Annotated in this window: 105 protein-coding genes and 1 pseudogene; 56 read left to right on the top strand and 50 right to left on the bottom strand. The window is 68.2% G+C overall.

Going from position 1 to position 108309, the window contains the following annotated elements; genetic code table 11:
* A pseudogene (locus tag Q8S38_RS18690) lies at positions 1-337 on the top strand (hypothetical protein); the annotation flags it as partial.
* 26 nt (positions 338-363) lie between these two features.
* On the opposite strand, the gene Q8S38_RS18685 reads toward Q8S38_RS18690, so the two are convergent.
* Positions 364-702 (bottom strand): globin domain-containing protein, encoded by a 339-nt coding sequence (locus Q8S38_RS18685; protein ID WP_371125918.1) that lies wholly within the window; start codon positions 700-702, stop codon positions 364-366.
* 311 nt (positions 703-1013) lie between these two features.
* Between Q8S38_RS18685 and Q8S38_RS18680 the strand changes: the two genes are divergently transcribed.
* The 10 genes from Q8S38_RS18680 (at position 1014) to Q8S38_RS18635 (ending at position 12078) form a co-directional block, all read left to right on the top strand.
* Positions 1014-2243, top strand: coding sequence for a Zn-dependent hydrolase (locus Q8S38_RS18680; protein ID WP_305681851.1), 1230 nt, complete (start codon positions 1014-1016; stop codon positions 2241-2243).
* Positions 2244-2288: 45 nt separating this feature from the next.
* On the top strand, positions 2289-3701 hold the full coding sequence (locus tag Q8S38_RS18675) for an amidase (protein WP_305681850.1): 1413 nt from the start codon (positions 2289-2291) through the stop codon (positions 3699-3701).
* 279 nt (positions 3702-3980) lie between these two features.
* Positions 3981-5582, top strand: a complete 1602-nt coding sequence (locus Q8S38_RS18670) for an ABC transporter substrate-binding protein (protein ID WP_305681849.1) — start codon at positions 3981-3983, stop codon at positions 5580-5582.
* Positions 5583-5736: 154 nt separating this feature from the next.
* Positions 5737-6678, top strand: coding sequence for an ABC transporter permease (locus Q8S38_RS18665; RefSeq protein ID WP_305681848.1), 942 nt, complete (start codon positions 5737-5739; stop codon positions 6676-6678).
* Between the two features lie 2 nt (positions 6679-6680).
* Complete coding sequence (locus tag Q8S38_RS18660) at positions 6681-7589, top strand: ABC transporter permease (protein WP_371125917.1); 909 nt, start codon at positions 6681-6683, stop codon at positions 7587-7589.
* Between the two features lie 16 nt (positions 7590-7605).
* Positions 7606-8547, top strand: coding sequence for an N-carbamoyl-D-amino-acid hydrolase (locus Q8S38_RS18655; RefSeq protein ID WP_371125916.1), 942 nt, complete (start codon positions 7606-7608; stop codon positions 8545-8547).
* Positions 8548-8713: 166 nt separating this feature from the next.
* Positions 8714-9877 (top strand): amidohydrolase/deacetylase family metallohydrolase, encoded by a 1164-nt coding sequence (locus Q8S38_RS18650; protein WP_305681846.1) that lies wholly within the window; start codon positions 8714-8716, stop codon positions 9875-9877.
* 142 nt (positions 9878-10019) lie between these two features.
* Complete coding sequence (locus tag Q8S38_RS18645) at positions 10020-10535, top strand: GNAT family N-acetyltransferase (protein WP_305681845.1); 516 nt, start codon at positions 10020-10022, stop codon at positions 10533-10535.
* Positions 10532-10990, top strand: a complete 459-nt coding sequence (locus Q8S38_RS18640; protein ID WP_267519543.1) for a RidA family protein — start codon at positions 10532-10534, stop codon at positions 10988-10990. Before Q8S38_RS18645 ends, Q8S38_RS18640 begins: the two co-directional genes overlap by 4 nt.
* Positions 10990-12078, top strand: coding sequence for a D-TA family PLP-dependent enzyme (locus Q8S38_RS18635; RefSeq protein WP_305681844.1), 1089 nt, complete (start codon positions 10990-10992; stop codon positions 12076-12078). Before Q8S38_RS18640 ends, Q8S38_RS18635 begins: the two co-directional genes overlap by 1 nt.
* Before the next feature lie 11 nt (positions 12079-12089).
* Here the strand turns inward: Q8S38_RS18635 and Q8S38_RS18630 are convergent, their stop codons facing one another.
* The 6 genes from Q8S38_RS18630 to Q8S38_RS18605 all read right to left on the bottom strand — a co-directional run bounded on the left by Q8S38_RS18630 (position 12090) and on the right by Q8S38_RS18605 (position 19025).
* A complete protein-coding gene (locus tag Q8S38_RS18630) occupies positions 12090-12704 on the bottom strand; it encodes a hypothetical protein (protein ID WP_305681843.1) in 615 nt (204 codons plus the stop codon).
* 83 nt (positions 12705-12787) lie between these two features.
* Positions 12788-13516 (bottom strand): DUF1028 domain-containing protein, encoded by a 729-nt coding sequence (locus Q8S38_RS18625; RefSeq protein WP_305681842.1) that lies wholly within the window; start codon positions 13514-13516, stop codon positions 12788-12790.
* 166 nt (positions 13517-13682) lie between these two features.
* The gene (locus Q8S38_RS18620) at positions 13683-15482 is read right to left on the bottom strand and encodes a gamma-glutamyltransferase family protein (RefSeq protein WP_305681841.1); all 1800 of its coding nucleotides are present in this window, start codon (positions 15480-15482) and stop codon (positions 13683-13685) included.
* Between the two features lie 15 nt (positions 15483-15497).
* The gene (locus Q8S38_RS18615) at positions 15498-16382 is read right to left on the bottom strand and encodes an ABC transporter permease (RefSeq protein ID WP_305681840.1); all 885 of its coding nucleotides are present in this window, start codon (positions 16380-16382) and stop codon (positions 15498-15500) included.
* Positions 16382-17326 (bottom strand): ABC transporter permease, encoded by a 945-nt coding sequence (locus Q8S38_RS18610; RefSeq protein ID WP_305681839.1) that lies wholly within the window; start codon positions 17324-17326, stop codon positions 16382-16384. The genes Q8S38_RS18615 and Q8S38_RS18610 overlap by 1 nt, the downstream gene beginning before the upstream one ends.
* A 193-nt stretch (positions 17327-17519) precedes the next feature.
* Positions 17520-19025 carry an ABC transporter substrate-binding protein gene (locus Q8S38_RS18605; protein WP_305681838.1) on the bottom strand — a complete coding sequence of 502 codons (1506 nt, stop codon included), beginning with the start codon at positions 19023-19025 and terminating at the stop codon, positions 17520-17522.
* 275 nt (positions 19026-19300) lie between these two features.
* Here Q8S38_RS18605 and otnK point away from each other — a divergent pair, with 275 nt between their 5' ends.
* The 3 genes from otnK (at position 19301) to Q8S38_RS18590 (ending at position 23556) form a co-directional block, all read left to right on the top strand.
* Entirely contained in the window at positions 19301-20566 is a 1266-nt protein-coding gene (gene otnK / locus Q8S38_RS18600) for a 3-oxo-tetronate kinase (protein ID WP_305681837.1), read from the top strand.
* 74 nt (positions 20567-20640) lie between these two features.
* Entirely contained in the window at positions 20641-21969 is a 1329-nt protein-coding gene (locus Q8S38_RS18595; protein WP_305681836.1) for a malonyl-CoA decarboxylase, read from the top strand.
* Between the two features lie 75 nt (positions 21970-22044).
* Positions 22045-23556: a malonate--CoA ligase gene (locus Q8S38_RS18590; RefSeq protein WP_371125920.1), complete on the top strand. Its 1512-nt coding sequence runs from the start codon at positions 22045-22047 to the stop codon at positions 23554-23556.
* A 7-nt stretch (positions 23557-23563) separates the two neighbouring features.
* Here the strand turns inward: Q8S38_RS18590 and Q8S38_RS18585 are convergent, their stop codons facing one another.
* From Q8S38_RS18585 to Q8S38_RS18575, 3 genes are read right to left on the bottom strand one after another with little or no spacing between them, the layout of a single operon-like run.
* Positions 23564-23839, bottom strand: a complete 276-nt coding sequence (locus Q8S38_RS18585; protein ID WP_305681834.1) for a BrnA antitoxin family protein — start codon at positions 23837-23839, stop codon at positions 23564-23566.
* The gene (locus tag Q8S38_RS18580) at positions 23805-24077 is read right to left on the bottom strand and encodes a BrnT family toxin (protein ID WP_305681833.1); all 273 of its coding nucleotides are present in this window, start codon (positions 24075-24077) and stop codon (positions 23805-23807) included. The genes Q8S38_RS18585 and Q8S38_RS18580 overlap by 35 nt, the downstream gene beginning before the upstream one ends.
* 18 nt (positions 24078-24095) lie before the next feature.
* Positions 24096-24911, bottom strand: coding sequence for a creatininase family protein (locus Q8S38_RS18575; RefSeq protein ID WP_305681832.1), 816 nt, complete (start codon positions 24909-24911; stop codon positions 24096-24098).
* A gap of 201 nt (positions 24912-25112) precedes the next feature.
* Here Q8S38_RS18575 and Q8S38_RS18570 point away from each other — a divergent pair, with 201 nt between their 5' ends.
* The 4 genes from Q8S38_RS18570 (at position 25113) to Q8S38_RS18555 (ending at position 29336) form a co-directional block, all read left to right on the top strand.
* Positions 25113-26135, top strand: coding sequence for an ABC transporter substrate-binding protein (locus tag Q8S38_RS18570; RefSeq protein WP_305681831.1), 1023 nt, complete (start codon positions 25113-25115; stop codon positions 26133-26135).
* 111 nt (positions 26136-26246) lie between these two features.
* Positions 26247-27062, top strand: coding sequence for an ABC transporter ATP-binding protein (locus Q8S38_RS18565; protein ID WP_305681830.1), 816 nt, complete (start codon positions 26247-26249; stop codon positions 27060-27062).
* Positions 27059-27943, top strand: a complete 885-nt coding sequence (locus Q8S38_RS18560; RefSeq protein WP_305681829.1) for an ABC transporter permease — start codon at positions 27059-27061, stop codon at positions 27941-27943. The genes Q8S38_RS18565 and Q8S38_RS18560 overlap by 4 nt, the downstream gene beginning before the upstream one ends.
* Before the next feature lies 1 nt (position 27944).
* On the top strand, positions 27945-29336 hold the full coding sequence (locus Q8S38_RS18555; RefSeq protein WP_305681828.1) for an FAD-binding oxidoreductase: 1392 nt from the start codon (positions 27945-27947) through the stop codon (positions 29334-29336).
* Here Q8S38_RS18555 and Q8S38_RS18550 read toward each other — a convergent pair.
* Positions 29324-30238: a hypothetical protein gene (locus tag Q8S38_RS18550; RefSeq protein WP_305681827.1), complete on the bottom strand. Its 915-nt coding sequence runs from the start codon at positions 30236-30238 to the stop codon at positions 29324-29326. The genes Q8S38_RS18555 and Q8S38_RS18550 overlap by 13 nt on opposite strands.
* Positions 30239-30641: 403 nt before the next feature.
* Here Q8S38_RS18550 and Q8S38_RS18545 point away from each other — a divergent pair, with 403 nt between their 5' ends.
* From Q8S38_RS18545 to Q8S38_RS18530, 4 genes are read left to right on the top strand one after another with little or no spacing between them, the layout of a single operon-like run.
* Complete coding sequence (locus Q8S38_RS18545) at positions 30642-31787, top strand: MlaE family ABC transporter permease (protein WP_305681826.1); 1146 nt, start codon at positions 30642-30644, stop codon at positions 31785-31787.
* Positions 31788-31803: 16 nt separating this feature from the next.
* Positions 31804-32664: an ABC transporter ATP-binding protein gene (locus Q8S38_RS18540; RefSeq protein ID WP_305681825.1), complete on the top strand. Its 861-nt coding sequence runs from the start codon at positions 31804-31806 to the stop codon at positions 32662-32664.
* A gap of 3 nt (positions 32665-32667) precedes the next feature.
* Positions 32668-33810, top strand: a complete 1143-nt coding sequence (locus Q8S38_RS18535) for an MlaD family protein (protein ID WP_305681824.1) — start codon at positions 32668-32670, stop codon at positions 33808-33810.
* 3 nt (positions 33811-33813) lie between these two features.
* The gene (locus Q8S38_RS18530; RefSeq protein WP_305681823.1) at positions 33814-34413 is read left to right on the top strand and encodes an ABC-type transport auxiliary lipoprotein family protein; all 600 of its coding nucleotides are present in this window, start codon (positions 33814-33816) and stop codon (positions 34411-34413) included.
* Positions 34414-34536: 123 nt separating this feature from the next.
* Here the strand turns inward: Q8S38_RS18530 and Q8S38_RS18525 are convergent, their stop codons facing one another.
* Complete coding sequence (locus Q8S38_RS18525; RefSeq protein WP_305681822.1) at positions 34537-40263, bottom strand: apolipoprotein A-IV repeat region-like domain-containing protein; 5727 nt, start codon at positions 40261-40263, stop codon at positions 34537-34539.
* 266 nt (positions 40264-40529) lie between these two features.
* Between Q8S38_RS18525 and Q8S38_RS18520 the strand changes: the two genes are divergently transcribed.
* Both Q8S38_RS18520 and Q8S38_RS18515 read left to right on the top strand, forming a co-directional pair.
* Positions 40530-40868 (top strand): Hpt domain-containing protein, encoded by a 339-nt coding sequence (locus Q8S38_RS18520; RefSeq protein ID WP_305681821.1) that lies wholly within the window; start codon positions 40530-40532, stop codon positions 40866-40868.
* A gap of 115 nt (positions 40869-40983) precedes the next feature.
* The gene (locus Q8S38_RS18515) at positions 40984-41304 is read left to right on the top strand and encodes a 2Fe-2S iron-sulfur cluster-binding protein (RefSeq protein WP_305681820.1); all 321 of its coding nucleotides are present in this window, start codon (positions 40984-40986) and stop codon (positions 41302-41304) included.
* A 21-nt stretch (positions 41305-41325) separates the two neighbouring features.
* Here the strand turns inward: Q8S38_RS18515 and Q8S38_RS18510 are convergent, their stop codons facing one another.
* Positions 41326-42564 carry an MFS transporter gene (locus Q8S38_RS18510; RefSeq protein WP_305681819.1) on the bottom strand — a complete coding sequence of 413 codons (1239 nt, stop codon included), beginning with the start codon at positions 42562-42564 and terminating at the stop codon, positions 41326-41328.
* Positions 42565-42783: 219 nt separating this feature from the next.
* Here Q8S38_RS18510 and Q8S38_RS18505 point away from each other — a divergent pair, with 219 nt between their 5' ends.
* A complete protein-coding gene (locus tag Q8S38_RS18505) occupies positions 42784-43206 on the top strand; it encodes a universal stress protein (RefSeq protein ID WP_305681818.1) in 423 nt (140 codons plus the stop codon).
* Between the two features lie 6 nt (positions 43207-43212).
* Here the strand turns inward: Q8S38_RS18505 and Q8S38_RS18500 are convergent, their stop codons facing one another.
* The 3 genes from Q8S38_RS18500 to Q8S38_RS18490 all read right to left on the bottom strand — a co-directional run bounded on the left by Q8S38_RS18500 (position 43213) and on the right by Q8S38_RS18490 (position 45397).
* Positions 43213-43818 carry a hypothetical protein gene (locus Q8S38_RS18500; protein ID WP_305681817.1) on the bottom strand — a complete coding sequence of 202 codons (606 nt, stop codon included), beginning with the start codon at positions 43816-43818 and terminating at the stop codon, positions 43213-43215.
* 32 nt (positions 43819-43850) lie between these two features.
* Complete coding sequence (locus Q8S38_RS18495) at positions 43851-45026, bottom strand: vWA domain-containing protein (RefSeq protein WP_305681816.1); 1176 nt, start codon at positions 45024-45026, stop codon at positions 43851-43853.
* Positions 45027-45124: 98 nt separating this feature from the next.
* On the bottom strand, positions 45125-45397 hold the full coding sequence (locus Q8S38_RS18490) for an HU family DNA-binding protein (RefSeq protein ID WP_305681815.1): 273 nt from the start codon (positions 45395-45397) through the stop codon (positions 45125-45127).
* Positions 45398-45687: 290 nt separating this feature from the next.
* Here Q8S38_RS18490 and Q8S38_RS18485 point away from each other — a divergent pair, with 290 nt between their 5' ends.
* Entirely contained in the window at positions 45688-46932 is a 1245-nt protein-coding gene (locus Q8S38_RS18485; protein WP_305681814.1) for a flavin-dependent oxidoreductase, read from the top strand.
* Between the two features lie 5 nt (positions 46933-46937).
* Here Q8S38_RS18485 and Q8S38_RS18480 read toward each other — a convergent pair whose 3' ends face one another.
* From Q8S38_RS18480 to xdhA, 16 genes are all read right to left on the bottom strand, one after another.
* Positions 46938-47297 (bottom strand): PilZ domain-containing protein, encoded by a 360-nt coding sequence (locus tag Q8S38_RS18480; RefSeq protein WP_305681813.1) that lies wholly within the window; start codon positions 47295-47297, stop codon positions 46938-46940.
* Positions 47298-47443: 146 nt separating this feature from the next.
* A complete protein-coding gene (locus tag Q8S38_RS18475) occupies positions 47444-47812 on the bottom strand; it encodes a PilZ domain-containing protein (protein WP_305681812.1) in 369 nt (122 codons plus the stop codon).
* Between the two features lie 138 nt (positions 47813-47950).
* A complete protein-coding gene (locus tag Q8S38_RS18470; protein ID WP_305681811.1) occupies positions 47951-48277 on the bottom strand; it encodes a PilZ domain-containing protein in 327 nt (108 codons plus the stop codon).
* Between the two features lie 113 nt (positions 48278-48390).
* Positions 48391-48849, bottom strand: coding sequence for a cupin domain-containing protein (locus Q8S38_RS18465; RefSeq protein ID WP_305681852.1), 459 nt, complete (start codon positions 48847-48849; stop codon positions 48391-48393).
* A 185-nt stretch (positions 48850-49034) separates the two neighbouring features.
* On the bottom strand, positions 49035-49733 hold the full coding sequence (locus tag Q8S38_RS18460; RefSeq protein WP_305681810.1) for an ABC transporter ATP-binding protein: 699 nt from the start codon (positions 49731-49733) through the stop codon (positions 49035-49037).
* 157 nt (positions 49734-49890) lie between these two features.
* Positions 49891-50640, bottom strand: a complete 750-nt coding sequence (locus Q8S38_RS18455; protein ID WP_305681809.1) for an ABC transporter ATP-binding protein — start codon at positions 50638-50640, stop codon at positions 49891-49893.
* The gene (locus Q8S38_RS18450) at positions 50633-51622 is read right to left on the bottom strand and encodes a branched-chain amino acid ABC transporter permease (protein ID WP_305681808.1); all 990 of its coding nucleotides are present in this window, start codon (positions 51620-51622) and stop codon (positions 50633-50635) included. The genes Q8S38_RS18455 and Q8S38_RS18450 overlap by 8 nt, the downstream gene beginning before the upstream one ends.
* Positions 51619-52545, bottom strand: coding sequence for a branched-chain amino acid ABC transporter permease (locus Q8S38_RS18445; RefSeq protein ID WP_305681807.1), 927 nt, complete (start codon positions 52543-52545; stop codon positions 51619-51621). The genes Q8S38_RS18450 and Q8S38_RS18445 overlap by 4 nt, the downstream gene beginning before the upstream one ends.
* Positions 52546-52640: 95 nt before the next feature.
* Positions 52641-53810 (bottom strand): ABC transporter substrate-binding protein, encoded by a 1170-nt coding sequence (locus tag Q8S38_RS18440; RefSeq protein WP_305681806.1) that lies wholly within the window; start codon positions 53808-53810, stop codon positions 52641-52643.
* Positions 53811-54093: 283 nt separating this feature from the next.
* The gene (locus Q8S38_RS18435) at positions 54094-55176 is read right to left on the bottom strand and encodes a BMP family ABC transporter substrate-binding protein (protein WP_305681805.1); all 1083 of its coding nucleotides are present in this window, start codon (positions 55174-55176) and stop codon (positions 54094-54096) included.
* 30 nt (positions 55177-55206) lie between these two features.
* Positions 55207-56130 (bottom strand): ABC transporter permease, encoded by a 924-nt coding sequence (locus Q8S38_RS18430; RefSeq protein WP_305681804.1) that lies wholly within the window; start codon positions 56128-56130, stop codon positions 55207-55209.
* 244 nt (positions 56131-56374) lie between these two features.
* A complete protein-coding gene (locus tag Q8S38_RS18425) occupies positions 56375-57439 on the bottom strand; it encodes an ABC transporter permease (RefSeq protein WP_305681803.1) in 1065 nt (354 codons plus the stop codon).
* Positions 57432-58991, bottom strand: coding sequence for an ABC transporter ATP-binding protein (locus tag Q8S38_RS18420; protein WP_305681802.1), 1560 nt, complete (start codon positions 58989-58991; stop codon positions 57432-57434). Before Q8S38_RS18420 ends, Q8S38_RS18425 begins: the two co-directional genes overlap by 8 nt.
* A complete protein-coding gene (gene xdhC, locus Q8S38_RS18415) occupies positions 58975-59829 on the bottom strand; it encodes a xanthine dehydrogenase accessory protein XdhC (RefSeq protein ID WP_305681801.1) in 855 nt (284 codons plus the stop codon). Before xdhC ends, Q8S38_RS18420 begins: the two co-directional genes overlap by 17 nt.
* Entirely contained in the window at positions 59826-62138 is a 2313-nt protein-coding gene (gene xdhB, locus Q8S38_RS18410; RefSeq protein ID WP_371125919.1) for a xanthine dehydrogenase molybdopterin binding subunit, read from the bottom strand. The genes xdhC and xdhB overlap by 4 nt, the downstream gene beginning before the upstream one ends.
* A gap of 34 nt (positions 62139-62172) precedes the next feature.
* Positions 62173-63636 carry a xanthine dehydrogenase small subunit gene (xdhA, locus tag Q8S38_RS18405; protein WP_305681799.1) on the bottom strand — a complete coding sequence of 488 codons (1464 nt, stop codon included), beginning with the start codon at positions 63634-63636 and terminating at the stop codon, positions 62173-62175.
* Positions 63637-63945: 309 nt separating this feature from the next.
* Here xdhA and guaD point away from each other — a divergent pair, with 309 nt between their 5' ends.
* Entirely contained in the window at positions 63946-65265 is a 1320-nt protein-coding gene (guaD, locus tag Q8S38_RS18400) for a guanine deaminase (RefSeq protein ID WP_305681798.1), read from the top strand.
* Positions 65266-65413: 148 nt separating this feature from the next.
* Here guaD and Q8S38_RS18395 read toward each other — a convergent pair whose 3' ends face one another.
* From Q8S38_RS18395 to Q8S38_RS18375, 5 genes are all read right to left on the bottom strand, one after another.
* Positions 65414-66271, bottom strand: coding sequence for a D-amino-acid transaminase (locus Q8S38_RS18395; RefSeq protein WP_305681797.1), 858 nt, complete (start codon positions 66269-66271; stop codon positions 65414-65416).
* A gap of 126 nt (positions 66272-66397) precedes the next feature.
* A complete protein-coding gene (locus Q8S38_RS18390) occupies positions 66398-67999 on the bottom strand; it encodes a peptide ABC transporter substrate-binding protein (protein ID WP_305681796.1) in 1602 nt (533 codons plus the stop codon).
* 129 nt (positions 68000-68128) lie between these two features.
* Entirely contained in the window at positions 68129-70429 is a 2301-nt protein-coding gene (locus tag Q8S38_RS18385; protein ID WP_305681795.1) for an NADP-dependent malic enzyme, read from the bottom strand.
* Positions 70430-70584: 155 nt separating this feature from the next.
* Positions 70585-70821, bottom strand: coding sequence for an Lrp/AsnC ligand binding domain-containing protein (locus tag Q8S38_RS18380; RefSeq protein WP_038361355.1), 237 nt, complete (start codon positions 70819-70821; stop codon positions 70585-70587).
* Between the two features lie 104 nt (positions 70822-70925).
* On the bottom strand, positions 70926-71750 hold the full coding sequence (locus Q8S38_RS18375) for an alpha/beta hydrolase (RefSeq protein WP_305681794.1): 825 nt from the start codon (positions 71748-71750) through the stop codon (positions 70926-70928).
* Positions 71751-71919: 169 nt separating this feature from the next.
* On the opposite strand from Q8S38_RS18375, the gene Q8S38_RS18370 reads away from it, so the two are divergent.
* Positions 71920-72921 (top strand): asparaginase, encoded by a 1002-nt coding sequence (locus Q8S38_RS18370; protein ID WP_305681793.1) that lies wholly within the window; start codon positions 71920-71922, stop codon positions 72919-72921.
* 15 nt (positions 72922-72936) lie between these two features.
* Here the strand turns inward: Q8S38_RS18370 and Q8S38_RS18365 are convergent, their stop codons facing one another.
* The 3 genes from Q8S38_RS18365 to meaB are packed head-to-tail and all read right to left on the bottom strand — an operon-like array spanning position 72937 to position 76017.
* Positions 72937-74328, bottom strand: coding sequence for a TIGR03808 family TAT-translocated repetitive protein (locus Q8S38_RS18365; RefSeq protein WP_305681792.1), 1392 nt, complete (start codon positions 74326-74328; stop codon positions 72937-72939).
* Positions 74329-74384: 56 nt separating this feature from the next.
* Complete coding sequence (locus Q8S38_RS18360; protein ID WP_305681791.1) at positions 74385-75026, bottom strand: pyroglutamyl-peptidase I; 642 nt, start codon at positions 75024-75026, stop codon at positions 74385-74387.
* Positions 75027-75030: 4 nt separating this feature from the next.
* Complete coding sequence (meaB, locus tag Q8S38_RS18355; protein ID WP_305681790.1) at positions 75031-76017, bottom strand: methylmalonyl Co-A mutase-associated GTPase MeaB; 987 nt, start codon at positions 76015-76017, stop codon at positions 75031-75033.
* Positions 76018-76135: 118 nt separating this feature from the next.
* On the opposite strand from meaB, the gene Q8S38_RS18350 reads away from it, so the two are divergent.
* The 3 genes from Q8S38_RS18350 to Q8S38_RS18340 all read left to right on the top strand — a co-directional run bounded on the left by Q8S38_RS18350 (position 76136) and on the right by Q8S38_RS18340 (position 79397).
* Complete coding sequence (locus tag Q8S38_RS18350; protein ID WP_305681789.1) at positions 76136-77311, top strand: alpha/beta hydrolase; 1176 nt, start codon at positions 76136-76138, stop codon at positions 77309-77311.
* Positions 77312-77420: 109 nt separating this feature from the next.
* Positions 77421-78443, top strand: coding sequence for an alpha/beta hydrolase (locus Q8S38_RS18345; protein ID WP_305681788.1), 1023 nt, complete (start codon positions 77421-77423; stop codon positions 78441-78443).
* A gap of 57 nt (positions 78444-78500) precedes the next feature.
* Complete coding sequence (locus Q8S38_RS18340; RefSeq protein WP_305681787.1) at positions 78501-79397, top strand: alpha/beta hydrolase family protein; 897 nt, start codon at positions 78501-78503, stop codon at positions 79395-79397.
* A 4-nt stretch (positions 79398-79401) separates the two neighbouring features.
* Here Q8S38_RS18340 and Q8S38_RS18335 read toward each other — a convergent pair whose 3' ends face one another.
* Positions 79402-79860: an Lrp/AsnC family transcriptional regulator gene (locus Q8S38_RS18335; RefSeq protein ID WP_305681786.1), complete on the bottom strand. Its 459-nt coding sequence runs from the start codon at positions 79858-79860 to the stop codon at positions 79402-79404.
* Between the two features lie 150 nt (positions 79861-80010).
* Here Q8S38_RS18335 and Q8S38_RS18330 point away from each other — a divergent pair, with 150 nt between their 5' ends.
* Positions 80011-81294 (top strand): cystathionine gamma-synthase family protein, encoded by a 1284-nt coding sequence (locus Q8S38_RS18330; RefSeq protein WP_305681785.1) that lies wholly within the window; start codon positions 80011-80013, stop codon positions 81292-81294.
* A 116-nt stretch (positions 81295-81410) separates the two neighbouring features.
* On the opposite strand, the gene Q8S38_RS18325 is transcribed toward Q8S38_RS18330, so the two are convergent.
* Positions 81411-82148, bottom strand: a complete 738-nt coding sequence (locus Q8S38_RS18325) for a DUF3750 domain-containing protein (protein ID WP_305681784.1) — start codon at positions 82146-82148, stop codon at positions 81411-81413.
* Between the two features lie 127 nt (positions 82149-82275).
* On the opposite strand from Q8S38_RS18325, the gene Q8S38_RS18320 reads away from it, so the two are divergent.
* The 5 genes from Q8S38_RS18320 (at position 82276) to Q8S38_RS18300 (ending at position 86702) form a co-directional block, all read left to right on the top strand.
* Positions 82276-83391, top strand: a complete 1116-nt coding sequence (locus Q8S38_RS18320) for a polyamine ABC transporter substrate-binding protein (protein ID WP_305681783.1) — start codon at positions 82276-82278, stop codon at positions 83389-83391.
* Between the two features lie 60 nt (positions 83392-83451).
* Complete coding sequence (locus tag Q8S38_RS18315) at positions 83452-84606, top strand: ABC transporter ATP-binding protein (protein ID WP_305681782.1); 1155 nt, start codon at positions 83452-83454, stop codon at positions 84604-84606.
* Entirely contained in the window at positions 84603-85520 is a 918-nt protein-coding gene (locus tag Q8S38_RS18310; protein ID WP_305681781.1) for an ABC transporter permease, read from the top strand. Before Q8S38_RS18315 ends, Q8S38_RS18310 begins: the two co-directional genes overlap by 4 nt.
* A complete protein-coding gene (locus tag Q8S38_RS18305; protein WP_305681780.1) occupies positions 85517-86305 on the top strand; it encodes an ABC transporter permease in 789 nt (262 codons plus the stop codon). Before Q8S38_RS18310 ends, Q8S38_RS18305 begins: the two co-directional genes overlap by 4 nt.
* A 118-nt stretch (positions 86306-86423) precedes the next feature.
* Positions 86424-86702 carry a hypothetical protein gene (locus Q8S38_RS18300; protein ID WP_305681779.1) on the top strand — a complete coding sequence of 93 codons (279 nt, stop codon included), beginning with the start codon at positions 86424-86426 and terminating at the stop codon, positions 86700-86702.
* A 61-nt stretch (positions 86703-86763) separates the two neighbouring features.
* Here the strand turns inward: Q8S38_RS18300 and scpA are convergent, their stop codons facing one another.
* The 4 genes from scpA to Q8S38_RS18280 form a co-directional block, all read right to left on the bottom strand.
* Positions 86764-88929: a methylmalonyl-CoA mutase gene (gene scpA / locus Q8S38_RS18295; protein ID WP_305681778.1), complete on the bottom strand. Its 2166-nt coding sequence runs from the start codon at positions 88927-88929 to the stop codon at positions 86764-86766.
* Complete coding sequence (gene thiD, locus Q8S38_RS18290; protein WP_305681777.1) at positions 88926-89750, bottom strand: bifunctional hydroxymethylpyrimidine kinase/phosphomethylpyrimidine kinase; 825 nt, start codon at positions 89748-89750, stop codon at positions 88926-88928. The genes scpA and thiD overlap by 4 nt, the downstream gene beginning before the upstream one ends.
* A gap of 12 nt (positions 89751-89762) precedes the next feature.
* Complete coding sequence (locus tag Q8S38_RS18285) at positions 89763-91730, bottom strand: methylmalonyl-CoA mutase subunit beta (RefSeq protein WP_305681776.1); 1968 nt, start codon at positions 91728-91730, stop codon at positions 89763-89765.
* A gap of 180 nt (positions 91731-91910) precedes the next feature.
* The gene (locus Q8S38_RS18280; protein ID WP_305681775.1) at positions 91911-92297 is read right to left on the bottom strand and encodes a DUF2267 domain-containing protein; all 387 of its coding nucleotides are present in this window, start codon (positions 92295-92297) and stop codon (positions 91911-91913) included.
* 152 nt (positions 92298-92449) lie between these two features.
* Here Q8S38_RS18280 and Q8S38_RS18275 point away from each other — a divergent pair, with 152 nt between their 5' ends.
* The 10 genes from Q8S38_RS18275 to Q8S38_RS18230 all read left to right on the top strand — a co-directional run bounded on the left by Q8S38_RS18275 (position 92450) and on the right by Q8S38_RS18230 (position 101493).
* Entirely contained in the window at positions 92450-93991 is a 1542-nt protein-coding gene (locus tag Q8S38_RS18275; protein ID WP_305681774.1) for a helicase HerA-like domain-containing protein, read from the top strand.
* Positions 93992-94242: 251 nt separating this feature from the next.
* Positions 94243-95634 (top strand): dipeptidase, encoded by a 1392-nt coding sequence (locus Q8S38_RS18270; RefSeq protein ID WP_305681773.1) that lies wholly within the window; start codon positions 94243-94245, stop codon positions 95632-95634.
* Between the two features lie 4 nt (positions 95635-95638).
* The gene (locus Q8S38_RS18265) at positions 95639-96220 is read left to right on the top strand and encodes an LOG family protein (RefSeq protein WP_305681772.1); all 582 of its coding nucleotides are present in this window, start codon (positions 95639-95641) and stop codon (positions 96218-96220) included.
* A 161-nt stretch (positions 96221-96381) separates the two neighbouring features.
* Positions 96382-96765, top strand: a complete 384-nt coding sequence (locus tag Q8S38_RS18260; protein WP_305681771.1) for a hypothetical protein — start codon at positions 96382-96384, stop codon at positions 96763-96765.
* Positions 96713-98023 carry a DNA-packaging protein gene (locus tag Q8S38_RS18255; protein WP_305681770.1) on the top strand — a complete coding sequence of 437 codons (1311 nt, stop codon included), beginning with the start codon at positions 96713-96715 and terminating at the stop codon, positions 98021-98023. Before Q8S38_RS18260 ends, Q8S38_RS18255 begins: the two co-directional genes overlap by 53 nt.
* Positions 98024-98144: 121 nt before the next feature.
* Positions 98145-99329, top strand: a complete 1185-nt coding sequence (locus tag Q8S38_RS18250; protein ID WP_305681769.1) for a phage portal protein — start codon at positions 98145-98147, stop codon at positions 99327-99329.
* Positions 99326-99526: a hypothetical protein gene (locus tag Q8S38_RS18245; RefSeq protein WP_069054486.1), complete on the top strand. Its 201-nt coding sequence runs from the start codon at positions 99326-99328 to the stop codon at positions 99524-99526. Before Q8S38_RS18250 ends, Q8S38_RS18245 begins: the two co-directional genes overlap by 4 nt.
* Complete coding sequence (locus tag Q8S38_RS18240) at positions 99523-99705, top strand: hypothetical protein (protein ID WP_305681768.1); 183 nt, start codon at positions 99523-99525, stop codon at positions 99703-99705. The genes Q8S38_RS18245 and Q8S38_RS18240 overlap by 4 nt, the downstream gene beginning before the upstream one ends.
* Positions 99702-100223, top strand: a complete 522-nt coding sequence (locus tag Q8S38_RS18235) for an HK97 family phage prohead protease (protein ID WP_305681767.1) — start codon at positions 99702-99704, stop codon at positions 100221-100223. The genes Q8S38_RS18240 and Q8S38_RS18235 overlap by 4 nt, the downstream gene beginning before the upstream one ends.
* 25 nt (positions 100224-100248) lie before the next feature.
* Positions 100249-101493 carry a phage major capsid protein gene (locus Q8S38_RS18230; RefSeq protein WP_305681766.1) on the top strand — a complete coding sequence of 415 codons (1245 nt, stop codon included), beginning with the start codon at positions 100249-100251 and terminating at the stop codon, positions 101491-101493.
* 24 nt (positions 101494-101517) lie between these two features.
* Here Q8S38_RS18230 and Q8S38_RS18225 read toward each other — a convergent pair whose 3' ends face one another.
* A complete protein-coding gene (locus Q8S38_RS18225; protein WP_305681765.1) occupies positions 101518-102360 on the bottom strand; it encodes a S1 family peptidase in 843 nt (280 codons plus the stop codon).
* A 65-nt stretch (positions 102361-102425) separates the two neighbouring features.
* Positions 102426-103208, bottom strand: coding sequence for a S1 family peptidase (locus Q8S38_RS18220; protein ID WP_305681764.1), 783 nt, complete (start codon positions 103206-103208; stop codon positions 102426-102428).
* Positions 103209-103279: 71 nt separating this feature from the next.
* On the opposite strand from Q8S38_RS18220, the gene Q8S38_RS18215 reads away from it, so the two are divergent.
* Genes Q8S38_RS18215 through Q8S38_RS18175 form a run of 9 tightly spaced genes read left to right on the top strand, consistent with a single transcriptional unit; the run spans position 103280 to position 107748 of the window.
* On the top strand, positions 103280-103849 hold the full coding sequence (locus tag Q8S38_RS18215) for a head-tail connector protein (RefSeq protein WP_305681763.1): 570 nt from the start codon (positions 103280-103282) through the stop codon (positions 103847-103849).
* A 3-nt stretch (positions 103850-103852) separates the two neighbouring features.
* Positions 103853-104197, top strand: coding sequence for a phage head closure protein (locus tag Q8S38_RS18210; protein WP_305681762.1), 345 nt, complete (start codon positions 103853-103855; stop codon positions 104195-104197).
* Positions 104194-104604: a DUF3168 domain-containing protein gene (locus tag Q8S38_RS18205; protein WP_305681761.1), complete on the top strand. Its 411-nt coding sequence runs from the start codon at positions 104194-104196 to the stop codon at positions 104602-104604. Before Q8S38_RS18210 ends, Q8S38_RS18205 begins: the two co-directional genes overlap by 4 nt.
* Positions 104605-104635: 31 nt before the next feature.
* Positions 104636-105046, top strand: coding sequence for a phage major tail protein, TP901-1 family (locus tag Q8S38_RS18200; RefSeq protein ID WP_054144127.1), 411 nt, complete (start codon positions 104636-104638; stop codon positions 105044-105046).
* Between the two features lie 11 nt (positions 105047-105057).
* Positions 105058-105426, top strand: a complete 369-nt coding sequence (locus Q8S38_RS18195) for a gene transfer agent family protein (RefSeq protein WP_305681760.1) — start codon at positions 105058-105060, stop codon at positions 105424-105426.
* A complete protein-coding gene (locus Q8S38_RS18190; protein WP_305681759.1) occupies positions 105423-105629 on the top strand; it encodes a phage tail assembly chaperone in 207 nt (68 codons plus the stop codon). Before Q8S38_RS18195 ends, Q8S38_RS18190 begins: the two co-directional genes overlap by 4 nt.
* A 37-nt stretch (positions 105630-105666) precedes the next feature.
* Entirely contained in the window at positions 105667-106272 is a 606-nt protein-coding gene (locus tag Q8S38_RS18185; protein ID WP_305681758.1) for a phage tail tape measure protein, read from the top strand.
* A 12-nt stretch (positions 106273-106284) separates the two neighbouring features.
* Positions 106285-106923 carry a DUF2460 domain-containing protein gene (locus Q8S38_RS18180; protein ID WP_305681757.1) on the top strand — a complete coding sequence of 213 codons (639 nt, stop codon included), beginning with the start codon at positions 106285-106287 and terminating at the stop codon, positions 106921-106923.
* A 21-nt stretch (positions 106924-106944) separates the two neighbouring features.
* Positions 106945-107748, top strand: a complete 804-nt coding sequence (locus Q8S38_RS18175; RefSeq protein WP_305681756.1) for a DUF2163 domain-containing protein — start codon at positions 106945-106947, stop codon at positions 107746-107748.
* Between the two features lie 68 nt (positions 107749-107816).
* On the opposite strand, the gene Q8S38_RS18170 is transcribed toward Q8S38_RS18175, so the two are convergent.
* A complete protein-coding gene (locus Q8S38_RS18170; protein WP_305681755.1) occupies positions 107817-108008 on the bottom strand; it encodes a hypothetical protein in 192 nt (63 codons plus the stop codon).
* A 39-nt stretch (positions 108009-108047) separates the two neighbouring features.
* Positions 108048-108309: hypothetical protein (locus Q8S38_RS18165; protein WP_305681754.1), on the bottom strand; the 262-nt coding region annotated here is incomplete at its 5' end.

Below are 108309 nucleotides of genomic sequence, written 5' to 3'. Positions count from 1 at the left end.
CGAGATGAGCCAGGCGGTCGCGCATCTCGACGAGATGACGCAGCAGAACGCGGCGCTCTCCGAGCAGAGCGCGGCCTCGGCCGGCTCGCTGTCGGGCCGCATCGCCCAGCTCAACGACCTCGTCGCCGCCTTCAAGACGGGCCCTGATGGCGCCCGCAGCGCCGGTTCCACCCCGGCGACCGAGCCCGCGCGGCTGCGCCAGCTCGCCGAGGCCGCCTTCGTCCAGAAGGCCGCCCCCGCACCCCGCATGGCGGCGCCCGCCCCGCGCCCGGCGCCCGCTCCCGCCAGGAAGGTCGCCAACAGCCGCGCCGGCGATACGGGCTGGGAAGAGTTCTAGGCCGCACCCTCGAGGCGGGCCGCAGCTCAGGCGTTGCGGCCCGCCTCCATCATGATCCCAGCCATGTCGTTATAGAGCGTCGTCCAGGCGTCCTCATGCTGCGGGGTGAAGGCTGGCCCGAGCGAGAAGCGCAAGGTCCAGATCAGGGCCAGGCCGATCTGATCATAATGCCGCTCCTCGACACCGTAGCCCCGATGGGCGCGCCCGAGCTTTCGCAGCAGCAGCGTCAGTCCTTGCGGGTCGTGCAGCATGGCCATGGCCACGGCGAGGAACTCCATCAGCGCAGTGCGCTGGACCGCAAGATCATCCTTGAACAGCGGCCGCACCTCGGGTGCGATCTCGAACAGTCGTTCGTAGAACAGCACCGCCGTTTCGGTCTTCCGACGGTGAAGATGGGCGAAACTGTCTCTGATGAGGGCGATTTCGGCCTTGGTTATGGCGTCGCCCTCCTTGGTTCAAGCGCCCGGTCGGACCGCGAGAGAGGATCGCCTCCATCTCGTCCGCCAGCACACAAAATCGATGCCGATGCGCCGCCTCCGGTGACATAGACAACACGCAGGCATCGTAGGAATCGACAGGCTTATCGTTGCCCGACTATGCAGGACGAACCTTGTCCGAAGGTGGCCTGCCATCGCGCCGCCTCGCAAGGTCTGGAATGGCTGGGGAGGAGACGCCGATGAGCAGCAATCTGAGGATCGACGGCGTCAGGCTGGCGTCGCGGCTCACGGCGCTGTCGCGCATCGGCGCAACCCCGGAGGGCGGTTGCCGTCGCCTCGCGCTCAGCGACGAGGATCGGCAGGGGCGCGACTGGCTCGTCGCGGAACTGACGGCGCTCGGCCTGACGGTGAAGATCGACGCGATCGGCAACATCGTCGGCATCCTGAAGGGCCGGGAGGACGGGCCTGCCGTCATCATGGGCTCGCATATCGACACGGTCGGCACCGGCGGTCGCTTCGACGGGGCGCTCGGCGTCGTCGCCGGCGTCGAGGTGCTGGCGACCTTGCGCGATGCCGGCCTGACGCCCAAACGCGACATGGCGGTGATCGCCTTCACCAACGAGGAGGGCGCCCGCTTTCACCCCGACATGCTTGGCTCCTATGTCTGGGCCGGCGGCATGAGCGTGGCGGCGGCCCATGCCGAGCTGGACGCAGAGGGCGCGGTGCTCGGCGCGGAGCTGAAGAGGATCGGCTATGAGGGCCCCGAGCAGCCGGGCTTCCTGCCCGCCCATGCCTATCTCGAACTGCACATCGAGCAGGGGCCGGTGCTGGAGAGCGAAGGTGGCGGGCTGGGCGCGGTCACCGGCATCCAGGCGATCTGTTGGCTCGAACTGACCCTGACGGGCCGCCCCAGCCATGCCGGCACCACGCCCATGGTCTATCGCAAGGACCCGGGGCTGGCCGGGGCGCGCCTCAACATCTTCGCCCATGAACTGACCAAGACCATCCCCGGCCAGCTCGCCAATTGCGGCGTCATCCGCGTCCAGCCGGCCAATGTGAATGTCGTGCCCGAAACGGTCGTGATGACGCTCGACCTGCGCAACCCCAGCGATGAAGCGCTGGCGCAGGCGGAAGCCGCGGTCCGGGCCTACTGCGCCGAGCTGTCCGCCCGCGATGGAATCGAGATCGCGATCCGGGATCTCGCCCGCTTTCCGGCGACGCCCTTCACCGAAGCCTTGATCTCGGCCGTCGAGGGCAGTGCGGCGGAACTGGGATTGCCGATCCGCCGCATGATCTCGGGCGCGGGCCACGATGCGCAGATGATGTCGCGCCTCTGCCCCACCGCCATGGTCTTCATCCCCTCGATCGGGGGGCTCTCGCACAACCCGGCCGAATTCAGCACGGATGAGGACATCGCCTCCGGCGCCAATGTCCTGTTGAATGCGGCCTGGCGCGTGGCGAACGCGTGAGCCCGATGGCGGGACGTTCTCGAACGACGCAGACAGGATAAGCCCATGACGACGATCTCCTCGCTTTCCGCCGCCGAGCTGGGCCCGCTTTACGCCAGCCGCGAACTCTCCCCGGTCGAGGTCGCCAAGGACGCGCTCGAGCGGATCGAGCGCTTCGAGCCGCAGATCAACGCCTTCGTCGTGCGCGACGCCGAGGTCACGCTCGCCATGGCGCAGTCGTCCCAAGCCCGCTGGCTCAAGGGCGAGCCGCTGGGCCCGCTGGACGGCGTGCCGGTCACCATCAAGGACAATATCGGCGTCGCCGGCTGGCCGATGCGGCGCGGCTCGGCCATGGCGTCTGATGCGGCCTTTGCAGAGGATGCCCCGGCCGCGGCGCGGCTGCGCGAGGCCGGCACGGTCTTCCTCGGCAAGACGACGATGCCGGAATATGGCTGGAAGGGCGTAGGCGATTCGCCGCTGTCGGGCATCACCCGCAACCCCTGGGACCTCGCGACGGGCCCCGGCGGCTCCTCGGCCGGCGCGGCCTCCTGCGCGGCGCTCAACCTGGGCTGCATCCATATCGGCACCGACGGCGCCGGATCGGTGCGCATCCCCGCGGCCTTCACCGGCGTGGTCGGCTTGAAGCCCACCTATGGCCGAATCCCGGCCTGGCCGGTCTCGACCATGGGCTTCCTCGCCCATCTCGGCCCGCTGACCCGCACCGTCGCCGATTGTGCGCTCGCGATGAACGCCATCGGCCAGCCCGACATCCGCGACATGACCGCGATGATCGACCGCGCCCCCGATTATGTCGACGGGCTGAAGGGCGGCGTGAAGGGCTTGCGCCTGGCCTGGTCGCCGACGCTCGGCGGCTCGGTGCCGGTCGATTCCGAGATCGCCGCCCTGACCCGCGCCGCGGCGATGGCGTTCGAGGATCTGGGCGCCACCGTCGAGGAGGTCGATCCGGGCTTCGAGGATCCCATCGAGACGCTGATGACGATCTGGTCGGCAGGCGCAGCCCTCGCCTTGCGCAGCGCCGGTCCAGCCGAGCGGGCGCGGATGGACCCGGGCCTCGTCGCTGTCGCCGAGCAGGGCGAGCGCGTCACCGGCGCGGCCTATGTCGATGCGCTGCTGAACCAGCGCAATGCGCTTGCGCACAAGATGGCGCAATTTCATGCACGCTTCGACCTGCTGCTGACGCCGACCCTGCCGCTGCCCGCCTTCGCGGTCGGGATGAACACACCCGGTCATGGCGCCTATGGCGCGGACTGGACGCGCTGGACGCCCTTCACCTACCCGTTCAACATCACGCAGGCTCCGGCCATATCGCTGCCCTGCGGGCTGACCGGCGCGGGTCTGCCGGCCGGCCTCCAGCTGGTCGGCGCCTTCGGGCGCGACGCGCTGGTGTTGCGGGCGGCGGCCGCCTTCGAGGCCGCGCGGCCCTTCGCCCGGATCGACGCGCCGGTCGGCTCGGCCTGAGGCGCTCTCGCCGATTGGGAACGCCTGCCGATGAGGCAGGCGTCTGAGGGCCCTGTTCCCGAGTGTCCTCGCGAATCGACGAAAAAAAAATCTGCGGGCCGAAACGGCCTTTCGCGCCCCAATCCTGCCGAAACGACAACCAGTTCCGTTTGGCACGAAGCGTGCAAGCGGTCCGCCGCCTGCGGATGGCCGGTCAGACGAGTTGTCACGGCAGATTTTTCTGCCCAAACTCGCGCCAAGGTCGCCCGTCTAGAGGTTGCCGTTTCAGGGGAGAGATCGATGGACCGCAGAACATTTCTGAAGACCGCCGCCGGGACGGGCGCGCTCGCCGCCGCCGGTGGCCTGGCCATGCCCGCCCTCGCGCAGGGGGCCGCCGGGGCGAAGACGCTGCGCTTCGTGCCTCAGGCCAACCTCGCCAATTTCGACCCGATCTGGGGCACGCAATATGTCGTGCGCAATGCCGCGCTCCTGGTCTGGGATACGCTGTACGGCATCGACTCGAAGTTCCAGCCACAGCGCCAGATGGTCGAAACCGAGACGGTGTCCGCCGACGGCCTGACCTGGACCTTCAAGCTGCGCGACGGCCTCAAGTTCCATGACGGCGCGCCGGTGACGGCCAAGGACGTCGTCCAGAGCCTCAAGCGCTGGCAGGCCCGCGACCCGATGGGTCTGATGATCAAGGCGATCGAGGTCGAGCTCGCGCCGGTCGACGACATGAGCTGGAAATGGGTCCTCAACAAGCCCTATCCGAAGATGCTGCTGGCGCTAGGCAAGAACAACGCGCCCTGCACCTTCATCATGCCCGAGCGCATCGCCAAGACCGATCCGTTCACGCAGATCACCGAATACATCGGCTCCGGGCCGATGAAGTTCGTCCGCAACGAATGGGTCCCGGGCGCCAAGGCGGTGTTCGAGAAATTTGCCGACTACAAGCCCCGCTCCGAGAAGCCCGACTGGCTCTCCGGCGGCAAGGTCATGAATTTCGACCGCATCGAATGGGTGATCATGCCCGACCCGGCGACGGCCGCGGCTGCGCTGCAGAACGGCGAGGTCGATTGGTGGGAGACCCCGCTGTCGGATCTCGTTCCCGTTCTCAGGAAGAACGCCAACGTCAATGTCGATATCGGCGATCCGCTGGGCAACATCGGCGCCTTCCGCATGAACCACCTCCACCCGCCCTTCAACAATGTGAAGGTGCGCCAGGCGGTCATGACGGCGCTGAACCAGGAAGACTACATGCGCTCGATCATCGGCGACGATGACAAGCTCTGGAAGGAGATGGGCGGGTTCTTCACGCCGGGCACGCCGCTCTACACGGAGGAGGGCGGCGCTGCGATGAAGGCCAAGAACGTGGCGGCCGCCAAGAAGCTGCTCGCGGAATCCGGCTACAAGGACGAGCCGGTGATCTGCGTCGTCGCGCAGGACATGGCCGCCACCAAGTCGATGGGCGATGTCACGGCCGAACTGCTCAAGAGCATCGGCATGAAGGTCGATTTCGTCGCCACCGACTGGGGCACCGTCGGCGCCCGCCGCGCCCAGAAGACGCCGCCCGGCCAGGGCGGCTGGAGCATGTTCCACACCTGGCATGCCGGCGCCGACTGCGTGAACCCGTCTTCCTACACGGCCGTGCGCGCCAATGGCGACAAGGCCTGGTTCGGCTGGCCCGACGTTCCCGCCGTCGAGACGGAGGTCGTCAACTGGTTCGCCGCCAAGGACATGGCGGAGGAGAAGGTCGCGATGGGCCGCCTCAACAAGGCCGCCGTCGAGAACGTCGTCTTCTGCCCGACGGGCTTCTACCTCGGCTACCAGGCCTGGCGGAAGAACGTCTCGGGCGTGACCAGCGGGCCCTTCCCTGTGCTCTGGGGCGTGTCGAAGGCCTGATCGGTACGACCCAGGGGGGGCAGTCGCCCCCCGCAATCGTCGGGGACCGCGCGCATCGGGCGCGCGGCCTTCCCGGTCTTCGCCTCGCCGCCGGCCCTCTTGGGCCGGCGCCATCGGATTTCCGACGTCGATCGACAAAGGGCGCCCAGCTGTAATGTTAGCCTTCATCGTCAGACGGATCATCACGACCATCCCTGTGATGGCCTTCGTGGCCCTGTTCGTCTTCTCCCTGCTCTACATCGCGCCGGGCGATCCGGCCGCCGTCATCGCCGGCGACCAGGCCTCGCCGGCCGATGTCGAGAAGATTCGCGCCAGCCTCGGGCTGGACCGGCCCTATCTCGTGCGCTTTGCCGAATGGTCGTTCCGCGTCCTGCAGGGCGACCTCGGTACCTCAATCTTCACCTCGCTGCCGGTGACGCAGCTGATCGCGCAGCGCATCGAGCCGACCCTGTCGCTGATGGTGCTGACGCTGATCTTCGCCGTGACCATCGCCGTGCCAATGGGGGTCATCGCCGCCTGGAAGGCCGGAACCTGGATCGACCGCTGCGCCATGGCGTTTGCGGTCTTCGGCTTCTCGGTGCCGGTCTTCGTCGTCGGCTATCTGCTCGCCTATGTCTTCGCGCTCCAGCTCGATTGGGTGCCCGTGCAAGGCTACACGCCGCTGTCGCAGGGTTTCTGGCCCTGGTTCAGGAACCTGATCCTGCCCTCGATGACGCTCGGCCTGGTCTATATCGCGCTGATAGCGCGCATCACCCGGGCCACCATGCTCGAGGTGCTGCAGCAGGACTATGTCCGGACCGCGCAGGCCAAGGGCGTCGGCCAGCGCGAGGTGCTGTTTCTTCACGCGCTGAAGAATGCGGCCGTGCCGATCGTCACGATCATCGGCATCGGCATCGCGCTGCTCATCGGCGGCGCGGTCGTGACCGAGAGCGTCTTCGCCATTCCCGGTCTCGGGCGGCTGACGGTGGATGCCATCCTGAGGCGCGACTATCCGGTCATCCAGGGCGTCGTCTTGATGTTCAGCCTGGTCTACGTGCTGGTGAACCTGATCATCGACCTGACCTACACGATCGTCGATCCGAGGATACGCTATTGACGTTGCAGAGCTCCCTCCCGGCGCCCGCAGAGCTGGCGGCGTCGCCCGAGCCCGGCATCGCGCCGCTGCCCGGTCGTTTCACCCGGTTTCGGCGCTATCTGCGCCGTCACCCCGCCGTCGCGATCGGCGGCTTCCTGCTCGTCCTGATGGCGCTGATCGGCATCTTCGCGCCGCTGCTCTGGACGGTGGACCCCACGACGATCGCGACGTCGCGGCGCACCCGCGTGCCCTCCGAACTCTACTGGTTCGGCACCGACATGCTCGGCCGCGACATCTATTCGCGCGTCGTCTACGGCGCGCGGGTCTCGCTGGTCGTCGGCTTCAGCGTGGCCATCCTGTCCTCGGTGATCGGGCTCGCGATCGGCCTCTTCGCCGGTTTCGTGCGCTGGGCGGACGGCATCGTCATGCGGATCATCGACGGCATGATGTCGATTCCGCCGATCCTGCTCGCCATCGCCCTGATGGCACTGACCCGCGGCTCGATCCAGAACGTCATCATCGCGATCACGATCGCCGAGATCCCGCGCGTCGCGCGTCTGGTGCGCGGCGTCGTTTTGTCCCTGCGCGAGCAGCCCTATGTCGAGGCGGCGATCTCCAACGGTGCCCGCACGCCGCGCATCATCTTCCGTCACATCCTGCCCAACACCTTCGCCCCGATGAGCGTCCAGGCGACCTATATCTGCGCCAGCGCCATGATCATCGAGGCGATCCTGTCCTTCATCGGCGCGGGCATCCCGCCGGCCACGCCCTCCTGGGGCAACATCATGGCCGAAGGGCGGGCGCTCTGGCAGGTCAGGCCGCACATCATCCTGTTCCCGGCGATCTTCCTGTCGATCACCGTGCTCGCGGTGAATCTCCTGGGTGACGGCCTGCGTGACTCGCTCGACCCGAGGCTTGCCAAGGCGCTGTGATGCCTGTTGCGGAGAGATGCCTGTGAGCCGAATCCTGACCATCGCCGCAGCCCAGCTCGGCCCGATCCAGCGCGACGAGAGCCGGGCGTCGGCCGTCGCCCGGATGATCGACCTGATGCGCCAGGCGAAGGCCCATGGCGCCGACCTCGTCGTCTATCCGGAAGCGGCGCTGACCGCTTTCTTCCCGCATTGGTGGATCGAGGACGAGGACGAGATCGACAGCCATTTCGAGAGCGCGATGCCCTCCAACGAGACCGCACCGCTCTTCGAGGAGGCCAAGCGCCTCGGGATCGGCTTCCATCTCGGCTATTGCGAACTCGCCCAGGAGGGCGGCCGCAAGCGGCGCTTCAACACGGCGATCCTCGTCGACAAATCAGGCGCGATCGTCGGCAAGTACCGCAAGATCCATCTGCCGGGCCATCCCGAGCATCGCCCAGAAGCCCCCTTCCAGAATCTCGAAAAACGCTATTTCGAGACGGGCGATCTCGGCTGGCCGGTCTGGCGAACGATGGACGCCCATATCGGCATGATGATCTGCAACGACCGCCGCTGGCCCGAGAGCTATCGCACGATGGGTCTGCAGGATGTCGAGCTGATCGTGCTCGGCTACAACACTCCCAAGCACAATCCGCCGGCGCCCGACCATGACCGGCTCGGCAATTTCCACAACCAGCTCGTGATGCAGGCGGGCGCCTACCAGAACGCCACCTGGGTCGTCGGCGTCGCCAAGGCGGGGCTGGAGGCCGGCGTCGACCAGATCGGCGGCACCTGCATTATCGCCCCGACCGGCGAGGTTGTGGCGCAAGCGGTGACGGAGGGCGACGAACTCGTGGTTGCCCGCTGCGATATGGATCTCGGCAAGAGCTACAAGGCCTCGACCTTCAACTTCGCCCGGCATCGCGAGCCGCAGGCCTATGGCCTCATCGTCGAGCGCAAGGGTGCGGTCGAGCCGGCGTGAACGTTCGACCTCCGGCTCCGTCATTCCGGACAAGCGGCGAAGCCGCGCTGATCCGGAAGCCATCGAAGGGCGCTGGCGCTCTAGGATGGATGCCGGGCCTCTGCTTCGCTGCGCCCGGAATGACGGCGTCTGATTCTGAATTCAATATTGAAGGCGAGGAAGCTCCATGACCCACGATCTCATCCTCAAGGGCGGTCGCGTCATCGACCCCTCGCAGAAGCATGACGGCATCCTCGACGTCGCCTTTACCGGCGGCAAGGTCTCCGGCTTCGGCAAGGACCTGAAGGGCGCCAAGGAGATCCGCGACGTCTCCGGCTACATCGTCACGCCCGGCCTGATCGACCTGCACACCCATGTCTACTGGGGCGGCACCTCGCTGGGCATCGACGCCGACGAGTTCTGCCGGGCCTCGGGCGTCACCACCTCGGTCGACACCGGCTCGGCCGGGCCGGGCAACTGGCCGGGCTTTCGCAAGCACGTCATCGAGAAGAGCCAGGCCCGCATCCTCGCCTATCTCCATGTCAGCCACGCCGGCATCTACGGCTTCGACCACCGCGTCATGGTCGGCGAGAGCCGCGACATGGCGATGATGAACCCGATCGACTGCGCCGAGGTCGCCGACAAGAACCGCGACCTGATCGTCGGCATCAAGGTCCGCGTCGGCCTGCACGCCTCGGGCGACCAGGGCACCGCCCCGCTCAACGTCGCGCTGCAGGTCGCCAACGAGGTCGGCATGCCCCTGATGTGCCATATCGACCATCCGCCGCCCTCCTATGAGGAGGTGGTGAACATGCTGCGGCCGGGCGACGTGCTCACCCACGCCTTCCGGCCCTTCCCGAATGCCCCCTGCACGGCGCAGGGCACGGTCAAGCCGGAGGTTCTGGCCGCCCGCAAGCGCGGCGTCCTCTTCGACATCGGCCACGGCAAGGGCTCGTTCTCCTTCAAGACGACGCGCGCCATGCTCGCCAACGGCTTCCAGCCGGACGTGATCTCGTCCGACGTGCACAAGCTCTGCATCGATGGCCCGGCCTATGACCAGGTCACGACCATGTCGAAGTTCCTGCTGATGGGGATGAGCCTGAACGACGTCGTCGCCGCCTCGACCGTGAACGCGGCCATGGCGCTGAAGCGCCCGGAATATGGCTCGCTCAAGGTCGGCTCGCTCGGCGACGCGACGATCCTGACGGTGAAGGAAGGCAAGTTCGACTATGCCGACGTCACCGGCGAGCACATGACCGGCGACCGCAAGATCGTCTCCGAGGGCGTCGTGCTCAAGGGCGCCTGGTGGCATCCGAAGCGGACGAACAAGTTCAGGAAGGTCGCGGGCTGAGAGCCCCGGATCGTCATGCTCGGGCGAAGACCCGAGCATCTCCTTCAGGAGGTTCTCGGGTCTGCGCTTCGCTTCGCCCGAGAATGACGCCCTCGGTCTCAAGGCTTGGGCTTATCGCATGGCTCAACCAACCTGGCGTCCCATGACCGCGACCGACCTGCCGGCTGTGCTGGCGGTCGCAGGCGTGGTGCATCCGGCTTACCCGGAAGACGAGGCGGTCTTCGCCGAGCGGCTACGGCTATGCCCCGGCGGCTGCCTCGTGCTGGAGGGTGCAGACGGCCCGATCGGCTATGTCATCGCCCACCCTTGGCAGCGCGCCGCGCCGCCGGCCCTGAACAGCCTGCTGGGCGAACTGCCGTCGCAGGCCGGCTGCTTCTACATCCACGATCTCGCGCTCCTGCCGCAGGCACGTGGCAGCGGGGCCGGGGGCGTCGTCGTCGCGAAACTCGCTGAGATCGCGGCCCGTGCCGGCCTGCCGCGCCTCGCGCTGGTCGCGATCGACGGCTCGTCCGGCTTCTGGCGGCGGCAGGGCTTTCGCGCGGTGCATGAGCCTGCCCTTGCGGAGAAGCTCGCCAGCTATGACGATGCCGCCCGCTATATGGAGCGCGTGCTCCACCCAGAACACCAAACGACCGAAGAGGGACGAACGACACCATGAGCGCCGAGCAGAAACTGAAGGATCTGGGCCTGGAGCTGCCCGCGATGGTGGCGCCGATGGCCAATTATGTGCGCTTCAAGAAGGCCGGCGATCTCGTCTTCCTCTCGGGGCAGGGCCCGCGCAACCCAGACGGCTCGATCCCCAACGGCAAGGTCGGCAAGGAGTTCACCACGCAGCAGGCCTATGACTTCGCCCGCAATACGGGCTTAGGCCTGCTGGCGGCGATGAAGGAGGCCGCCGGCTCGCTCGACAAGGTCGAGGTCATCAAGCTGCTCGGCATGGTCAACGCGGTGCCGGAGTATGGCGACCAGCCCAAGGTCATCAATGGCTGCTCGGACCTGCTCGTCGCCGTGCTCGGCGAGAACGGGCGCCATGCCCGCTCGGCCGTCGGCATGGGCTCGCTTCCGGGCAACATGCCGGTCGAGATCGAAGTCATCATCAAGGTGCTGCCGTGATGGCTGCCGACCACGAAGCCTTGAAGGCCGAGATCGCGCGGGCCTATGGCACGCCGGCGGTGGTGATCGACCTCGACAAGGTCGAGGCCAACATCGCCCGCCTCCAGGCCGTCTGCGATGCCAAGGGCGTCGCCAACCGCCCGCATATCAAGACGCATAAATCGCCCGAGCTCGCCCGCCTCCAGATCGAGGCCGGCGCGCGCGGCATCACCTGCCAGAAGCTCGGCGAGGCCGAGGTGATGGCCGATGGCGGCATCGACGACATCCTGATCAGCTACAACATCCTCGGCGAGCAGAAGCTCGGCCGCCTCGGCCATCTCCAGCGCCGCGTCCGGATGATCGTCGCCGCCGACAACCCCGTGACCATCGCCGGCCTGCCTCAGGCGGCGGAGATCGCCGGGCGCGACCTCGAGGTCGTCATCGAATGCGACACCGGCCGCCAGCGCGCCGGCGTCGAGACACCCGCCGAGGCGCTCGAACTGGCGAAGCTGATCGCGGGCTCGAAGGGGCTGCGCTTCGCCGGCTTCCTGATGTATCCGCCGGAGGATGGCTGGGCGCGCACGCAAACGTTCCTGGACACCGCCAATGCGGGCCTGCGCGCCGCAGGGCTCGAGGCAAGCATCGTCTCGACCGGCGGCTCCCCGAACATTCCCCATATCGGCGAGCTCAAGGGCGCGACCGAGCACCGCGCGGGAACCTCGATCTTCAACGATCGCATGCAGGTCGCGGCCGGCGTGGCGAGCCTGGAAGAGTGCGCGCTGACCGTCTACGCCACGGTGGTCAGCCGGGCGGGCCCCGAGCGCGGCATCCTCGATTCGGGCTCCAAGACGCTGACGAGCGACACCGGCGGCCTGGATGGCCACGGCCTCATCCTCGAATACCCCGCCGCCCGCATCGCGAAATTCGCTGAGGAGCATGGCTTTCTCGACCTGGCGGCCTGCAACGACCGGCCCAGGGTCGGCGAGGTCGTGCGCGTGGTGCCCAACCATGTCTGCGTCGTCGTCAACATGGTCGATCGTCTGGTGACCGTGCGCGGTGACAGGCTGATCGGCGAACTGCCGGTCGCGGCCCGTGGCAAGCTGAGCTGAGGCGCCCGTCCTCAGTTCTGCCGGATCTTCGAGCCCCGCATCACCACGTCGGACGAGGCCTTGGCGTTGATCTTGCCGCTCGCGATGATGCTGACGTCGCGGCCGCGAAGATCGACGGAGCCGTCCTTCTTCATCGCGAGCGAGGCACCGCCCGTGGCCATCGCGGCGCTGTCGGCGGCCGTGATCGCCAGCGTCTTGCCGACGCTGACGGTCATGCCCGCTCCGGCGCTCATCGCCATCTCCTTGCCTGCGGTGATGGCGAGGTTCTGTCTGCTGTTGATATCGCAGCCCACTGCTGCGCTGACGCTGAAGCTGCCCGTTGTTTCGAACGAGGCCTCGTGGCTACGGACGCGCAGGCGATTGCCGACGACCATGGTGGCACAATTGCCCGCGGTTAATTTCAGATCGTGTTGGCCTGTCATCGTCAAATCGAAGCCAGCGGTCATCGTCATCGCGTAGCCTGCGTTCAGCACGATGTTCGTTCCGCCATTAAGCGTTAACGAATTTTGCGCTCTGATGACGACATTGCCGCCGCGATCCGCCGAAATCGCTTGCATCAGGGTTGCAACCTGCGCCTCGAGCGTGGCGACGCGTTGCTGAAGGGCTTCGATGTTCGGATCGGCCATTGCATTTCCCGCTCGTCGACATGACAGGGTGACGACAGGTCAGCCTATCATGCGTCCACCGCGCCGAGAATGCGTTTGGCCGGTCACGCCTCCGGATGCCGCGCATTCCACGCCTGCGCATAAGTCGTGCAGAGCCGGTCGAGTTCGTCGCGGTCGGTGACGCCGGCCGGGCGCGAGCGCGAGGGCGAAGCCTGCTGGAACGGGACATAGCGCTGATGCGCGATCCGCCAGAGCCGGCGCAGCTCCGCCAGCGGGTCGGCATGGTCGTCGACGCGGATGTCGAAGCTCGGCACCGGCTCGCCCGACCAGATCCGGATCGCGGCCGATTGCCGGCCGCGCTTGTCGCCGCCCGCCTTTTCGCCAGCCTCGAGCGCGACCAGCAGCCGCTCGTCGAAATCGAGCGCTGAGGATGCGATATAGGCCTTGAGCGTCTGCTGGATCACTTCGGGGCCGCTCAGCATGTTGCCGGCGACCGAGACCTGCGGCCCGTCGACCGCCCCGCACCAGTCGATGCAGGCCGCGCCCGTATGGGCCGCGATCTTGCCCTCGCGGTCGATCAGGTGAAGCTGGCGGTGGGCGCGGCCCTCATCGGCGGCGATCAATGTCGCGATGATCTCGACCGCCGAGCGCCCCTCCTGCAGCAGCCGCAAGCCGTCGACGCCGTAGAGCGGATTGACGAAGGCCTGGGTCGCGATCGCCCCGATGCGCCCGCCGCCATAGGGCACGCGCGAGCCGACCGCGAAGGCGCAGGTCGAGACGGCGACGCCATAAGCGCCGGTGGCGGCGTCGCGTGCGACGATGGACCAGGTCATGCGGTATCCTTCCAATCGAAGAGGTTGACCTCGGCCTCATCCTGAGGAGCGCCGGAAGGCGCGTCGCGAAGGATGCTCAAGAGCGATCCGGAGCCTCCGGGAGCATCCTTCGAGACGCCGCTTCGCGGCTCCTCGGGATGAGGGCTTGAGGTGAACCGCCGGTCGCTCAGCGGCCGGCCGCGTAGGCCTGCATCAGACGCGGCGTCGCGGCGGCGCGCAAGAGGCCGTCTGCACCCTTCTCGGCCGCCGTCAGCCGCCCGATCGTCCAGGCCGGCGACCGCTCGAGCTTGTGGCCGCGGCGGACGAGGTCGGCGAGCACGCTTTCGCCAATGCTCTCCTCCACCGCCAGATGCCCGAGATTCGCCTCGCGCGGATAGAAGGTCGAGGGGAAGTGCTGGGTGTGGAACAGCGGCAGGTCGATCGCCTCCTGCAGGTTGAGCCCGTGATGGACGCGGCGCAGGAACAGGCCGAGCTGCCACTGCTCCTGCTGGTCGCCGCCCGGCGTGCCGAAGACGAGGCGTGGCTCGCCGTTCTCGAAGGCCAGCGAGGGGGTCAGCGTCGTGCGCGGCCGCTTCAGCGGGGCGAGCGAGGAGGGCAGCCCCTGTTCCAGGAAGAAGGCCTGCGCGCGCGCGTTGAGCGGAAAGCCGAGCGCGGGGATCACCGGCGAGGACTGGAACCAGCCGCCCGAGGGCGTCGCCGCGATCATGTTGCCCCATTTGTCGATGACGTCGATATGGACGGTGTCGCCGCGTCGGCCGGCGGCGACCATCGAGGCGGTGGTCGGCTCGCCGACCGTCGCGTCGCTCTTGCCGGCCTGGCCGGCATAACGCACGCTCGCCATGGCACGCGCGACCTGCGCCTCGAAGCCGGCGACCATGCCCGGCCGCAGTTCCTGCGAGGCGGTGTCGGTGATCAGGTTGCGGCGGCCGCGGGCATAATCCTCCGACAGCAGCGTCGCCAGCGGGACCTTCACGAAGTCGGGGTCGCCGTAATAGGCCTCGCGATCGGCGAAGGCGAGCTTCATCGCCTCGGCGACATGGTGGACGAAGGCGGCGCTGTCGGGCCCCATTCCGGCGATGTCGAGGCCTTCGAGGATCTTCAGCGTCTGCAGGAAGACCGGGCCCTGGCCCCAGGGACCGATCTTGAAGACCTCCCAGCCATGATAGGTCACACTCGCCGGCGTCTCGTAGGTCGGCTGCCAGCGCGCCATGTCGTCGGCGGTCAGCAGGCCCTTGTGGCGGCGACCGGAGGAATCGAGCGCCTCGGTCGTGCGGCAGAAGGCGTCCATCGCCTCGGCGACGAAGCCCTTGTACCAGGCATCGTAGGCCGCCTGGATCTGCTTCTCGCGGCTGCCGCCGGCGGCCTCCGCCTCGCTCAGGATGCGCTTGTAGGTGTCCGCGGCGCCCTGGTTCCGGAACAGCGCCTTGGCCTTGGGCACCTGCCCGCCGGGCAGATAGACCGCGCCCGAGGTCGGCCAGTCATTGGTGAACAGGTCGGTGAGCCCGGCGATCGTGTCCGAGACGCGCGGCAGCATCGGGTGGCCGTTCTCGAAATAACCGATCGCGGGCTCCAGCACCTCGCGCAGGGACAAAAGCCCGTGGTCGCGCAGCAGCGTCATCCAGCCGCCGAAGGCGCCGGGCACGACGGCTGCGAGCAGGCCCGAGCCCGGCACGAGGTCGAGACCGAGCGCCTTGAAGGCCTCGATGGTGGCCGCCTGGGGCGCATTGCCCTGCCCGCAGATGACCTCGACCTTCTTCGTCTTGGCCGAATAGAACACCGCCGGCATTTCGCCAGCCGGCCCGACGAGATGGGGCTCGACGACCTGGAGCACGAAGGCGGCCGCCGCGCAGGCGTCGAAGGCGTTGCCGCCCTTTTCCAGCATCGCCATGCCCGTCGCCGTGGCGAGCCAATGCGTCGAGGTGCAGACACCGAAGGTGCCGAGGATTTCCGGGCGGGTGGTGAACATGGGTGGTCCCTGGGCTCAGTTTTCTTTTGGGTCGAGGACGTCGCGTAAGCCATCGCCGAGCAGGTTGAAGCCCAGCACGGCGAGGAAGATGCAGATGCCGGGCGCGACAGACATCCACGGCGCCTGCTCCATGAAGTTCTTGGCGACGTTGAGCATCTGGCCCCAGGACGGGGCGGGCGGCTGCTGGCCCAGCCCGAGGAAGGACAAGGCCGCCTCGAGGATGATAGCCTGCGCCATGAACAGGGTCGATTGCACGACCACCGGCGACAGGATGTTGGGCAGGATGTGGCGGACCACGATGCGCAGGTCGCGCGCCCCGACGGCCCGGGCGCCTTCGACGAAATCCTCCGCCTTGACGCTCATCACCTGCGCCCGCACCAGCCGCACGAAGACCGGCACCGCCGAGAGCCCGATCGCGATCATCGCATTGGTCAGGGACGGGCCGAGCACGGCCGCGAACGCGATCGCCAGGATCAGGAAGGGGCAGGCCAGCATCGCCTCGGTGACCCGCGAGATACCCGCATCGACCCAGCCGCCATACCACCCCGCCAGCAGCCCGAACGGGATGCCGATGGCGAGCGCGATCATGACCGACATGATGCCCGCCAGGAGCGAGGCCTGCGCGCCGTAGAACAGCCGCGAGACCAGGTCGCGCCCGAGCTCGTCGGTTCCGAACCAGTAGAGCTCCGAGGGCGGCTTGCGGATGGCCAGGAAGTTCGACTTCAGCGGGTCGGCCAGCGGCAGCAGCGGCGCCAGCACCGCCATCAGCACGAAGGCCAGCACGATCGCGCCGCCGATCAGGGCCGAGCGATTGCGCGCCAGCCTCGCCAGCACGCTGGGCCGGGGGCGGAAGGAGGGCTCTGCCGGGGCGGGTGGGGCCGCTGTTGCGGTCGCGGTCATCACTGTTCCCTCAGCCGCGGATTGACCAGGATGTAGAGCACGTCCGCGAGCAGGTTCATCAGGATGAAGCCGATCGCCGTACACAGGACGACGCCTTGAACGACGCCATAATCGCGGTTGAACACGGCATCGACGATCAGCTTGCCGAAGCCGGGTATGGTGAAGACCTGTTCGGTAAGGACCGCGCCCGCCAGCAATTCGCCGAACAGGATCGTCGTCAGCGTGATGATCGGCACCAGCGCGTTGCGCAGCGCATGCCGGTTGACGACCGCGTCCTCGTCGAGGCCCTTGGCGCGGGCGGTGCGGACATAGTCGGAGCGCAGCACCTCGAGCATCGCGGATCGCGTGTGGCGCATCAGGAAGGCGGCAAGCCCCGAGCCGAGCACGAAGGCCGGCATGATCAGCCGCTCGATCGCGCCGATCGGGTCGCTGAAGAACGGCTCGTAGCCCGAGGCCGGCAGCCATTGCAGCTCGACCGAGACCACCAGGATCAGCATGATCCCCAGCCAGAAATTAGGGATCGACAGGCCCGACAGGGCGAGCGCGCTGACGGAATAATCGACGGCCGTGTCCTTGCGCCTTGCCGCAAGGATCCCGGCGGGAATGCCGATGCCGATCGCGACGATCATCGAGGCGATGGCGAGCTGCAGGGTCACCGGCAGCTTCTGCAGGATCAGCCCCAGGACGGGTTCGCCGGTGCGCAGCGAACGGCCGAAATCGCCCTGCACCACTTGGCCGAGCCAGGCGAAGAACTGGACGACGACGGGATCGTCCATGCGGTAGATCGCGCGCAGGCGCGCGATCACCTCCGGGTCGCGCTCCTCCCCGGCGATGACGAGGAACGGATCGCCCGGCAGCGCGCGCTGCAGGGCGAACACGAACAGCGACACCAGAAACAGCGTCGGCAGCGCGATCAGAAGGCGGCGGCCGATCAGCGCGAGCATGGCTTGCCCGGAACCACTTCGTCATCCTGGACAAGCCGCCCTCGGGTCCGGCCTTTGGCCGGCCCAAGGACAGGCTCCGCGGCGCAGCTCCGGGATCCATCATCGCGCTCGGTCGGTGCCCTGCAATGGATCCCGGGACGACCTTCGGTCGCCCAGGATGACGGCGTTGGTGAGATCATGGGCACAGACGATCTCAAGACCGCTTGATCCCCGCCAGCCGGATCATGCCGTCGGGGCTGATGACGAAGCCGCTCAGATTGGCGCGCATCGCGAAGAAGACCGTCTGGTTGTAAAGATAGACGATCGGCAGCTCGTCCTGCAGGAAGACCTGCGCGGCGTCGTAGCGCTTCTTGCGCTCGGCGACGTCGTAGACCGTGCGCGCCTCGTCGAGCAGGCGGTCGACCTCGGCATTGGAATAGCGCCCGTCGTTCTGGTTGCCCTTGCTGGTGACGAACTGGTGCAGGTTGCCGTCCGGATCGATGCGGCCGGACCAGCCGATGCGGCTCATCTGGAACTTGCCCTGCTGCTGGTCGCGCAGCTGGCTGGCGAACTCCGTCGAGCGGATCTGGATGTCGATGCCGGCTTCCGCCGCCATCGCCTGGATGACCTGGCCGAGCTGGGCGTCGACCGGGTTGTTGGTGACGAACAGCTCGACCGAAACCTTGGTCAGGCCGGCCTCCTTGAGCAGCGCCTTGGCCTTGGCGACATCGCGCGCCGGCACCGGGAACTGGGCGCTGACATACGGATTGCCGGGGTTGAAGGGCTGGATCATGGGCTCATAGAGCCCCTCGAACACGACCTGGCTCAGCACCTTGCGGTCGATCGAGAGCGAGAGCGCCTGCCGCACGCGCTTGTCCATGCCCATCGGCTGCTTGGCGGCGTCGCCGTTGCCGGTGTTGATGGTGATGCCCTGGTAGCCGAGATTGGCCACGCTGGCGACCTTGAGCGCCTTGTCGCCCTGGGCCGATTTCACGTCGGTGGGCGCCAGCCGCTCCAGCATGTCGAGTTCGCCCGAGCGCAGATTGGCCAGCCGCACGGTGGTGTCGGGGATCGCGCGGTAGAGCACGCGGTCGAAATGGTAGTTCTGCGCTTCCCAATGCTCCTTGAAGCGTTCCAGCACGATGCGGTCGTTCTGCACGCGCTCGACGAACTTGTAGGGGCCCGAGCAGACCGGCTTGGCGCCGACATCGCCCGCCAGGCTCTTGGGTGCCAGCATCATGCCGGCACGATCCGTGAGCTGGGCCAGCAGCGTCGCGTCGGGGCGCTTCAGCTTGAGCGAAATCGTGGTGGGGTCGACGACGGTGATGCTGTCGACCGAGGCCAGTTCGGATTTGCGCAGCGAGTCGGGCAGGGTGCGGGCGCGCTCGAGATTGGCCTTGGCGGCCTCGGCGTCGAAAGCCTCGCCGTCATGGAATTTTGCGTCGCTGCGCAGCTTCATCGTCAAGGTCAGACCGTCGGCCGAGAAGGACCACTCGGTTGCCAGTCGGGGCACGATCTTCAGATCGGGGGTGATGTCGAGGAGCTTGTCGCACAGCCCCTTGAAGACGATGCGACCGACGAAGGTGCGCGCCTTGTGCGGGTCGAGCACGTCCGGGTCCTCCTGGAGGCCGATGCGCAAGGTGGACGGGGCCTGCGAGAGCGCGGGCAGCGCGGTCAGCGTCAGGAAGGTGGCCGAGGCCAGGACGGTGAGCAGCTTCATCGGTTCTCCCCTTTTTTGATGGCGGTCGCGATCATGCAAGATCGTCCCGCTTGGTACCAGCCTGATGCAAAATCGCAGCGGCGTCGATGATGGATTGCGACAGGAGCCCGAGGCTCCTGCATGCCGTTACGGAGCCCAGATGCATGCAATTTGACGGCCAGCCGTCCTCTCAGCGACAGCGGGCCGCAGCCACAAAGCCGTGATCGCCATGTGGGCGGCGGCCGGCTACAAGGCGAGCATAAGCGCCGGCGCACGGCGCGCAAAGGAGGGCGCAGATGCTATTGGGTGTGATCGCCGACGACATGACGGGCGCGACCGATGTGGCGCTGATGCTGAACCGCAGCGGCATGCGCACGGTTCAGACGATCGGCGCCCCCCGGGCGGGGCAGGCATTGCCGGAAGCCGACGCCGTCGTGGTCGCGCTGAAATCACGCACCACCCCCGTCGCCGAGGCGGTCGCGGATTCGCTGGCCGCCTGCGAGGCTTTGCTGGCGGCCGGTGCGCGGCAGATCCTGTTCAAATACTGCTCGACCTTCGATTCGACCGCAGCCGGCAATATCGGCCCGGTCGCGGATGCGCTGGCGCAGCGTCTCGGCGCGCAGGTCGCGATCGTCTGCCCGGCCTTTCCGGCCAATGGCCGCTCGATCTACCAGGGCTATCTCTTCGTCGGCGCCGTGCCGCTGCATGAAAGCTCGATGAAGGACCACCCGCTGACGCCGATGCGGGATTCCAGTCTCGTGCGCCTGATGGGGGCTCAGACGAAGGCCTCGGTCGGCCTGGTCGACTACGCAACCGTTTTGGCCGGTGCGAATGCGGTCAAGGCGCGCTTCGACAAGCTGACGGGGGAGGGGGCGGTCTATGTCGTCACCGATGCCCTGACCAATGCCGATCTGATGGTGCTGGGCGAGGCTGTCGCCGATCACGTTCTGCTGACGGGTGGCTCCGGCATCGCCATGGGGCTGCCGCAGAACTTCCGCAAGACGGGCCTCCTGCCGGCCCGCGAGACCGCCGTCAGTCTGAAGGCGCCGGAGGGGCGCGCCGGCATCATATCCGGCAGCTGTTCGACCGCGACGCGCGCTCAGATCGCGACCGCGATCGAGGCCGGCTACCCGTCGCTCAAGGTCGATCCGATGGAACTGGTGTCGGGCCGGCAGGATGCCGGCGGGCTCGCGGCCTGGGCGCTGGAGCAGTCCCCGGAGAAGCCTTTCCTGCTCTATTCGAGCGACGATCCCAAGGAAGTCGCCGCCATCCAGGAGAAATTGGGTCGCGAAAAGGCCGGCGAGACGGTCGAAAGCGCCTTTGCGCGGACGGCTGCGCTGCTCGCGAAAGGCGGCGTCTCGCGGCTGCTCGTCGCGGGCGGCGAAACCTCCGGCGCGGTCGTTCAGGGGCTGGGAATCGGCATGCTCGAGATCGGTCCCGAGATTGACCCCGGCGTGCCCTGGACCCGCGTCGCCGAAGGTCCGGAGATGGTGATTGCCTTGAAATCGGGCAATTTCGGCGCTCCCGACTTCTTCCTGAAGGCCTGGGGCCTGCTGCGCTGAGGCGCCGCCGGCAGGCCGGGCTTGCGCGCGACGCCCCGCAAGGCATGATGCAGGTTCAGGAGGACCGGACGGACATGGCGTTTCTCGGCGAATTGCTGACCAATGTAGCCGATCGCGGCCGGGCGCTGATCGGCTTCGAACGCTTCATCGGCCAGCGCAACCGGCCGATCGACCGGCTCTGCGAGGATCTGCTCTCGGGCCGGGGCGAGGCCTCGGGCATGGCGCTGGCGCAGGGCGTGCTGGAAGCCTGGGAACGCCTCGACAAGCCGGGCCGGCGCGCCTTCTTTGCCATGCTGCAGGAGCGGTTCGGGCCGGACCACGAGCGGCTCGACCGGGCGATCGAGGCCTATCGCAGCGAGCCGGGTGCGGCCACGATCTCGGCGCTTCATCTGGCCTCGGAGCCCCGCCGGCAGGAACTGATGCGCCGCCTCAACCTCGCCCCCGACGGCACCCATGTGCTGGTGCGGATGCGCGAGGCTCTCTTCGAGGCGATGGAGAGCGACCGCGATCTGCTGGCCGTCGATGCCGATTTCCGCCACCTCTTCGGGTCCTGGTTCAACCGGGGGTTCCTCGTCCTGCGTCGCATCGACTGGCGTTCCCCGGCCAATGTGCTGGAGAAGATCATCCGCTACGAGGCGGTCCACGAGATCCAGGGCTGGGACGATCTGCGTCGCCGGCTGGAGCCGGGCGACAGGCGCTGCTTTGCCTTCTTCCACCCGCAACTCGTCGACGAACCGCTGATCTTCGTCGAGGTGGCGCTGACCCGCGCGATTCCCAGCAGCATCGGCGAACTGCTCAGCGGCGAGCGCGAGGTGCTGCCGGCCGCCGAGGCGACGACGGCGGTGTTCTATTCGATCTCAAACTGCCAGGAGGGCCTGCGCGGCATCTCCTTCGGCAACTTCCTGATCAAGCAGGTCGCCGAGGACCTGAAGCGCGAGCTGCCGGGACTCGAGACCTTCGTCACGCTGTCGCCGGTGCCGGGCTTCGCGCGCTGGCTTGAGGGCCTCGTCGCCGAGCCGGGCGACCTCGCCCTGACCAACGAGGAGCGCTCGGAGCTCGCCCGCCCGGCCGGAGAGACGATCTCGCTCGACGAGCCGACCCGGCTGCGCCGCGACAAGCTGCTCGGCCAGATGATGGCGCATTACATGCTGCGGGCGCGCACCGCTTCGGGGCGGGTCATCGACCCCGTCGCCCGTTTCCATCTCGGCAACGGGGCACGGCTGGAGCGCGTCAATGTGGGCGGCAATCTCTCCGCGCGCGGCCTGCGCGAGTCGCACGGGGTCATGGTCAATTACCGCTACGATCTCGACGACATCGAGACCAATCACGAGGCCTTCGCCACCCGCAACACGGTGGTCGCCTCTTCGGGCGTGCGCAAGCTGCTGCGGCCGGCCGCAGCCTGATACCCGCTCCCCGATAAACGCCTGAAAGGACCCGAAATCATGGGCAACCACCTGTTCGACCTCGTCCGCGCGCGCATGCCTGCGCCGGACGCCCCCTTCGCGTTGCTCGATGACGGCCGGCACTATGCCTATGCCGACATGGTCGATGTCTCCAGCCGCTTCGCCAATGCGCTGGTCTCGCTCGGGGTGCAGCCGGGGGACCGGGTTGCCGTCCAGGTCGAGAAGTCGATCGAGGCGCTGATGCTCTATCTCGGAGCCGTGCGCGCGGGCGCGATCTTCCTGCCGCTCAACACGGCCTATACCCCCGCCGAGATCGAGTACTTCCTCGGCGACGCGCAGCCCGCCGTCTTTGTCTGCGATCCAGCGAAGGCGCAGGCCCTGAAGCCCTATGCGGACAAGGCCGGGGCGAAGCTCGAGACACTCGGCGTCTGGCGCTCGCCGGAGGCCTCCGCCGGCTCGCTCTCCGACAAGGCGCTCGCCGCCTCGACCGCGTTCGCCGACATCGCGCGCGGGCCCGACGACCTCGCCGCGATCCTCTACACGTCGGGCACGACCGGCCGCTCCAAGGGCGCGATGCTCAGCCATGACAACCTCGCCTCGAATGCCTTGGCGCTGGTCGACTACTGGCGCTTCACCAGGAACGACGTGCTGCTGCACGCGCTGCCGATCTTCCACACGCACGGCCTCTTCGTCGCGACCAACTGCGTGCTGTTTTCCGGCGCCTCGATGATCCTGCTGCCGAAATTCGATCCCGATCAGGTCTTCAAGTACCTGCCCCAGGCGACCTGCCTGATGGGCGTGCCGACCTTCTATGTGCGGCTGCTGCAGGATGCCCGCCTGACGACGGAGGCGACGAAGCATATGCGCCTCTTCGTCTCCGGCTCGGCGCCGCTGCTGGCCGAGACCCATCGCGAATGGCGCGAGCGCACCGGCCACGCCATCCTCGAGCGCTACGGCATGACCGAGACCAACATGAATACCTCCAACCCCTATGAGGGGGACCGGGTGGCGGGCACGGTCGGCTATCCGCTGCCGGGCGTGTCGGCCCGCGTCGTCGATCCCGAGACGGGCAAGGGATTGGCCGCCGACGAGATCGGCATGATCGAGGTCAAGGGCCCCAACGTCTTCAAGGGCTACTGGCGCAATCCGGAGAAGACCGCCGCCGAGTTCAAGCCGGACGGCTTCTTCATCACCGGCGATCTCGGCAAGATCGACGCGGCCGGCTATGTCCACATCGTCGGACGCGGCAAGGACCTCATCATCACCGGCGGCTACAACGTCTATCCCAAGGAGGTCGAGACCGAGATCGACGAGATGCCAGGCGTGATCGAGAGCGCGGTCATCGGCTGCCCGCATCGCGATTTCGGCGAGGGCGTCACCGCCGTCGTGGTGGTGAAACCGGGTGCGACCATCACCGCCGCCTCGATCGCGCAAACGCTCGAACAGCGCCTCGCCAAGTTCAAGCTGCCCAAGCAGGTCTTCATCGTCGACGACCTGCCGCGCAACACCATGGGCAAGGTCCAGAAGAACCTTCTGCGCGAGCAGTACAAGGACATCTATGTGGCGAAGGGCAAGGCGGGGGCGTAAAGACGCGTTATCCCGCTCTTCGCTGCGCGATCCAGTCCTTCAGAGCCGCGTCGATGCGGCTCTGCCAGCCGGGGCCGTCCGTCTTGAAGTGGTCGATCACCTCGGCTGACAGGCGGATGGTGGTCGAAACCTTCGGCTCCGCCAGGGGCGGGCGGCCGCGGCGAACGATCCGGTCCCCCTGAAAGACATCCGCCTCTGCGAACTTCGCCTGCCAGTCGGGCGTGGACAGATCGGGCGCATCGTCCGGATCAACCCAGTTGGGGTCCAAATGCGGCTTGTTCATCGGCATTCGCCTTTCTGAGGCTGATGATGCGGCGGCGAACCCCGCGGGCGGTCCAGACCAGGACGACCATTCGACCGTTCATAAACCCGACCGTGATCACCCGCCGCTCGCCATAATCGAAGCGATTATCGACATGGGAGACATGGCGACCGGCGAACACCTCGCCCGAAGCGGCGAAATCCAGCCCCCGCTTGGCGAGGGTCAATTCCCGCTTGGCGTCATCATACTCGATGTCCATTTCTTGTAACAACAATAATCATGCGAAGCTACTCGCCTGACGCTGATACAACCGCTCCAGCGGAAACCGCGCTACATCGGCCAGCAGCTCGACGAACCCCTTCGCCTGGAAGGCGGCCGTCGCCTTGCCCTTCTCGGCCGTGGCGAGCGAGGCATCGCCCGCGGCGCCGGAAGGATGAACGTCCTGTGCCATCCAGGCCATCGCGTGCAGGCCAGTCGGCCGCAGCCAGCTATAGCCCTCGGCCACCATCTCGACCGTCAGGGGATTGAAGGCCGTAGCCTGGCTCATATCGACGAGATCGGGCCGGAAATGCAGCATCAGCGAGGTCTCGATGTCGCCGGCATGGATGCCGTGGTTGGCATCGAGTTCGGCGAAGAGCACCGGCGGCAGGCCGAAGGCGCGCCAGGCGGTCGTCACCGCGAGCATGCCGTGGCGCACGCGCAACTCGCGCGCCACCACCTTCATCGGGTCGATATTGCCGCCATGCGAGGTCAGGATCACCAGCTTTTGGATGCCCGCACGCCGGACGCTTTCGCCGATCTCGATCCAGCTCTGCGTCGCGCTCTCCCAGGAGAGCGTCAGTGTACCCGGCGAATGCAGGTGTTCGTTCGACTTGCAGATCGCCAGCGTCGGCAGCACGAGCACATCGAGCCCGGCCGGCACCAGCGGCATCGCCTCCGCGAGCATGGCGTTCATGATCGTGGTGTCGACCGACACCGGCAGATGCGGCCCATGCTGCTCGATCGCCGCCAGCGGCAGGACCGCGACCGTGCCCTCCGCGGACAGGTGGGCGAAATCGGTGGTCTTCAGATCGCCCCAGAAGCGCGCGGTCATCGTCTCTCCGTCTCCATTCGCGTGACGCTAACACTCTAGCCCGCCTGCCCGGAAAAGGCAGGCGCGATCGCCTGTGGGCAAGAGCCTCTGGCGGCTTCATGACGCAGTGTCGCGGTTCCTGCCGAAGGCCTGCCATGGCATACAAGTTGCTGGCGCGCAGCCAAGGCGTTCGGCCGAGGATTATCAGGGGAGGTCACAAGGATGACGATGACGAAGTACCGCCTGACGCGCCGTGGTGCGCTCGGCCTGATCGGTGGATCGGCGCTGGTCGCCGTGCCCGGAGCGCGGGTGAGCGCCCAGACGCTCGACAAGGTGTCCTACCAGACCAACTGGCGCGCCCAGGCCGAGCATGGCGGCTTCTACCTCGCCGCCGCCAACGGCATCTACAAGAAGTACGGTATCGACGCCGAGATCCGCCCCGGCGGCCCGCAGCAGAACCCCTCGCAGCTCCTGCTCGGCGGCCGTGTCGACATGATCATGTCGAACTCCTTCGAGGCGATCCGCTATGCCCAGGAGAACATTCCCTTCCTCTGCATCGCCTCGATCTTCCAGAAGGATCCGCAGGTCATCATCTCGCATCCGGGCGTCGGCAACGATTCGCTCGCCGCGCTGAAGGGCAAGCCGATCCTGGTCGGCGCCGCCGGCCGCACCAGCTACTGGCCCTTCCTGAAGGCGAAGTTTGGCTACACCGACGAGCAGATCCGGCCCTACACCTTCAACATGGCGCCGTTCCTGGCCGACAAGACGATCTCGCAGCAGGGCTTCCTGTCGTCCGAGCCCTTCGCCATCCAGAAGCAGGGCGGCGTCACGCCGGTGGTGCATCTCATCGCCGATGCCGGCTTCGAGAACTACAACACGACGATCAACATCTCCCGCAAGATGGTCGACGAGAAGAAGGACCTGGTCCAGCGCTTCGTCACCGCCTCGCTCGAAGGCTGGGCCGCCTATATGAAGGGGCAGGACGTCGCCGCCGCCAACGCGCAGATCCTGAAGGACAATCCCGACATGGATCAGGAGAAGATCGACTATGCGGTCAAGGTGATGAACGCCAACGGCATCGTGCTCTCGGGCGATGCGACGACGCTCGGCATCGGCGCCATGACCGATGCGCGCTGGGGCTCGTTCTACAAGACGATGACGGAGGCGGGTGTCTTCCCGGCCGGCATCGACCTGAAGAAGGCCTACAGCCTGGAGTTCATCAACAAGGGCGTCGGCAAGGCTTAATGGCACGTCATGCTCGGGCTTGACCCGAGCATCTCCTGAGAGAGATTCTCGGGTCTGCGCTTCGCTGGCCCGAGAATGACGGCTCACATCGCAGAAGCGGATCATCAGGCTTTGGACACGGCCTCTCTGAGCACTCCCCATGCCGTTCGCCCGGAGGGTCGCAAGCCCCTGGTCTGCGTGCGCCATGTCTCCAAGCAGTTCGGCAACGGCACGCTCGCCGTGCGCGACGTCAATCTGAGCCTGGGGGAGGGCGAGTTCGTCAGCCTGCTCGGTCCCTCCGGTTGCGGAAAGTCGACGCTGCTGCGGATGATCGCAGGCCTCGGCGCGCCCTCCAGCGGGACGATCGAGTGGCCGACCACGGTTCATGACGCGTCGGGCGAGCCGCAGCGCGACCTCGGCTTCGTCTTCCAGGACCCGACCCTGATGCCCTGGGCGACGGCGCTCGCCAACGTGATGATGCCGCTGACCCTGAAGGGGGTGCGCAAGAACGAGGCGCGCGAGCGGGCGGCGGCGATGCTGGCGCTGGTTGGCCTCTCCGGCTTCGAGAAGTCCTATCCCCGCGAACTCTCCGGCGGCATGAAGATGCGCGTCTCGATCGCGCGCGGGCTGGTGCTGCGGCCGAAGATCCTACTGATGGACGAGCCCTTCGCCGCGCTCGACGAAATCACCCGCCACCGCCTCAACGACGATCTGCTCGAGCTGTGGTGGAAGGAGAAGTTCACCGCGGTCTTCGTCACCCATTCGGTGTTCGAATCCGTCTATCTCTCGAAGCGCATCGTGGTGATGGCGGCGAGACCCGGCCGCGTCATGGCCGATCTCGACGTCGACGCACCCTATCCGCGCGACGACCTCTTCCGCACCTCGCCGGAATACGCCCATCTCTGCCGGGTGGTCTCGGGCAAGCTCAAGGAGGCGATCGGCTCATGAGCATGCCATCGATCGAAGCCCAGGCCCCCGCCCATGGCGGCACCGACTCCGACGCGCGCCCGGTCTTCGTCACCGAGCCGCGCCTGCTGGGCCTGCCGGCCAGCGCCTGGCCGCGCATCCTCGCGCCGATCGCGATCGGCGTGGTCTCGCTGGCGCTGTGGGAGTTCGCGGTCCGCTGGAACGGCATCCCGGCCTATATCCTGCCCGGCCCCCTCCTGATCGGCCAGACCCTCGTGTCAGACTGGGGCACGCTGTCGGGCTCGCTCTGGATCACGCTGAAGATCACCTTCCTGGCGCTCGCCGCGGCGGTCATCGTCGGCGTCACGCTGGCCGTGCTGTTCACCCAGTCGAAATGGCTGGAGATGTCGCTGCTGCCCTATGCGGTGATCCTGCAGGTGACGCCGATCGTGGCGATCGCGCCGCTGATCATCATCTGGGCCGGCGACATCAATCTCGCGCTGCTGATCTGCGCCTGGATCGTCGCCTTCTTCCCGATCCTGTCGAACACGATCCTCGGGCTGAACTCGGCCGACCACAACCTCGTCAACCTGTTCCAGCTCTATGGCGCGAGCCGCTGGCAGACGATGCGCTATCTCAAGCTGCCGGCCGCCTTGCCCTATTTCCTGGCCGGCCTGAAGATATCGGGCGGTCTTGCGCTGATCGGCGCGGTCGTCGCGGAGTTCGTCGCCGGCACCGGTGGCAGCGCCTCGGGGCTGGCCTATCGCATCCTCGAGGCCGGCTATCAGCTCAAGATCCCGCGCGTCTTTGCCGCCTTGCTGATGATCTCGCTTTCGGGCATCGCGATCTTCCTTTGCACGAGCTGGATTTCGCACATGCTGCTGCGGCGCTGGCACGAGAGCGCCCTGAAGCGGGAGAACTGAGATGAGCGCACTGCCCGAACGCCAGCCGAGGCCCGAGCGGGTCTCGCGCTACGACATCGCCGCGCTGAAGGAGGATCTCGCCGGCATCGCGCTGATCGACGAGGCGCAGGTCGTCCGCAAGCGCTCGCGCGACTTCTTCTGGTACTCGCCGATCCTGAACCAGCAGCTGGCGGACAAGTCGGCCGACATCATCGCCACGCCCCGCGACGAGGCGGAGGTCGTGCGGATCGCGGCCGCCTGCGCGCGCCGGCGGATTCCGCTGACGGTTCGCGCCGCCGGAACCGGCAATTACGGCCAGGCCGTGCCGCTCGAGGGCGGCGTCCTCCTCGACATCACCGGCCTGACCGGCATCGAATGGCAGAAGCCCGGCATCGCCCGCATCGCCGCCGGCGCCCGCATGCTGGATGTCGACATCACGCTGCGCCAGACCGGCTTCGAGCAGCGCATGCACCCCTCGACCAAGCGCAGCGCGACCGTCGGCGGTTTCGTCGCGGGCGGCTCGGGCGGGGTCGGCTCGGTGACTTATGGCGGTCTGCGCGAACCCGGCAATATCCTGGCGGCGCGCATCGTCACGGTCGAGGAAGAGCCGCGCATCATCGAATTGCGCGACGACGCGGCCCAGAAGGTCAATCGCGCCTATGGCACGACCGGCATCATCACGGCACTCGAAATGCCGCTCGCGCCGGCCTGGCCCTGGATCGACGTCATCGTCGCCTTCGACAGCTACATGGACGCCTTCGAGACGGGCTACGAGATCGCGCTCGCGGACGGCATCGTCAAGAAGCTCGTGACGCCGATCTCGTCGGTGATCACCCCCTATTTCGGCGCGCTGAAGGCTCATTGCCCGGAAGGCAAGAGCATCCTGATCTGCATGATCGCCGAGGGCTCGCTCGGCCCGTTCAAGGCCATCGTCGGCAAGCGCGGCGCGGTGACCTATGAGGCCCCTTCGGAAGAGGGCCCCGGGACGGTGCCGCTCTACGAATACACCTGGAACCACACCACGCTGCAGTGGCTGAAGAGCGACCGCTCCATCACCTATCTGCAGTGTCTCTTCCCGCATGACCGGCTGGTCGAGAGTGCGCGCGAGACGATCGCCGCCTTCGGCGACGAGCTTCTGCCGCATCACGAGTTCATCCGCTTCGGCGGCAAGGTGACGGCGAGCGCGCTGCCGATCCTGCGCTACTCGACACCGGAACGGCTCAACGCGGTCATCGCCCAGCACGAGGCGTCCGGCGTCTTCATCGCCAACCCCCATGTCGTCTCGCTGGAGGAGGGCAGCCGCCACAAGCGGGCCGATGCCGACCAGCTCGGCTTCAAGGGCGAGGTCGATCCGCAGGGCCTGCTCAACCCGGGCAAGATGGCGAGCTTCGTGCCCGTCGGTCAGGCGAAATAGGCGAGCTTGCGGGTCGTCGGCAACCCGTCGAGATCCCGCAGGCCGGCCTCGGAGCTGACGAGAGTGAGGCCTGCCAACTGTGGCTTCGTGTCCACGGCACTGAACTCAGGCGTCATGAACGCCGGCGCAGGCGCGTCTGCGGGCGCATCAATGAGGGTGTCCGCCGCGCCGGCTGCCGGTTCGCTGAAGACGACATCGTCGTCAAACGGCGTCATTGTGCCCATATGGGGCTCGCGCCCCAGAAGTCCGACAGCCGTCGAACGGCTCTTGGCGGGTGCGGGCGCGGGCGGATCGTCGTCGATCTCGACGATCTCGATCGCGCTGAAGCTGTCGAAGGCTGCGCGATCCCGCGCGCCCGCGTCCAGTGCGCCCAGGTCGCGCGGGCCGAGCTCACGCTCGCCGAAGTCGCGCTTTGGGGTCAGCGTCACCGCGAAGGTCTCGGCCTCGAGCGCGCGGTGAGAGCGGCCGCTGACGGCCCTCAGGCTGCTGTCGAGCATGGCGATCGTGTCGGCGATCTTGTCGATCTGCTGCACTGTGCCGTCAACAACGGCGCCCGCGACCGATATCTCGACGGCGCGCTGGTCCAGCAAATCGCACAACGCCTCGCTGGCGCCGGCTTCGCGGAGGCTCCAGGCGATTTCCTGCACGCTTTCGGTCGCGGCAACGATGGTGGTCGCGGCGGTTTCGATCCGCGCCGCCAGCCCCGACGCACGGGCTTCGGCCTTGCCGCTGATTCGCTCGAGGTCGATCCGCAGATCCGCGATCAGGGCGGCGGCTTCGCCGATATCGGGTTCAACCATCGGCTCCGGAAGACCATGCCCGACGACGCGCTCGATCCGATTGAGGGCGCCGAGAAGCTGCAGCGTGTCGGCCTGGCGGTTGCGCTTGGCGAATTCGGCCATGAACCAGCGCCCGCGCGCGGTTTCCATGACGGCGGCCTCGATCGCGACATAGTCGGTTTCGCTCAGCGGTGTCAGTGAACGTGCTTCGCTCATCACCGATCTGCTTTTGAAGGACCGACCATCGTGGATGCGGTCGGCCAGGAGACGCCAACGGGAGTTTTGCCCTCAAACTGCTTAACGTTTGGTTACCATGCGGAAGGTCCGGGCTGGGCCGGGCCAGCGCCGACGCTGCTCGTTTTGGCTCCGATCTTCGATAGAAACGCCCTGGCGGCTGTTGCATCCCTGCCCTTGCCAAGCGGTCTGGGGACGGCGATACAAGCTAGAGGGGTAGGCCGGCGCCTTCGACAGGTGTCGCGGATTGATGACGAGTTCGTCGATCGCGGGCGAGGATATCACGTAGAGAATGGCGCTCCCTGCTTCCGCCGAACCCCAGGCTGTCTTCCGCGACGATGCCGGTACGCTTGCCGTCACGCTGGCGGGCTCGTGGAGCGCTGACCGTGCCCCACGCATCGAAAGCCTGGCCGAGGAAATCGGGCAGCGCGTCGCCAAATCGACGAAGGCCCGTCTCGATCTTTCGGCCGTCGATCGGCTCGACACGCTCGGCGCCTATGTCCTCAATCGCCTGAAGCACCAGCGCGAAACCGCCGGGGACGCCGTCGAGATCGTCAGCAACCGGCATGAACACGAACTGCTGCTGGGCGAGGTCGGCGTGCACGATCACCAGCAGTCGGCGCCCGATACCCAGTTCCGGATCGTCGATGTCCTGGTGAATATCGGCGCCGCCATCGTCCAGTTCGGCCGGGACATGGTCGGCGGCGCGATGTTTCTGGGCGAGGTCGTCGTCGGCTCGGCCGCCGTCGTGCTGGGCCCGCGCAAGTTCCGGGGGCCCTCTCTGATCAACCAGATCGAGCTGATCGCCTTCAACGGCGCGCCGATCGTCATGCTGATCTCGTTCCTCGTCGGCTGCATCGTCGCGCAGCAAGGCATTTTCCAGCTCCAGCAGTTCGGCGCGACCGTCTTCGTGGTCAATCTCGTCGGCATTCTCATCCTGCGCGAACTGGCGGTGCTCCTGACCGCGATCATGATCGCCGGTCGCTCCGGCTCCGCCATCACCGCCGAGATCGGGTCGATGCGGATGCGGGAGGAGATCGACGCGCTGCGTGTGATGGGGCTCGATCCGATCGAGGTGCTGATCGTCCCGCGCATTCTCGCATTGATCATCTCGCTGCCGATCCTGACCTTCATCTCGGCGATGTCGGGGCTGACGGGCGCGGCTCTGGTCGCCTGGCTCTATGGCGGCATCGGCATCGATACCTTCCTGGCGCGCCTGCAATCGGTCATCACCTGGAAGCATTTCGCCGTCGGCCTCATAAAAGCGCCGTTCATGGCCTTCGTGATCGGGCTGATCGCCTCGATCGAGGGATTGGCCGTCAAGGGCTCGGCCGAATCGCTTGGTCGCCAGGTCACGGCTTCGGTGGTGAAGGCGATCTTCATGGTCATCGTCGTCGACGCGCTCTTCGCCCTGTTCTTTTCGTCGATCTCCTTTTGAGGACCACCCACCGGCTATGAGCGAGCAGCGCATACAGCAGGCTGACACGGCGCAGGCGCGTCGCCCAGCGCCGCACGCGACGCCCGCAGCGGCCGACGACGACGTCGTCATCCGCGTGCGCGATCTCAAGGTCGCTTTCGGCGAAAAGGTCATCATGGATGGCCTCGACCTCGATGTGATGCGCGGCGAGATCCTCGGCTTCGTCGGCGGCTCGGGGCAGGGCAAGTCGGTGCTGACGCGCACGATCCTGGGCCTGGTCGAGAAGGCGCATGGCACGATCGAGGTCTTCGGCGAAGACGTCGATACGCTCAACATGGTCCAGCGTCGGGCGCTGGAACGCCGCTTTGGCGTCATGTTCCAGCAGGGCGCGCTGTTCTCCGCCCTGTCGGTCAAGCAGAACATCCAGCTGCCGATGCGCGAATATCTCGAGCTGTCGCCGGGGCTTCTCGACGAGATGGCGATGGTCAAGCTCGATCTCGTCGGCCTGCCGGCCGATGCCGCGGATAAATCGCCGTCGGAACTGTCGGGCGGCATGATCAAGCGCGTCGCGCTGGCGCGCGCCCTGGCGCTCGATCCCGACATCGTCTTCCTCGACGAGCCGACATCGGGGCTGGACCCGATCGGCGCCGCCGATTTCGACCAGCTCATCGTCACGCTGAAGCAGACTTTGGGGCTCACCGTGTTCATGGTAACCCACGATCTCGACAGCCTTTATTCCGCTTGCGACCGGATCGGCGCGCTGGCGGACAAACGCGTCATCGCCGTCGGGCCGTTGGCCACGATGCTGGCGTCGGACCATCCATGGCTCAAAGCCTATTTCGGTGGCGAGCGGGCCCGCGCCCGCATGCCGGCGGACCAACGGGAAAACACTGTCTAGATCATGGAATCGCGAGCAAACTACGCGCTGGTCGGACTCTTCACGCTCGCCGTTCTGGCGTCGCTGTTTGGCTTCGTCTACTGGTTCAACAGCGGCGGCGCCGGCAAGACGGCCGATGTCCGGATCATCTTCAGCGGCACCGTGACGGGGCTCGGGCGCGGCTCGAGCGTTCTCTTCAACGGGCTTCGCGTCGGCGAAGTCACCAGCATCGAATTGCAGCCGGACGACCCGCGTCGCATCTATGCCGTGGTCAAGGTCTATCGCTCCACGCCACTGCGGATCGACACCCGCGCCCGCATCGAGTCGCAGGGCCTGGCCGGCGTGGTCGCGGTTCAGCTTCTCGGCGGCGACCCGAATTCTGCCGTCCTGACGCCCCCGCCGGGCGAGGTGCTGCCGACGATCATCGCGGAACGGTCGGAGTTCCAGGACATCCTCGAGACGGTCCGGACCATCGCCAAGCGCGCCGACGAGGTGCTGGGCAGTGTCGAGGGGCTGGTCAAGGATAATGCCGGCTCGATCAGCAACACCGTCAAGAACGTCGAGAAGTTCTCCGCCGCGCTGGGCAACAATTCCGAAGGCATCGACAAGCTGATGCAGAGCTTCGGCACCATCGCCGACACGATCGCGCCGCTCTCGCAGAAGCTCGGCGTGCTCAGCGAGGAGCTGACGCAGATCGTGCGCTCGGTCGACCAGAAGAAGGTCACCGAGATCCTCGCCAATGTCGATCGCTTCACCGCCGCGCTGGGCGGCTCGAGCGACGATGTCGGCAAGGCCGTGAAGGACGTGGCCTCGATCACCGGCAAGCTCAACACCGCCGCCGACCAGGTCGAGGGCGTGCTGAAGAGCGCGCAGGCCTTCCTGAACACGGCGGCGGGCACCGACGGACGCAGCGCCTTCACCGAGGTCAGCGACGCCGCCAAGTCCATCCGTGTGCTGGCCGACAATCTCGACAAGCGCACCGCCGAGATCACCAGCGGCATCAGCCGCTTCACCGGGCCTGGCCTGCGCGACATCGAGGCGCTGGCCAGCGACGGCCGGCGCACGCTGACGGACCTAAACCGCACCTTGCGGAGTTTGGAACGTAACCCGCAGCAGTTCATCTTCGGCGGCAAGCCCCCGCTCCCTCAATATGGTGGATCCCGCTAGACCATGACGATCCCGTCCTCGCTCCCCTTGCCTCGTTCCCTGCGTCCTTTGGGTCTGACCTTTGCTGCCGCCCTGCTGCTGGCCGGCTGCGGCGGCGGCAGCGCGCCGACGACCTTCGATCTCTCGGCCCCCCGCGATTTCGGCCGTGTCGGCGCCTCGCGCGCCACCCTGGTGGTGCAGGAGCCGACGACGGTCCAGGCGCTCGATTCCGATCGTGTCATCGTCCGCGACTCCAGCGGTGCGCTCTCCTTCCTGGGCGGCGCGCAATGGGCCGATCGCGTCCCCAAGCTGGTCCAGGCGCGCCTGGTCCAGACCTTCGAGAACGGCGGCCGCGTCGGTTCGGTCGCTCGCCCGGGCGATCGCATCACCCCCGAGAGCCAGCTGCTCACCGACATCCGCAGCTTCAACATCGACGCCGCCAGCGGCGCGGCCGTGGTCGAGATCACGGCCAAGCTCGTTGGAGACCGCACCGGCGACGTCCGCCGCGCCCGGCTCTTCACCGCCCGTGTGCCCGCCGCAGCGGTCGATGGTCCGGGAGCCGCGCAGGCGCTCGACCGGGCGCTGTCGCAGGTTCTGGTCGATATCGTGCGCTGGGCGCGCTGAGGCGGCCCCGAGGGCAACAGCTGGTCAGTTCGCCAGGCGGCGCGGCTCGCGCTCACATCGAACACCATGAAAAAGGCCGCCTTCGCAGGCGGCCTTTTTTGTTGGGCGTGGCAGGCTCGGCGCTTACTCGAAGCGCCCGCTCGCATGGGCGAGCATCGTGTAGACCTTGCCGGTCTCCGAGGTGAGGTAGGTCTTGGCCACCATCGAGTCGCGGTCGTCCTTGGCGGCTTCGGCCAACAGGCGCTCGAACTCGTCGATATAGCGGTCGACCGTCTCCTTGAACTCGGCGTCGCGGCGATACTTGCGACGGATCTCGTCGAAGGTCTGCTGGCCCTGCAGCGTGTAGAGCCGGCGCGTGAAGACGTTGCGCTCGCCGCGCTTGTAGCGGTCCCACAGCTCGACGGCGGCGTCATGGTCGATCATCCGGGCGATATCGACCGAGAGCGAATCGAGCCGCTCGATCGAATGCGCCGTCGGCTTGGGCGTCTCGGGGGCCTTCTCCTCGCGCGAAGCGCGGTTCAGCAGATCCGAGAGCCAGCCGCTCTTGGCCGCGGGCTGCGCCTCCGGCGCAGGCTGGCGGCGTGCCAACTCCGGCACAGGCGCCGGGGCCGGAGCGGCGGTGGCGACCGGAGCGGGCGCCGGACGCGTCGCAGGGGCCGGCGTCGCCGGCCGCATCTCGAGGCGGGGCTCGGGCAGGGCGGGTGCGGGCGTCGCATCGAGCGAGGGCCGCAGCAGCGGCTCGTCGGCAGGCAGGCGGGCCTGCGTCACCGTGGTATAGGCCGGCTCCTGCCGGGGCAGGGCGTTCGCCGTCGAGCGGCGGCTCTGGCCGGCATCGACCGGCAGGGCGACGTCACTGCGCCGGCCCGAGCGCGTGACGATCTCGGTCAGCTCGTTCAGCGCCTTGATCTGCTCGGCGACGACACGGCGCATGGCCGAGGTCGATTCCTGCGTCTCGCGGGGCAGGTCGAGCACGCCGCGCTTCAGCTCGGCGCGGGTTTCCTCCAGCTCGCGCTGGATCTCGGCTGCGACGCCGCGCATGTCCTGCGCCGCGCCCTGGAAGCGCTCGGTCACCTTGGCGAGCTCGCCGCCGACCTCGCTGGAAACCTGCTCATAGGCCTGGCGCAGGGCGTGGGCGGTGCGCTCGCGTTCCTTGCCGGTGGTGGCGCGGATCATCTCGAACTGCTGCGCGATCGCGGTCGTCGTCGCCTCGGCCGAGTCGCTGAGAACGCCGCCGATCTGGCGTGCGCGGGCTTCGGCGGAGCTCAGCGACTCGTCCATCAGCGCCGCGAAGGAGCGCGTGATCGATTCGACGTCGTCGGTCCGGGTCGCGATCAGGCCGTGCAGATCCTCGAGCGAGTTCTTGCGCTCGGCGAGGGCCTTCCCGACGCGCGCCTCGACCTGTTCCAGGCGGCTGGCGACCGAATGCAGGGCAGCGGTGCTGGCCTGGGTGACGTCGCCCAGCGCATGCCCCTTCTCGTCGAGCTGTCCGACGAGCACGGCGGTCTCGCGCAGCGTCCCCTCGGAGAAGGCCTTCAATTCGCCGATCTGGTCCGCGATCTGCTGCGAGGCCTTGCCGGTCTCCTCCATCACCGTGGAGATGACGCTCTGCAGGTCGCCGACGCGCGCCGACAGCCCACCCTCGACGGCAGCGAGGTTCTTGTTCGCGCCGTTGACGATCTGCTGCATCAGCTTGTTGGCTTCGCCCAGGCGGCTGAGCATGCCGCCGAGTTCGCCGCGGAGCTGCTCGTTGGTGGCCACCAGCGCATCGACCGACTGGCGCGTGCCGTTTTCGAGCGTCTCGCGCAGGCCGCTCGACGAGGTGTCCAGCGCCGTCGTGATCGCCGCGCCGCGTTCGCGCAGGCCATCAATGATCGACGAGCCGCGGCTTTCGATGGCGCGGACCACCGCGTCGCCGATGCTGGCGACTTCGTTGGCGATCGCCTCGCCGCGCTGGCCAAGCGCCTGGACCATGCCGTCGCCCTTGTCGTCGAACAGCAGGCGCAGGGCCTCGGCCCGGTCGCCCAGCGCCGCCGCAATGGCATCGCCCCGCTCGCCGAGGGCGGTCACCATGCCGCCGCCCTTGTCGTCGAACAACACGCGCAGCTCGTCGGCGCGCGCGCCCAGCGAGGCGGCAATCGCGTCCGACTTGTCCTGCAGCGTATCGGCGATCTGCTGACCACGCGTGTCGAGCGTGCCGGAGACGGTGTCGAGCCGGTTGACCACGCGCTCCTCGAAGCGCGCGACGCTGCGGTCGAGCGTGTCGGCGATCTGGAGCGCCCGGCCGCCGAGCGTCGCGTTGATCGTGTCGGCCTTGTCGCTGAGCGTGCGGGTGAGCGATTCGCTCTTGGAGGTGACGACCTCGCCGATTTCGTCCGCCTTGGCGGCCAGGGCGCGGGTGACCTCGCGGCCGCCCTCGGCCAGAACCCGGGCGATGTCGACCGTGCGCTCGACCAGCGCCTCGTTCAGCGCGGTGGCGCGCGAGCCAAGGCTGCCGTCGATCCGCGCGATCAGGCCGTCGAGCGAGGTCGCGATCTCGGCGCTCTTGGCGCCGGAACGCTCCTCGAACAGCTTGATCTGGCTTTCCATCGCATCGGTGGCTTCCCGCGTGCGGTCGGCCAGGATCGTGGCGGCCTCGGCCGCTCGCGTGCCGACGCGGTCGGCCAGCGCCATGCCGTCGTCGCCGATCAACTTCTCGACGCTGGCGATGCCGCTGGTGACGGCCGCGGTGAGCGCCTGGGTGTCGTTGGACAGCCTGTCGGTGAGTTCGCCGCCCTTGTGGACGATCACGTCCTCGAAGGCTGCGAGGCGCGAACCGATCGCAGTTTCGACCACGCGACCCTGGTTGTCGAACAGCTGCGCGAAGGCGCTGAGCTTGTCGCCCATGGTCGTCTCGATCTCGCGGCCCTGCTCGTCGAACAGCCGGGTCAGCGCATCATGTCGGCCCGCCAGCGCTTCGGTCAGCGCCTGCGCACGGCTCTCGACCGAACGCAGCATCGATTCGGCGTTGGCCGAGAGAGCCTCGTTCACGCGCCCGCCCTGCTGTGTCAGCGCCAGCACGATCTCCTTGCCGGTGCCGGCGAGCAGCGTGCGCGCCTCTTCGGCATGGACGGTGAAGGTCTCGCGCAGCCCGTGCGTCGCTTCCGTCACGCGCTCGGCGACGTCGCGGCCATCGACATTGATGGTCTCGTTCAGCGAGCGGGTGGCATCGTTCATGCGGCGCGCGAGTTCCTCGCTCTGTTCGCCGAGCAGGGTGTGAACCTCGCGGCCGGCGCTGACCAGGTCGCGCAGCAGCGTCTCGCGCTGGTCGCCCAGCATCGTGCCGACCTGTTCACCGGTTTCGCCGAGGCGGGCGAGGAACCCGCTCTGCTGCGATTCCAGAGCCGCCTGGGCGGCTTCGGTGGCGTCCTTGAGGCGAGCGGCCAGGGCCGCGCCACGCTCGTCGAGCCGCTGGTCGAGGCTGTCGCCGGTTTCGGCCAGCCGCGCGATCAAGGCGCCGCTGCGCTCCGCCAGCACGCCATGCACCGAGCGGCCGACATCGGCGACGCGGCTGACCAGCGCCTGGCTTTCGGTGCCGAGCAGATCCTTCACTTCGAGCCCGGCCTGAGACAGCTTGACCGTCAGCGCGGCGGCCTGCTCGTCGAGCAGAGCGCCGACGCGGGTGCCGGTTTCCGACAGACTCGACGTCAGGGCGTCGCTCTGGGCACCGATCACGCCATGCAACTGCTCGCCGGCCTCGCCAAGCCGCAGCACGAGTGCCGCGCTCTGGTCGTCGAGCGCCTTGGCGATCTCCGAGCCGGTGCCAGAGACGCGCGAGACCAGGGCCTCGCTCTGCCCCGCCAGCAGGCTGGCGACATTGGCCCCAGTGCCCGAAACGCGCGAAACGAGAGCGTCACTCTGGTCGGCCAGCAACTGGGCCACCTCCGCCCCCGTGCCGGACACACGCGAAACGAGCGTTTCGCTCTGGTCGGACAACAGCCTGGCGACGTCCGAGCCCGTTCCCGCAACCCGCGAAACGAGGCTCTCCGCCTGCTGGTCGAGCATGGCCTGCACCGTCTCGCCCGTCTCCGAAAGGCGCGTCACCAACTGGCCGCCACGTTCGTCGAGAACGCTCTGCAGGCCATCGGTGACGGTTGCGACGCGGGTCGCCAGCACGTCGCCATGACGCCCGACGTTTTCGCCCAGCGCCTGGCCGGCTTCGTCCACGCGCAGGATGATGGCGTCGCTGCGCTCGCGCAGGATGTCGTCGACCGTGCGGGCGGTGTCGTTCAGGCGGGTGACCAGGGCGTCGCTCTGCGACCCGATCAGCGTGTTGACGCTTTCGCCGACCTCCAGCAGGCGCGACGCGATCAGCTCGTTCTGGCGGGCGAGCAGCCCGTTGACGCCACGGCCGACCTCGGCGAGGCGCGTGGTGACGCTGTCGCCTTCCGTGGCGAGCGAGGCGCGCAGGCTCTCGCCGGTTTCCGCCAAGCGCGCCCGCAGGGCCTCGCTCTGGCTGTCGATCAGCGCGACCATGCCGCGGCTGCTGGTCTCGAAGCGCTCGGCGGCCTCGTTGCCGCGGGCGGAGATATCCTGAGCCAGTGTCTCGCCGGTGGCGCGCAGCGTTTCGTTCACCGTCTCGACGCGGGCGGTGAGGGTGTCGACGACCTGCGTCCCGGTTTCGGTGATCGCGCGCGTCACGTCGCGGGCCCCGTTGGCAAGGCCTTCCGTCAGCACGGCGCCGGTGCGCTCGAGCGAAGAGGCGATGTCGCGGGCGCGGCCGTCCAGCAGCGTCGACAGGCTGTCGCTGGCGCCCGAAAGCCGCTCGCTGACCTCGCCCGAGGTGACCTGAAGACGCTCGACCAGTTCGCCGCCGCGACCGCTGATCTCGTCGATCATGCGCTCGCCGGCGCGGCCCAGCGCCAGGGTGATCTGGTCGCCCTTTTCGCCGAGCGAGCCGGTGACGCGGTCGCCGGCCTGGGACACGGCCTCCGCGATCGTCCGGCTGGCGTTGTCGAGATCCTTCGAGAGGCTCTCATGGGCGCCACTGATGGCGAACTTCACACGCTCGGCATTGCCGACGACGGCCTCGCGCTGCGTGACCAACTCGTCGATCAGCGAGCGCAGTCGGATTTCGTTGTCGGCATAGGCGCGCTCAAGCGTGGCGATCTCGCCGCGCACGATCGTCTCCAGTTCACCGGCGCGCGCGACCGCACGCTCGATGCCGTCGCCCATGGCGGCGACTTCGCGACGGATGGTCTGGCTCAGCGACAACACCGAATCGGCGCCCACGACCTCGGGCTCGGCCAGGCGCAGCGCGACCTCGGTCATCGCCCGCGCAACGAGCCGCATCTCCTGCGTGCGCCGGTACAGCGCCGCCAGGACGAAGAAGAAGACGACCGGGGCACCGATCGCCAGCGCCAGCAATGTCCATTCGCCGACGCCGAACGTGGCGAACCGATCGGCCAGGCCGGCATCGATCGCTCCGAAGCGGCTGAACAGCACGAAGGCTGCGCCACCGAGCCAGGTCAGCGAGGCGAGCGCTGCAAACCAGTAGGGGCGGGCGGACGGGCGGACGGAAAAGGCCTGGACCAGCGAGCTTGAATCGCGACGGTCGTCATTGGCGACACGGCTGGTATCGGGCGCGATTCCTGCGCGCGGAGGCGGCGGCGCGACGACCTTCGCCGCCGGCGGCGCGGCGGGCTCGAGGCGAGGCAAGTCGAGCTTGAGGTCGTTCTCGGTCGTGGCGGGCAGCTTTGGCTCGGCTGCGCCATCGCTTCCGCTCTCGGCCTTCGGCTGGTCGAGCCGGAGAGCCTCCTCGATCGCCGACATGGCGGCCTCGGTCGGGTCCTGGAGCTTCTTTTGCCGATTCATGGTGTGCCGCCTCGCCACGCTACTACGATGGGAGCCAAACCGCGTTCGCTGCGCTCGCGCGGGACCGCCTCTGGTCCCGGCAAGGCGAAAACACTGCGCCCATCATTTACCAATTGGAAGGGTAGTGGACGCTCTAAGCCTTGGGAACCCGTTTAAGGCGGCGATTCACAAACGTCGTTAACGCCTCATTCACCATGTTGGCGCTTCGTAGAGGCTGTCGCCGTCGCGTGCGTTTCCCTGGACAACCCGTGTTTCTCGAGCCCGTGATGCCCCAAACCGCCATCGATCTCGACCATCTCACCCGTCAGACCGGCGGCGACCATGAACTCGAGCGCGAGCTTCTCGCCCTCTTCGCCCAGCAATGCGTGCGGCATTTGCGCACCATCCACCAGGCCGCCGACGCGCGCGCCCGCATGGATGCGGCCCACACGCTGCAGGGCGCGGCGCGCGCCATCGGCGCCTGGCAGGTGGCCGACGCCGCCGCAGCCATCGAGCGCCAGCTCGCCGACGCCGATCCGCGCCGCACGGAAGCGGCCATGGACACGCTGGCGCTCGCAGCCGCCGAAGCGCGCGCCGCCATCACCCGCTACGACAGCGCCGCCTGATCGGCAGCGCCGTTCCGCTCTGATCTGCCGCAGGTCTTCGCGGCGGAAAGGGCTTTCCCAGCCGCTTGGAAATGCTCTAAGGCGTGGCCCAACCACAGGATTGCTGGAGCAGACGATGCCGCAGGTCACCTTCATCGACGCGCACGGAGAAAGCCGGACCGTCGAGGGCGAAGCCGGTGCCACGGTGATGGAAGTCGCCATCCGCAATGGCGTGCCGGGCATCGAGGCGGAATGCGGCGGCGCCTGCGCCTGCGCCACCTGCCATGTCTATGTCGACGAGGCTTGGACGTCGAAGACCGGTGCGCCCGAGTCGATGGAGGAGGACATGCTCGACTTCGCCTTCGAGGTGAAGCCGACATCGCGCCTGTCCTGCCAGATCAAGCTGCGCGACGAGCTCGACGGGCTCGTTGTCCGCACCCCGGCGCGGCAGGGCTGAGCGGCGACACCGGGCGGCGCGCTATTCGGCGGCCGCCGGAAGGCCCGGGGCGATGACCGTTTCGGCGCCCGGTGCCGGGTGGCGTGGCACCAGAAACGCCAGACCCAGCGACACGGTCGCCACCGCCGAGCCGATATAGAAGACAACCGCCGGATCGCGCAGCCAGATCAGGCCGAAGGTGACCGGCAGGGCCACCGCCGCGATGTGATTGATCGTGAAGGCCACCGCCGAGGTGGGCGCGATATCCGCCGGGTCGGCGATCTTCTGGAAATAGGTCCGCTGCGCCAGGGTCAGCGTGAAGAAGACGCCATCGACGATGAACAGCGCCCCGGCGACATAGACGCCCCAGCTCGCGAAATGGCCGTGGCTGGCCAGCGCATAGCCGACGAAGACCGCAATCAGCGAGACGTTCTCGATCTGGATCGTCGCCCGTTCGCCGATTTTGCCGACGAGGTTGCCGAGCAGCGGCCCCATGAAGGTGTTGATGCCATAGGTCGCCAGCAGCAGCATCGCGGTGGCCGAGACGTCGTAGCCGAAGCGCTCGACCAGCAGGAACCCGCCGAAGGCCATGAAGATCTGCCGGCGCGCGCCGGACATGAAGGTCAGTGCGTAATAGAGCCAGTAGCGCTGGCGCAGCACGAAGCCCTTGTTCTGGGGCACGCTGCCCTGGAAGCGGGGAAAGGCCAGGAAGGCCAGCACGGACAGGACGACGACGAGGCTGCCCGCCACCAGGAAGACGATCGTATACCCCGGCTGGAAGACCTTCCAGACCAGCGCGATGGTGCCGAAGGCGATCAGCTGCGCCGTTGCCGAGGCCCCCGCGATCCGTCCCAGCAGGCGCGGCGCCTGGGCCTTCGGCAGAAGCTGGAGCTGCAGCGATTGCTGCGCCGTCTCGTAATAGTGGAAGCCGAGCGACATGATGGTCGTCGTCAGCAGAAGACCGCCCAGCGTCGGATGGAAGCCGGTCAGCGCGATGCCGATGCCCAGTGTCAGCAGGCTGACATAGGCCAGGACCTGTTCGCGCATGAACCAGAACAGGATGATGGCGGTGAAGGCGAGAAAGCCCGGAATTTCGCGGACCGACTGCAGGATGCCGATATCGGCGCCTGAGAAGCCCGCCGCTTCCTTTGCGAAGTTGTTGAGCAGCGCGCCCCAGCTCGCAAAGCCCAGCCAGTTGATGAAGGCCAGCGTCATCAGGAACACCGCTGGCGAATGCAGCAGTGCAGCGTAGCCGCGCGGTGCGGAGGCGGTCTCGGTCATCGCAGGCCCCGGCGAAACGGCGCGGCGAGCGGCTGCGCCGCATGTGTTTAGAAGACCGGCTTCGGGCTGAATAGCAGCCCCCGGCGCAGCACCGCCCGGCGCATGGCGCGCAGGCGGCGTGCAGAGCTCCCCCCTTGCGAACGCTGTCTTTTGCGCTGGATCATCGCAGTCTGCACGGCAGCGCCTAAGGTGCGGGTGCAACGCAGCGAGGAGATGATGATGTACAAGTCGATTCTGGTTCCCGTCGACATCGCCGAACCGGAGATGTCGGACGCCGCCATCGCCGCCGCCGTGTCCTTCGCGAAGGCCTCGGGCGGGGCCGTCCGGCTGGTTTATGTCCGCTCCCTCGTGCCGGTGACCTATATGGAGTTCGTGCCGGCCGATTTCGACGCCGAGCAGCAGGAGGATGCACAGGCCAAGCTCGCCGCCATCGCCGCCAAGATCGATCTCCCCGAAGCTCAGGTCTCCGCCAAGGTGCTGATCGGCTCGGTGCATGGCGAGGTTCTGGCGGAGGCCGATGCCAGCGGCGCCGATCTCGTCGTCATCGGCTCGCATGAGCCCGGCATGCTCGCCTTCGTCATCGGCTCGAACGCCTCGGCGATCGTGCGGCGTGCCAAATGCTCGGTTCTCGTCGTCCGTTGAGCCGCGTTATGCGGCCGGGCGGCCGGGCACCAGCTCGTCGGGGATCTCGCCTGTTGCGAGGTCCCGCGGCTTGTTGAGCAGCACCATGGGCATGACCTGCCAATAGGACGCCGCCGTCAGCAGCGCGCCGAGCAGGGCGATGGCATGGGCGCCCTGCAGCAGCGCCCGACCGGTGATGAAGACCAGCATCAGCAGCGACAGGACACTGACGCCGGCCAGCACGACCCAGAAGGCGAAGGGCTTGCCGGCGACGAAGCGCGCGCGGGGATTGGCGCGCGCGATGGTTGCGGCCAGCGCGCAGACGAAGGCGCGGTAGCCGGCATCGTCTCGGTCCATGTCGGTCAGCGAGCGCCAGGACAGATTGCCGAAGGTGATGGTCTTGCCGTCGCTCAGCCGCAGCTGCGTCTTGAAGCCCTTCGAACTCAGATTGCTCGGCGCATAGAGAAAGCGGACCTGCTCGACCGCCGCCAGCCTGACGCGGTCCACTTTGCGCGTCGAGTCGATCTCCAGCATCTCGCCATCGAGCTTGTAGGCGATCTCGAAGCCGACCGGCTTGGGGCGCTGGCGCCAGGTCGGGGGCAGGGTGTCGTCGTGGGAGCTGTGTGGCTGCATGCCGGGAGCCATAGCGGCTTGCGGGGCAGTTGTCAGCGCGCCAGCGCCTTCATCGCCCCGTCGAGCCCGTCCAGCGTCAGCGGGAACATCCGCCCGCCCATCAGCGTGCCGATCTGCCGGATCGACTGGGTGTAGCTCCAGAGATGCTGCTGCACCGGGTTGAGCCAGACCGACTTCGGGAAGCGCCCCGTCAGCCGCTCCATCCAGACCGCTCCGGCCTCCTCGTTCCAGTGCTCGACCGAGCCGCCGGGCATCGCGATCTCGTAGGGGCTCATCGAGGCGTCGCCGACGAAGACGCAGCGATAATCGGCCGGATAGGTGCGCAGCAGCTCGAGCGTGGGAATTGTCTGGTCGTGCCGGCGCCGGTTCTCGCGCCAGACCCGCTCATAGGGGCAGTTGTGGAAGTAGAAATGCTCGAAATGCTTGAACTCGGCCCGGGCCGCCGAGAACAGCTCCTCGGCCAGTTCGACATGCCAGTCCATCGAGCCGCCGACATCGAGAAACAGCAAAACCTTGACGGCGTTGCGCCGCTCGGGCCGCAGCTTGACGTCGAGATAGCCATGCCGGGCCGTCTCGCTGATCGTCGAGTCGAGATCGAGCTCCTCGGCCGCTCCGGTGCGGGCGAACTTGCGCAGGCGGCGCAGTGCGATGCGCAGGTTGCGCACGCCGAGTTCCCGCGTGTCGTCGAAATCCTTGAAGTCGCGCTTGTCCCAGACCTTCACCGCCTTGAAGTTGCGGTTGCCGTCCTGCCCGATGCGGACGCCTTCGGGATTGTAGCCATAAGCACCATAGGGCGAGGTGCCGGCGGTGCCGATCCATTTCGAGCCGCCCTGATGGCGGCCCTTCTGTTCGGCGAAGCGCTGCTTCAGCGTCTCGAACAGCTTGTCCCAGCCGAGCGCCTCGATCTGTGCCTTCTCGGCGTCGGTGAGGTATTTCTCGGCCAGCTTGCGCAGCCATTCGTCGGGAATGCCGGTTGGCTCGACGGCCTGGCCCAGTGTCTCCAGGCCCTTGAAGACCTGGGAGAAGACCTGGTCGAAGCGGTCGAGATGGCGCTCGTCCTTCACCAGGCAGCAGCGCGCGAGATAGTAGAACTCGTCGACCCGGTACTCGGCCAGGTCGGACTCGACGCCTTCGAGCAGCGCCAGATATTCGCGCAGCGTGACGGGCACCTTGGCGGCGCGCAGATCGGTGAACAGGCGCAGGAACATGCCGCTACTGTGGCGCTGAGCGAGCCGCGGTCAAGAGCGGCGACCCTGCAGTCGAACCGGCCGGCGAAAGCGGCCGGATCGACTGCGGGGCCTGAGGATCACGCCACGGCGTCGGCGAGATCCTTGGTCACCTTGAACTTGACGACGGTCTTGGCGGGAACCTTGATCGTGGCGCCGGTCGAGGGGTTGCGGGCCTCGCGGGCCTCGCGCTTGGCGGCCGAGAGCTTGCCGACGCCGCCCAGCGTGATGTCGTCGCCCGACTTCAGCGTCTTGGCGACGACGGCGCCGAGCGAGGTCAGGACGGCGGCGACGTCGGTCTTCGACTTGCCGGTTTCTTCGGCGATCGCCGCAATCAGTTCATTCTTGGTCATCAGATCCTCCGAGGGAGTAGTGTTGTCAGGCGTCACACGCTGTGGGCCGGCGAGCGGTGCGTCGCGGGTTTCACGATGCACAGCTGCCGCAGATCGCATGACCGCGACTGCGGCAGTTGCCACGACCATCGTGGAAAGGCGATGGCCGCAACGGAAGATACGCACAGAAATCGCGTTCGTTCCGCGAAACCGGGCCTTCCTGCAACCCCCGGGCGTCGCTCCGCGTCGCGATTGACAAAGCAAAGGCGATTATTTCAAGCTTGAAATAATCGGATGCGCGGGGGATCGGCATGAAAGTCATTATCGTCGGAGGCGGGATCGGCGGTTTGACGCTCGCGCTCCTGCTTCATGCGCGCGGGATCGCGGCGACCGTCTACGAGCAGTCCGGCGAAATCCGCGAGGTCGGTGTCGGCATCAACACGCTGCCCCATGCCATCCACGAGCTGGCGGAACTGGGCCTGCTGCCCGCGCTGGACGCGGTCGCCATCCGGACGCGCGAACTGGTCTACATGAACCGCTTCGGCCAGACTGTCTGGCGCGAGCCGCGCGGCCTCCATGCCGGTCTGGCAACGCCGCAGTTCTCGATCCATCGCGGGCGGCTGCAGGGTGTGATCCGCGATGCCGTCGTCGCGCGGCTGGGCGAGGGTGCGATCCGGACCGGCCGCAGGCTGCAGGGCTTCATCCAGGACGAGGGCGGCGTCACCGGCCATTTCACCGATTCCCGCAAGGGCGAGACCGGCGAGACCGACCGCGCCGACATTCTCGTCGCCGCCGACGGCATCCATTCCGCAGTGCGCGCCCATTTCTTCCCCGACCAGGGCCCGCCGCGCTGGAACGGCGTGCAGATGTGGCGCGGGGCCTGCGACTGGCCGGTCTTCCTCGACGGTGAGAGCATGATCGTCGCCGGCGGCATGGCTGGCAAGCTCGTGCTCTACCCGATCGCCAAGGGCGCGACGCCGCAGACGCGGCTGACCAACTGGGTGGTCAACATTCGCACCGGCGACCCCGCGAGGCCGCCGCCGAAGGAGGCGTGGTCGAAGCCGGGACGGCTTGAGGACGTGCTGCCCTTCGCCCGCCGCTTCAGCGTGCCCGGTGTCGATATCCTCGGGCTGATCCAGGCCAGCCCCGGCTTCTGGGACTACCCGATGTGCGACCGCGACCCGCTGCCGCGCTGGACCCATGGCCGCGTCACGCTGCTCGGCGATGCCGCCCATCCGATGTACCCGGTCGGCTCGAATGGCGCCTCCCAGGCGATCCTCGACGCGCGCTGCCTGGCCGATGGGCTGGTCCGGTCAGAGCATCCGCGCCATGCACTCGCCGCCTATGAGGCGCAGCGCCTGCCGGCGACGGCGGACATCGTGGCGCTCAACCGCAAGGGCGGCCCCGAGCGCGTCATCGACGCGGTCGAGCAACTCGCGCCCAATGGCTTCGACGATGTCGAGCGCGTCCTGAGCTATGCCAAGCGCGAGGCGATCGTGAAGTCTTATGCCGGAAAGGCCGGGTTCTCCCAGGAGCAGCTCGCCCGGCGGGCCTGACCGGCTCAGCCGGCTTCGGTCAGCTGCCGGATGCGGCTCTTCAGCCGGGCATTGTCCTGTTCGCAGTGCTTGAGGCGCCGCGCCATGTCGAGCGGCACGATCTCGCCGCTGGAAGGCGCCTCGAAGGCGACGCCGACGCGCTCGCCGTCACGCCAGCGGATCCGCGCGACATAGGAACGCTGATGGCGCGCGATGTCGAGATCGAAGGCGCTCGGCAGCGCCACGGAATCGGAGATCATCAGCAACGCTCCATCGTCAGAGACATTGCGAACGACGCAATCGAGCGTGCAGTTCTTTTGATTGAAGCTGACGCGACCTCCCAGCAGAGATCGCAGGCGTTGTTTCTGCCGTCGTTCGACAATCATAGTATTGATTTCCCTAACGTCATGCTGATTACTGTGATAAACAGTAACAGCGATCAGGGAATGGAGCCGGCTTAACCTTCTGTTAACCTTAACGCGTCAGGGCGCGAGGGTTTCGCTCCCTGGCCTGCCGGGGGCGTTGGCTGCCGTCAGCCGGCTTCGGTCAGTTGCTGAATGCGGCTCTTCATGCGGGCATTGTCCCGCTCCGCCATGCGCAGGCGCATCGCGACGTCGGCTTCCGCAGGGCCTGCGGTTTCCGGAACCGCCTCGGTCTCGAAGGACACGCCGATGCGCGTACCCGTCCGCCAGCGGACATGGGCACGGTAGCAGCAGTGGCGCTGGGCGATCTCGAGTTCGAAATCGGAGGGCAGGAGCACCGAGTCCGGCACCACGATGAGGGCGCCCCCGTCGGAGATATTGCGAACGACGCAATCGAGGGTCGCGCGCTTCTGGTTGTACAGCGCTCGGGCGCCCAGAAGAGAGCGCAGCCGTGGTGTCTGGCGCCGCTCCGTGGTCATGGCTCGATCCCGGCCGTCTGCATCCGGGCGGCCCCATGCCGCCCCGAGGTGACCATGCCAGAGTCCGCGCTGCGCTGCAGCAACCGCCTCGTTCAATGTTTAACGATCAGTCGCCCGGATGCGCGAAAGACGGGCGGCTCAGCCCGCATCGCCGCGGTCGGCCCGGCGGGCGCGCGCCTCGGCCAGCGAGACGACGGCGCTCGGGCGGGCCTCCTCGGGCGTCAGGAAGGCGACCCCGACATCGTCGCCGCGCCGCCAGCATTGGCGGACCCGACGGCTGTCGCCGGCCGGGATGTCGAGTTCGAAGGTGTCGGGAAGCTCGATCCAGTCCGCCATCCGCACCATTGCGCCGGTCTGCGAGCGATTTCGCACGGTGCAGGCCAGCACCGACTGCTCGCCGTTGAACACGAGCCGAGCCGGCTGGTGGAGGCGGCTGCGCGTCTGGAGGCGGCGATCGGCGATCATCGGCAGGCTCCCGCAAAGGGCCTCCGAGGGATCGGAGGCGTGCTGCCGGCGAAACTGCCGCAAACCGGCCGCCGGTGCAGCCTTTACCTGCGCTTAACCTTACCCCGTCGGCGTCAGGCGCCGTCGGGCGGCGGCGGCAGGAAATCGACCTCGTGCTTGGCCGAGAGCGCCACGACATCGGCGGGATTCTGCTCCGCCATCGAGTGGATGCCCCAGAACAGGTCGTAGAGACGTCCCGTCGGCGCGACCCAGAACAGGCACTTCACGGTGGAATCGCTCTTGTTGAAGAGACCGTGGGGCACATTGCGCGGCAGCCGGATCAGGTCGCCGGGCAGGGCATGGCTCTCGGCCCCGTCGAGCACGAGGTCGAGCCGCCCCTCGAGCATGTAGATGAACTCATCCTGCGTGGTGTGGATATGCGGCGGCACGAAGGTGCCTGGCGGGAAGGTCGCGTGCCAGGAGAAGGAGTCCTCGCTCAGCGACTTCGGCACATAGGTCTGGCCGAGGATGTTCCAGGAAATCGAATCGAGCCCTTCATTGGCCCGGGTCACGCCGGCGGTCAGTGGTTTCATCATGGGTGGTTCTCCGTTTTGCTCTGGTCGTTCTGGCGTTGAAACACGCCGTCATTCTGGACGACCGCAGGTCGGCCGGGATCCATCATAAGGCACCGACAGAGCTCCATGATGGATCCCGGCCTGCGCGGCTGCGCCGCTTGTCCAGGATGACGGTCCGCTTCCATCTTCCAACCAATCGCCTGTCAGAAATGCAGGAAGCGGTCCTTGACCGCGCTGTCGCTGCGCAGATCCTCGCTGGAGCCGCGCCAGACGACGCGGCCCTTCTCCAGCACGACATGGCGGTCGGCGATCTTGGCCAGCGCATCGACGTTCTTGTCGATCACCAGGATCGACTCGCCCTCGGCCTTGAGCGCGGCCAGGCAGGCCCAGATCTCCTGCCGGATGATCGGGGCCAGCCCCTCCGTCGCCTCGTCGAGGATGATCAGCCGGGGGTTGGTCATCAGCGCCCGGCCGATCGCCAGCATCTGCTGCTCGCCGCCCGAGAGTTGGTTGCCGCGGTTGGCGCGGCGCTCCTTCAGGCGCGGGAAGAAGGCATAAATCCGCGCGATGTCCCAGCGCGGCGTGCCGAAGCGGCTGGCGGCCGTGGCGATCAGGTTCTCCTCGACCGACAGCGTCGGGAAGATCATCCGCCCCTCGGGCACAAGCCCGATGCCGGCCTGCGCGATCCGAAACGAGGCCGCGCCCGTCAGATCCCGGCCCGCAACGGTGACCCGGCCGGCCTTGGGCTTGATCATCCCCATGATCGCCCGGATCGTCGTGGTCTTGCCCATGCCGTTGCGGCCGAGCAGCGTCACGACCTCGCCTTCGCCGATCGACAGATCGACGCCGAACAGGATCTGCGCCTCGCCATAGCCGGCATCTAGCCCCTCGACGATCAGCATGGCGCCCTTCCTGTCATTCCGGGGCGCGCAGCGAACCCGGAACCCACGACCGGGTGAGACAATTCAATGGCGCCATGACAAGCGTACCCAGTCGTGGGTTCCGGGTTCTTCGCTTTGCGAAGCCCCGGAATGACAAGGGGGGCGCCCTCTCTCATCCTTACCCCTCCTCGCCGAGATAGGCTTCGCGCACCGCCGGGTCGGCCCGCACGCTCGCGGGATCGCCCGAGGCGATGACGCGGCCATAGACCAGCACGCTGACGGTATCGGCCAGCGCGAACACGGCCTCCATGTCGTGTTCGACCAGCAGCATGGCGTAACGCCCCTTGAGACTCTGGAGGAGCGCGATCAGGCGTTCGCCCTCCTCGCGCCCGACGCCGGCGAGCGGCTCGTCGAGCAGGATGGCGGCGGGCTCCAGCGTCAGCGCCATCGCGATCTCGAGCGCGCGCTTTTCGCCATGCGACAGGCGCCCGGCCAGCACATGGGCTCGCTCGGCCAGACCCACGGCCTCGATCGCCGCCCAGGCCGGCGCGTTCAGAGTTTCGTCGCGGGCGGCGTTGCGAAACAGGGCCAGCGGATGCGCCGCCCGCGCCTGCACGCCGAGCGCGACATTCTCCAAAACGGACAGCGACGGGATCGTCGAGGTGATCTGGAAGGTGCGCGCCAGGCCGGCCTGGGCGCGCTGTTCCGGCGGCAGACCGGTGATGTCTTCTCCCCGGAAGCGGATGCTGCCGGTGTCCGGGCGCAGCATGCCGGAGATTTGATGCACCAGCGTCGTCTTGCCGGCGCCATTGGGGCCGATGAGCGCATGCAACTCGCCCGGCGCCACCGAGAGGCTGACGCCGTCGGTGACCTTAAGCGCCCCGAAGGCCTTCTGCAGGCCCGAGAGAACGAGCACGGGCTCAGTCATGCCGGGCGATCCCGAGCTTGCGCATCAGACCAACGATGCCGCCGCGCGTGAACAGCACGAACAGCACGATCATCGGGCCGAAGATCACCTTCCAGTGCTCGGTCCAGCCCGACAGAACGTCTTCGGCGACCAGGAAGGCGATCGCGCCGATGATCGCGCCATGCAAGGAGCCGACGCCGCCCAGCACGACCATGAAGATCAGCTCGCCCGAGCGCGGCCAGGACATGAAGGCCGGGCTGACGAATTCGGTCTGGTTGGCGAGCAGGAAGCCCGACAGCCCTGCGATCATGCCTGAGATCACATAGGCGACGAGCCGGATGCGCGAGACGTGGAAGCCCGTCACGGAAACCCGCGTCGCGTTCTCGCGCGCGGCCCGCAGCACCCGCCCGAAGCGCGAGGCGACGATGACGCTGACGAGGGCATAGCAGGCGAGAAGCACGCCGAGCACCACATAGAAGAAGCCGATGCGGTTCTTGAACAGGTCGAAGCCCAGCACCGTGCTGCGCTCGTACAGGGTCAGCCCGTCATCGCCGCCGTAGGCGGAGAGTGCCTGCGCCAGGAAGTACACCATCTGGCCGAAGGCGAGCGTGATCATGATGAAGGTGACGCCGCGCGTGCGCAGCGACACGAAGCCGGTCACCGCACCGAAGAGCGCACATATGACGAGGACGACCGGCAGGATCAGCAGCGCCTCGGTCTGGCCCTCGGTGATCATGATCCCCGTCGCATAGGCGCCGATCCCCACAAAAGCGGCATGGCCGAAGGAGACCATCCCGCCGACGCCGAGGATCAAGTCGAGCGAGAGCGCCGCGATGCCGAAGATCATCGCCCGCGTCACCAGCGTCAGCCAATGCGAGGGCAGGCCGAGCGAGACCGCGACCGGCAGAAGGGCCAGCAGCGCAAACAGGAGGATGGCGACGACCGGGCGTCGGCCGGCGAGCGCGTCGCGTCGCGGCGCGGCCGCTGTGCTGGCGAGGCTCATGCGCGTCCCTTGGCGGGCAGGAGCCCCTCGGGCCGCACGAACAGCACGATCGCCATGACGAGATAGATCAGCATCGAGGACAGGGCCGCACCCGCCGCCCGGGCCGAGGGCGCGCTCATGAACAACCGCAGGAGATCGTTCATCGAGGAACGGCCGAGCGTGTCGACGAGGCCGACGATCAGCGCGCCGACGAAGGCGCCGCGGATCGAGCCGATGCCGCCGACGACGATGACCACGAAAGCCAGGATCAGGATGTTGTCGCCCATGCCGGGCTCGACCGAGAGGATCGGCGCCGCCATCGCGCCGGCGAAGGCCGCCAGCATCGTCCCGAAGGCGAAGACGATCATGAACAGCTTGTTGATGTCGACGCCCAGCGCCGAGACCATCGGCGCGTTCGACGCGCCGGCCCGCAGCAGCATGCCGGCGCGTGTCTTCTCGACCACGAACCAGAGCAGCGCGCCGACCGCCAGACCCGCGCCGATCAGCGCGAAGCGGTAGGTCGGGTAGAGAATGCCGTCGAGCAGCGCGACATTGCCCGACAGAAAGGCCGGGACCGGCACCGAGAGCGGCGCCGCACCCCAGATCATCTTGACGCCCTGGTTGAGCAGCAGGATCAGCCCGAACGTCGCCAGCACCTGGTCGAGATGGTCGCGTTCGTACAAATGTCGAAAAACCAGGAATTCGAGCGCGAGCCCGATCACCAGCGCAGCCGCCAGCGCCAGCACCAGCCCGAGCACGAAGCTGCCGGTGAGGCCGACGAAGGTCACGGCGAGATAGGCGCCGAGCATGTACTGCACGCCATGCGCCAGGTTGATGAAGTCCATCACGCCGAAGACGAGCGTCAGCCCGGCGGCGACCAGGAACAGCAGGATGCCGAGCTGGAGGCCGTTCAGGATCTGGACGATGAGGAGGCCGGTGGTCATGTCATGTCGCCCGTCATGCTCGGGCTTGACCCGAGCATCTCAGGAAAGAGATTCTCGGGTCTGCGCTTCGCTTCGCCCGAGAATGACGAAAAGGCTTACTTCAGCGCGCAGTCCTTCGCGTGCGGGTCGGCGTAGTCCGTGAACACCTTCGAGACGACCTCGGTCTGGAACTTGCCGTCCGCGCGCTTGGCGGCCTTGACCAGGTAGAAGTCCTGGATCGGGTAGCCATTGGTGTTGAACTTGAACTTGCCGCGCAGCGAGGTGAAGTCGGCCTTCTTCAGGGCGGCCCGGATCTTGTCCTTGTCGGCCGTGCCGCCGGCTGCCTTGATGGCCGAGTCGATCAGCATGGCCGCGTCATAGGCCTGCATCGCATAGGAACCCGGCACGATCTTGTAGGCCGCCTCATAGGCGCTGACGAAATTCTTGCTCTGCGGGTTGTCCATGTTGGGCGCCCAGGTCATGCCGCCGAACAGGCCGACCGCTGCATCCTGCTGCGCCGGCAGGGTCGATTCATCGACCGTGAAGGCCGAGAGGAAGGGAATCTTGCCCTGCAGGCCGGCCTGCGACCACTGCTTGACGAAATTGACGCCCAACCCACCCGGCAGGAAGGCGAAGACCACGTCGGGCTTGGTCGAGGCGATCTTGGCGAGGTCGGAGGCGAAGTCCATCGAGGTCAGCGGCGCATAGACCTCGTCGACGATCTCGCCCTTGAAGTAGCGCTTGAAGCCGGCGAGCGAGTCCTTACCGGCCTGGTAGTTCGGCGCGATGATATAGGCGCGCTTGTAGCCTTGGTCCTGCGCATGCTTGCCGAGCACCTCGTGGACCTGGTCGTTCTGGTAGGAGGTCACGAAGAAATTCTGGTGGCAGCCCTTGCCGGCCATGGTCGAGGGGCCGGCATTGGGCGAGATCAGGAAGGCGCCGGAGTCCAGCACGGGCTTGGCGATCGCGCCGAGGATGTTCGAAAACACCGGGCCGACGACGAAATCGGCCTTGGCGCTCTCGACATAGGCCTTGACCTTGCCGACGGCGACGTCCGGCTTGAGCTCGTCGTCGATCACGGTGATCTGCACCGGCACGCCGCCGAGCTTGCCGCCGTTCTGGTTGACCGCGAGCTGGAAGCCGTCACGGACCTGCTGGCCGAGCGCCGCGGCCGGGCCGGTCAGCACGCTGACGACGCCGATCTTGAGCGGCTCCTGCGCCTGGGCCGACGCGATGCCGAGTGCGAGCAGTCCGGCGCCGAGCGAAAGCGAAAACTTGAGTGTCATGTCGAATGTCCTCCCGGGACGAGCGAGAAAGCGACAGCGCGACAGGGGTCCCCTCGACCTCCTTGACCGCACGATGAGGGCATATTGTTTCAAGCTTAAAATATCTGCAAGGGGGCCGCTGCAAGAATGTTGGACAGCCCCCTCGCTGTCATTCTGGGGCGGCCTGCAAGGCCGAACCCGGAACCCACGACGGGGTCAAACCCGTGCCGATAGCGTTCGCCAACGCTCGCCCGGTCGTGGGTTCCAGGTGCTTCGCCGAGGCGAAGCCCCGGAATGACAGGCCTCACGCCTGCACGCCATCGACATACCAATCCATCTTGGACAGGATCGCGTCCGACGCCGTCTCGCCGGCCTTCAGGCGGACTTCGCCCTTCTGGTCCTTCAGTTCCCCGGTGAAGGGGTGGAGCGTGCCGGCGACGATGCCCTTCGTGACCGCATCGGCAGCGGCGCGCGCAGCCGGCGTCACGGCGTCGTTATAGGGCGCGATCTTGACCATGCCGTCCTTGATGCCGTGCCAGACGTCGCCGCTCTTCCAGCTGCCGTCCATCACCTCCTTGACGCGCTTGATGTAGTAGCCCGACCAGTCGTCGACGATCGCGGTCAGATGCGCCTTGGGGGCGAAGGCCTTCATGTCGGAGGCCTGGCCGAAGGCGAAGACGCCGCGCTGCTCGGCCGCCTGGAGAGCCGCCGCCGAATCGGTGTGCTGGGTGATGATGTCGCAACCCTGGTCGATCAGCGCCTTGGCGGCGTCGGCCTCCTTGGCGGGGTCGTACCAGGTCGAGGCCCAGATCACCTTGGTCCTGAAGTTCGGGTTCACCTTGCGGGCGGCGAGCGTGAAGGCGTTGATGCCCATCACCACCTCCGGAATCGGGAAGGAGGCGATGTAGCCGGCCTGGCCGGACTTCGACATGTGCCCGGCGATGGTGCCGATGACAGCGCGGCCCTCGTAGAAGCGGGCATTGTAGGTCGCGACGTTCTCGGCGCGCTGATAGCCGGTCGCGTGCTCGAACTTCAGGTTGGGGAACTGCTTGGCGACCTGGATGGTCGGGTTCATGAACCCGAACGAGGTCGTGAAGATCAGCTGGTTGCCGGCCTGGGCGAGCTGGCGGATCGCGCGCGCTGCATCGGGGCCCTCCGCCACCTTCTCGATGAAGCTGGTCTTGATCTTCGCCCCGTACTCCTTCTCCAGCGCCAGCCGGCCCTGGTCATGGGTCCAGGTCCAGCCATGGTCGCCGACCGGGCCGACATAGATAAAGCCGACGCCCAGCGGCGCCTGGGCGGACGCCCCGCCGCCGATCAGCGGCAGGGTAGCGGCGGTGGCGCCGGCTCCGAAATTGAACCGGCGGCGGGTGATGATGGAGGTCATGCTACGCGTCTCCCCTGGTTGGTTGCGGCGTCACGACGCCGAGAATGGCTTGCCGAGGCAGGCCGGCGCATTCGCCCGGCCCGCCCTGCGACCCAGCGACATCATGGTCAGAACCGCGACGGTCGCAAGATAGGGCGTCATCGCAAGAAGCTCGGGCGCGAGCCAGGTGATGCCGGCCGCCTTGGCCTGGAGCTCCAGCGTCATCACCGCACCGAACAGATAGGCGCCGAGCAGCAGGCGGCCCGGCCGCCAGGCGGCGAAGACGACGAGCGCGAGTGCGATCCAGCCCCGACCGGCGGTGAGCCCGTCGGCCCACATCGGTGTCAGCGCCAGCGAGAAATAGGCCCCGCCCAGCCCCGCCAGCGCCCCGCCGAAGGCGATCGCCGCATAGCGGATGGCGATGACGGGGTAGCCGATCGCATGGGCCGAGGCATCGTTCTCGCCGACGGCCCGAAGGATCAGGCCAGGCCGCGTCTTGCGCAGGAACAGGCTGACGCCGAGCACCAGCGCGAGCGAGAGATAGACCACGATGTCGTGGCCGAAGATGGCACGCAGCAGGGGATGCTCCGAGAGCGCGGCCGGAAACACCGGGCCGAGCCGCGTGATCGTGCGGCCGACGAAGCCCGCGCCGATCAGCGAGGAGGCGCCGATGCCGAAGATCGTCAGCGCCAGCCCCGTCGCGACCTGGTTGGCCGTCAGCGACAGCGTGAGTACGGCGAAGACCATGGCGGTGGCCACGCCCGCCATCACCGCCGCCAGGAGGCCGAGCATCGTGCTGCCGGTGCTGAACGCGACCGCGAAGCCCGCCACCGCGCCGCACAGCATCATGCCCTCGACGCCGAGATTGAGGACGCCGGACTTTTCCGTGACGAGTTCCCCCAGCGCCGCCAGCAGGATCGGCGTCGAGGCGGCAACGAGGGTCATCAGGATCGAGACGAGGATGGCGGTCGTCATAACGCGACCCCTGTCATTCCGGGGCGCGCCAAAGGCGCGAACCCGGAACCCACGACCGGGTGATACCTTTCCGTCATTGCGAGGAGCGTCAGCGACGAAGCAATCCAGGAACGGGAACGCTCCACGTCGCTCTGGATGGCTTCGCTGCGCTCGCAATGACGGGAGGGGGGCACCCCGTCATGGGTTCCGGGTTCGCTGCTGCGCAGCGCCCCGGAATGACAGGTGCAGGTTGTCGAGCGCGCCCTCATGCCGCCCGCACCTTCCAGCTGATGCGGTACTTCACCAGCACGTCGGTCGCCAGCAACACGAACAGCAGCAGCGCCTGGAACATGCCCGTCGCCGCCTGCGGCAGCCGCACGGTCGTCTGCGCGATCTCGCCACCGACATAGGTTCCCGCCAGCACGATGCCGCCGAAGACGATACCCAGCGGGTTCAGCCGGCCGAGGAACGCCACGATGATCGCGGTGAAGCCGTAGCCGGTCGGGAATTGCGGGGTCAGCTGCCCGAAGGGGCCGGCCGCCTCGAACAGCCCGGCGAGCCCGGCCAGCCCGCCGCTGGCGAGCAGGGTCGCCCAGGTCACCCGGTCGGCGCTGAAGCCGCCATGGCGCGCGGCAGCAGGCGCCAGACCCACGACCTTGACCGCATAGCCGGCGGTCGTTTTCTCCATCAGCAGACAGGCGACGAGCGCGATCAGCAGCGCCGCGGGGATGCCGAGATGGACGAGCGAGCCCGGCATGATCGCCGGCAGCGTCTGGTCGGCCCCGAACATCCGCGTCTGCGGAAAGTTGAAGCCGTCCGGGTCCTTCCAGGGGCCACGCACCAGGTAGTAGAGGCCCTGCACCGCGACATAGGTCAGCATCAGGCTGGTCAGGATCTCGCTGACCTGCAGCCGCACGCGCAGGAAGGCCGGCACGGCCGCCCAGGCCATGCCGCCGAGCACGCCGGCCAGCGCCATCACGGGGAGAATCCACCAGCCGGTCATGCCGTGCGTCGCCAGGGCCACGCCCGTGCCGGCGATCGCGCCCATGATGTACTGGCCCTCGGCGCCGATGTTCCAGACATTGGCCCGGAAGCCGATCGCCAGCCCCAGCGCGATCATCACCAGCGGCGCCGCCTTGACGCCGAGATCGGGCCAGCGCTGCGGCTCGACGAAGGGCGTCACGAAGATGCTCTCCACCGCGTGGAAGCCGTCATAGCCCATCGCCGTGAACACGATCATGCCGAGCAGCATCGTCAGCCCGATTGCGATCAGGGGGCTGAGCCAGAGCATCAGCGTGCTTGGTTCGCGACGGCGGCGCCATTCAAGCATGGGCCGGCGCTCCCGGCTGCGAGGCGGCCCCATGCACCCCGCCCATCATCAGGCCGATCTCATCGATGCCGAGGCTGGCCACCGCGCGCGGGGCAGAGAGCCGGCCCTCATTGATGACGCAGAGCCGGTCGGCCAGCTCGAGCAGTTCGTCGAGATCCTGCGAGATCACCACCACCGCAGAGCCCTTGGCGGCGAGATCGACCAGTTCCTGCCGGATCGCCGCCGCTGCCCCCGCATCGACCCCCCAGGTCGGCTGGCAGACGACGAGCACGCCGGGCGTCTGGCCGATCTCGCGACCCATGATGAACTTCTGGAGATTGCCGCCCGAGAGCGAGCGGGCCAGCGCCGCCGTGCCGGTGGTGCGGACGTCGAAGCGCTTGATCACCGCATCGGCGAAGCGGTTGACGTCTCCCGTGCTGATCAGCCCGAGCGGCGTCAGCGGCAGGCGGTGGCGCGCGGTCAGGATCGCATTGTCGGCGAGCGAGAAATCGGGGACCGCGGCATGGCCGTTGCGCTCCTCGGGCACGCAGCAGAGCCCGAGCGCCCGGCGCGCCCCCGCATCCAGCCGCCCCACCGGCTTGCCGTCGAGCGCGATCGCATCGGCCGTGTCCGCCGGCCGTTCGCCGGACAGTGCCGTCAGCAGTTCGGACTGGCCGTTGCCGGCGACGCCGGCGATGCCCAGGATCTCGCCGGCCCGCGCCTCGAAGGCGACAGCGCGCAGGTCAGTGCCGAAGGGAGGCTCCCCCGGCAGCGTCAGCCCGGACACCGACAGCCGCACCGGCCCGGCGCCGGCACTTTCGCCATGCTCGATCTGGCGCAGCTCGGCGCCGATCATCAGCTCGGCCATGCGCTTCGTGCTCTCGACGCGCGGGTCGCAGGTCGCGACGACCCGGCCAGCCCGCAGGATCGTGGCGGCCTCGCACAGCGCCTTGATCTCGTGGAGCTTGTGCGAAATGTAGAGGATCGCGCAGCCCTGCGCGGCGATCTGGCGCAGCGTGCCGAAGAGCTTATCCACCTCCTGCGGCGTCAGCACCGAGGTCGGCTCGTCCATGATCAGCAGCCGGGGATTCTGTAAAAGGCAGCGCACGATCTCGATGCGCTGCCGCTCGCCGACCGACAGCGTATGGACCTCGCGCTCGGGGTCGAGCGGCAGCGAATAGCTTTCGAGGATGGCCGCGACGCGCGCCTTCAACGCGTCCCGGTCGACTGCCTCGTCGAGACCGAGCGCGATGTTCTCGATCACCGTCATCGCGTCGAACAGCGAGAAGTGCTGGAAGACCATGCCGATGCCCAGCCGCCGCGCGGCCTTGGGCGAGGGGATCGAGACCGGCGCGCCGTCCCAGGCGATGGTGCCGCTGTCGGCCTGCTGCACGCCGTAGATGATCTTCACCAGCGTCGACTTGCCGGCGCCGTTCTCGCCGAGCAAAGCGTGGATCTCGCCCGGGCGGACGCTGAGGCTGATGTCCTCGTTGGCCTTCACACCTGGGAAGCTCTTGGAGATGCCCGACAGGGCAAGCCGGGGGCGAACCGTCTGGTCAGGCGGTTGCGTCATGGCCGGCCCGTTCCTCCGCTCCGGCTCCTCGGGAAGCCTGTTGTTTCCGAAGCAAACTCCGCACCAGCTCGGCGGCCGTCAAGGCCGCGATCACCTGCGGCCGCTTGTCGTCCACATCGGCGCCGCCGATCGGGCAGGTGAGGCGGGACAGCGCCTCGCGTCGTCCCCCGGTGCGCAGGAAGCCGGCCTCGAACCGCGCTCGCTTGGTCGCCGAGCCGATCATCCCGACGTAAGAGGCATCGCCCCGCTGCAGCGCGGCCTCGGTCAGGCGGTAGTCGAGCGCGTGGCTATGCGTGAGAACGACATGGGCCGCACCAGACGGCGCCATGGCGACGGCCGCGACAGGATCGGCCATGCGGATGCAGGTCACCGCTGCCGGCAGCCCATCCATGACGCCGTCGCGATCGTCGATCAGCGTCACCTGGAAAGGCAGGGGGGCCAGCGCCTCGACCAGGGCCCGCCCGGTATGCCCGGCACCGAACACCAGCACGGCCGGGCGCGTCCCGGCCTCGGCCCGCTCCCGCGCCAGCTGCATTGCGAGGTCCGCCGATGTCGCGCGCCGCAGCGAGACCTGCACCCGCCCGCCGCAGCACTGGCCCATCTGGGGGCCGAGCGGAATGTCCAGCGCTCGCTCCGTCTCGCCCGCCACCAGCATCGCGCGGGCGATGTCGAGGCAGTGGAACTCGAGCTGCCCGCCGCCGATCGTCCCGGCCGCGCCGGTTTCGCTCACCGCCATCGTCGCGCCGGCCTCGCGGGGTGTGGACCCGGCGGCACGGGTGAGGGCCATGAGGATAGCGCCATCCGCGAGGTGGCGGGCGAGGAAGGCGGAGACACTCATCGACCCGCCTCCGCCCGAACCCGCTCCACCGCCGCCAGCACGCGCTCGGGCGTGGCGGGCGCATCGAGCCGCGGGCAGATCCGATGGCCCCCGACGCTCGCGACCGCATCCGACAGCGCATGCAGCACGCTGATCGCCAGCATCAGCGGCGGCTCGCCGACCGCCTTGGAGCGGTGGATCGTCGCCTCGCGATTGGGGGCGTTCTCCAGCAGTGCGACGTTGAAGATGCGGGGCCGGTCGGAGGCGACCGGGATCTTGTAGGTCGAGGGCGCATGCGTCTTCAGCACGCCCTTGGCATCCCACACCAGCTCCTCGGTCGTCAGCCAGCCCATGCCCTGGATGAAGCCGCCCTCGATCTGGCCCTTGTCGATGGCCGGGTTCAGCGAGGTCCCGCAATCATGCAGGATGTCGACGCGCTCGACCTTGTATTCGCCGGTCAGCGTATCGACCGCGACCTCGGCGGCGGCCGCGCCATAGGCGAAATAGTAGAAGGGCTGGCCGCGCCCGGCCTTGCGGTCCCAATGGATCTTGGGCGTCGCGTAGAAGCCGGTGGCCGAGAGCTGGACGCGGCCGATATAGGCCGCCTTGACCAGATCGGCGAAGGCGATCTCGCGGGCGCCGACCTGCACGAAGCCCGGCCGGAAGACGATCGCCTCCGGGCTTTCCTGCCAGTGCCGGGCGGCGAATTCGGTCAGCCGCGCCTTGATCGTCGCGCAGGCGTCGAGCGCCGCCATGCCATTGAGATCGGAGCCGGAGGAGGCCGCGGTAGCGGAGGTGTTGGGCACTTTGCCGGTCGTCGTCGCGGTGATCTTGACCTGGTCGAGGCCGATGCCGAAGGCCTGCGCCACCACCTGCGCCACCTTGACGTAAAGCCCCTGGCCCATCTCGGTGCCGCCATGGTTCAGCATCACCGAACCGTCGGTGTAGACATGCACCAGGGCGCCGGCCTGATTGTACCAGGTGGCCGTGAAGGAGATGCCGAACTTGACCGGCGTCAGCGCGATCCCGCGCTTCACGACCGGGCTTCTCGCATTCGCTTCGCGGATCGCTGCCTGCCTTGCGCGGTAGTCGCAGGAGCGCTCCAGCCGTGCGATCACCTCGCCCGCGATGTTGTCCGTCACCGTCTGGTGATAGGGCGTCAGATCGCGGCCGGGCCCCTCGCCGGGCGTGCCGCCATAGAGGTTGCGCCGGCGCACCTCCAGCGGGTCGAGCCCGGTCGCGAAGGCGACCTCCTCGATGAAGCGCTCGGCCCCGACCATGCCCTGCGGCCCGCCGAAGCCGCGGAAGGCCGTGTTCGACACGGTGTTCGTCAAAAGCGGCTCGGAGCGTCCCCGCACCGCCGGGTAGAAATAGCAATTGTCCATGTGGAACAACGCCCGGTCCGTCACCGGCCCCGACAGATCCGCGTTCCAGCCGCAGCGCGCCGCATAGACCGCGTCGACCGCATGGATGCGTCCCTCGTCGTCGAAGCCAATCTCGTAATCGACGACGAAGTCGTGCCGCTTGCCTGTGACGATCATGTCGTCGTCGCGGTCGGGCCGGAGCTTCACGGGGCGCTTCAGCTTGCGCGCGGCGAGCGCGGCGACGCAGGCGAAGAGATTGGACTGGGTCTCCTTGCCGCCGAAGCCGCCGCCCATGCGCCTGACTTCGACGGTGACGGCATGGGAGGCGACGCCCAGCACCTGCGCCACCATGTGCTGCACTTCGCTGGGATGCTGCGTCGAGGAGAAGACCTGCATGTCCTCCTCCTCGCCGGGAATCGCGAGCGCGATTTGGCTTTCGAGGTAGAAATGATCCTGCCCGCCGATCGTCATCGAGCCCTTGAGGCGTCGCGGGCTTTCCGCCAGCGCGGCAGCGACATCGCCGCGCTCGAGCTTGAGCGGGTCGGTCACCAGCCTGCCGCCGGCCGCGCGGGCCGCCGCGACGTCGAGCACGGGCGGGGTCTCCTCATAGACCGCCTGCGCCAGAGCCGCCGCCTCCCGCGCCGCCTGGCGCGTCTGCGCGACGACGGCGAAGAGCGGCTGGCCGTGATGCAGGATCGTCTGCGTCGCGAAGACCGGCTCGTCATGGCGATGCGTCGAGGAGATGTCGTTGACGCCGGGAATATCGGCCGCCGTCAGCACCGCGACCACGCCGGGCGCCGCCAGCACGGGCGCGAGATCGAGCGAGACCAGCCGGCCATGGGCGATGCGGCTGAGACCAAGATAGGCGTGCAGCAGCCCCTCCGGCGCCGCGATGTCGTCGATATAGACGGCCTCGCCCGCGACATGGCGGGTGGCGGAATCGTGGATGCGCGGCGCTCCGACCATTGCGGAGGTTTCGCTTTCGAGCCGACGGCGCGCATCAGCCATGGGCCGCCTCCGCGAGTTGGCCGGCCACGCGGGTCTCGACATCGGGCTGCGTCGTCTCGATCAGGAACCGCCGCAGCAGGTTCCCCGCGACCGTCAGCCGGTAGCCGGCCGAGGCGCGCATGTCACTGAGCGGCGTGAAATCGCTGGCCAGCGCGGCTATTGCAGCGTTCACGGCGGCCTCGTCCCAGCGCCGGCCGGTCAGCGCGGCTTCCGCGGCGGCGGCGCGTTTGGGCGTGCCCGCCATGCCGCCATAGGCCAGCCGGGCCTCCGCAATGCGGCCAGCGGAATTGAGCCGCAGCAGGAAGGCGCCGCAGACGGCGGAGATGTCCTCGTCGAAGCGCTTCGAGATCTTCGAGACATGGATCAGCGCATCGGGGCCCGGCCTGGGCACGATCACCGCCTCGACGAACTCGCCCTCGCGCCGGTCCTGCTTGCGGTAGTCGAGGAAGAAGTTCTCCAAGGGGATTTGGCGCTGTTCGCCGCCACGACGCAGCACGAGCGTCGCCCCCAGCGCGATCAGCGCCGGCGGCAGATCGCCGATCGGCGAACCATTGGCGATGTTGCCGCCGATCGTGCCGGCGTTGCGGACCTGTTCGCCGCCGAAGCGGCGCATCAATTCGTCGAGCTGCGGCGAAAGCGATGCCAGCACGGGGCGAACCTCCGCATGCGTCGCCATCGCACCGATGACGACGCGGTCGCCCCGATCCGCGATCTCCCGCAGCGCCGCGATGCGCCCGAGGGAGATGACCGGGTCGAGCCGTCGCATGCCCTTCGTCACCCAGAGCCCGACATCGGTCGCGCCCGCGACCAGCGTCGCCTGGGGATGGGCGGCCACCAGATCCGCCAGCTCCTCGACGGTCGCCGGGGCGAAGAAGTGCCCGCCGGGGCCGGAGAGGGCGAGAGTCTCGTCGTCTTCGAGATCATGCAGCCTCGCGGTGACCGCCTCGTAGTCCGGCCTGTCATGGCCGCCGGATGACATGCGCAGCGCTGCCGCGATGATCGGCTCGTAGCCGGTGCAGCGGCAGAGATTCCCCGCCAGCGCATCCTCGATGCGCGCAACCGATGGCGCATCCTCGTTCAGCCAGAGCGCGAAGAGCGACATCACGATGCCCGGCGTGCAGAAGCCGCATTGCGAGCCGTGACAGTCGACCATCGCCTGCTGCACCGGGTGCAGGCTGCCGTCCGGGCCTTTCAGATGCTCGACCGTCAGCACCTGGCAGCCATCGAGCGTCGGCAGGAAGCGGATGCAGGCATTGATCGCCTCATAGCGCAGCCGACCGCGATCGAGCCGGCCGACGACGACCGTGCAGGCGCCGCAATCACCCTCGGCGCAGCCTTCCTTGCTGCCGGTCAGGCGCCGCTCCAGCCGCAGCCAGTCGAGCACCGTCAACGTCGGATCGCAGTTTGCGATCTCGATCAGCGCGTCGCCGAGGAGGAAGCGGACCGTGTCACGCATGGGCGGCTCGCATGGTGCTGAGCGCTCCATTGTGGGTCATCCCGGGTGCCCCCTCGGGTCCGGCCTTTGGCCGGCCCAAGGACAGGCTCCGGGAGACCCGGGATCCATGCCGGAACCTCTGCTGGACGCGCTCCGGAATGGATCCCGGATCTCCGCTTCGCTGCGTCCGGGATGACGGCACGAAGGGCGAGGGTCGGGACTGATCCGATGCGACACAAATCATGCTCTCAGATTAGGCATGATCCCCGCTTGGCCGGAAGCTTTGATTTGGTGCAGATGTGATGTGAATCCGAGCCGGAGTGCCAATCCTTGAGCCAGACCAGTCCCCTTCGTGCCCTGCGCGGCCGCCTTTTGTGGTTCGTGGCCGATCCGCACGACCTCGGCGAGGCGGCGCATCGTTATGTCGCGGACGGGGTGCTGGTGATCGAGGGCGGCATGATCCGCGCGGTCGGTGCGGCGGAGGCCATCCTGCCAACCCTGCCGGCGGGGGCGGAGATCATCGACCACCGCCCGCATCTGATCATGCCCGGCTTCATCGACGCCCATCTTCACATGCCGCAGACGCAGGTGATCGCCTCTTATGGCGCCCAGCTGATGGACTGGCTCGAGCGCTACACCTTCGTCGAGGAGCAGCGTCTGGCGCAGCAGGGCCACCCGGAGAAGCTCGCGACCTTCCTGCTCGATGAGTTGTTGGCCAACGGCACCACGACGGCGGTGATCTACTGTTCCGTGCATCCGCAATCGGCGGAAGCGCTGTTTGCCGAATCCGAGCGCCGCAACACCCGCATGATCGCCGGCAAGGTGATGATGGACCGCAACGCGCCCGAAGCGCTCACCGATACAGCCGAGAGCAGCTATGCCGACTCGAAGGCGCTCATCGCGCGCTGGCACGGCAAGGGCCGCCAGCTCTACGCCATCACCCCGCGCTTCGTCGTGACCTCGACGCCGGAGCAGATGGAGGCCGCCGGGCGGCTGGCCGCCGAGCATCCCGACTGCCATGTCCAGACTCATATCAACGAGAACCGCGCCGAGATCGCGCTCGCCAACGAACTCTATCCCGAGCCTGGCGACTATGCCGGCATCTATCAGCATTACGGACTGCTCGGCCCCAGAAGCCTGCTCGGCCACTGCATCCACATGACCGACCGGGAATGGCGGCGTTTCGCCGAAACCGGCAGCGTCGCCGTGTTCTGCCCGACCTCGAATCTCTTCCTCGGCTCCGGACTGTTCGACTGGTCCCGCGCCCGGGCGGAGGGCGTGCCGGTGGCAGTCGCGACCGATATCGGCGGCGGCACCTCCTATTCGATGCTGCGGACAATGTCGGAGGCCTACAAGGTGCTGCAGTTGCAGGGGCAATCGCTCTCGGCCTTCGCCGCGCTCCACGCCATCACGCTGGGCAACGCCAAGGCGCTGAAGCTCGACCATCTGATCGGCTCGCTGGAGCCCGGCCATGAGGCCGACGTTGTCGTGCTCGATGCTGCCGCCCAGCGGGCCATGGCACACCGGCTCGAGACGGCGCGCGATCTGGCCGAGGAGCTGTTCGTGCTGGTCACGCTCGGCGACGAGCGCAACGTCGTCGCGACTTACGTGATGGGCGAGCGGGTGCCGCGACCGTCCCATCCGGATTGACGCCCGAACCTCCCCGTCATCCCGGACGCAGCGAAGCGGAGCTCCGGGATCCATCGTAGGGAATTGCGCTCTCCGATGGATCCCGGATCGGCGCGGCTGCGCCGCTTGTCCGGGATGACGAGGAGGTTGCGGAAGAGACCGTATCAGGTCACCCCAGCACGCCGCCCTTGCGCGCGAAGTCGATATAGATCTCGCGCAGGCGCAGCGCGGTGGGGCCCGGTGCGCCGTTGTGGATGCTGTGGCCGTCGATCGTCGTCACCGGCATGACGAGGCTGGTCGCCGACGTGATGAAGGCCTCCTCGGCATCCAGCGCCTCCTGCAACGTGAATTCGCGCTCCTCGAAAGTGAAGCCCGTCTCCGCGATATACGCCAGCACGGCCTTGCGGGTGATGCCGGGCAGGACCTTGTTGGAGAGCGGCCGCGAGATCAGCGTCTTGCCCTTGACGATCCAGGCGGTCGACGAGGCGCCCTCGGTTACGACGCCGTCCTCGATCATCCAGGCTTCCTGCGCGCCGTTTTCGGCGGCGAACTGCTTGGCGAGCACCGGGGCGAGCAGGTTGACGCTCTTGATGTCGCGCCGGGCCCAGCGCAGATCCGGCGTCGAGACGACCTTGATGCCGGTCTTTACCGTCGGCGCGTTCACGAAGTTGCGCGCCTGGGTGAACATCACCAGCGTCGGCGGCACGTCCTTCGGGAAGGCGAAATCGCGGTCCGAGGCGCCGCGCGAGACCTGCAGATAGATGCCGCCCTCGTCCAACGCGTTGCGCTTGATAAGTTCATCATGGATAGCCACCAGTTCCGCCGTCGACCAGGGCAGGGCGAGCCTGATCTCGCCGCAGGAGCGCGCGAGCCGCGCCAGATGCGCCTCGCAATCGACGAGCTTGCCGCCGATCACGGCCGAAACCTCGTAGATGCCGTCGCCGAAGATGAAGCCGCGGTCGAAGATCGAGATGGTGGCGTCTTCCTCCGGCAGATAGGCGCCGTTCACATAGACAATGCGGCTCATCGATCAGGTCTCGTCAGCGGTTGAAAGGCAGGACTGTCCTAGCCGACGAACGCCGCGGGCGCGAGGGCGAATGCCCCTTCGCCAGCGCGGGGCGCCCCGGCATTTTCCGGGACATCCCTTCCGGATTCAGGGCCGGAGGCTGAGGAAGCGGCTGGGGATCGCACCATGCGGGTTGGGTGCGAAGCCGGTAAGCTTCGGCGAGACGAGATTGCGCGTCGTGTAGTGCAGCACCGGTATCCAGGGCTGCTCGCGGGCGATGACGCTGTCGGCCTCGCGCAGGATGGCCGCCCGCTCCGCGAGATCTGGCTGGGCGGCGGCGAGCGCCATCAGCCTGTCGAACTGCGGATCGGCGAAGCGGCCGAAGTTGAAGCTGTGCGTGTCGCTCTGGAACAGGAACAGGATATTCTGGGGATCGGAATAATCGGCGATCCAGCCATAGCGCGCGACGTCGAATTCGCCGCCCTCGCGCAGATGCGCGAAATGACTGGCGCTGTCGGTCTCGAACAGGGAGGTCTCGACGCCGATCGCCGTCCACTGCTCGGCGATGGCCTGGATGGTGCGGCGGTTGTCGTCGCTGCGGTTGTAGCGCAACTCCAGCCGCAGCGGCACACCGGGCCCGAACCCGGCTGCGGCCAGGAGCCGGCGCGCCTCCTCCTCACGCTCCAGCGGCGTGGCCATCTTGAAGTCGAGCTCGGCGCGCTCGCCGTAATGGCCGATGCCGGGCGGGATCACGCCATAGGCCGGCAGCATCGCCCCGCTCCAGATCCGCTCCGCGATGAACTCGCGGTCGATCGCCAGTGAAAGCGCCCTTCGCACCCGGGTGTCGTTGAAGGGGGGCTTGGCCGTGTTGAGCACGAGGAAATAGGTGCCCAGCCCCGGCGCGATCTTGACCTGCGCGCCGAGCTTGGCCCGCAGACCCTGGATCTGGTCAGCGGGGATGTCGGTCGTCAGGTGCAGCTCTCCGGCCTGGAAACGCCGCGCCGCGACGGCGGGGTCCGAGCTCGGATAGACAATCACCGTCTCGACCGCGACGTTCGCGGCGTCATGGAAGGCCGGGTTCCGGTCCAGCCGGATATGCGAATTGGGCACGAACTCCCGGAGGCGATAGGGCCCGTTGGTCACCAGCGCCTCCGGCCCGGCGCCGCTTCTCCCGATCCGCTCCATCATCGAGCGGTGGACCGGCAGCCCGGCCGGGTGCGTCAAGAGCGCGAGCAGATAGGGCGTCGGCCGCTCCAGCGTGATCTCGAGGCGCAGCGGCTCGGGTGCGCTCACCCCGAGATCGGTGGGGGTCGTCCCTTCGGCGCCCTTGTGCAGCTTCTCCGCGTTCAGGATCGGGTAGAGCAGCGCGGCGGAAGGAGCGCCGCTGCGTGGATCGAGCACGCGCCGCAACGAGGCCACGAAATCTCCCGCCGTCACCGGGTCGCCATTGGACCAGCGCGCGGTCTCGCGCAGCGCGAAGCGCCAGATCCTGCCATCCTCGCTCGTCGTCCAGCTTTCGGCGACGCCGGGGACGACCGCGCCCCGCATATTGTGGATCACCAGCCCTTCGGACAGGTCGCGCAGCAGATGCGCCTCGGCCACGGTCGTCGACTGGTGGGGATCGAAGCTGCGCGGATCGCCGTCGTTGCCGCGGTGGAGCACGCCCTGGGCCAGGGCCGGGCCGACACCTGCCAGCACCAGCAGTGCCGCCAGCATTGGGGAGGCCGCGCGGCGCAGGGCTGTGAACATCGACAATCTCCCCTCGGACGACGACACGGCCGCAAAGCAGGGATTCGCGAAGGGAAGTAGAGCCCGGCTTTGACGGCCTGCCAAGCGCCCGGAGCCATCTGCTCCAGGAAAACGGATCCGGCGCCGCGGCTAGCCCGCCGCAGCCGCCGCCCGCTCCTGCGCCTCGACCACCGCCACCGCGGTCATGTTGACGACGCCGCGCGCTGTCACCGAGCCGGTGAGGATGTGCACGGGCTTGGCCGCGCCGATCAGGATGGGTCCCACCGGCAGCGCATCCGCCAGCACCTTGGCGAACTGGTAGGCGATGTTGGCCGCGTCGAGATTGGGGAAGATCAGCACATTGGCGACGCCCTTGAGCCGCGAGGAGGGCAGGACGCGCTCGCGCACCATCGCCACCAGCGCGGTATCGGCCTCCATCTCGCCATCGCATTCCAGCTCCGGCGCGCGCTCGCGGATCAGGCCGAGCGCCTTGCGCATCTTGAGCGCCGAGGGCGTGTCCGCCGCGCCGAAATCCGAATGCGAGAGCAAAGCGATCTTGGGCTCGATGCCGAAGCGGGCGACATGGCTCGCCGCCAGCACCGTCATGTCCGCGATCTCCTCGGCGCTGGGATCATGCTTCACATGGGTGTCGGCGAGAAAGAAGGCGCCCTTGTTGGTGATGATCAGCGTCATCGCCGAGATGTCGCAGACGCCAGGCGCCAGGCCTATGATGTCCTTGATGTGCCGCAGCCGCGACATGAACCGGCCTTCGAGGCCCGTGATCATCGCATCCGCCTCGCCGCGCGCCACCGCCAGCGCCGCGATCACCGTGTTGTTGGTGCGCACGAGCGAGCGTGCCGCCTCGGGGGTGATGCCGCGCCGGCCGGCGATGTCGAGATAGGTCTGGACGTAGTCGCGATAGCGCGGGTCGTCTTCGGGGTTGATCACCTCGCAGTCGACGCCCGGCCGGATCGACAGGCCGAACCGCTGCACGCGACTCTCGATCACGCTCGGGCGGCCGATCAGGATCGGGATCGCGAGCCCTTCTTCCAGCGCGATCTGGGCGGCGCGCAGCACGCGCTCATCCTCGCCCTCCGCATAGATCACGCGCTTGGGGTCGGCCTTCGCCTGGGCGAAGAGCGGCTTCATGATGAAGCCGGAGCGGAAGACGAAGCGCGACAATTCCTCGCGATAGGCCTCGATGTCGGCGAGCGGCTTGCGCGCCACGCCGGTCGCCATCGCCGCCTGCGCGACGGCCGGCGCGATGCGGATGATCAGCCGCGGATCGAACGGGTTGGGGATCAGCGAAGTTGCCCCGAAGGTCGAGGATTCACCGCCATAGGCGCGCGCCGCGATGTCCGACGTCGCCTCGCGCGCCAGCGCCGCAATGGCGCGCACGGCTGCAAGCTTCATCGCCTCGTTGATCGTCGTCGCCTGCACGTCGAGCGCACCGCGGAAGATGTAGGGGAAGCAGAGGACGTTGTTGACCTGGTTGGGATAGTCCGAGCGCCCGGTGCAGATCATCGCGTCGGGCCGCACCGCCAGCGCGTCCTCCGGCGTGATCTCGGGGTTGGGATTGGCCAGCGCCAGGATCAGCGGCTTGGGACCCATCGCCTTGGCCATCTCGGGCTTCAGCACGCCGGCGGCCGAGAGGCCGAGGAAGACATCCGCGCCGGGGATCACCTCGGCCAGCGTGCGGGCGTCGGTCTCCTGCGCATAGACCTCCTTCCAGCGGTCCATCAGGGTGTTGCGGCCCTTGTGGACGACGCCTTCCAGGTCGGTGACCCAGATGTTCTTGCGCTGGGCCCCGAGCTCGACCAGCAGGTTGAGGCAGGCCAGCGCGGCGGCGCCCGCGCCGGACACGACGATCTTGACGTCGCCGATCTTCTTCCCCGACAGATCGAGCCCGTTCAGGATCGCCGCCGAGACGATGATCGCCGTGCCGTGCTGATCGTCATGGAAGACCGGAATGTTCATCCGGGCCTTGAGCTGCTCCTCGATCTCGAAGCATTCCGGGCCCTTGATGTCCTCGAGATTGATGCCGCCGAAGGTCGGCTCCAGCGCCGCGACGACCTCGACGAATTTATCGATGTTCTTCTGCTCGACCTCGATGTCGAAGCAGTCGATCCCGGCGAATTTCTTGAACAGGACAGCCTTGCCCTCCATCACCGGCTTGGAGGCGAGCGGGCCGATGTCGCCCAGCCCCAGCACGGCGGTGCCGTTGGTGATGACGGCGACGAGGTTCTGGCGCGAAGTCAGCTCGGCGGCCTGGGAGGGATCGTCGACGATGGCTTCGCAGGCGGCGGCGACGCCGGGGGAATAGGCGAGCGCGAGGTCGCGCTGGTTGCCGAGCGGCTTGGTCGCCTGGATCTCGATCTTACCGGGGCGGGGCAGGCGGTGATAGACGAGCGCGCCCGAGCGCATATCCGCCGACAAGGTGCTCTTAGCCATCCCCACGCTTCCTTCGCATCGCAATTCGAGGGCAGGAGGTCGCGCGGAAAGCCCCGCCGCGTCAAGCGCGACGGCGGCAATAATGCGTGGTGAGAAAGCGGAATGCCGGTCAGCACGCCGTCTGGCGCGCGAAGTGCGCGATGCACCCCGCCGGCCTAAAACGCCTTGAAGGTGATGATCGTGTGGGTGTCGGCGATTTCGGGGATCGACTGCACCTTCTGGGCGACGAAATGGCCGATATCGACATCGGCCGCGACATGGAACTTCGCCAGGATGTCGTAATTGCCGGCGGTCGAATAGATCTCGGAGGCGATCTCGCGATCGGCGAGTTCGCTGGCGACCTCATAGGTCTTGCCGAGCTTGCATTTGATCTCGACGAAGAAGGTCTGCATCGCGGGCTCCGGATCTCGTCTGCGGTCTGGCCCGTCCGGCGGCCGGGAGGCCGCCCGCCGCAGCCGCCGCGCCCGATCTGGATAGAGCCTCCCGCCCCGTCAGATCAAGCGCCGGCGAGTTCGGCGATGCGGCGCGTCATGGCGTTCTCGGGATCGGCGAGGCCCGCGATCACCGTGAAGTGGTTGGCGCCGGCGATCTCCTCATAGCGGGTGCGGACGCCCGACAGCCCCCAGACATCGACGATGCGGCGGCTCTGCTTGAAGTACTCCTCGCTCTCCTCGCCGCCGACGACGGCGTCCATGACCAGGCCGGAGGGCGCCGGCCAGAACAGCGGGCTCTCGCGCTCGGCCGCCTCGAAGCTGAGATTGAGCGCACCGTTGATGCTGGTCTCCGTCAGAGGCTTCAGATTGTAGAGGCCCGAAATGCCGTAAGCGGCCGGCACGAGATGCTCCGGCAGGTTCTCCTCGACATTGGCCCAGTTGGTCGCGAGCAGGCAGGCGGCAAGGTGCCCACCCGCCGAGTGGCCGCTCGCGACCACCGGCAGCGTGTAGCGCTGCCACAGGGCCGCGGCCGCATGCTGCATCTCCCAGACGATGTGGCCGACCTCGACCTGCGGGCAGAGATCATAGCCGACGACCGCAACGGGGACGCCGCGCCGGTTCAGCCCGCGCGCCATATGCGAAAAGAAGCTCCGGTCGAGCGCCTGCCAGTAGCCGCCATGGATGAACAGGACGATGGCGTTGCCGCGCATCGTCTCGGGCTTGAACAGGTCGTAGCGCTGGCGCTCGCTCTCGCCATAGGACACGCCCAGCTCGCACAGGGCCTCGGCGCGATAGGCCTCGGCATCCCCGGCCCAACTCGCGATGATCTGCGGATGCTCCGGCACGCGGGCGCGGTTGTTGTACTGGATCTCGTAGTCGCCCGACATTCCCTCGCTCCGGCTCGCCCGATCTGCGGATGCAGCCCCCTTTCGGGAGCGCGTCACCCCCCGCTTGGCAGGTGTCGCCACTGTGCGCCATCGCTTTTGACAGGTCGAGCCATGGGCGGCACAAGGCTGCGCGCGTCTCGTGCAGGACGCTTTTGCTGGGGAGACGACGATGGACAACCCGATCCTGGCCGAGGTGACGCGCGGCGGCACGGTCGAATCGCGCCATCGCGGCGCCGCCATCGTCGTCGACGCCGATGGCGGCGTGGTCTTTTCCACCGGCGATGTCGAGCGCCCCGTCTTCCCGCGCTCGGCGGTGAAGGCGATCCAGGCGCTGCCGCTGCTCGAGAGCGGCGCCGCTGACCGCTACGGCCTGACCGAGGCCGAGATCGCGCTCGCCGTCTCCTCCCACTCCGGCGAGCCGCTGCATGCCGAAACCTCGCTGGCGATGCTCGCCAAGGCCGGGCGCGAGGCCGGCTGCCTCGAATGCGGCGCGCATTGGCCGATGAACGAGAATGCCGCTCGCGCGCTGGCACGGGCCGGCCGCGAGCCGAGCGCGCTCAACAACAACTGCTCCGGCAAGCATGCCGGCTTCGTCTGCCTCGCCTGCGGGATCGACGAGGACCCCGCAGGCTATGTGAAGGCCGGCCATGCCGTGCAGAAGGCCGTGCGCGGCGCGCTGGAGGATGTCACCGGAGCCGCCCACTCGACCGACCTGATGGGCACAGACGGCTGCTCGATCCCGACCTATGCGGTGCCGCTGAAGGCTCTTGCCCTCGGCTTCGCCCGCATCGGCACCGGCCATGGCTTCGGCCCTGAGCGGGCGAAGGCGGCCGCCCGCATCCGCAAGGCCGCCGCGGCGCATCCTTTCATGGTGGCCGGCACCGGCCGCTTCGATACCCGCGCCATGGAGCTGCTGCGCGAGCGCATCTTCATCAAGACCGGCGCTGAAGGCGTCTATTGCGGCACCTTGCCGGAGCTGGGCTATGGCATCGCGCTGAAATGCGACGATGGCGCCGGCCGTGCGGCGGAGGTGGTGATGGCAGACCTGATAGCGCGGTTCCTGCCGATGGACGAGGCCGGCTTGGCCGCCTTCGCGCCGCTGCGCGAGAGCGTGATGACGAACTGGAACGGCATCGAGGTCGGCCGGGTGAGGGCGGCGTCTGGCAACTGAGCCACCGGCCGCGGCTTATCCCACCGCGTTGTTCTCGACCCGCACGCCCGCCGCCCGGGCGTCGGGCGCCTTCGTCAGATCCCCCGTGACCGCCTTCCCGTACTCGGTCCCGACGACGGCGCCGCGGCTGGCTTCGGCGATGACATTGCCCGAGATCACCGCATTGCGCTGTTTGGGGACCAGCGAGACGGAGATGCCGATGCCGGTCCGGCGCACCATGTTGCCGGTCGCGACGAGATTGCGCATGCCCCAGGACCAGCCGAGCGAGATGCCGATCTCGCTGGCGTCCTCGATGACGTTCCCGGTCACCGCGGCCTCGGCCTCGACATGCACGCCCATGCCGCCGATCGGCTCCTTGACGCCGGGATAGAGCCCTTTGCGGGCATTGCGGACGATGTTGTTGGCGAAGACGCTCAAGCGGCCGCCATGGTCGAGATTGGTGATGTTGGCGCCCTGCGCGCAGTCCTCGACGAGGTTGTTGGCGATGATCGCGCCCTCGAAGGCAAATTCCGAATAGAGCCCGACCTCGCCGCAGCGCTTGCCCTGATTGCCGAGGATCTGGACGCTGGCGCCGGAGTTGTTGCGGATGAAGGTCAGCGCGCAGTCGCGCAGCTGGTTGCCCTCGATGATGACGCCGCCAGCCTTGTAGAGGCTGATCCCGTTGCCGTTGGGGCCGTCGCCGCCCGCGTCGGCGCGGATGCGCTCGACGCGGTTGCCGCGCACGAAGGAGCGCTCGTCGCCCGCCTGGCTGCGCCAGAGCTGGATGCCGTTGTTGCCGCAATCCTCGACGCGGTTGCGCTCGATGCGAAGCCCCCGCGAGTCGAGGGAAAACAGCGCTGATTCGCGCATGGTGCGGAAGCTGCTGCTCTCGATGTCGCCGCCCGTGCGATGGATCACGAGCCCGACCGAGCCGGCATCGGCGAAGGCACAGTCGCGGATCTGGAGGACCTCCACATCCTCGGCCGTGAGCAGGCCCTGGCGGCCGGCCGCGCGCAGGCCGAGCCCGTCCAGCGTCACGCCGGTCAGCGACGATCGCTGGGTGCCACGCGCCTCGAGCAGCGGGCCGGGCTGGGCCGCCACCAGCGTCGTCGCGCCCGGCACGCCGATCAGGCTTGCCCCCTCCGGCAGGCTGACGCGGCCGATGCGGTAGCGCCCCGGCGCGATGACGAGCGGAACCTGGCGCCGTGCAGCTTCAGCGAGTGCGCTCCGCAGGCGCTGCGATTGATCCTCGGCGGCGCCCGGCCGAAAGCCGAAATGGGTGGCCTCCAGTCCGAACCCGCCCAGGGGCACCGGTTTGGCGGCGCGTGTAGACTGGCCGAGCCCGGGTGCGGCCGCGAGCGAGCCTGTCCCGAAAACAGCCATGGCCAGCAGCGAACGCCGCGATATCGCGAGAGGAGTTTGCGCCATGCGAGCGGTGGTTCAAGCACCGTGCCGACGGCGCCTGTGCCGTTCCGGCACGTCGATCAGCCGGCCCCGCGGCCCTGACGCGCGAGCGCGGCCCCGATCTCGGCGAGGCTCGCCACCAGCACCGCCTTCGCCGGGCGAAAGCCCGCGACGCGTCGTGCCGGGCGCGAACCGGGGGCAGGGCGCAGCCAGGGCACATGGATGAAGATGACCGGCACGCCGCTGCTGCGGTTAGGCCGGAGGGCGGCCGCATAGCAGGCGTCACAGAGATAGCGCCCGGCCGAGGGGGAGAGCGCGCTGCGCAGCCCGCGGCGCCGCAGAGCCGCCAGCGCGGCCTGGGGATGGGCCGTCGTGCGCAGGGGAAGGGCAGCCGGCACCGGCCTCGCGGTCGGAGTCGCCCCGCTGACGTCGGGATGGAGCGGGCTGGCATGGCCGCGGCCGAAGAGTTCGACCCGGATCTTGCGGGCGCGCGCGGCCAGCCCGAGCATCAGGATCGCCCGGGGGCGGGAATCCGCGAGATGCGCGCGCAGCCGCGGCAGCCCTCCGGCATAGCTCGTCTCCAGGATCAGGGCGTCGGCTGCGAAGCCGGTGGCCTGCAGCCGCTTCGTCACGGCCCGCGCCAGAGCGGTCGTCGGATTGACCCGCACCCGCGGGAAGGGGCCGAAGCCCGTGACCAGAATGTCGGCTCGACCTTGCCTCATCGTTTCAAAGGCCCAGGGCCCGGGCGATGTCGTCGGCCGCCAGCGTCGGCGCCAGCGTGCCCGCCGCGACGGCGGCTTCCAGCGCCGGCGTCGCGGCCTTCAGCGCGGGGTCGTTGCGCAGCTTCGCCTTGAGACGATCCTCGACCATGGCCCACATCCATTTCACATCCTGCCGATGACGCTTGTCGGCGATGAGCCCCTTCGCCTCATGGCGGGCGCGGTGATCCTCGATCCTGGCCCAGAGCGCGTCGAGCCCGTCGCCGGTCAGGCCCGAGATCGTCACCACGGGCGTCGACCAGAGCGGAGAGGCCGGCGCCAGGATGTGCAGCGCGGCCTGATACTGAGCCGCGGCGGCGCGCGCGGCGGTCGCACCCGCTCCATCCGCCTTGTTGACCGCGATCATGTCGGCGAGTTCGATGATGCCCTTCTTGATGCCCTGCAACTCGTCGCCGGCATTGGGCAGCATCAGGACCAGGAAGAAATCTGTGAGTTCGGCCACGGCCGTCTCGGATTGCCCGACGCCGACCGTCTCGACCAGGACGACGTCGAATCCCGCCGCCTCGCAGAGCAGCATCGTCTCGCGCGTCCGGGCGGCGACGCCGCCGAGCGTGCCCGATGAGGGCGAGGGCCGGATATAGGCGGCCGGATCGACCGCGAGCCTCGCCATGCGCGTCTTGTCGCCGAGGATCGAGCCGCCGCTGCGGGTCGATGAGGGATCGACGGCGAGCACGGCGACCTTGTGTCCGCGCTGGGTGAGAAAGCTGCCGAGGGCGTCGATCGTCGTGGACTTGCCGACGCCGGGCACGCCTGTGATCCCGACGCGGACGGCGCCGCCGGTCCGCGGCAGCACCGCCTGGATCAGCTCGCTGGCCTGGCGGCGGTGATCCGGCCGGCGTGATTCGACCAGCGTGATCGCCCGCGCCAGCGCCGCCCTGTCGCCGGCGAGCAAGGCGGCGACCAGTGCGGTGACAGGAGCGGGAGGATCGGCCATAAGCTCCCCTAGCAAGGCCGAGGGTCCAGCGACAAGGTTTCGCCGGTCGGCTCTGCCGTCATCGTAAGGCGCGCGGGCGTCTCGACGGTGCATCGCGCACGGGGAGAGCTGTCAGGCGATGATGACGATGCGTGCGGCGATGCGGTTTCGGATTCTGGTTTGGGCGGTCGTCGCGCCGCTGGCGCTGGGCGCCTGCGGGACGCCGCGCGTGCTCCAGATCAACCCGGCTGCTAGCGCGCCCGCGGATATCGCCGGCAAGGTGGAGATGTTCGTCGCGACGACGCGCGAGGCCTCGTCCGAGCCTGTCTACTTCAATGGCGAGCGGGGGGCGCGGCTGGCGTTCGCGCGCCTGGATTTCACGGTCCCGCGGGCTCACAAGACCGGCGAACTCGAACTGCCGGATTCGGGGCCGAGCGATCCGGCCAAGCATTTCGCCGTCACCAATGTGCAGCGTCTGGACCTCGCGCCGATCGTCGCCGACGTCGGTCGCGAGATCCTGAAGCGGCCGGCCTCGCAGCGCGACGTGCTGGTCTTCGTGCATGGGTTCAACACCAACTTCGCCGATGCCGCGTTCCGCTTCGCCCAGATCATCCATGATTCGGGCTTCAAGGGCGTGCCGGTTCTGTTCACCTGGCCCTCGCGCGGCCAGTTGCTGGCCTATCCCTATGATCGCGAGAGCGCCTATTATTCGCGCGACTTCCTCGAGCTCAATCTGCGGGCCATCGCGCGCGATCTCGGCACGACGCGCATGGATATCCTGGCGCATTCGATGGGCACGCTGCTGACGCTGGAGTCGCTGCGCCAAGCCTCGATTCGTGGCGACGGAACCTTCGGTGGCAAGCTTCGCGACGTGATCCTGGCGGCGCCCGACGTCGATCTCGACGTTTTCAGGACCCAGATGCGCGAGATCAAGCGTCCGGTCACCGTCTTCGTCTCGGCGGATGATCGCGCGCTCGATTTTTCCCGCCGCTTCGCCGGCGACAAGACGCGGTTGGGGGCCGTTTCGGCGAAGGACACAGAGATTATCGCCGAACTCGAGAAGCTCGGCGCGCGCATCATCGACCTCTCGGAAGTGGCGTCGGGCGACCCGCTGAACCACAGCAAGTTCGCCTCCTCGCCAAAGGTCGTGCAGATGATCGGCCAGCGTCTGCAGGCGGATGGCGGCATCGCCACGGCCGGTCCCCAGCTCGGCGACCGGCTCGGCGACATCGCGGGCGGCGTCGTCGGTACCGTGGGGTCGACCGTGGGGCTGGTCGTGACCGCACCCGTGACCATCATCTCGGGTGGCCGCTGAGCCACGGTCGCGGTGCAATGGCTCGTGATCGAGGGGATCGCCGCATTCTGGCCGCGTTAGCCTGTCGTTAAGAGGGCGCTGGCCAATTCGGCCCCTCACGATCGACTGGATGCCCGACACGATGCTTGGTTTGCGGCACGCTCCCACCTGCCGTCGTGCAGCGCTCGCCGCGCTGCTCGCGCTGTCGCTCTCGGCCTGTGCCCAGAGCGAGGTCACCGTCTCGCCCTTCTCGGAGCCAACCCGCGCCGACGCATCCGCGATCGGCAAGGAGCCCGAACTGCTCGTGGTGACGACGCGCAAGCCGGTCGGCCCGCGCCAGCCCTTCTTCGGCTCGGATCGCGGTTCGCTGACCTTCGCCGAGGCGCGTCTTTCACCGCCCGCGGACGGGATTTCGGGCCGCGTCTCCTCCGCCGTCAGCGGCGACTGGGCGGTGCTCGGCCTCGACAGCCAGACCTCGGCCGAGGCTGGCCGCGCTTTCGCGCAAGCCGCGACCGGCCGCGACGTGCTGCTCTATGTGCATGGCTACAACGAGACCTTCGAATCCGCGGCGCGCAGCGCCGGCCAGCTCTCGCATTCGCTCGAATTCCAGGGCCGCACCGCGATCTTCTCCTGGCCGTCGGGCGGCAAGCTGTTCGACTATGCCTATGACCGCGAAAGCGCGCTGTGGTCGCGCGACGGCTTCGTCAAGGCGCTGCAGGCCCTCGTCGCCAACCCGACGGTCGGCCGCATCCACATCGTCGCGCATTCGATGGGCACCTTCCTGACGCTGGAAGGGCTGCGCGAGCTGCGCGATTCCGCCGACGTCTATTCCCGTATCGGATCCGTCGTCCTCGCCTCGCCCGACATCGATATCGACGCCTTCGAGCAGACTGTCGGCAAGCTCGGCCCGCTCGCCCGCCGCATGACGCTGATCATCGACCCGGGCGACCGGGCCCTGGCGATCTCCGCCCGCATCGCCGGTGGCGTCGCGCGCGCCGGAGCGGCCGACCGCTCGCGCCTGGAGGCCCTGGGCGTGCGCGTCGCGGACACCTCCGGCCGGGGCTGGAGCATGCTGCGGCACGACCTCTTCCTCTCCGACAGCGAGGTTACGCAGGTCGTGCGTCGCGCCATGGACCGCGGCAAGGGCGCCTGAGCGGCTTGCCCGGTCGGGCGGTCCCGCGCAAACTCCGCGCCGAGGAGGCGTGGATCGATGGCGACGGTCGGCCGGGTTTTGGTGGCAATGCTCCTGCTGGTCTGCGGGCCGCAGATCGTCGCGGCGCATGACCTCACGCCTTTCCAGGAGGCGGGGCGCAGCCATGTGATCCACGAGGACGTCTCGCCCACCGGCGCCGAGCCGATCAATATCGAGACCTATGTGCCTGCGGCTTGTACGACGAAGCCCTGCCCCTTGGTGATCGCGATCCACGGCCTCGAGCGCAATGCCGAGAACGCCCGCGAAAACTGGGTCGAGGCGGCCGAGCGCTACGGCCTGCTTATCGCCGCGCCGCATTTCGACCGGGACCGGTTCCCGACGCGGCTGTTCCAGCAGGGCGGCGTGCGCGACGAGACGGACCCGGACCGCTGGGTCTATGCCAGCATCGAGCGCTTCTTCGATCGCGCCTTGGCCAGCGGCCGCGTCGCCGGAACGAGCTATGTCCTGTTCGGGCACTCGGCAGGCGCGCAATTCGTCCACGGCATGGCCCTGCTGATGACGGCAGCGCGCTTTTCGACCGCCATCAGCGCCAATGCCGGCTATTACACGCTGCCCGTCCGGCCGAAGTCCGGCGGCTTTGCCTATCCCTATTCGCTGGCCGGTACGCCCGCCACCGATGCGACGCTGGCGGCCGTCCTCGCAAAACCGCTTTTGGTGATGCTCGGCGAACGCGACGACGACCCCGCCCATCCACAACTGAACCACAGCCGCGGCGCGGATGCGCAGGGCCCGAACCGGCTGGCGCGCGGGCGCCATTTCATGGCGGTGGCGGCCGGCGAGGCGGCCCGGCTGAAGGTCGAGAGCCCCTGGCGCGCGATCGTCGTGCCGGGCGTCGGCCATGATTCGCGGCGGATGGCCGCCGCCGCGGCGGAGGCCGTCTTCGCGGGGCGCTAGCCGCTCACAGCGGCGGCAGGCCGATGCGCTTCTTGACCGTCGCCAGCGCAAAGTTGGATTCGACCGACTGGATGCATTTCAGCCGGGTCATCTTCTGCTTCAGGAAGCGCTCATAGCCCTCGATGCCATCGGTCAGCACCCGCAGCAGATAGTCCTGGCTGCCGGTCATCAGGTAGCATTCGGTGACCTCGTTCCAGCCTTCGACCGCCTTCTCGAACTCGGCGATGTGCTCCTGCGTCTGCTGCGAGAGCCGCACCGAGACGAAGACGCTGAAGGGCAGGCCATAAGCCTTGGGATCGACCGTGGCCGAATAGCCCTGGATCACGCCGGTCTCCTCCAGCCGCTTCAGCCGGCGCAGGCAGGGCGTGGGGGACAGGCCGACCTTCTGCGACAGATCCTGGTTGGTGATGCGGCCGTCCTCCTGGAGAACGGCGAGCATGCGGCGATCAACGCTGTCGAGCATGGACTGCTCCTCATGAAACGAAATTTGGCAGAATGATGCTGAAATGAAATCCTAGACAGTCGAAGCCATCCAAGCAATCGTCGGCGGAGCGCCTTATCTTCAGGCGAACGGATCGGCACCCTCCGGCCGCGGTTCGACAGGGAGATCGTCATGAGCGCAGACAATTATCACAAGGACCGGATCGCCAACCGCAAGTTGCATCCCGAGACGCTGATGATGGGCTTCGGCTACTCGCCGGCCATGTCGGAGGGCTCGCTGAAGCCGCCGATCTTCCTGACCTCGACCTTCGTCTTTGAGAACGCCCAGCAGGGGAAGGATTTCTTCGACTTCACCTCCGGCCGCCGCCAGCCCAAGCCGGGCGAGAAGCCCGGGCTGGTCTATTCGCGCTTCAACCATCCCAACATGGAGATCCTCGAGGATCGCCTGGCGATCTGGGACGAGGCGGAGAAATGCGCCGTCTTCGCCAGCGGCATGGCAGCGATCGCCACGACCTGCTTCGCCTTCCTGCGGCCAGGCGACACGATCATCCACTCGCGCCCGCTCTATGGCGGCACCGAGACCCTGCTGAAGAACCAGATGGGCGCCTTCGGCGTCACGCCCTTCGGCTTCACCGACGGGCTCGACATCGCGCAGATGCGCGAAACCGCCAAGGCCGCCGCCGCCAAGGGGCGTGTCGGCATGATCCTGGTCGAGACGCCCGCCAACCCGACCAACGGCCTCGTCGATCTCGCCGCCTGCAAGATGATCGCCGACGAGCTCGAAGCCTCGCAGGGCCATCGCCCGCCGGTCGTCGTCGACAACACCATGCTTGGCCCGAAATACCAGAAGCCGCTGAAGCAGGGCGCCGATCTCTCGCTGCTCTCGCTGACCAAATATGTCGGCGGACACTCCGACCTCGTCGGAGGCTCGATCAGCGGCTCTGAAGCCTTGGTGCGACAGGTCAAGAGTTGGCGCGGCTCACTGGGCACGCAACTCGACCCCAACTCCTGCTGGATGCTGATGCGCTCGCTCGAGACGCTCGACATCCGCATGAGCCGCGCCAACGAGAATGCCCGGCTGGTCGCCGACTATCTCTCGGCCCATCCGAAGGTCGCCAAGGTGCATTATCTCGGCGACCTCAAGGACGGCGACCCGCGCAAGGCCGTGTTCGACCGGCAATGCACGGCGGCCGGCTCGACCTTCGCCTTCGACGTCGTCGGTGGCGAGAAGGAGGCCTTCGCGCTGCTCGACAACCTCCAGATCATGAAGCTCGCGGTTTCGCTCGGCGGCACCGAGACGCTGGTTTCGCACCCTGCCGCGATGACGCATTCGGGCGTCGCGCGCGAATTGCGTGAGGAGATCGGCCTGACCGACGCGCTGATCCGCATCTCCGTCGGCATCGAGAACATCGAGGATCTGATCTCGGATCTGGCCCAGGCGCTGGAGGCGGTGTGACGCTCGCCGCCCGTCATTGCGAGCGCAGCGAAGCAATCCAGCCGGCCCGCTCGCCGTCCTCCTGGATTGCTTCGTCGCTGCGCTCCTCGCAATGACGGTGGGCGTGTTCGTGTCGCCTAAACCCCGACCCGCCCCCAGCCCGGCAGCTTTAGCGCCGGGCTGCGCAGGTCGAAGCCGGCCACCAGTCCGAGCAAATTGACCTCCACACCCTCGACCCAGCCGATGGTGAAGCCGGCGAGCCCATAGAGAGAGGCCTGCACGCCGGTCCGGCTCGGCGTCAGCCCCGCGAACAGCCCATCCTCGCGGAAATCCTTGCCGATCGCGGTCGGCGGCAGGGCCCGCGCCAGTTCCGGCACCTCGGCCATGACATGCTGGACGAAGCTGTTGGAGTTGGGGCCCGGCCAGGCCTGGTAGCTGCCGGGCGTGACATAAGCATAGCTCTTCACAGCCGCGCGGATGCGCGGGATCAGCGCTTCCGCCGCCGCGCCTCGGATCTCGGCCACCGGCTCCGGCAGGTTGCCGTACCAGCGGCCGTCGGCCTCGCGATGGTTGACGCGCACCGGCGTGCCCCAGCCGACCACGTCGAAGCGCGTATAGGCGCTGGCGCCGGCTTCCTTCACCACCACCCAGGAATGATGCGCGAAGACGCCGCGCCAGCGGCCGACGCGGGCGGCGAAGACATGGACCGTGGCTTCGGGCTCGGTCGAGGCGGCGGGCAGGAGCTTCGCGCTCGACCAGTCGGCCCGGCGCCAATCCTCCGCCATCCCCTGCATCGACCACCAGGCGGCATGGGTCAGCAGGGGCAGGATGAACAGCAGGGCGAAGAGCAGGGGAACGAGACGGGCGGCACGCATGGACCTTGATATGTGGCAGCCCTATTGCATCGCAAGATCGCCAGTGCGCCGCAGGGATCACAACGGCTTGAGGCGTGCGCCCAAGCTGATAGCCTTGCCGCCATCTGCAGGAAGGGGAATCGGATCGATGACGATACGGCGTGGCTGGCTCGCAGGATTCCTTGGCACGGCGGCGCTGGGGCTCTCGCTTCTGGCGACGGACCCTGTCGCGGCGCAGAACAAGGAACTGCGCATCTACAACTGGTCCGATTATGTCGACCCGGAGGTTCTGGACGCCTTCAAGAAGGAAACCGGGATCACCGTGGTCTATGACACCTTCGACCAGATGGAGACGGTCGAGACCAAGCTGCTGGCGGGCAAGACCGGCTATGACCTCATCGTCGTCACCGCCTCCTTCCTGCCGCGCCACATTCCGCTGGGCCTCTATGCGCCGATTGACGCCGCCAAGGTGCCCAACCTCAAGAATGCCTGGCCCGAGATCCAGGGGCGGCTGGCCAAATACGACCCCGGCAACAAGCATGCCGTGAACTACATGTGGGGCACCACCGGGATCGGCTACAACGTCGCCAAGATCAAGGAACGGCTCGGCCCTGACGCTGTGATCGACAGCTGGAAGATCCTGTTCGACCCCGACCAGCTCAAGAAGCTCTCGAACTGCGGCGTGCATGTGCTGGATGCGGTCGAGGAGATGTTCCCCGCTGCGCTGCGCTATCTCGGCCTCAACCCGGATTCGAAGGCCGAGGCCGACCTGAACAAGGCCGGCGAGCTCTTGCGCAAGATGAGGCCCCACATCCAGAAGTTCCACTCGTCGGAATACATCAACGCGCTGGCCAACGGCGACATCTGCCTCGCCGTCGGCTATTCCGGCGACATCCTCCAGGCGAAGAAGCGCGCGGAAGAGGCCAAGAACAAGGTCGAGATCGCCTATGCCATCCCCAAGGAAGGCGCGCTGATGTGGTTCGATTCCTTCGTGATCCCGAAGGATGCGGCCAATCCGGACGCCGCGCTCGCCTTCATCGACTTCGTCAATCGGCCGGCGATGGCGGCGAAGAATTCCGACTTCATCCAGTACGCCAATGGCAACATCGCCTCAAAACCGTTGCTCTCGGCGGCGGTGCGCGACAACCCCGGCATCTATCCGCCGGATGCGGTGATGGCGCGGCTCTACACGATCACCCCTTACGACCAGAAGTCGCAGCGGCTGGTGAACCGGCTCTGGACCCGGGTGAAGACCGGCAAGTGAGCGTACGGGCAAAGTGAGCGTACGGGCGTGAGCGAAGGGCGGGGACGGGGCGCGGCCACCATGCGCAAGGCATCGCCCGGCAGCGTGCGTCGCGCCTTCCAGCCCTGGAACGACCCCGCCGCGCAGCCGCTGGTCGAGTTCCGCGCCGTGACCAAGCGCTTCGGCGGCGTCACCGCGGTCGCCGATGTCTCGCTCTCGCTCTACCCGCGCGAGTTCTTCGCGCTGCTCGGCCCCTCCGGCTGCGGCAAGACCACGCTGATGCGGATGCTGGCGGGCTTCGAGACGCCTGACGAAGGGCAAATCCTGCTCGACGGCGTCGACATCACCGCTGTCCCGCCGCATCTGCGGCCGGTCAACATGATGTTCCAGTCCTATGCGCTGTTCCCCCATCTCAGCGTCGCCGACAACATCGGCTATGGCCTGAAGCGCGAGGGGCTGCCGCGGGCCGAGATCGACCGGCGCGTGGCTGAGATGCTGGCGCTGGTCAAGCTGGACGGGCTGGGCAAGCGTCGGCCGGACCAGTTGTCCGGCGGGCAGCGCCAGCGCGTCGCGCTCGCCCGCGCGCTCGCCAAGCGCCCGAAGCTCCTGCTGCTCGACGAGCCGATGGCGGCGCTCGACCGCAAGCTGCGCGAGGCCACGCAGTTCGAGCTGATGGACATCCAGAGCGAACTCGGAACCACCTTCATGGTCGTCACCCACGACCAGGACGAGGCCATGACCATGGCCGACCGCATGGCGGTGATGGACCATGGCCGGCTCGTCCAGATCGCCCCGCCCGACGTGATCTACGAGGCCCCCGTAAGCCGCCACGTCGCGGAGTTCGTCGGCGACATCAACATCCTCAAGGGTCGCGTCGAATCCGTCAACGGCGATCTCGTCAGCGTGACGACGCCGCTGGCGGGCCGCGTCGAACTCGATGAGGAGGCGCCGGCCCTGTCGCCGGGCGCGCCGGTCCTCGTCGGGCTGCGGCCGGAGAAGATCGCGCTCAGCCATGACGAGCCGGCCCAGGCCGCCAACAAGGTCCGCGGCGAGATCTGGGACATCGGCTATCTCGGCGACATGACCATGGTTCAGGTCATGATCGGCGGCGACGACGGCCAGCTCCTGAAGGTCTCCCTGACCAACCGCTCGCGCCGGATCGAGCGCCCCTTCGCCTGGGAGGATACGGTCTGGCTGTCCTGGGACGTCGAAGCCGGGCTGGTGCTGAAGCCGTGAGCGGGCCGGTCTCGCCCGTGAAGGCACCCGGCCGTCTGGTCGTCGCCGTGCCCTATCTCTGGCTGGGGCTCTTCTTCCTGGCGCCCTTCGTCATGGTGCTGCGGATCGCGCTGTCGGATGCCGCCACCGCGCTGCCGCCCTATGCGCCGCATTTCGAGGGCTTGGCGGCCCTGCGTGACTTCCTGGCCGGGCTCGATCTCGAGAATTTCGGGCTGATCTGGGAGGATCCGCTCTACTGGCAGAGCTATCTCTACTCCCTGCGCATCGCGGCGCTGACCACGCTGATCGCGCTCGCGATCGGCTATCCGCTGGCCTATGCGATGGCGAGCGCCCCGGCGCGCTGGCGCGCCATCCTGCTCGTGCTGGTGATCCTGCCGTTCTGGACCTCCTTCCTGATCCGGGTCTACGCCTGGATCGGCATCCTGCGGCCCGAGGGGCTGCTCGACATGGCGCTGGCCGCGCTCGGCCTGAGCGATCAGCCGCTGCGCCTGCTCAACACCGAGACCGCGGTCCTGATCGGCATGGTCTATTCCTACCTGCCCTTCATGGTGCTGCCGCTCTATGCGACGCTGGAAAAGCTCGATCGCAGCCTGCTGGAGGCCGCCGCCGATCTCGGCGCGACGCCGCTCAAGGCCTTCCTGACGGTGACCCTGCCGCTCTCGCTGCCCGGCGTTCTCGCCGGCTCGGCGCTGGTCTTCATCCCCGCCATCGGCGAATTCGTTATTCCCGACCTGCTCGGCGGGCCGGACACGACGATGATCGGCAAGGTTTTGTGGACGGAGTTCTTCTCCAACCGCGACTGGCCGCTGGCCTCGGCCGTGGCGGTCGTGCTGCTGGTGGTTCTGGTCCTGCCGCTGGCGCTGTTGCAGCGGGCGCGGCTCGCGCGGGCCGGCGAGGGGGGAGGCGCGGCATGACCCGGCTCGGCCCCGGCCTCATCCTCGCCCTCGTCGCGGGCTTCGCCTTCCTCTATCTGCCGATTCTGGCGCTGATCGCCTATTCCTTCAACGCCTCGCGGCTCGTCACCGTCTGGGGCGGCTTCTCGACGCATTGGTACGGGACGCTGCTCGCCAACGAGCCGCTCCTCTCGGCCGCCTGGCTCAGCCTGCGCCTCGCCTTCGTCTCGGCCACGCTCGCCACCGCGCTGGGGACGCTGGCGGCGTTGGCGCTGGCGCGACAGGGCCGCTTCCGCGGGCGTCTGCTCTTCACCGGCATGGCGCTGGCGCCGCTGGTGATGCCGGAGGTGATCACCGGCCTCTCCCTGCTGCTGCTCTTCGTGGCGGCGGATGTGGAGCGCGGCTTCTGGACGGTGACGATCGCCCACGCGACCTTCGGCCTCGGCTTCGCCTGCATCGTCGTGCAGGCCCGCCTTGTCGGCTTCGACCGCTCGCTGGAGGAGGCGGCGCGCGATCTCGGCGCCACGCCGCTGGTGACCTTCTGGACGGTGACCTTACCCTTGATCGCGCCGGCGGTGGCGGCGGCCTGGCTGCTCGCCTTCACCCTGTCGCTCGACGATCTCGTAATCGCGAGCTTCACCACCGGGCCGGGCGCCACGACCCTGCCGATGCGGCTCTATTCGGCCGTCCGGCTCGGCGTCTCGCCCGAGATCAATGCCGCCTGCACCATCCTGATCGGCTTCGTCGCCACGGTGGTGATCGCGGCCTCGCTGCTGCTGAAGCGGCGCCAGGCCCTGGGGGCCTGAGCGGCAGGGCAGCTAAACGACAGGTGAATGGCGGCCTCAAACGCCGTTCAGGCGCAAGCTGCGAATGTCCGGGTCAGGCGAGGGGATGTCCCCGACGCCATCAGACAGGACGAGGACCATGTTCCGCCATTTCGCCGCGACCAGCCTGGCCAGCCTTGCCATCGGCGCCGCCGTCTTCGCCGCGGCCAGCCTCACCACCGTCAGCCCGGCGAAGGCCTTCGGCGGCCGCTACGAGCGCGGTTACTATGGACCGCCGGCCCATGGCTGGCGTCCGCCGCCGCCCGTCGTCCATGGCTATTGGGGCGAGCGTCGCTGGCGGCGCTGGCATGAGGAGCGCCAGTTCCACGGCGCGCCCCCGCCGCGTTACGGCTATGGCTATGGCCACGGCTGGCGCTGATCGCTCGCTGCGGTCGCTGTGATCAGGGGACAGGCGCGGCCCACCGGCGGCGCCTGTCTTTTTATTCGGCCGCGTCGCGCTGGACGTAGCCCAGCTGGCTGTTGAGGTCTTCGAGCAGCTTCTCGGCCGCATCGGCGATGACCGTGCCGGGCGGGAAGATCGCCGCCGCGCCGGCGTCCCTCAGCGCCTCGAAATCCTGCGGCGGGATGACGCCGCCGACCACGATCATGATGTCGGGCCGCCCGGCCTTGGCGAGCGCGGCCTTGAGCTCGGGCACCAGCGTCAGATGGCCGGCCGCGAGCGACGACACGCCGATGATGTGGACGTCGTTCTCGACGCCCTGGCGGGCCGCCTCGTCGGGTGTGGCGAAGAGCGGGCCGATGTCGACGTCGAAGCCGAGATCGGCGAAGGCCGAGGCGATCACCTTCTGGCCGCGGTCATGCCCGTCCTGCCCCATCTTGGCGACGAGGATGCGCGGGCGGCGGCCATCGGCCTCCTCGAAAGCCTGCGTCATCATCTGCACGCGCATCACCGCCGGGTTCATCGTGCCGACCTCCCGCTTGTAGACCCCCGAGATCGACTTGATCTCGGCCCGGTGGCGCCCGAAGACCTGCTCCATCGCCAGCGAAATCTCGCCGACGGTGGCCTTGGCGCGGGCCGCCTTGACCGCGAGGTCGAGCAGATTGGCCTCGCCCTTCGCGCCCTCGGTCAGGGCGGCGAGCGCGGCCTGGACCTCGCTTTCGTTGCGCTCGGCCTTAAGGCGCTTGAGCTTGTCGAGCTGCTGCGCCCGCACCGAGGCGTTGTCGACCTTGAGCACGTCGATCGAGGCCTCGTTCTCCGGCTTGAAGCAGTTCACGCCGATGATGGCCTGCAGCCCGCCATCGATGCGCGCCTGCGTCTTGGCGGCAGCCTCCTCGATGCGCAGCTTCGGGATGCCGGCCTCGATCGCCTTGGCCATGCCGCCGAGCGCCTCCACCTCCTGGATATGGCCCCAGGCCTTGGTCGCCAGCTCCGCCGTCAGCCGCTCGACATAATAGGACCCGCCCCAGGGATCGATGATCCGGCTGGTGCCGCTCTCCTGCTGCAGCAGGATCTGCGTGTTGCGGGCGATGCGGGCGGAAAAGTCGGTCGGCAGCGCCAGCGCCTCGTCGAGCGCGTTGGTGTGCAGCGACTGGGTATGGCCCTGGGTGGCCGCCATCGCCTCGATCATCGTGCGCGGCACGTTGTTGAAGACATCCTGCGCCGTCAGCGACCAGCCGGACGTCTGGCAATGGGTGCGCAAGGGCAGCGACTTCTCGCTCTGTGCGCCGAAATCCTTGACGAGCTTCGCCCAGATCAGCCGGCCGGCGCGCAGCTTGGCGACCTCCATGAAGAAGTTCATGCCGATCGCCCAGAAGAAGGACAGGCGCGGCGCGAAGGCATCCACCCCAAGCCCCGCGCGCTGGCCGGCGCGGATGTATTCGACGCCGTCGGCGAGCGTATAGGCGAGCTCGAGGTCCTGCGTCGCCCCGGCCTCCTGCATGTGATAGCCGGAGATCGAGATCGAGTTGAACTTCGGCATGTGGGTCGAGGTGTAGGCGAAGATGTCGCCAATGATCCGCATCGAGGGCGCAGGCGGGTAGATATAGGTGTTGCGGACCATGAACTCCTTGAGGATGTCGTTCTGGATGGTCCCCGAGAGCTTGGCGGCCGGCACGCCCTGTTCTTCCGCCGCGACGATGTAGAGCGCGAGCACCGGCAGGACGGCGCCGTTCATCGTCATCGACACGCTCATCTGGTCGAGCGGGATGCCGGAGAACAGGGTGCGCATGTCGTAGATCGAGTCGATCGCGACCCCGGCCATGCCGACATCGCCGCCGACGCGCGGATGGTCTGAGTCATAGCCGCGATGCGTCGCCAGATCGAAGGCGACGGAGAGTCCCTTCTGCCCGGCAGCGAGATTGCGGCGGTAGAAGGCGTTGGAATCCTCCGCTGTGGAGAAGCCGGCATATTGCCGGATCGTCCAGGGCTGGTTGACATACATCGTCGGGTAGGGCCCGCGCAGATAGGGCGCGATGCCCGGCAGGGTGTCGACGAAGGGGAGCCCGTCGCGATCCTCTGGTCCGTAGACTGGTTTCACCGGGATGCCCTCGGGCGTCAGCCAGGCCTCGCCGGCCGGCAGCGCGGGAGAGGCGGGGCTGGTGCCGTCGGCATAAGCCAGCGTCGTGAAATCCGGGATGGCTGTCATGGCTGTCTCCCGTCCTGACGATCCCACCAGTGGTGGAAATGATGCACCGGTCCGTGCCCATGGCCAACCGGAACCTCGTCGGCCGCTGCGATCGCCGCCGAGATGTAAGTCTTCGCCTGGCCGACGGCTTCCGGCAGCGAGAGCCCTTTCGCCAGCCCCGAGGTGATGGCCGACGACAGGGTGCAGCCGGTGCCGTGGGTGTTGCGGGTGGTCAGGCGCGGCGCGGCAAAGCGCTGGCGGCTGCAGCCCGCGAGCAGCAGCAGATCGCTGCTGCTGTCGCCGCCACCGTGCCCGCCCTTGATCAGGACGTTGGCGGCGCCGAGCGCGGCGAGCGCGTCCGCCTGCCGCTCGACCGCGTCCTCGGTTTGCGCCTCGCCTGTGCCGAGCAGGGCGGCCGCTTCCGGCAGGTTGGGGGTGATCAGCGTCGCCAGCGGAAAGAGATGGCGGTGGATGGCGGCGACGGCCTCGTTTTCCAAGAGCCGCGCACCCGAGGCCGCAACCATCACCGGATCGAGCACGATGTTGCGCGCCTTGTGGCGCTTCAGCCCCTCCGCCACGGTCTCGATCAGCTCGGCCGTCGCCAGCATGCCGATCTTCACCGCGGCGACGTCGAGATCCTCGAAGACGGCATCGATCTGCTGCGCGACGAAAGCCGCCGGCACGGCATGGATCGCGCTGACGCCCTTCGTGTTCTGGGCCGTCAGCGCGACGATGACGCTGGCTCCATAGACCTGATGGGCTGCGAAGGTCTTGAGATCGGCCTGGATACCGGCGCCGCCACTGGAATCCGAGCCGGCGATGGTCAGGGCGATGGTGGTCATGGCCCGGTCTCCTCAGGTGGCATCGTGCGCGCGCCCCAGCGCGTCGAGCACGTCGCAGCCGGCATAGATGAACGACCTCACCCCCGCATTGTTCAGCGCCGCCTCCAGTTCGCCGGGCCGGCCCGCGAGCCAGACGGTCGCGCCGGCCGCGGTCAGCGCCTGCGCAACGGGGACGCCCTCGGCCACATAGGCGGCGTCCGCCCCGCACAGGCAGGCGAGCCTTGCGCCCGAGGCGGTGAAGGCGGCCGCGAGCGCGGCGAGATCGGTGCCGCCCTCCCGCGCAAAACCCTCGCCGACCGGGGCGGCCAGACCGCCCGCCTCGAACAGGTTGCGCGCGAAGCCGGCTCGCGCGGTGAAATCGGCGACCGGCCCGAGCGTCGCGAGGAAGACGACCGGCCTCTCCGAGGCCGCATCGGCCCGGTCGCGCAGCGTCTCAAAGGGTTCGGCCAGCCGCTGCGACGGGAGGGCCTTCGCCCGCAAGCCGTCCTGCGGCGCGATCAGGCCCTCCTGGCGTTCGGCGCCTGCGGCGAGCCGAGCGATCAGGGCGTCGGGATCGGGCGCAGTTCCGGTCCGGCCCGTCGACGTGCCGATGGTGACCGGGGCCACATCCAGCACGGCAACCGCGGCCTCCCTGAGGTTCGGGAATTCGCTCGTACCGGTGATCGGCTCGCGCCGCGTCGCAATCGCCTTGGCGTGCGCTTCGCGCTGATGTTCCAGCGCCGTCTGGGCCGTGCCGGCGGTGAGCGCGGCGAGGATGCCCGGCAGGCCGTCCTTCGCCTCCCGCTCGATGGCCTGCATCTGCGCCCAGCCCTGCTCGCACAGCGCCTGCGTCAGCGTCTCGAAGCTGCCGGAGCCCGCGGCGGGGTCGGCGACGCGCCAGAGATTGGCCTCCTCCAGCAGCACGAGCTGGGTGTTGCGCGCGATGCGGCGGGCGAAGCCGTCTGCCAGCCCAAGCGCAGCGGTAAAGGGCTGAACCGTCACGCCATCCGCGCCGCCGATGCCCGCCGAGAAGGTGGCGACGGTGCCGCGCAGCAGATTGACCCAGGGGTCGCGCCGCGTCAGTGAGCGCCAGGCCGTCTCGGCATGGAGAACCATCGGCGCGGGCGTTAGCCCACAGGCGCCTTGGATCCGGGTCCAGAGCAGGCGGGCCGCCCGCAGCTTGGCGATGGTCAGGAACTCGTCGGTGTCCGCGACCAGCGTGAAGGAGATCGCGTCGCGTGCCTCCTCGAGCGAAAAGCCCTCGGCTTCCAGCGCGCGCAGATAGGCGATAGCTGTCGCCAGGCCAAAGCCCAACTCCTGCGCCTCGCTGGCCCCGGCCTCATGCCAGGGCCGGGCATCGACCGTGACGAAGGGGCCGCTGAAGCCGCGCGCCTTCAGCGCCCGAATGGTCGCGGCGAGGCGGCGCCCGACCTCGGACCAGGAGGCCGAGAGTCCGCCGGTGCCGGCGAAGACGCCAATCGGGTCCATGCCGAAATCGATGGCGAGGGCCTCGGGTGAGAGCCCGCGCGTCTCGACCAGTGCCGCCAGCAGCAGCGCGTTGACGCGGCCTTCCGGGGCCGGATCGAGCCGCAGCTGGATCAGATCGAGCATCGCGCCGTCGAGAGCGGCATCGAGCGCGGCGACGTTCTCGGAGACGAGGCCATAGCCGCGCGCCGCCGGAGCTCCGGCGAAAGCGATCGTCAGCGCGTTGGCTCCACCCTCCAGATCAGCGAGAGCCAGCTTTTGCGCCTCGGCCGGGTCGGGATGGTCGAGCCGGGCCGTAACCTGCCAGCGCCCGGCCTCGGCGCGCAGGGGCCGGGCCGGCGGGGATGCCGCCGCATAGAGCGGCTCGACACGGATGCCGTCGGCCGTCTTGGCCACCAGGCGCTTCTCGAAATCGCCGCCCTTCAGCACCTTGTCGACCGCCGCGCGCCAGGCCTCCTGCGTCGGAGCCGGAAAGGCGCTCATGAAGGACAGGTCGGGGTCCGGGGCCGAAGTCATGCGAGCCTGTCCTCGTATTCGCCGCCAGACGCGGACGTCCGGCGGTGATTGCCATGCAAGACGCTGCGCCGCCATTCCTACTTCGTCGCAACGCGGCTGCGCAAACCTGCGCCGGGGAGGGCGCAAACGACAACGCCGCCTCGCGGCGGCGTTGTGACGTTCACATTGCGGCGGGGCGGCTCAGACGAACTGGCCGAGACCCGGGATGGCGCCGACGATCGCGCCCATCGCGTCTTCGCCCGCCTTCTCGCGGCCCACCGCGAACATCTCCTTCGAGACCGACTGGATCTGCCCCATCGACAGGCCGGCGCCCATCAGCTGGCCGCCCAGCGCCATCACGCCGCCGCTGCCGCCCATCATGCCGCCGACCATGCCCATCAGCCCGCCCTTGGCGCCGCCTTCGGCATTGGCGAGCTCCTGCGCGCCGGGAAGCGCCGCCATCAGCTCGCCGATCTCGGCCGGAGGGCCTTCCTTCTGCAGGAAGGCGAGGATGATGCCGATCGCCTTGCGGGCGAGCTCTTCGTTGAGGCCCGAGGCCGCGATCACGCGGGAGATCAGTTCATCCATGGTCGTCGTCCTGTCGTTGGGTGTGGCGCGAGATAGTTCACATATCAACGTTTCGATCAAGTGGTCGCGCGGCCCTGCGATCGGGCTTCCGCCCGCGGGCGCGTTTCGCTACACCCTTGCCCTGACGTTTCGATAACGCAACAGGCAGGGCCATGGCTGAAGACGGCGCGATTCTGATCGGCAAGAGCTGGAAGCCGGAGACCCTCCTGCTCAAGCTCGCCAACCGGCACGGCCTCGTCACCGGCGCAACCGGCACCGGCAAGACCGTGACGCTGCAGGTGCTGGCCGAGGGCTTCGCCCGCGAGGGCGTTCCCGTCTTCGCGGCCGACATCAAGGGCGACCTGTCGGGGATCGCTGCGCCCGGTGATTCCAAGCCGCCCTTCGTCAAGCGCGCCGAAGAGATCGGCGTGAAATACGAGGCGGACCAGTTCACCACCGTGTTCTGGGACGTCTTCGGCGAGCAGGGGCACCCCGTCCGCGCCACGATCTCAGAGATGGGGCCGCTGCTGCTGGCCCGCCTGCTCGATCTCAACGAGACGCAGGAGGGCGTGCTCAACATCGCCTTCCGGATCGCCGACGAACAGAAGCTGCTGCTGCTCGACCTCAAGGATCTGCGCGCGATCCTCGGCTTCATCGCCGAGAACGCCAAGGACCTGACCACCAAATATGGCAACGTCACCTCGCAGACGGTCGGCACCATCCAGCGCGCGCTGCTGGTGCTGGAAAACCAGAAGGGCGACCTGTTCTTCGGCGAGCCGGCGCTCGAAATCTCCGATCTGATGCGGACGGACCGCTATGGCCGCGGCATCGTCAACATCATGGCCGCCGACAAGCTGATGGCCAATCCGCGGCTCTATGCGACCTTCCTGCTCTGGCTGCTCTCGGAGCTGTTCGAGCAGCTGCCCGAGGTCGGCGATCTCGACAAGCCCAAGCTCGTCTTCTTCTTCGACGAGGCGCATCTGCTCTTCAACGGTGCGCCCAAGGCGCTGCTGACGGCGGTCGAGCAGGTCGTGCGGCTGATCCGCTCGAAGGGCGTCGGCGTCTATTTCGTCACGCAGAACCCGCTCGACATCCCCGAGACCGTGCTGGCCCAGCTCGGCAACCGCGTGCAGCACGCGCTGCGCGCCTTCACCCCGCGCGACCAGAAGGCGGTCAAGGCGGCCGCCGAAACCTTCCGCCAGAACCCCAAGATCAACACCGCAGAGGCGATCATGCATCTGGCGGTCGGCGAGGCGCTGATCTCGACGCTCGAGGGCCGGGGCTCGCCCACGGTCGTCGAGCGCACGCTGATCGCCCCGCCCATGGCGCAGGTCGGGCCCTGCTCGGCACAGATCCGCCAGCAGGCGCTGAGCGAGTCGGGCTTCAAGGGCAAGTACGACACCATGGTCGACCGCGAGTCGGCCTATGAGGAGCTGATGAGCCGCAAGAACATGGCGCCCGAAGGCGAAGTCGTCGAGGCATCGACGACGGGGGGCGGCGGCATCCTCGACACGATCGGCGGCTGGCTCGGCGGCGGCGCGCCGCAGCAGCGCCCCAAGACCGGCCCCGGCAGCCGCGGCGGCGCCCTGCCGCAGAGCATGGCCGAGAAAGTGCTCACCTCGGCCGCCCGCTCGGCCGCGACCACGATCGGCCGCCAGGTCGGCACCGCGATCCTGCGCGGGGTGCTCGGCAGCATGATGGGCGGGAAGCGGTAGCGGCTGTCATTCCGGGGCGCGCCAAGGGCGCGAACCCGGAACCCACGACCGGGTGAGCGGCGGGATCAGTCGTCACATCCCCGCGTGTACCCAGTCATGGGTTCCGGGTTCTTCGCTGACGCGAAGCCCCGGAAAGACAGGTTCAAGACGGCCATGAACCAATCCTGCTGACGCCGCCCCCGCGCCTTGCCATGATGGCGTTACCTGAATCGGCTCAGCCTCTCCGCCCGAGCCCAGCCTTGCCGAGTGCCATGACAAAGCTTCCCGCGATCCTCGCCCGCCTCGATGCCGATCTCGACGCCTCGCTGGCGCGCCTGTCCTCCTGGCTCGAAATCCCCTCGATCTCGACCGATTCGGCTTACGCCGCCGACAGCCGCCGCGCGGCGGAGTGGCTGGCGAGGGATCTGGAATCGCTCGGCTTCACCGCCGGCCTGCGCGAGACGCCCGGGCATCCGATCGTGCTCGCCCATCGCCCCAAGGCGGGCGCGCCGCATGTGCTGTTCTACGGCCATTACGACGTCCAGCCGGTGGACCCGCTGGAGCTCTGGGACACCAAGCCCTTCGAGCCCGTGATCAAGGAGATCGAGCCCGGCCGGAAGGTCATCGTCGCGCGCGGGGCCTGCGACGACAAGGGTCAGGTCATGACCTTCGTCGAGGCGCTGCGGGCGACGCTCAGTGAGACTGGCGATCTGCCGATCGGCGTCACCGTGATGGTCGAGGGCGAGGAGGAATCGGGCTCGGTCAACCTCCCGGCCTTCGTCCGCGACAATGCCGCCGAGCTGAAGGCGGATTTCGCGCTCGTCTGCGACACCGGCATGTGGGACCGGCAGACGCCAGCCATCACCGCCTCGCTGCGCGGCCTGGTTTATCAGGAGGTGACGATCACCTGCGCCGACCGCGACCTGCATTCCGGCCTGTTCGGCGGCGCGGCCGCCAACCCCGTCCATGTGCTGGCAAAGATCGTCGCGGCGCTGCATGACGAGGACGGGCGCATCACGCTGCCGGGCTTCTATGACGGCGTCGAGGAGCCGACGAACCAGCAAAAGGCCGACTGGGCCGACCTCAACCTCACCGAGGACGAGTTCCTCGGCCAGATCGGGCTGAAGCACTCGATCGGCGAGAAGGGGCGCATGCTGATCGAGCAGATCCAGTCCCGCCCGACCTGCGACGTCAACGGGCTCTGGGGTGGCTATACCGGGGAGGGCACCAAGACGGTGATCGCCGGCAAGGCCTCGGCCAAAGTCTCCTTCCGCCTCGTCGGTAGCCAAGACCCCGAGAAGATCGCCGCCGCCTTCCAGGCCTTCGTGCGCGAGCGGCTGCCGGCCGATGTAACGGCGGACTTCGTCGCCCATGGCGCCTCGCCGGCCATCGCCGTGCCGGTCGAGTCGCAGGCCCTGCGCCAGGCGCAGAATGCGCTGACCGAGGAATGGGGCCGCAAGGCGGTCACCATCGGCTCGGGCGGCTCGATCCCCGTCGTCGGCGATTTCAAGCGCCTGCTCGGCATCGACACGCTGCTCGTCGGCTTCGGGCTCGACGACGACCGCGTGCATTCGCCCAACGAGAAATACGACCTCTCCTCCGTCCACAAGGGCCAGCGCTCCTGGGCACGCATCCTGCAGGCGCTTGCCGCGAAGGGGGGCTGAGCCGATGAAATCCGTCTGCGTGTTCTGCGGGTCGAACCCCGGCAATGATCCCGTCTATGCCGAAGGCGCCCGCGCCATGGGCGCCGAGATCGCAAGGCGCGGCATGGTGCTGGTCTATGGCGGCGGCGCGGTCGGGCTGATGGGCATCGTCGCCGATGCGGCGCTCGCGGCGGGCGGCGAGGTTCATGGCATCATCCCCCGCGCGCTGCGCGAGAAGGAGGTCGGCCATCACCACCTGACCCGGCTCGAGATCGTCGAGACCATGCATATCCGCAAGGCCCGCATGGCCGAGCTCTCGGAGGGCTTCATCGCCATGCCCGGCGGCATCGGCACCTTCGAGGAGCTGTTCGAGATCTGGACCTGGGCCCAGCTCGGCATCCACGACAAGCCGCTCGCCTTCCTCAATGTCGCGGGCTTCTACGACCCGCTGGCGACCTTCCTGGACAACACGGTGGAGGCCGGCTTCCTGAAGCAGACCCACCGTGCCATGACCATCACCGACACCCAGCCCGCGACCCTGCTCGACCGGATGGAGCAGTATGTGCCGGCGGTGACGTATAAATGGGTGGAGAAGGAGGAGGTGTGAGGGCCTCCGGCCGATCGCCTCTCGGTTGTAGGAAATTAGTCCTTGACAGCGTCACGCTGATCCGCTAGACATCAGGAACTCTCACGAAGTGTGACCAGACGCCAAGCCGCCGCGCTCCCCGCCGGCGGCTTTCGCATGTCGGGCCCTGCGAGGTTCTATCCATGTCCGATTCCGATGAAGACGCGCCGGCGCTGCCGGTCGCGAAGGGTAAGCGCTTGTCCGTGGCCCGCAAGGCCGTGGTGACGCGGCTCTGGCGCGCCGCGCAGCGCCAGCTCGACGCGCATGAGGCGCGGCTCGAGGAACTGCCGAAGGGCGCCGCGGCCAGCGAATCCGAGGCCAAGGCGCTCGCTGTGCTGGCCCGCACCGTGCGCGAACTGGTGGCGCTCGACGCGGCGGCGCCCGGCCGGGAGGACAGATCCACCGATGAACTCTCGCCCGCCGCCGGACTGCGCCATGTCGCCGAACTCCGAAAGGAGCTTGCACGACGTCTTGATGCGCTTGCCGATCGAGAGCTGGGCCAGGCTGATCCCCCAGATCGTTCCTGATCTGGACGCTGACAGTGTGGTGGCCCTCAGTGAGTGCTGGACCCTGTTCGGTCGGCTCGATCAAAAGCTTGGTGAACCGCCGCACAAGTCCGTCTGGCTCGTCCTGGGCGGTCGGGGCGCGGGCAAGACCCGCACCGGCGCCGAATGGGTCAAGGGCATGGCGCTGGGGCAGGAGCCTTATGCGCAGGCGGCGACGCAACGCATCGCGCTGGTCGGCGAGACGCAAGGCCAGGTCCGCGACGTCATGATCGAGGGCGTCTCCGGGCTGCTCGCGATCCACACACGCTGGGAGCGGCCGAGCTGGTATCCCTCGCGGCGGCGGCTCGAATGGCCCAATGGCGCCATCGCCCAGGTGTTTTCGGCGGAAGATCCGGAAGGGTTGCGCGGCCCGCAATTCGGCGCCGCCTGGTCCGACGAACTGGCGAAATGGCCGAACCTTCAGGAGACCTGGGACATGCTGCAATTCGGGCTTCGCCTCGGCGACCGGCCGCGCCAGATCATCACGACGACGCCGCGTCCCGTGCCGCTGATCAAGCGGCTGCTGGACGATCCGCAAGTGGCCGTCAGCCGCGCCGCGACCAGCGCCAACCGCTTCAACCTCGCCGCCGACTTCATCCGCAGCGTGACGCAGAGCTATGGCGGCACGCGGCTCGGCCGGCAGGAACTCGACGGCGAACTGGTCGAGGAAAGCGCCGATGCGCTCTGGACGCGCGCGATGATCGAGGATTGCCGGGAGCGGGAGGCGCCGGCTCTGGCGCGGATCGTGGTCGCGGTCGATCCGCCGGCCTCGTCCTCGGCCCGGGCCGATTCCTGCGGGCTGGTGGTCGCAGGCCTCGACCGCGACGGCCTCGGCCATGTGCTGGAAGACGGCACCGTGTCCGGCGCCCGCCCGCATGAATGGGCGGCCAAGGCGGTCGCGCTCTACCGGCGTTTTGAAGCTGATGCGCTCGTCGTCGAGGTCAATCAGGGCGGCGAGATGGCGACCGCCGTCATCCGCGAGGTCGATCCGGGCGTGCCGGTGAGCGCGGTCAGGGCGACGCGCGGCAAATATCTGAGGGCCGAGCCGGTGGCGGCGCTCTATGCGCAGGGGCGGGTGCGCCATGCCGGCACCTTTCCCGCGCTCGAGGACGAGATGTGTGATTTCGGCCCCGGCGGCCTGAGTTCGGGCCGCTCGCCCGACCGGCTCGATGCGCTCGTCTGGGCGCTGACCCATCTGATGCTCGGCCCCAGGGGCCGGCCGCGGGTGAGGGGGATTTAGGTTCAGACGCCGTCATTCTCGGGCCGCGTCAGCGGACCCGAGAAGCTCGGGACGAGAATGCACTGGTTTCAGAGATGCTCGGGTCGAGCCCGAGCATGACGCACTCATAAGCGAGACCTCCATGCTCAATTTCCTTCGCCACCTGCGCGGCTCCGCCGCGCCGGAACGCAAGCGCTCGCGCGTCGGGCCGCTGATCGCGCTGCATGAGGCCGGTCGCCCGGTCTGGACGCCGCGCGATTATGCGGCGCTGGCCCGCGAGGGCTATGAGCGCAACCCGGTCGTGCATCGCTGCGTCCGACTCATCGCGGAAGCCGCGGCGCAGACGCCGCTGTCCGCCAAGGTGGGTGATCGCGAAATGCCGGAGCATCCGGCGCTCGCGCTGATCGACAGGCCCAATCCGCGCCAGGGTGGCATCGCCTTCCGCGAGATGCTGTTCGGGCATCTGCTGGTCGCCGGCAATGCCTATGTCGAGGCGGCAAGCGCAGGCGCCGAGCCGCGCGAGCTCTATGCGCTGCGGCCCGACCGGATGAAGGTCGTCCCCGGCCGCGATGGCTGGCCGGAAGCCTATGACTACACCGTCGGCGGCGACACGATCCGCTTCCGGCAGGACGAGGGAACGGTCCCGCCGATCCTGCATCTGACGCTCTTCCATCCGGTCGACGACCATTACGGCCTGTCGCCGATCGAGGCCGCCGCCTGCTCGCTCGACATCCACAATGCCGCCAGCGCCTGGCACAAGGGCCTGCTCGACAATGCGGCGCGGCCCTCCGGCGCACTGGTCTATGACGGGCCGGACGGGGCGAGCCTCACCGACGCGCAGTTCGAGCGGCTGAAGGCCGAGCTGGAGGAGAGCTTCCAGGGCGCCCGCAATGCCGGCCGGCCGCTGCTGCTCGAAGGCGGGCTCGACTGGAAGCCGCTCTCGCTGACACCGGCGGAACTCGATTTCGTGGCCGCCAAGGGCGTCGCGGCGCGCGAGATCGCGCTCGCCTTCGGCGTGCCGCCGCTGCTGCTGGGCCTGCCCGGCGACAACACCCACGCCAATTTCGCCGAGGCCAACCGCGCCTTCTGGCGCCAGACCGCGATCCCGCTGGTGCGGCGCACGGCGCAGTCGCTGGCGCAGTGGCTCGGCCCCGCCTTCGGCGGCGAGCTGACGCTGGAACCCGATCTCGACGCCATCGAGGCGCTGGCCGAGGAGCGAGAATCGCTCTGGCGCCGGCTCGGCGCGGCGACCTTCCTCAGCGAGGACGAGAAGCGCGAGGCGGTCGGCTACGGCCGGGCGCCGCGAGCGGGGGAGGCGAACCCATGAACCTGCTCGACCAGATCGTCACCGCCTTCGTCGGGCGCGCCGATGTCGGCCATCTCGGGCTGCTGCTCTGGGCTGCGACGGCCTCGGCCGCAGCCTGGTTCGTGATGCGCGAGCTCTCCGCCGCCAACCGCCGCTTCGACGACTTCGTGCGCGAACTCAACCGCTTCAACGCCCGTCACGAGGGGGACCAGCCATGACGCGTTCCGCAGACCAGAAGCCCGCCCCGCCGAAATCCTCCGGCCCGGGCCGCAGCCCGCCGCGGCAGCCGGCGCGCGGGCCGGCCAACACCGAGGTCTTCGGCCGCTTCCTGCGCAATCTGGCCCGGCTGGAGGGCGGTGCGAGGCCTGCGGGCAAGGCCGGGGAGCGGGCGCGATGAGGGCGCTTGCACCCGCCGGCGCCTGCGACCGCGAGTCCAAGTTCCTGCCGCTGCCGCCGGCGCGCATCGGTCTCGACGGGCTGTTCGAGGGCTATGCGAGCCTGTTCGGCATCGCCGATCTCGGCAAGGACATCGTCGAACGCGGCGCCTTTCGCGAGAGCCTGGCGCGGCGCGGGCCGGCCGGCGTCAAGCTGCTCTGGCAGCATGATCCCGCCGAGCCGATCGGCCGCTGGCTCGCGCTGACCGAAGATTCGCGCGGGCTCTTCGTCAGGGGGCAGCTCTCGCTCGCCGTCGCCCGCGCCCGCGAGATCCACGCCCTGATGCGCGAAGGCGCGGTGGACGGGCTCTCGATCGGGTTCCGTTCAGAACGTGCCCGCACCGAGCCGCGCAGCGGCCTGCGCCGGCTGGAGCGGATCGACCTCTGGGAGATCTCGATCGTCACCTTCCCGATGCTGCCGCAGGCGCGGATCTCCGCCGTCAAGGCGCTGCGCAGCGCATCTGCCTTCGCTCACGCCTGAAACCATTTTTCCCGAAGGAGAGACCATGACCACTGCCAACCACGCTCCCGAGAGCAAGGCCGCCGGCGCCGATCTGTCGCTGGCCTTCGACGATCTCCGCTACACGCTGGAAAGCTACCGCATCAGCAATGACGAGCGCCTGGCGCAGATCGAAAGCCGCCGCGGCGTCGATCCCCTGACCGAGGAGAAGATGGCGCGCATCGACACCGCGCTCGACGACGCGACGCGCCGTCTCGACCGGCTGACGCTCGACCGCAGCCGCCCGGCGCTCGGCCGCGACGAGCCGCGCGATCCGCTGGTCGGCGAGCACAAGGCCGCCTTCGCATCCTATGTCCGCAGCGGCGAGGCCGGCGGGCTGAAGCGTCTCGAGGGCAAGGCGCTCTCGGCCGGTTCCGGCCCCGACGGCGGCTACCTCGCCCCCTCCAGCGTCGAGAGCGAGATCCTGCGGCGCCTGTCCAGCGTTTCGCCGATCCGCAGCCTGGCGACGGTGCGGACGATCTCGTCTGGCACCTACAAGAAGGCCTTCTCGACCACGGGGCCGGCCTCGGGCTGGGTCGGCGAGACGGCGGCGCGGCCGCAGACCGGCTCGCCCACCCTGGCGGAGCTGAGCTTCCCGGCGATGGAACTCTACGCCATGCCGGCGGCGACGCAGACCCTGCTCGACGACGCCATCGTCAACATCGACCAGTGGATCGCCGAGGAGGTCGAGAGCGCCTTCGCCGAGCAGGAGGGGGCGGCCTTCGTCAATGGTGACGGCATCGACAAGCCCAAGGGCTTCCTGGCCTATCCGACGGTGGCGGAGGCGAGCTGGAGCTGGGGCAATATCGGCGTGCTCAACACCGGCGTCGCCGGCGGCTTCGCGGCGGCCAACCCCTCCGACATCCTGGTCGATCTCGTCTATGCGCTGAAGGCCGGCTACCGCCAGAACGCGTCCTTCGTGATGAACCGCAAGACGCAAGCCCAGCTGCGCAAGTTCAAGGACTCGACCGGCCAGTATCTCTGGCAGCCGCCGGCCTCAGTCGGAGCGCCCGCCTCGCTGCTCGGCTTCCCGCTGGTCGAGGCGGAGGACATGCCCAACATCGCCAACAATGCGGTGTCGCTGGCCTTCGGCGATTTCCGGCGCGGCTATCTGGTCGTCGACCGGGCGGGCGTGCGCATCCTGCGCGATCCCTACTCCGCCAAGCCCTATGTGCTGTTTTACACCACCAAGCGCGTCGGCGGCGGTGTGCAGGACTTCGCCGCGATCAAGGGGCTGAAATTCGCGGTGTGACCAGGATGGGGTCGCGCCCTGTCGTCAGCGCGAGAACCACCAGCTGTAGCCGGCCGCCGGTGGCGGCCGGTCGAGCGCGCGCGGGTTGGAGCCCATCGCCAGCAGCCTCGCCGCGCTTTCGGTGATCCAGCCGCGATGCTCGCTGATCGGCGTGATCGCGGTAAAGCCGCCGCAGATGCGCCGCTCGCGCGTGTTCAGCGGACCGCTCGACCAGCTGACGATACCCACGAGATCGCGCGAGCGGACGTCGCCGCGCAGGACAGGGCCACCGGAATCGCCACGGCAGGCGCCAGCGCCAGGGGTCTCGCCGCGCGCTTCGGCATCGACGGCGACCTTGACCGTGTTCTGTGTGGTGTAGTTGCCGGCATTGACCAGCCGGGTCTCACGCAGGCGCCGTGCGGTGTTCTTGTTGGTTTCCACCGAGAGGCCGAAACCGGCCATGGTGACGCTTTCGCCCTGCCACAGGCTCCCACCCAGCGTCACGGGCTGGATATCCGCCGGTAGCGGGGCCGCCAGCCGCAGCATCGCGAGATCGGCGCCAGGCTGGGTGCGAGGTGTCGTCCCGGGCACGAAGCTCGGATGCGGCAGCACCGCGACGACGGCGTGCCGGCGCGCGCGGAAACGGGTGTCGAGGCTGACGACGCTGACCGAACCGCCGCCCATCAGGCAATGCGCCGCGGTCAGGACCAGCTCCGGCGCGATCACCGCGCCCGAACAGAGCTCACCGCGGCTGGTTTCGACGCGCAGCGTCGAGGCCCGCGCACCGCGCACATCCTGGGAGGCCGAGCCGCCGACGACAGCCAGTGCCGGCACGGTGCCGGCGACCAGCGCGATGGCGAGAACGAAGACGAGATGAGGCGATGCCATGGTTCCAACCGGATGGACGAGCCGTTCTAATCTAGGGGCTGCCGCGCCCTAGTCCAGCCTTTCCGTCAACGACTGTTGCTCCAGGACGCGCTCTGGCCCCATTGCGACAGCGTGCCGTCGATCCAGCCGCGCTGCGGCGCGACGAGAACGCCCTGGCTCAGAAGCCCGCAGCTCTTGCCCGACGGACCCGTGGACCAGCTGGTGACGGCGACGACACCGCCATCGGCCGATGTCATCGGCCCGCCGGAATCGCCCTGGCAGGCGCCCGGCCCGGGCCGTTTTCCCGCACCGGCGGGATCGGCCGCCCAGAGCAGGATCTTGCCGGGACCATAAGGCTCGACCACGGCCAGCGCGGCGGACCGATACACGCCTGTGGTGCGCGCCTCGCCCTCGCGCGAGACGCCGTAGCCGGCAAGCCAGACCGCCGCTCCGGCGCGAGGCAGCCCGCCATCGACGAGGCTGGCGGGGGTGAAGCGAGCCGGCAGCGGCGCAGACAGCCGCACCAGAGCGAGGTCGATCGAGCGGCGCCGCGCGGTCACGGCATCGGCCTTGAATTCGGGATGCAGCGCGATCGTGGCCGGTGCGATCAGAACGGGCTCGCCGCCGCCATCCTTCCAGTGGATGCGCAGCTCCGTGCCGCCGGCCGCGCAATGGGCGGCGGTCAGGATTGCGCGGGCCGACACGACGATTCCGGTGCAGACGCCGCCACGCGCATTGAGAACCATCAGGGTCGAGCCCGCGACCGGCCCGCCATCGCGCCCGCCGACGACCGCGTCTGCGGAAGAGGATGCGGCCAGCGCCAGTCCGGCAGCCAGCCCGGCCGAGGCGGTCAAACGTCCGAGGTGCATCTGCGGCTCTCCGGGAGGGGAGCGTTGCATAGCGCGTCGACCCCGCGAACCAAACCTGAATCGGAGCGATCATGACGCCGCTTGCCCTGACCCCGCCGGCCCAGGAGCCGGTCTCGCTGTCCGAGGCCCGGGCCTTCCTGCGCCTCGACCAGATCGACGAGGACGATCTGCTGGGCACGCTGATCACGGCGGCGCGGCTGATGGTGGAGGCGGCGTCGGGCCGCCTGCTCGTCGACCAGAGCTGGCGCATCGTGATCGATCGCTGGCCCGATAGCGGCGAGATCCGCCTGCCGCTCTCGCCCATTAACGTCCTGACGGCGGCGCGTGTCTACGACGCGCTGGGCGCGGCCCAGCCGGTCGCCATGAACGCTCTGCAGCTCGATCCGTTGGCCGACCCGCCGGTGCTGCGCATCGTCGCGGAGGTGCCCGAGATCGGCCGGGACCGGGGCGCTATCGAGATTGACGTCGTCGCCGGATTCGGCGCGACGGCGGATGCCGTGCCGGCCTTGCTGCGGCAGGCGGTGCTGCGGCTGGCGGCGCGCTGGTTCGAGCGGCGGGGCGATGTCGTCGGCCGCGACGCCCTGGCTTTGCCGCCCGAGATCCTGGCGCTGATCGCGCCGTTTCGCCGCGCGAGGCTGTGAGCGATGGCGCCTTCGGATCACTATCGCGCGCCCGTCGGGGCGTTGCGCCGCCGGCTGACGCTCGAGGCGCCCGTGGCGACGCCGGACGGTCTCGGCGGGACGACCCAGGCCTTCGAAACCGTCGCGGCGCTCTGGGCCCAGCTCGAATGGCTTTCGGGCGGCGAGCACTGGCGGCGCGGTCGGCCCGAACAGGTCGCGACCGACCGCGTCACGCTGCGCTGGCGTCCGGGCGTCGATGCCGGTCAGCGCCTGCGTGACGGCAACCGCCTCTTCGACATCCGCGCGGTCGCGGATCCCGATGGCAGCCGGCGCCGCCTGATCTGCCTGGTCCAGGAGATCTCGCCATGAGCGACGCGATCCTCAGTCTGCGCGCGGCGCTCCAGGCACGGCTCGAAGCCGACGCCGATTTGGCCGCCCTGATCGGCCCCGGCCGCATCCATGACGAGGCGCCGCGCGCCGCGCGCGGCGTCTACATCGTCCATGGCGATGCCGAGGCGCTCGACTGGTCGACCGGCAGCGACCGCGGCTGCGAGCAGGATGTCGGCTTGACCGTCTGGGCCGGCGAAAGCGGCTCGTCACGGCGGGCGCTCGAGGCTGCGGCACGCATCGTCGCGGTTCTGGACGAGGCGTCGCCGACGCTTTCGGGGCACCGCCTGGTCAATCTGCGCTGGCGCTCGAGCCGCCTGGCACGCGACGGCGCGACGGGGCTCACCTTCGTGACGATCCGCTTTCGCGCCGTGACCGAAGCCCTCTGATCTCAACCAAACTGGACGAAGGAGAGCCGGAATGTCGGCACAGAAGGGCAAGGATCTGCTGCTCAAGGCAGCGGACGGCGGAGGCGTATTCGTCACGGTCGCCGGGCTGCGCGCCCGCCAGATCGCGTTCAACGCCGAGACGGTCGATGTGACGCATTCGGAATCCGCCGGCCGCTGGCGCGAATTGCTGGCGGGCGCAGGCATGCGGCGCGCCGCGATCAGCGGTGCCGGCATCTTCAAGGACGAGGCCTCGGACGCGCTCGTCCGCCAGATTTTCTTCGACGGCGCGATCCGCGACTGGCAGGTCATCGTGCCCGATTTCGGCACCATCACCGGCCCGTTCCAGCTGTCGAGCCTGGAATATCGCGGTGACCATGCCGGCGAGGTCACCTTCGACCTGTCGCTGGAATCGGCGGGCCAACTCGCCTTCGTCGCATTGTGAGGGAGCCGGTCATGATCAACCGCCACCGCGGCGAGACTGCCCTGATGGTCGATGGCGAGGCGCTGCCGATGCGGCTGACGCTGGGCGCGCTGGCCGAACTCGAACAGGCCTTCAGCGTCGACAGCCTGCCGGCGCTGGGCGAGCGCTTCGCGGGCGGCAGGCTCTCGGCCCGTGACGTCACACGCATCCTTGCGGCCGGCCTTCGCGGAGCCGGTAGCAGTGTCAGCGAAGACCAGGTCGCGGGCCTGGCCTTCGATGGCGGGCTCAACGGCGCGATCCGAGCCGCGATCGCTCTGCTCGACGCGACCTTCGGCGGCGCCGACGAAAGCGCTCCGGAGGCGGCGGACACCGCGCGCCCTCCGCGGCCGCCGGCGGCATGAGCCAGCCGGCGGTCGTCCCCTTTCCCTGGCGCGAGGTCATGGCCTTCGGGCTCGGCCGGCTCGGCTGGCCGCCCGCCGTGTTCTGGGCCGCGACGCCGCGCGAAATCGGCGCGGCGCTGCGGGCTCACCAACCCGCCGACGCCGCGACCGCGCTCCGGCGTGCCGACCTGCGGGCGCTGATGGCCGCCCATCCCGACGCCTGACGAGGCCGCCACCCCCTGATCGAAAGCGAGGCCCACCATGGCCGACGACGACATCGACCTGTCCTCCCGCCTCTCCGACCTGCGCGCGCTCGGGTCGCTCACCCAGAGCCTCGACAAATCCGCCGCGAGCTTCGGCAAATCGATCACCAACGCCTTCGCCAAGGGCATCGTCGAGGGCAAGCGCTTCGAAGACGTGCTGCGCAGCGTCGGCCGTTCGATGACGGAGAGCCTGCTGAAATCGGCGCTGAAGCCGCTACAGACCAGCCTGTCCAGCCTGCTCACGACGGGGATCAAAGGTCTGACCGGTTTGTTCGGGGGCGGCCTCAGCCTGGGCGGACTCGGCGGCGGGGCCAGCGTGGCGGTCGCCCCCTTTGCCGAGGGCGGGGTGATTGCCTCGCCGGCCTATTTCCCGCTCGGGCGCGGGCTCGGCCTGATGGGCGAGCGCGGCGCGGAGGCGATCCTGCCTTTGTCGCGCGGTGCTGATGGAAGGCTGGGCGTGCGCTCGTCCGGCAGCGAGGCGCGCCGCCCGCTCAATGTTGTCGTCCAGGTCGCCACGCCCGATGCCGACAGCTTCCGCCGCTCCGAGGCGCAGGTCTCGGCGGCGATCGCACGGGCCGTGGCGCGCGGCAGCCGGGCGCTGTGAGGACACTGGAGCATGCCCGATTTCCATGAGATCCGCTTTCCCACCGACGTCGCGCGGGGTGCGCGCGGCGGGCCCGAGCGCCTGACCCAGATCGTCACGCTGGCCTCGGGCCGGGAGGTCCGTAACAGCCGCTGGGCCCATTCGCGCCGCCGCTACGATGCCGGTGTCGGCATCCGCACGCTTGATGCGCTCTCGGCCGTCGTCGCCTTTTTCGAGGAGCGTCGCGGCCGGCTCTATGGGTTTCGCTGGCGCGACCGGCTCGACGGAAAGAGCTGTTCGCCATCGCAGACACATGCCGCCACCGACCAGGCCATCGGCACCGGCGACGGCGTGACGGCGAGCTTCCAGCTCTGCAAGCATTACGGCACGGGGATCGCGACCTGTCGCCGGGAGATCACCAAGCCCGTGCCTGGCGAGGTCTTGATCGCGGTCGACGGCGTCCCCACCGACCCCGCCCACTGGGCCTGCGATGCCACGACCGGCCTCGTGACCTTCGCTCCCGGGCATGTGCCGGGGCCGGGGGAGGTCGTGAGCGCCGGCTTCCTCTTCGACGTGCCGGTGCGCTTCGACATCGACGCGATCGAGGTCGATCTCTCGGCCTTCGAGGCCGGCGAGATCCCCCGCATCCCGATCGTCGAGATCATCCCGTGAGGCGAGACGAGGACAGCCCCGATGCGTGAGATCCCTGCGGCGCTCGCCGACCATCTGGCCCAAGGCGCTACGACCCTGTGCCGTTGCTGGAGCCTGACGCGCCGCGACGGCGCTGTGCTCGGCTTCACCGATCACGACAGGGCCTTGAGCTTCCACGGCATCGTCTTTGCCGCGGTGACGGGGCTCGAAGCGGCCGAAAGTGCCTCCGAACTCGGCTTCGCCATCGGCGGCGGCGACGTCTCGGGCGCGCTGGCGGCGATCGGCCTGAACGAGGCCGACATCGCCCGTGGCCTCTACGACGACGCGCGGGTCTCGGTCTGGCTGGTGAACTGGGCCGATACCGGCCAGCGGCTGCTGCTGGAGACAGGCTTCGTCGGCGAGATCCGGCGCGGCGACACTGCTTTCACCGCCGAGGTGAGGGGGCTTGCCAAGGCTTTCGACGAGGAGCGCGGCCGGCTCTACATGCGCTCCTGCGCGGCCGATCTCGGCGATGCCCGTTGTGGCGTCGCGCTCGTGCCGGTCGAGGCCAGCGTGGCGTCCAGCGACGGCAGGCTGGGCCTGACCGCGCCGGGGCTGTCAGCCTTTGCCGACGGGCATTTCACCGGCGGGCGGCTCGTCTTCACGGGAGGCGGCAATCTCGGCTTCGCCACCGAGGTGAAGCGCCACGCGGCCGCTGATGGCTTGACCGCGCTGCAGCTCTGGCAGGCGCCGGCGGCGGCGATCCAAGCGGGCGATACTGTAGCGCGAACAATCAAATGGCAACGAGCGAACAATCAAATGGCAACAGATCGCGTTTTGGATCGCTGCCGGTTGTTGTCGGGTTGAAGGTTCGTTGAACGGGTGCTTCTGATCCCGGCCCGCAGGTGAGCACCCATCTGCCTTGTAGATGAGTGCTAAGTGCGAGCCTTATCCGCTCGCTGTAGCCGGGCGGCCAGAGAGATCGCATCTCCCCGGCTTGCGACTTTGGCGACCGACCGCTTCACGATCTCGACCACGGTCCAGAGTTCGCCGTCGTCGCCGTATTGGCAGACCTGATATTCGACGGCCTTCTGCTGGGTCATGCGCTCGGCCTGGCTCTGAGCCATTTCGATCTCCGGTTAGCTGCGGCGAGTAAGAGTGGTGGGTCAGGCCGGGAGGCCGAGGGCCTTGATGCGGCTGAAAGCATCGAGCCAGACGCCATTGGCCAGGAAGCCGTTGCCGGGCGTCAGAAGGTGGCCGGTGTTGTCGTTGTAGTAGCCGAGCGCGTTGCCGATCGCCCAGCTTCCGCCCAGCGCCTCATTCACGCGCACGACCGGCACGTCCTTCACCAGCGCAACCTCGTAGATCTTGGCGATGTAGTCGGACAGCGGGTAGGCGAACGAACCGTCATCGGCATCGGGGACCGGC

The organism is Allobosea sp. (assembly GCF_030695125.1).
GTDB lineage: Bacteria > Pseudomonadota > Alphaproteobacteria > Rhizobiales > Beijerinckiaceae > Allobosea.
Note: the sequence above shows the minus strand (reverse complement) of the source record. Positions and strands in the feature narration are given on the sequence as shown.

Excerpts from the sequence above, each read along its gene's own strand:
- Q8S38_RS18680 (WP_305681851.1), top strand. The coding sequence starts at position 1,014 with ATGAGCAGCAATCTGAGGATCGACGGCGTCAGGCTGGCGTCGCGGCTC.
- Q8S38_RS18675 (WP_305681850.1), top strand. The coding sequence starts at position 2,289 with ATGACGACGATCTCCTCGCTTTCCGCCGCCGAGCTGGGCCCGCTTTAC.
- Q8S38_RS18670 (WP_305681849.1), top strand. The coding sequence starts at position 3,981 with ATGGACCGCAGAACATTTCTGAAGACCGCCGCCGGGACGGGCGCGCTC.
- Q8S38_RS18665 (WP_305681848.1), top strand. The coding sequence starts at position 5,737 with ATGTTAGCCTTCATCGTCAGACGGATCATCACGACCATCCCTGTGATG.
- Q8S38_RS18655 (WP_371125916.1), top strand. The coding sequence starts at position 7,606 with ATGCCTGTGAGCCGAATCCTGACCATCGCCGCAGCCCAGCTCGGCCCG.
- Q8S38_RS18650 (WP_305681846.1), top strand. The coding sequence starts at position 8,714 with ATGACCCACGATCTCATCCTCAAGGGCGGTCGCGTCATCGACCCCTCG.
- Q8S38_RS18645 (WP_305681845.1), top strand. The coding sequence starts at position 10,020 with ATGACCGCGACCGACCTGCCGGCTGTGCTGGCGGTCGCAGGCGTGGTG.
- Q8S38_RS18640 (WP_267519543.1), top strand. The coding sequence starts at position 10,532 with ATGAGCGCCGAGCAGAAACTGAAGGATCTGGGCCTGGAGCTGCCCGCG.
- Q8S38_RS18635 (WP_305681844.1), top strand. The coding sequence starts at position 10,990 with ATGGCTGCCGACCACGAAGCCTTGAAGGCCGAGATCGCGCGGGCCTAT.
- Q8S38_RS18630 (WP_305681843.1), bottom strand. The coding sequence starts at position 12,704 with ATGGCCGATCCGAACATCGAAGCCCTTCAGCAACGCGTCGCCACGCTC.
- Q8S38_RS18625 (WP_305681842.1), bottom strand. The coding sequence starts at position 13,516 with ATGACCTGGTCCATCGTCGCACGCGACGCCGCCACCGGCGCTTATGGC.
- Q8S38_RS18620 (WP_305681841.1), bottom strand. The coding sequence starts at position 15,482 with ATGTTCACCACCCGCCCGGAAATCCTCGGCACCTTCGGTGTCTGCACC.
- Q8S38_RS18615 (WP_305681840.1), bottom strand. The coding sequence starts at position 16,382 with ATGACCGCGACCGCAACAGCGGCCCCACCCGCCCCGGCAGAGCCCTCC.
- Q8S38_RS18610 (WP_305681839.1), bottom strand. The coding sequence starts at position 17,326 with ATGCTCGCGCTGATCGGCCGCCGCCTTCTGATCGCGCTGCCGACGCTG.
- Q8S38_RS18605 (WP_305681838.1), bottom strand. The coding sequence starts at position 19,025 with ATGAAGCTGCTCACCGTCCTGGCCTCGGCCACCTTCCTGACGCTGACC.
- otnK (WP_305681837.1), top strand. The coding sequence starts at position 19,301 with ATGCTATTGGGTGTGATCGCCGACGACATGACGGGCGCGACCGATGTG.
- Q8S38_RS18595 (WP_305681836.1), top strand. The coding sequence starts at position 20,641 with ATGGCGTTTCTCGGCGAATTGCTGACCAATGTAGCCGATCGCGGCCGG.
- Q8S38_RS18590 (WP_371125920.1), top strand. The coding sequence starts at position 22,045 with ATGCCTGCGCCGGACGCCCCCTTCGCGTTGCTCGATGACGGCCGGCAC.
- Q8S38_RS18585 (WP_305681834.1), bottom strand. The coding sequence starts at position 23,839 with ATGAACAAGCCGCATTTGGACCCCAACTGGGTTGATCCGGACGATGCG.
- Q8S38_RS18580 (WP_305681833.1), bottom strand. The coding sequence starts at position 24,077 with ATGGACATCGAGTATGATGACGCCAAGCGGGAATTGACCCTCGCCAAG.
- Q8S38_RS18575 (WP_305681832.1), bottom strand. The coding sequence starts at position 24,911 with ATGACCGCGCGCTTCTGGGGCGATCTGAAGACCACCGATTTCGCCCAC.
- Q8S38_RS18570 (WP_305681831.1), top strand. The coding sequence starts at position 25,113 with ATGACGATGACGAAGTACCGCCTGACGCGCCGTGGTGCGCTCGGCCTG.
- Q8S38_RS18560 (WP_305681829.1), top strand. The coding sequence starts at position 27,059 with ATGAGCATGCCATCGATCGAAGCCCAGGCCCCCGCCCATGGCGGCACC.
- Q8S38_RS18555 (WP_305681828.1), top strand. The coding sequence starts at position 27,945 with ATGAGCGCACTGCCCGAACGCCAGCCGAGGCCCGAGCGGGTCTCGCGC.
- Q8S38_RS18550 (WP_305681827.1), bottom strand. The coding sequence starts at position 30,238 with ATGGCCGAATTCGCCAAGCGCAACCGCCAGGCCGACACGCTGCAGCTT.
- Q8S38_RS18545 (WP_305681826.1), top strand. The coding sequence starts at position 30,642 with ATGGCGCTCCCTGCTTCCGCCGAACCCCAGGCTGTCTTCCGCGACGAT.
- Q8S38_RS18540 (WP_305681825.1), top strand. The coding sequence starts at position 31,804 with ATGAGCGAGCAGCGCATACAGCAGGCTGACACGGCGCAGGCGCGTCGC.
- Q8S38_RS18535 (WP_305681824.1), top strand. The coding sequence starts at position 32,668 with ATGGAATCGCGAGCAAACTACGCGCTGGTCGGACTCTTCACGCTCGCC.
- Q8S38_RS18530 (WP_305681823.1), top strand. The coding sequence starts at position 33,814 with ATGACGATCCCGTCCTCGCTCCCCTTGCCTCGTTCCCTGCGTCCTTTG.
- Q8S38_RS18525 (WP_305681822.1), bottom strand. The coding sequence starts at position 40,263 with ATGAATCGGCAAAAGAAGCTCCAGGACCCGACCGAGGCCGCCATGTCG.
- Q8S38_RS18520 (WP_305681821.1), top strand. The coding sequence starts at position 40,530 with ATGCCCCAAACCGCCATCGATCTCGACCATCTCACCCGTCAGACCGGC.
- Q8S38_RS18515 (WP_305681820.1), top strand. The coding sequence starts at position 40,984 with ATGCCGCAGGTCACCTTCATCGACGCGCACGGAGAAAGCCGGACCGTC.
- Q8S38_RS18510 (WP_305681819.1), bottom strand. The coding sequence starts at position 42,564 with ATGACCGAGACCGCCTCCGCACCGCGCGGCTACGCTGCACTGCTGCAT.
- Q8S38_RS18505 (WP_305681818.1), top strand. The coding sequence starts at position 42,784 with ATGTACAAGTCGATTCTGGTTCCCGTCGACATCGCCGAACCGGAGATG.
- Q8S38_RS18500 (WP_305681817.1), bottom strand. The coding sequence starts at position 43,818 with ATGCAGCCACACAGCTCCCACGACGACACCCTGCCCCCGACCTGGCGC.
- Q8S38_RS18495 (WP_305681816.1), bottom strand. The coding sequence starts at position 45,026 with ATGTTCCTGCGCCTGTTCACCGATCTGCGCGCCGCCAAGGTGCCCGTC.
- Q8S38_RS18490 (WP_305681815.1), bottom strand. The coding sequence starts at position 45,397 with ATGACCAAGAATGAACTGATTGCGGCGATCGCCGAAGAAACCGGCAAG.
- Q8S38_RS18485 (WP_305681814.1), top strand. The coding sequence starts at position 45,688 with ATGAAAGTCATTATCGTCGGAGGCGGGATCGGCGGTTTGACGCTCGCG.
- Q8S38_RS18480 (WP_305681813.1), bottom strand. The coding sequence starts at position 47,297 with ATGATTGTCGAACGACGGCAGAAACAACGCCTGCGATCTCTGCTGGGA.
- Q8S38_RS18475 (WP_305681812.1), bottom strand. The coding sequence starts at position 47,812 with ATGACCACGGAGCGGCGCCAGACACCACGGCTGCGCTCTCTTCTGGGC.
- Q8S38_RS18470 (WP_305681811.1), bottom strand. The coding sequence starts at position 48,277 with ATGATCGCCGATCGCCGCCTCCAGACGCGCAGCCGCCTCCACCAGCCG.
- Q8S38_RS18465 (WP_305681852.1), bottom strand. The coding sequence starts at position 48,849 with ATGAAACCACTGACCGCCGGCGTGACCCGGGCCAATGAAGGGCTCGAT.
- Q8S38_RS18460 (WP_305681810.1), bottom strand. The coding sequence starts at position 49,733 with ATGCTGATCGTCGAGGGGCTAGATGCCGGCTATGGCGAGGCGCAGATC.
- Q8S38_RS18455 (WP_305681809.1), bottom strand. The coding sequence starts at position 50,640 with ATGACTGAGCCCGTGCTCGTTCTCTCGGGCCTGCAGAAGGCCTTCGGG.
- Q8S38_RS18450 (WP_305681808.1), bottom strand. The coding sequence starts at position 51,622 with ATGAGCCTCGCCAGCACAGCGGCCGCGCCGCGACGCGACGCGCTCGCC.
- Q8S38_RS18445 (WP_305681807.1), bottom strand. The coding sequence starts at position 52,545 with ATGACCACCGGCCTCCTCATCGTCCAGATCCTGAACGGCCTCCAGCTC.
- Q8S38_RS18440 (WP_305681806.1), bottom strand. The coding sequence starts at position 53,810 with ATGACACTCAAGTTTTCGCTTTCGCTCGGCGCCGGACTGCTCGCACTC.
- Q8S38_RS18435 (WP_305681805.1), bottom strand. The coding sequence starts at position 55,176 with ATGACCTCCATCATCACCCGCCGCCGGTTCAATTTCGGAGCCGGCGCC.
- Q8S38_RS18430 (WP_305681804.1), bottom strand. The coding sequence starts at position 56,130 with ATGACGACCGCCATCCTCGTCTCGATCCTGATGACCCTCGTTGCCGCC.
- Q8S38_RS18425 (WP_305681803.1), bottom strand. The coding sequence starts at position 57,439 with ATGCTTGAATGGCGCCGCCGTCGCGAACCAAGCACGCTGATGCTCTGG.
- Q8S38_RS18420 (WP_305681802.1), bottom strand. The coding sequence starts at position 58,991 with ATGACGCAACCGCCTGACCAGACGGTTCGCCCCCGGCTTGCCCTGTCG.
- xdhC (WP_305681801.1), bottom strand. The coding sequence starts at position 59,829 with ATGAGTGTCTCCGCCTTCCTCGCCCGCCACCTCGCGGATGGCGCTATC.
- xdhB (WP_371125919.1), bottom strand. The coding sequence starts at position 62,138 with ATGGTCGGAGCGCCGCGCATCCACGATTCCGCCACCCGCCATGTCGCG.
- xdhA (WP_305681799.1), bottom strand. The coding sequence starts at position 63,636 with ATGCGTGACACGGTCCGCTTCCTCCTCGGCGACGCGCTGATCGAGATC.
- Q8S38_RS18395 (WP_305681797.1), bottom strand. The coding sequence starts at position 66,271 with ATGAGCCGCATTGTCTATGTGAACGGCGCCTATCTGCCGGAGGAAGAC.
- Q8S38_RS18390 (WP_305681796.1), bottom strand. The coding sequence starts at position 67,999 with ATGTTCACAGCCCTGCGCCGCGCGGCCTCCCCAATGCTGGCGGCACTG.
- Q8S38_RS18385 (WP_305681795.1), bottom strand. The coding sequence starts at position 70,429 with ATGGCTAAGAGCACCTTGTCGGCGGATATGCGCTCGGGCGCGCTCGTC.
- Q8S38_RS18380 (WP_038361355.1), bottom strand. The coding sequence starts at position 70,821 with ATGCAGACCTTCTTCGTCGAGATCAAATGCAAGCTCGGCAAGACCTAT.
- Q8S38_RS18375 (WP_305681794.1), bottom strand. The coding sequence starts at position 71,750 with ATGTCGGGCGACTACGAGATCCAGTACAACAACCGCGCCCGCGTGCCG.
- Q8S38_RS18370 (WP_305681793.1), top strand. The coding sequence starts at position 71,920 with ATGGACAACCCGATCCTGGCCGAGGTGACGCGCGGCGGCACGGTCGAA.
- Q8S38_RS18365 (WP_305681792.1), bottom strand. The coding sequence starts at position 74,328 with ATGGCGCAAACTCCTCTCGCGATATCGCGGCGTTCGCTGCTGGCCATG.
- Q8S38_RS18360 (WP_305681791.1), bottom strand. The coding sequence starts at position 75,026 with ATGAGGCAAGGTCGAGCCGACATTCTGGTCACGGGCTTCGGCCCCTTC.
- meaB (WP_305681790.1), bottom strand. The coding sequence starts at position 76,017 with ATGGCCGATCCTCCCGCTCCTGTCACCGCACTGGTCGCCGCCTTGCTC.
- Q8S38_RS18350 (WP_305681789.1), top strand. The coding sequence starts at position 76,136 with ATGATGACGATGCGTGCGGCGATGCGGTTTCGGATTCTGGTTTGGGCG.
- Q8S38_RS18345 (WP_305681788.1), top strand. The coding sequence starts at position 77,421 with ATGCCCGACACGATGCTTGGTTTGCGGCACGCTCCCACCTGCCGTCGT.
- Q8S38_RS18340 (WP_305681787.1), top strand. The coding sequence starts at position 78,501 with ATGGCGACGGTCGGCCGGGTTTTGGTGGCAATGCTCCTGCTGGTCTGC.
- Q8S38_RS18335 (WP_305681786.1), bottom strand. The coding sequence starts at position 79,860 with ATGCTCGACAGCGTTGATCGCCGCATGCTCGCCGTTCTCCAGGAGGAC.
- Q8S38_RS18330 (WP_305681785.1), top strand. The coding sequence starts at position 80,011 with ATGAGCGCAGACAATTATCACAAGGACCGGATCGCCAACCGCAAGTTG.
- Q8S38_RS18325 (WP_305681784.1), bottom strand. The coding sequence starts at position 82,148 with ATGCGTGCCGCCCGTCTCGTTCCCCTGCTCTTCGCCCTGCTGTTCATC.
- Q8S38_RS18320 (WP_305681783.1), top strand. The coding sequence starts at position 82,276 with ATGACGATACGGCGTGGCTGGCTCGCAGGATTCCTTGGCACGGCGGCG.
- Q8S38_RS18315 (WP_305681782.1), top strand. The coding sequence starts at position 83,452 with ATGCGCAAGGCATCGCCCGGCAGCGTGCGTCGCGCCTTCCAGCCCTGG.
- Q8S38_RS18305 (WP_305681780.1), top strand. The coding sequence starts at position 85,517 with ATGACCCGGCTCGGCCCCGGCCTCATCCTCGCCCTCGTCGCGGGCTTC.
- Q8S38_RS18300 (WP_305681779.1), top strand. The coding sequence starts at position 86,424 with ATGTTCCGCCATTTCGCCGCGACCAGCCTGGCCAGCCTTGCCATCGGC.
- scpA (WP_305681778.1), bottom strand. The coding sequence starts at position 88,929 with ATGACAGCCATCCCGGATTTCACGACGCTGGCTTATGCCGACGGCACC.
- thiD (WP_305681777.1), bottom strand. The coding sequence starts at position 89,750 with ATGACCACCATCGCCCTGACCATCGCCGGCTCGGATTCCAGTGGCGGC.
- Q8S38_RS18285 (WP_305681776.1), bottom strand. The coding sequence starts at position 91,730 with ATGACTTCGGCCCCGGACCCCGACCTGTCCTTCATGAGCGCCTTTCCG.
- Q8S38_RS18280 (WP_305681775.1), bottom strand. The coding sequence starts at position 92,297 with ATGGATGAACTGATCTCCCGCGTGATCGCGGCCTCGGGCCTCAACGAA.
- Q8S38_RS18275 (WP_305681774.1), top strand. The coding sequence starts at position 92,450 with ATGGCTGAAGACGGCGCGATTCTGATCGGCAAGAGCTGGAAGCCGGAG.
- Q8S38_RS18270 (WP_305681773.1), top strand. The coding sequence starts at position 94,243 with ATGACAAAGCTTCCCGCGATCCTCGCCCGCCTCGATGCCGATCTCGAC.
- Q8S38_RS18265 (WP_305681772.1), top strand. The coding sequence starts at position 95,639 with ATGAAATCCGTCTGCGTGTTCTGCGGGTCGAACCCCGGCAATGATCCC.
- Q8S38_RS18260 (WP_305681771.1), top strand. The coding sequence starts at position 96,382 with ATGTCCGATTCCGATGAAGACGCGCCGGCGCTGCCGGTCGCGAAGGGT.
- Q8S38_RS18255 (WP_305681770.1), top strand. The coding sequence starts at position 96,713 with ATGCGCTTGCCGATCGAGAGCTGGGCCAGGCTGATCCCCCAGATCGTT.
- Q8S38_RS18250 (WP_305681769.1), top strand. The coding sequence starts at position 98,145 with ATGCTCAATTTCCTTCGCCACCTGCGCGGCTCCGCCGCGCCGGAACGC.
- Q8S38_RS18245 (WP_069054486.1), top strand. The coding sequence starts at position 99,326 with ATGAACCTGCTCGACCAGATCGTCACCGCCTTCGTCGGGCGCGCCGAT.
- Q8S38_RS18240 (WP_305681768.1), top strand. The coding sequence starts at position 99,523 with ATGACGCGTTCCGCAGACCAGAAGCCCGCCCCGCCGAAATCCTCCGGC.
- Q8S38_RS18235 (WP_305681767.1), top strand. The coding sequence starts at position 99,702 with ATGAGGGCGCTTGCACCCGCCGGCGCCTGCGACCGCGAGTCCAAGTTC.
- Q8S38_RS18230 (WP_305681766.1), top strand. The coding sequence starts at position 100,249 with ATGACCACTGCCAACCACGCTCCCGAGAGCAAGGCCGCCGGCGCCGAT.
- Q8S38_RS18225 (WP_305681765.1), bottom strand. The coding sequence starts at position 102,360 with ATGGCATCGCCTCATCTCGTCTTCGTTCTCGCCATCGCGCTGGTCGCC.
- Q8S38_RS18220 (WP_305681764.1), bottom strand. The coding sequence starts at position 103,208 with ATGCACCTCGGACGTTTGACCGCCTCGGCCGGGCTGGCTGCCGGACTG.
- Q8S38_RS18215 (WP_305681763.1), top strand. The coding sequence starts at position 103,280 with ATGACGCCGCTTGCCCTGACCCCGCCGGCCCAGGAGCCGGTCTCGCTG.
- Q8S38_RS18210 (WP_305681762.1), top strand. The coding sequence starts at position 103,853 with ATGGCGCCTTCGGATCACTATCGCGCGCCCGTCGGGGCGTTGCGCCGC.
- Q8S38_RS18205 (WP_305681761.1), top strand. The coding sequence starts at position 104,194 with ATGAGCGACGCGATCCTCAGTCTGCGCGCGGCGCTCCAGGCACGGCTC.
- Q8S38_RS18200 (WP_054144127.1), top strand. The coding sequence starts at position 104,636 with ATGTCGGCACAGAAGGGCAAGGATCTGCTGCTCAAGGCAGCGGACGGC.
- Q8S38_RS18195 (WP_305681760.1), top strand. The coding sequence starts at position 105,058 with ATGATCAACCGCCACCGCGGCGAGACTGCCCTGATGGTCGATGGCGAG.
- Q8S38_RS18190 (WP_305681759.1), top strand. The coding sequence starts at position 105,423 with ATGAGCCAGCCGGCGGTCGTCCCCTTTCCCTGGCGCGAGGTCATGGCC.
- Q8S38_RS18185 (WP_305681758.1), top strand. The coding sequence starts at position 105,667 with ATGGCCGACGACGACATCGACCTGTCCTCCCGCCTCTCCGACCTGCGC.
- Q8S38_RS18180 (WP_305681757.1), top strand. The coding sequence starts at position 106,285 with ATGCCCGATTTCCATGAGATCCGCTTTCCCACCGACGTCGCGCGGGGT.
- Q8S38_RS18175 (WP_305681756.1), top strand. The coding sequence starts at position 106,945 with ATGCGTGAGATCCCTGCGGCGCTCGCCGACCATCTGGCCCAAGGCGCT.
- Q8S38_RS18170 (WP_305681755.1), bottom strand. The coding sequence starts at position 108,008 with ATGGCTCAGAGCCAGGCCGAGCGCATGACCCAGCAGAAGGCCGTCGAA.